Origin of the sequence: Streptomyces sp. NBC_01474, from assembly GCF_035918215.1 — a bacterium.
GTDB lineage: Bacteria > Actinomycetota > Actinomycetes > Streptomycetales > Streptomycetaceae > Streptomyces > Streptomyces aureus.
This window is the reverse complement of the sequence record NZ_CP109449.1, coordinates 5,272,279-5,384,525: the sequence shown is the minus strand read 5'-3', so window position 1 is coordinate 5,384,525 and position 112,247 is coordinate 5,272,279. Positions and strand designations below refer to the sequence as shown.

Genomic DNA, 112,247 nt, shown 5'->3' with positions numbered 1-112,247 from the left:
TGGCCCTCTCCAAGGAGACGGATCCGGCCAGCAAGCAGCGCCTGGAGAAGCTGCGGCGCGACCTCGCCGACAAGGAGGAGGAGCTGCGCGGCCTCACCGCCCGCTGGGAGAAGGAGAAGCAGTCCCTCAACCGCGTCGGTGAGCTGAAGGAGAAGCTCGACGAGCTGCGCGGCCAGGCCGAGCGTGCCCAGCGCGACGGCGACTTCGACACCGCCTCCATGCTCCTCTACGGCGAGATCCCCACCCTGGAAAGGGACTTGGAGGCCGCCACGGAGGAAGAGGAGGAGGCGTCCAAGGCCGACACGATGGTCAAGGACGAGGTCGGCCCGGACGACATCGCGGACGTGGTGGCGGCCTGGACCGGCATCCCTGCCGGGCGGCTCCTGGAGGGCGAGACGCAGAAGCTGCTGCGCATGGAGGACGAGCTCGGCAAGCGCCTGATCGGGCAGACCGAGGCCGTACGGGCGGTGTCCGACGCCGTGCGCCGCACCCGCGCCGGGATCGCCGACCCCGACCGGCCGACCGGTTCCTTCCTGTTTCTCGGCCCGACCGGCGTCGGCAAGACCGAACTGGCCAAGGCGCTCGCCGACTTCCTGTTCGACGACGAGCGGGCCATGATCCGCATCGACATGAGCGAGTACGGCGAGAAGCACTCCGTGGCGCGTCTCGTCGGCGCCCCTCCCGGCTACGTCGGGTACGAAGAGGGCGGTCAGCTCACCGAGGCGGTGCGCAGGCGCCCGTACAGCGTCGTCCTGCTCGACGAGGTCGAGAAGGCGCACCCGGAGGTCTTCGACGTCCTGCTCCAGGTGCTCGACGACGGCCGCCTCACGGACGGCCAGGGCCGCACGGTCGACTTCCGCAACACGATCCTCGTACTCACCTCGAACCTCGGCAGTCAGTTCCTGAGCGGACACAGCCTGGTGGAGCCGACGACGAGTGAGGAGCAGAAGAAGCAGCAGGTCCTGGAGGTCGTACGGGCGTCGTTCAAGCCCGAGTTCCTCAACCGGCTCGACGACCTCGTCGTCTTCTCCGCGCTGAACAAGGAGGAGCTGGAGCGGATCGCGAAGCTGCAGATCGGCAGGCTCGCGAAGCGGCTCGCCGAGCGCCGGCTCACCCTGGACGTCTCCGACGCCGCCCTGGCCTGGCTCGCCGAGGAGGGCAACGACCCCGCGTACGGCGCGCGGCCGCTGCGCCGCCTCGTGCAGACGGCGATTGGCGACCGGCTCGCGAAGGAGATCCTCTCCGGCGAGGTCACCGACGGGGACACGGTCCGCGTGGACACCTCCGGGGACGGCCTGAGCGTGGGCCCGGTCACCGGAAAGACGCTGTAACGCGAGGCGAACGCCGATGCCGGACCGGGTCGGGGGCCCTGCCGCCCGGGAAGACGGGCGGCAGGGCCGCTGCTCTGCGGGGGTGATCCCGTCACGCCGTGGCCGCAACTCGGTCCGATCCAACCGGCTGGGGGTTGTCACTTCCCACCCGGCATGGGGGAGGATGGCGGAATCCGTACGAAGGGACCAAGCACGTGAGCATCGACCCGTCCTCGATTCCGAATTTCGGGGGACAGCCCCAGCAGCCGCAGGGCTCAGGACCGGCGGGCCCCGTCGTCCCCGATCAGGACCTCGTCAAGCAGCTCCTCGAGCAGATGGAGCTCAAGTACGTCCTCGACGAAGAGGGTGACCTCGCGGCTCCGTGGGAGGAGTTCCGCACGTACTTCATGTTCCGCGGCGAGGACGACCAGCAGGTCTTCTCGGTGCGGACGTTCTACGACCGCCCGCACGACCTCGAGACCAAGCCGGCGCTCCTCGAGACCATCGACGACTGGAACCGCCGCACCCTGTGGCCCAAGGTCTACAGCCACACCCACGACGACGGCACGGTCCGCCTCATCGGTGAGGCGCAGATGCTCATCGGTACGGGTGTCAGCCTGGAGCACTTCGTGTCGTCGACGGTCAGCTGGGTGCGCGCCGCCATCGAGTTCGACCGCTGGCTGGTCGAGCAGCTCGGCCTGGAGCAGGCCGTGGACTCCGCCGACGACGAGAAGCCGTCCGACGACGAGTAGGCACGTCGGCAACAGATCACAGGGGCCTGTGCGCGAACGCGACCAGATACGTCCCGTACGTAAGTGAGAGCCCGGCCAGGGCGCCCATCACGAGAAGGGCGCTGCGTGGCCGGGCTTTCGCCGTTCGGGCCAGTGCGAGGGCCAGCGGCAGCAGCAGCGGGAACGCGGGCAGCAGGAAGCGCGGCTTGGACGGGAAGAAGCCGGCGCCGCCGAGCGCGATGAGCAGGAGTACGCCGCTGTAGACGATTAGCGGCAGCGGGGCCGCCCGCTCGGCGATGAGCAGCGCGAACAGCAGCACCGCGGCGGCGACGATCAGGAGCGTCACGGAGAAGACGAAGGGGTCGCCCTTGAGCAGCAGTTGCCGTACGACGCGCAGCGCGCCGACGCCGAAGTCGAAGCGCGAGCCCCAGTCCCGCTGCACGCCGAAGTAACCGCCGAGCGGATCGCCTCTTTGGACGCCGACCCACAGGACGTAGCCGGTCCAGCCGAGCGGGGCGATCGCGGCGCCTGTCCACAGCCTGTGGGAAACGTTTCTGCCGCGCTTGTGGATCACCTCGTACGCCGCCGTGACGAGGACCGCGGCGGCGACCGCGAAGCCGTTGGGGCGGGACACCCCGGCCAGCGACGCGAGCGTGCCCGCCCAGATCCACCGGCCGGTCAGGACCGCGTACAGGGACCAGGCGGCGAAGGCGGTGAGCAGCGGCTCGGTGTACGCCATCGTGAGGATCACGGAGTGCGGCAGCAGCCCCCACAGCAGGACCATGAGGACGGCGACGGGCCGCGAGTGCAGGCGCACCCCGATCACGTAGATCCCGGCCGCCGCGGCCAGGGACGCGGTCCAGGCGATGAGCATCCCCGTGGCGCCGCCGCTGAGCGGGAGCACGGTCCGCACCGCGCGGACCAGGCCGGGGTAGAGCGGGAAGAACGCGAGGTCGTTGAAGATGATGCCCGGTTTGTAGTGGACGGAGCGGCCGTAGCCGTTCGCGGCGATCCTCAGGTACCAGAGCGAGTCCCAGGACCGGCCGAGCAGGGTGCCGGAACGCTTTCCGGTCAGCGAGGCGGCGACCGTCATCGCGACGACACCGGTGAGCCGGACCACGGCGAACAGGCCCAGTGCGGTGAGCAGGGGGGCGGCGGCCCTGAGCCGGGCCGAGGGGGGACGTGGTTCGGCGCCGGGCTCCGCGACGGGGACGGTGGCGGGGGCCGGGTCGAGTTGCTGCTGGGTCACATCTCCGCACCCTGCGGGCACCTCGCGGGGCGCGCGAGCCGGGAGGGTCCGCACGGGTGCGGATGGGGGACCGTCGGCGCGGCTGCGTGACAAGAGGCGCTGGGGAGTCCATGTCGGATCGTCAGGAAACCGTGCCCCGGGGGCGAGAGGAATCGTGTACGTGGCGGAGCCGGGGGACCGTGCCTTCGGAACGCATCAATTGCCCCACGGGACACGTCAGTTGAGTGCTCGGTCAACGGCGTGTCGCGGCACCGGATGCCGCCTCCCACGGCCATGAATCGAACAATTCAAGCCTTGATGGCCACCGGAGCCCCTTTCGGCGCGGCTGACCACGGGCCACTATGGGAAGGAGGTGGGTCTGCGCCGCGGGGCCGCGAGCGGGAGCCGACAGGGGGAAGTTTGACGTGAGGACTTCTACGACTGACATCGAGACCGGACTTGTCGATCTCAGCCGTTGGGGCCTTCAGGAGGCCATGGCACTGAGGGACCCACTGGTGGCGGAGGCGCAGCACGCGCTGCTCGAGCATCTGACGGAGTACGCCGTCGGGCAGGTCGTGGGCGGCGGCCAGGACAACCCCTACCTCGGTGCGGGACGGCACAGCGGCACGGCGCCTCAGGAGCCACGGCACGAACACGGGCCGCCCGTGCCGTCCGGCCCGGCATCCCCACGCGACGAGTCCGACGCGCCCGGCCGGCCTGCCCTGCCGTGCTGACACGGCACCACGTGCCGGTCGCCGACCTGGAGGCCATCGCCACCGGCCGCATCACCGCACCCACCGGGACCCGTATCGCGGCGGCGGAACGCAGCCGCCGCATGCTCATGCTGCGGGCCCTGGCCGCCGCGGAGGCGGATCGCGGGACGGACGAGGGCGAAGGGCCGCTACCTCCGCTGGCGCACGCCTTCGAGCTGCTGGCCCGAGCGGAGGCCCTCGATCCGCAGGCCGTGGCGAGCGTGCTCGGGCACCCGCCGGTCGGCGTCTGGGCGGTCCGCCTGCTGGGGCGGCTGCGGGGCGGCGTCGAGCCCCGGCCCGACGAACCCCCGTTGTGGCGTGAGGCGGGCTACGCGCACGCGCTCGCCGCGGCGGCCGCGCTGCGGGCGGGACTTCCCGCGCGCGTCCGCCTGCCCGCCCGCGCGGGCAGGGTGATCCTGCCGACGGTCGGGCACGCCGTACTGGACGACGCCCCCGGCGGCCACGATGTCGCCACGCTGGAGACGGACGGGCGCGGCACCGCCCGCGTCACGCTCGGCCCGCACGCTCTCGAACTGCCCGCCGCGCCGTACCTGCCCGCCCCCGGCTGGCACCCCACGCGCCTGCTGAGCTGGACCCCGCGTGAGCCGGGCCCCGGCGTCCTCCTGGACGACGCCGACCCCTACCGCGACTTCCGGTCCCCCTGGCTGCCCCCGGCCCCGCTCACGGACGGAGAGTCGGACACCTGGCAGCGGCATCTGCACGACGCGGCGCACCTGCTCGGGGCCCGGCACCCGGACGCGGCCCGCACGGTGCCGCTCGTCCTGAACTCACTCGTGCCCCTGCCGGGCATGCCCCGCTTCCGCACCTCCAGCGCCTCGTACGCCGAGGCGTTCGGCAGCGCCCTGGTCTCCCTGCCGCGCGACGCCGTCGACTTCGCGGTCACCCTCGTCCACGAGTCACGGCATTCCGTGCTCAACGGCCTGAGCCACCAGATCCAGCTCGTCGACAGGGCGGCGCGCGGGCCGCGGCAGGACACGCTGCTCTACGCGCCCTGGCGCACCGACCCGCGCCCGCCGTGGGGCCTGCTGCACGGCACGTACGCGTTCACCGGCGTCGCCGACTTCTGGCGCACCGAACGGCACGCCCTCACCGGCCCCCGCGCGGACCTCGCGCACTTCGAGTTCGCCGTGTGGCGCGACGCGGTGGCCATCGCCCTGCGCACGCTGGAGGACCAGCCCGGGCTCACCCCGTGGGGCCGCCGCTTCGTCGACGGGATGGCGCGCCAGGCCGCCCCGTGGGCCGGGGACGACGTACCGGCCGGGGCCCTCGCCCCGGCGCAAGCCGAACTCGCCGATCTGCGGGCCACGTGGTGCAGCCACAACCTCGTGCCCGATCCGGCCGCCACCGGCCTGCTCACCGACCGCCGGCTCGGCGGCGCTTCCGGAGAAGAGGGGACCGCCCCGCCGTCCCGGCTGCGCGGGGACGCGCCGCTGCGTCTGCCCGAACTCCGTTGTGAACTGAGGCGGTTGCACCTCGCCGACGCAGGAACGTTCACCCCGGACACCCTTGCCCGGCTCTCCGGCATCGAACGGTCCTCGGAGCTCCTCGAGGCGGACATGTGCCTCCTGCGCGGCGGGCCGGCGAACGCGGCGCGCGCGGTGGACCGCTACCGCGCCGTCCTGACCGGTGCCCCCGGCACCCGCCCGGCCTGGGTCGGTCTCGGTCTCGCCCTGGAGGCGTCCGGCGAGGGAGCCCCCGCCGCGGCCCTGCTGCACCGCCCTGAGGTGGTGCGGGCGCTCGCCCTGGAGGAGCGGGCCCGCGGCGCGCGGACGCCCGACCCGCTGGAACTGGCCCGCTGGGCGGCGCGGATCCCCGGGCTCACCACGCAGCCCGCGACGGACGTGCCACAGCGCTGACCCCGCCCGGAAGGGTCCCGGGCGGGGTCATGTCGATACCGCCGACGTCACCTCGGCGGCGTCACATCAGCAGCGGGTCGATGTCGCAGTTCGCGGGCCTGCCGTCCGCGGCCGCCGTCGTCGCCGGGTGGTCCTCGCCGAGCGTGCGCCCGTAGCGCTCGGCCGTGTCGGCGTACAGCTCGTCCGCCTCGGCGTCACGCCGCAGCTGCCGCAGCCCGAGCGACAGGTTGAGGGCCGTGGCGAGGGTGATGGGGTGGTCCTCGCCGAGCTTGGTGCGGCACAGGTCGAGGGCCCTCGTGGCGAGCTCCACCGACGCCTGCATCTCGCCGAGCTCGAACAGATCGGCGGCGAGATTCGAGGTGCAGGAAAGGGTGTTGGGGTGGTCCTCGCCGATCAGCTCGATCAGCTTCTCCCGCGAGTCCACGTTGCTCGTCCGGGCCTCCTCGGTCCGCCCGGCCAGGCGCAGACAGATCGCGTGGTTGACGCGTCCCGCGACGGAGTGCGGATGCCCCGGGCCGAGCAGCGCCTCGTACCCCTCGTACCCCTCCTGCCCGAGTTCGAGTGCGCGGGCGAGGTCGCCGCTGTGCCGTACGTCGATGGCGTGCGAGGCGAGCGCGTTCACCGTCTGCGGGTACAGGTCGCCGTAGCGGGTGCGGAACATGACGAGGGACCGGCCCGAGAGCTCCAGAGCCAGGGCGTGCTGGCCGGCGCGCCGTTCGGCCACCGACAGGACCCGGAGCGCGGAGATCGTGTTCGGGTGGGTGTCGCCCATGCTGTTGCGGAAGCGCTCCTCGACGTCCCGCGCCTGGTCGCGGGCCGCCAGGTACTCGCCGCCCTCCTGGAGGTCGAACGTCACCGACGCCATCGTCCCCAGCGTCGACGCCGCGTTCTCGCCGAGCTCGGCGACCTTGCGGCTGTGTGTCATGCGGTCGAGCGCGAGCGCCGCCCGGAAGTGCCCGATGAACCGCAGGTTCAGCGCGTGCCGGTGGGCGCTGAGGAGGGTCGACGGGTCGTTGGGCCCGAAGAGGCGCTCGCAGGTCTCGAAGGCGTGCCTGTCGAGTTCGAGCGCCGCCTGGAAGTCGCCGCGCAGCCGCAGGTCCCAGGCGAGCATGCTGGTGATGTCGATCGTCGACTCGTGCTCGGGGCCGAGGACCTGGGTCATCCCGGCCAGCGTCCGCTGGTCGAGTTCGTACGCCTCCGAGTAGCGGCCCAGGATGCGCAGTGCGTCGGTGAAGAACTTGGCCGCGGCGAGTACGTGCTCGGCGTTGTCCCCGTCGGCCGCGCGCCAGGTGGCGTACGTCTCCCTGGCCAGGTCGAGGGAGCCCTGATGGTCACCCCAGTAGTACATGTACTGGATCTCGTTCAGGACGAGTTGCCGTACCCACGGGTCCGTCGACTCGACGGCCCGGCTGTTGAGGACGTGCGGCAGCAGGTCGCCGTACTGCTGCCACCGGTGGGACGCGGCGGGCTCACCGGAGTCGTCCCTGGCGAGCAGGCGGTGGGCGCCGGCGCGCATCTGCGACTTCAGCGGCTCCGCCATCTGGTTGATGAGGACGCGCTGGACCAGTCGGTGCAGCTGGATGGTGTTGGTGTTGTGGTTGATGCGCGCCAGCGCGTAGCGGTTGATCTCGCGGATGGCGCGGCCGAGCCGGATCGGGTCACTGAGTGCCGCGCTGAGCTCCGGGGGCACGGGGGCGTCGCGGACGCCGGTGAGCAGGCGCCGGGAGATCGGCTCGGGCGCGAAGAAGGCACACAACTGGAGGAGTTGAAGAGCCGCGGGATGGTTCTTGCGCAGCCGGTCCAGGGACACGTTCCAGGCGGCGGCGACGGACAGCGGATAGTCCACCGGCGGGTCGCTGACCATCAGCTCGTTGGCCTGCTGCTCGAACATGCGCAGGTACTCGTCCGCGGGCATGCCTGTCTCGGCCAGCCATACGGCGGCCTGCTCGATGCCGAGCGGCAGGTCGCCGAGGGTCTCGGCGAGCCGGTCCGCGGTCGCGTTGTCCAGGTTCGGTGCTCTCATCTGGAGCAGCGAACGGCTCTCCTCGCGGGTGAACACGTCGACCTCCAGGGGGCGCGCCGACGAGGCCCACTGCGCGTTCCGTGAGGTGACGAGGATGCGGCCCGGGCCGTTGGTCGGGAAGAACTCCCGTACGGATTCGGGGTCTTCCGCGTTGTCGAAGATGAGGAGCCAGTTCTTGAACGGTTCGCCGACGCGCAGGGCCTCGATGACGGCCGGTACCGCCGTGTTCGCCTCGCCGCTGCCGACGTTCAGACCGAGCCGGTTGGCCAGCTGGACGAGGAACTGCCGGATCTGCTGCGGCTGTTCGGCGGGGATCCACCACACGATCTGGTACTCGTTCAGATGCCGGTACACGTACTCGACCGCGAGCTGGGACTTCCCGACGCCGCCCATGCCCTGGAGCGCCTCGGGCAGTACTGCCGTGGTTCCTTCCTGGAGCCTGCTGTGCAGGTCGTCCAGGAGCTGGACCCGACCGGTGAAGGCACGGTTTCGGGGAGGGACGTTGCCCCAGACGGGGGGCGGCTTCTGCAGCGCGTCACCCCTTGACCCGGCCTGGGTGGACTGCAAGCCGCTCACTTCTTCGACCCCTTCTTCGTTGCCGGTGTCCGGCGGGGCGGTGGGCTCGGCCCCACCGCCTGACTGACTGGGTTCTCCGGAGGCTGTGGCCACCGGAGGTGGAGGTTCGTCGAGGCGTGCCTCAAGTTCTCTGGCGGCGGTGGCATGTGGTCCGGCCATGGCCGCGAAAGCGGGCAGAATAGACGAAATCCATGGCCGTAAAGCTTCCATGGAGACACTCCGCGCGCGATCCGGCTCGCGCAGAAGGGCGACGCCTTCCCCATACGCCGGTACGGCGACCGCCAAATGGTCCAAGGCGAGCATCAGCGCGCGGGCCGTCTCGCCGCGCGTCCCGTCCGAGAGCAGCTCCCGCCGCACGCCGTCGCCGAATTCGAGCTCGACGCCCGGCCCGGCACTCTCGCCCGGCTCGGCCTCCGTGCGCCGCAGCAGCCCGCTCAGGAGCAGTTCCGCCACGTGCCAGTTCCGCGCCCCGGGGATCAGCCCCTCCTGGAGCAGGCGCAGCACGTCGAGGTTGAGCGGGACGGCCGCGGAGAGGCGGGCCAAGTGGTACGCGGTGGGGGAGAGCTGAGCCCGCACGGTCTTGACCTGGACGTCGGCGGGCAGCGTGACGGCGGGCCTGCGCGCGACGGCGGTCTCGTCGCCGGGCGTCCGGTCCAGGACGCGCACGGTGTAGCCGCCCTTGCTGTCGTGCGCGAGGAAGCGGGCGAGGCCGCCGATCCCTTCGGGGGTCAGCGTCACGACGGGCAGCCGGACCCCGTCGCACGCGTCGGGCTCCGAGAGGTCGGCGGTGGGCATGACCAGGCCCACTGGCTCGGCCGTCCAGGTGCGGTTGGGGGACGCGGGGCGCGGGCTGGTCAGCAGGAGGCTGCTGGTCTGCGTGCCCGCCCTCGCCCAGACGTGCTCGGGCAGCACATGGACGATCGCGACGGGCATCGTGCGGCCCCACCGGGCGAGCCTGCGCCGGGCGCGGCCGTCGCCCCAGTGATCGGCGTGCAGATCGGTGAGGACGAGGACCAGATGCCTGCCGTCGGTGCCTCCGGCGACCTCGCCACCGGAGCCGTCCTCCTGCCAGCGCACGGTCCGTACGTCACGGAAGGCGCCCGAGCAGTGCAGGGTCTCGGCGAGGCGCTGCGCGGTGTGCGACCACAGCCGCATCGAGTCGCCCGAGTCCACCAGGAGCGTCACGGTCAGCCAGCGCTCCTGGTCCGGCTCCAGCTGGGGCAGCCACATGCCGGTCTCGGCGTGCAGCTCGGCGGTGGCCTCCTCGTTCAGGAAGACCTGGCTCCGGGAGGCGATACGCCGCTTCAGCGGATTCAGCGCCTTCTCGATCTCCCGCGAGCGGTCGAGCGCGAAGCCGTTCCCGAGGCTCATGAGGAGCGAGTCCACATGGCCGCCGGGATCCGGTTCCGGTGCCGGCGGCCCGGTCAGGGGGGCGGGCTGCTCTACGGGTTCCTCCGTGAGCTCCGGCACGGGGGCGTCGAGGTCCTCGGGGCTCGGGTGTTCCCCCTCGGGCGCTTCGGGCAGCTCGACCGGCCGGCCCGGCCGTGGCCTGGCGCGCTGGGCGTCCTTCAGCCGCAGCCAGCGCTGCGCGGCGAGCCACACGACCTCGCCCGCCTCGTACCAGTGCGGCTGCGGGGACGCCTCGGCCAGCGATGCGGCACCCGGCCCGATACCGTCACCCGCCACGCCGCCGTGGGAGGGCGACCGGTTCATCCAGTGCCGACCTCGTCGAGCCGTCGCCACAGCGCGTGCAACAGCGTGCTCATGGACCCCTCGTCGGGGCCCGCGGGCGTGGTGCGCAGGAACTCCGAGTTGAGGAGCTGGTCCGCGGCGAGCGAGCCGCCGGTCCTCGCGTGGCTGAGGAAGTCGCGGATCATCGCCGTGCGGCCCTCGTCGTCCTGCGAGAGCTGTGCCGCCAGCATGGCCGCGAGCTGGCCCGCGTCGGGCGCGGGGAGATCGAGGTAGAGGCAGCGCCGCAGCAGCGCGGGCGGCAGCGTGCGCTCGCCGTTGCTCGTGATCACGACGACGGGGAACGCGGCGCAGCGCACCGCTCCGTGGTGGATGACCGCCGTGCCGTCCGGGTCGTCCGTGTGCACCTCGGCGTCCGGGAGCCTGGAGCGCACGCGGGCCAGCTCCGGGATGCGGAACTCGCCCTCTTCGAAGACGCTCAGCAGGTCCCCCGCGAGGTCCGTGTCGGACTTGTCGAACTCGTCGACGAGCAGGACGCGCGGGGTCTTACGGGGCAGCAACGCCGTTCCCAGTGGGCCCAGTTGGACGTAGTCGCCCAGGTTGTTCAGGCCGTCCGGGTCGGGTGCCGGATCACCGGCGGCGCCGGCTTCGGAGCCGCGCAGGGCGCTGCGGGTGGCCGCTTCCTGCACTCTGCCGATGGCGTCGTACGCGTAGAGGCCCTCTTTGAGGGTGCTGCGGCTGGTGATCGACCAGCGCAGGACGCGGCCGAGGGAGAGTTCACGGCTGATGCAGTGGGCGAGGCTCGACTTCCCGATGCCGGGAGGGCCCGCGACGATCAGCGGCCTGCGCAGGAACAGCGCGGCATTGACGAGATCGAGTTCCTGCTCGGACGCCTTGCGGACGACCGGGCCGTCCGGCGGGCCGAGGCGGCGGGTGAATTCGTCCTCGTCGCCCGGGGGTGGATCGGAGATCAGGGGTGCGCCGGTGAAGCGGCGCCAGGGCGGGGGCGGGGGTAACTCGCGGGACACGGGCTCCTTGCCGCGGGGCCTCGCCGTGCCTCGGTAGATGCGCCATGCGCCGGGGTCGGCCGCGGCGCCGTCGGCCTGTGCCGGAACGTGCGGATCCCTGTCGGCCATCGACCGTTCCCCCTCACCCTGGTTCGTGCCCGGTCGGTGCACGTCCGTACTCCCCAACCGCCCTGGCCCGAACACCTGGTTGGGCCGGAAGTCTTCAACTCGCTGATTCCGGTACTTCGGGAAGGCGGCTCGGATCGTCCCACAGCACAGCGATACGAGAGTCGATGGAACCCTCCGGCCCATCGTCGCGTGTTCCGGGAGAGAAGCGCAAGCGCGTGACCGTCTCCAACAAGTCGTCCCAGGCACCCGTTTCGGCGAGCCTGTGGAGTTCCGCGTGCTCGGTGTCGTCGAGGGGTCCCTGGTGAGCCCAGAGCAGCACCGGCAGGCCCGCCTGGAGGCCGAGCGTCAGCTCGCTGAGCCCGTGTTCCGAGTCGGGCGACGACCCAAGAGTCATCAGCACAATGGCCTGATTGTGCTTCAACTTGGCGTAGAGCGCCTGCTGTTGGGACCCGGCGCCGGTTTCGCACCGGTGCACGCGCCCCGCGCCCCCGCTCCTCAGCACCTCCCAGCGCGCGTTCCACACCCGGTGGACCTGGCGCGCCTCCATCCGCTCCAGACTGCGTATGACGACCTTGTAGTCCATGCCCAGCGGAGGGCGGAACGGGGCCGACGTGCCGAGGCCGGGCTGCCGCGACCCGAAGGGGGTCGGCCGGGTCCAGTCCTCCACCGGTGTGTTCGCCATCGCCAGGGAGAGGATGAACTCCACGACGATGCCGCCGTGGTGGTTGCGCAGCCGCTCTTCCTCCCGGTCGACGAGGGTGGCGACCCAGTCGGGCACCTCTGTCAGGCGCAGCTCCCGGTCGTCCCGCTGGCGCGGCTCCCACGCGTTGCCGGGGCTCGTCCAGCAGGTGAGTGCGACACGGTCGGGTGACTCGGTCAACGGCTGGAGCCGGATCACCAGGAAGGCTTCACGGCCGGGGTCTCTTCGCCAGCTCCCGGTGGAGGAGCGGACGGCGTCGAGCATGCGCTGCCCCTCTGGTCCCGCGTCGGCGAGGGAACGGATGTGGCGGCTGAGCCAGACCCGGAGCGGGTCGCCGCGCTCCGGGCCGACCAGATAGGCCAGTTCGTGTAGGAAGCGCACGCTCCTCGGTATCCCGTCCGAGGGAACGTTGCACTGCTCCAGGAGCTCGTACGCCTCGCGTGCCGTACGGGTCGTCCTCGGCAGCGGCCCGAAGCTGTCCCCGGCCACATGGCGGAACAGGTCGGCGAGGTCCGGCACGGAGCCGCGGTCCAGGCCGCTCAGGAGCGGGTCGAGCGCGGCCCGCTGCGCCGGGTCGCCGGCCGGCGGCAGCGGCGACTCCACGAGGGCGGACGCCTGGAGCGAGGCCAGATCGTCGTCCGCCAGGTACCGGACGGCCTCCACGAGCCGCAGCCAGCCCTGGGGCACCGCGCCGAACACCCGCACCATTTCGACGATGTGCGGCTTCTTCTCGCCGAACTCGGCCACGGACAGGCGCTGTCCGAGCCGGTGCAGCGCCCGGTCCACGCACATCCGGCGGCTGCGCCGGTCCTCCATGACGGACACCCGCATCAGCGCCTCCACGAGCTGCTCTTCGCTCGCGGGAAAGGCCGGGTACGGGGACGGGCGCTCAGGCATGGCCGTCTCGGCGGTTGCGCCACCGGATGGCACCCGTCGGATGAATGTCCGCAGTCGGTCGAGCCACTTCCACGTGTCCCCCTCACGCGTCCCCGCGGCAGCGGTCGTACTGTCGCTGCCCGAGCCAGCAAGGGTATGACGAAGAGCCGCGTGTGGGTACGGTCGCAACCGTCCCATTTGGATCACGCGTTCATCGGGGTACCGCTTCGGACCCGCGTCTCAGGCGAGCTTCTTGAGGCGGTCGACCGCCTCTTCGAGCACCGGGATCCGCTTGCAGAACGCGAACCGTACGAAGGGGGCGCCCGCCTCGCGGTGGTCGTAGAACACCGCGTTCGGGATGGCGACGACGCCCGCGCGTTCGGGCAGCGCGCGGCAGAACGCGAAGCCGTCGCTCTCGCCGAGCGGGCGGATGTCGGTGGTGACGAAGTACGTGCCCGCGGGCCGGAACACCTCGAAGCCGGCCGCCGCGAGACCGTCCGCGAGGAGGTCGCGCTTGGCGCTCATGTCGGCGCGGAAGGCGTCGTAGTACGAGTCGGGCAGGGCGAGTGCCTCGGCGACCGCGTACTGGAAGGGGCCGGACGCGACGTAGGTGAGGAACTGCTTGGCCGAGCGGACCGCGGTGACCAGCTCGGGTGAGGCGGTCACCCAGCCGACCTTCCAGCCCGTGAACGAGAAAGTCTTGCCGGCGGACCCGATGGTCACCGTGCGCTCTCGCATGCCGGGGAGCGTGGCGAGCGGGATGTGCCCGGCGTCGCCGAACGTCAGGTGCTCGTACACCTCGTCCGTGATCACCAGGAGGTCGCGTTCGACGGCGAGGGCCGCGATCGCGGTGAGTTCCTCGCGCGTGAGGACGGTGCCGGTGGGGTTGTGCGGGGTGTTGATGAGCAGGAGGCGGGTGCGGTCGGTGACCGCGGCGCGCAGCTCGTCCAGGTCGAGCCGGAAGGCGCCGGCGTCGGGGCGCAGGGTGACGGGGACGCGGGTGCCGCCCGCCAGCGCGATGCTCGCCGCGTACGAGTCGTAGTACGGCTCCAGCGCGACGACCTCGTCGCCGGGTTCGACCAGGGCGAGCAGCGAGGCGGCGATGGCCTCGGTGGCGCCGGCCGTGACGAGCACCTCGCGGTCCGGGTCGAAGGACAGGCCGTAGCGGTGCTCCTGGTGGGCGGCGATCGCGGTGCGCAGTTCGGGGACGCCGGGGCCCGGCGGGTACTGGTTGCCGCGGCCGTCGCGCAGCGCCCGTACGGCCGCCTCGCGGATCTCCTCGGGGCCGTCCGTGTCGGGGAAGCCCTGGCCGAGGTTGATCGAGCCGGTCGCCGTGGCCAGCGCGGACATCTCCGCGAAGATCGTGGTCCCGAACTCGGCGAGACGGCGGTTGAGCAGGGGGCGCGCGCTGGAGGTCATGGCCGCCATCCTGCGCCGAACGTCCGGAGTTCCTCAACTCACCTTCAGGACGGGGTGCCGCGCCGCCGCCCGACGGTTTTCCCTATTCCGACATGTACTTCGCATTGCCGTTTATGCATCTATTCACCATATATAGTGCGCCTGCGTGTGCTGTCTGGCACGAGGCGTCTGGCCTGCCGCCGCCGGTCACACGCCGACACCCGGACACCCGGACACCCGGACACGGAATCGGAGACATCGGTGAGCAGAGAAAAGGCGCAGCAGCTTCCCGTGACCGCACCGCCGGGACGGAGGCGGGCGGCGTTCGGCGGGGGCAGGCGGTGGTGGGGCGTGGGCACCGCCACGGTCCTGTGCATGGCGCTGGCGCTGGCCGGGCTCGTACTGCTCCCGGCGGGTGCGGCTGCGACTACGGCTGGGGCTGCGGCTGCGGCTGCGGCTGGGGCGAAGGCGCCTCGTGCGGTCGGTCTGACGCGGACGTTCACCTTCACCGGCGCCCCGGAGAGCTTCACCCTTCCGGCGAACGTGACGGCGACCATCACCGCGGACGGCGCCGGCGGGTACAACGGCGGCGACGGTAATAGCGCCATCACCACCGGCTCCGCGGGCGGCGGCGGGGCTTCGCCCTGAAAGACCCTCAGAAGTTCCTCAACTCTGCTTTGACGGGGCACGGGCCCGGGAATCCCCGAGTCACGCCCGACGGGGGCGTTCTCGGGGGAATGAGAGGAAGGTGAGGGCGTGATCATCGGAGCCATCATCTTTGGACTTGTGATCGTGGGCATCGTCGTGGCCGTGTCGTCCGCGGGCGGCTCGGGCAAGGTGCGGAGCGGGAAGACGTCACTGAGGAAGGGCCGGTCGGGCCGCTCCAGCAGCAGCAGCAGCAGCTGGTGGGCGGGCGGCGGCGGTGCGGTGAGCGGGTATTCCTGTTCGTCCGGCAGCTCCGGCAGCTCCGGCGGACACCACGGGCACTCCTGCGGCGGCGGATCCTCGTGCGGGAGCGGAAGCTCCTGCGGAGGCGGGTCCTCCTGCGGCGGCGGGGGCGGGTGCGGCGGCGGAAGCTGACCGCGCCACCAGGACACGTACGGCCCACAGGGAGGCGGCTGACACGGGGCAGCCGGTCCGCGTGGGCCGTACGTATGCGGGGGACGGCGGGAGCAGCGTGTGACGCTCAGGGCGCCATATGCGCCTGGAATGGTCCGTTGCGCGGGAACGGTACGCAAGTTGCCCGGAGAAGTTGAACAGTTGAGCTGTGGGGTCCCCGGAGGGGATGGAAACCCGGCGAAGTTGGGTAAAAACGCTGTGGTGGCGCCACCGTTCATGATTCCCTCTTAACCGTCAAAGCGGCCCTCGTACGATCTCGTGGGCACGTGCCGGCCCTCCCCCTTCAGCGCCGGCCTCACCTCCTTTTGCGTGTTAGCGGAGCCGACCCATGCTCACGACCCTGAACACCGCCTACACCGACACACGCGCGGACGACCTGGCCTGGGCTCTCGGCCGCGAACCACTGCCCGCGCTCGCCACGCTCGAACTCGAACTCGAAGGCACTCAGCTGCAGTTGAGACTCCTCGGCGCCTCGCACCAGGTACTCCTGGAGGAGGAGCGGGGCAGCTGCTCCGAGACCGTCGCCTGCATCCCGGGCAGCAGCACCCCGCTGCCGCTCGGCGTCGCCAAGCGCGTCGGCGACTGGGAGTACGAGTTCGCGGCACATGTCGAGACCCTCTCCGAGGGCTCGTTCGCGGGCCGCGCACAGGAACTCATCGCGCTGGTGGCCGACCATCCCAACGGTCTCGCCGGGGTGTTCCCCGGCAGCCCGCACGCCTTCACCGCGCTGCTCGCCCACCGACAGGACGGTCAGGTGCGCTGGCGGACCTGGCACGCCTACCCGCAGGAGGGTCAACTCGTCGTCACCCGGACCCGGGTGGGTGTGCGGACCCCGGCCGCGATGCTGTGACGCCCTGGGTCGCAATCCATGCGCGCACGGGCCCACTTCCACACGTGTGGGTGACCGGGCGGAGTTGTGCGGTGACGTAGCGTTCGCAAGGTGATCGAGCCGCGCACCCCCGTCCAGTCCGGCGTCCCGCGCGCCCGGAGCGAGGAGGGCAGGGCGCCCCTTCCCGTGGCCCCTCTTCCCGTGGCCCCTCTTCCCGTGAAACCGGCGACGGGGCGGTTCCTCGTGCTCGCGGGCGTCTTCCTCTGCGCGGCCTGCGGACTCGTGTACGAACTCGAACTGGTCGCGCTCGCCTCGTACTTGATCGGCGACTCGGTCACCCAGGCGTCCGTCGTCCTGTCCGTGATGGTCTTCGCCATGGGGATCGGCTCGCTCGGGGCCAAGCGGCTGCGGCTGCGGGCCGCCGCCGGGTTCGGCGCGGTCGAGGCCGTGCTCGCACTGGTCGGCGGGTGCAGCGCGATGGCGCTCTACGCCGCGTTCGCCTGGACCGGCGACTGGGGCGGGTCCTGGGCGGGCGGCTCGCGCTATCTCCTCGTCGGGTTCTCCCTCGCCATCGGTGTGCTCATCGGCGCCGAAGTGCCCCTCCTGATGGTGCTCATCCAGCGGATCAGACGGCAGGACCCCGGCGGCGCCGTCGCCGACCTGTTCGCCGCCGACTACGTGGGCGCGCTCGTCGGCGGGCTCGCCTTCCCGTTCCTGCTGCTGCCGATGCTCGGGCAGCTGACGGGCGCGCTGCTGACCGGCGCGGTCAACGCGCTGGCGGGCGGCGCCCTCGTGCTCGGCCTGTTCCGCAGGGACCTCACGCGCCGCGGCCGCTGGACGCTCCTCGTGGCGAACGTCGTCGTGCTCGGCCTCCTCGCCTCCGCCGCGGCCCTCGTCGACGACTTCGAGCGGGCCGCCCGGCAGGCCATGTACGGCAAGGACGTACGCGTCGCCGTCCAGAGCGGCGTACAGGAGATCGTCGTCACCGGCGGGAAGCACGAGCCGTTCAACCTCTACCTCGACGGGCGCCTGCGCGTCAGCGGACGCGACCAGCAGCGCTACCACGAGGCCCTCGTGCGGCCCGCGATGGACGGACCGCACGCGCGCGTGCTCATCCTCGGCGGCGGTGACGGCCTCGCCGCCCGCCAGGTCCTGCGCTTCCCCGGGGTGCGGCAGGTGGACATCGTGGAGATCGACCCGGGCGTCGTACGCCTCGCGAGAAACGATCCGCCGCTCGGCGCGCTCAACGGGCACGTCTACGAGGACCCGCGCGTGCGGGCCGTGACCGAGGACGCCTTCCGCTGGCTGCGCGGGCCCCACGCCCCGTACGACGTGGTGATCTCCGATCTGCCCGACCCCGGGATCACGGCCAGCACGAAGCTGTACTCGCAGGAGTTCTACGGCCTGGCGGCCCAGGTCCTCGCCCCGGACGGGCGGCTCGCCGTGCACGCCGGGTCGCTGTCGTCGCGGCCCCGCGTGTTCTGGACGGTCGACGCGACGCTGCGCGCGGCGGGCCTGCGGACGGTGCCGTACTGGGTGGGCACGGGCGCACCGCCGGCCCCGGCCGCGCGTCAGCACGGGGCGTGGGACCGGCTCACCGGGATCGCCGACGGGCCCGACCGGACGCTCGACGGGACGCGGGCGCCGAGCGACTGGGGGTTCGAGCTCGCGGGCCCGCGACCGCTGCCGGAGGGGGCCGTGCCGCGCGAGCGGGTGCGGGCGGCGGAGCGTTCGAGGATCACCGGACTCGCGCCGTCGACCTTGGTTCATCCGCGGTACGCCGACTGAGTACGGGCCGAACACGGGACGCGTGGGGCCGGGCGTGGGTAGGCTCGGGCGGCATGGAGCATGAGGTGTTCGTTCCGGTTCCGGCGGAGTCGTTGAGGGGCGCGCTGGCGGCCCCCGAGTTGGTGGCGAGGGCGGTGCCCGGACTTCAGCGGGAGGCCTCCGGCGACGGCGGCCGGCTGAAGCTCCGCATCGGCGGCCACACCATCACCTACCGCGGCTCCCTGCGCGTCACCGAGACGGAGACCGGGGCGTTCGCGGTCGAGGGCGACGGCACCGAGGCGCGGGGGACCGGCTCCGTGAAGTTCGCGGTGACGGTACGGGTCGCCGCGGCGTCCGGCGGCTCCAAGGTCACGTTCGTGGCGTCGGGCAGCGGGGACGGCCGGGTCGCCGAACTCCCCGACGACGCCGTGCTGTCCGCGGTACGCCGCCTCCTGACCCGCTTCGCGGAGGCACTCGGCACGGCGGCGGAACCGGGGGCGGAGGACGTGGCCCGTACGGAGGACACCGAGGACGCGGAGGACGCGGGGGACTCCACCGACGACTCCCACACCTCCGTCTTCGAGACCGAGATCCCGCCGCCCTCGCTCGCCCCCTTCGCGGACCTGGAACCCGAAGCCGACGCGGCCGGCGAAGACGCCGGGTTCGACGCCGACGTGCCGCCCGCCGAGGCCGCGCACGCCCGCCGCACCATGATCGGCCGCAGTGCCGAGGAGGTCGACCACGCGCCGCCGCGCGGCCGCTACGCCCCGGTGCCCGCGCCCGAGTCGACGACGGCCACCGCCACGCTGCGCTGGGCCGGGCCCGCCGCCGCCGTCGTGGTCGCGTCCGCGATCGTCGTCGGCCGGGTACTGCGCCGCCGGCGCTGATCGAAAAGTAGGGTCGGCCCGTGACTACCCAGGAAACGACGCTGACCGCGGGTGACGCGGAAGTGACCGTGCAGCCGGGCAACGGCTGCCGCGTGAGCAGCCTGCGCATCGGCGGCACCGAACTCCTCCGGCAGGGGGAGAAGTACGGCTGCTTCCCGATGGTGCCGTGGTGCGGCCGCACCAGGGACGGCAGGTTCCGGGACGGCGGGCGGACGTACCAGATGCCCCTGAACTCGCCGCCCCACGCGATCCACGGCTTCGCCCGCGACGCCGAGTGGACGACCGCCCGCGCGAGCGCCGACGAGGCCGTCTTCACGTACGACCTCGCCGAGCCCTGGCCCTGGCCCGGCCGGGTCACCCAGATGGTGCGCCTCACCGAGGACTCGCTCACGCTGACGCTCGGCATCGAGACGTACGGCGACTCGTTCCCCGCGCAGGCCGGCTGGCACCCCTGGTTCAACCGGACCCTCGACGGCTCCGCCGACGGCGTGCGCGTCGACTTCTCCCCGGCCTGGCAGGAGGAGCGCGGCGACGACCACCTCCCCACCGGCGAGCGGATCGACCGCACGGACGGCCCCTGGGACGACTGCTTCGGCATGCCCGACGGAGTGGACGTGACCCTGACCTGGCCGCAGCGGTTCGAGGTCAAGGTCGCGAGCCGGGAGCAGTGGGTCGTCGTCTACGACGAGCAGGAGGCGGCCGTGTGCGTGGAGCCGCAGACCGGCCCGCCGGACGGCCTGAACACGCTGCCGCGCCTCGTCACCCCGGTGGACCCCCTGGAGGCGACGACCACCTGGACGTGGCGAGCGCTCTGAGCCGGAGCCTTGAGAGCCTGTCTTTGAACCCCCGCCTGCGCCCCGACGCCCGGCACGCACTCTCGGCGCCGACCACCGCTGCGCCCGCGCTTCGCGCGGACGACGGGGGTTCAAAGACAGGCTCTAAGCTCGTAGCCATGACGAACGACGTGCGCGACGCGCTTCTCCAGCAGATCAAGGACAAGGCCGTGGTGCACGGCAAGGTGACGCTCTCCTCCGGTCTGGAGGCGGACTACTACATCGACCTGCGCCGCATCACCCTCGACGGAGAGGCCGCCCCGCTGGTGGGCCAGGTGCTCCTCGACCTGACCGCCGACCTCGACTTCGACGCCGTGGGCGGCCTGACGATGGGCGCCGACCCGGTCGCCGGCGCCATGCTGCACGCGGCCGCCGCCCGGGGCGAGCGCCTCGACGCGTTCGTGGTTCGCAAGGCCGCCAAGGCGCACGGCATGCAGCGCCGCGTCGAGGGCCCGGACATCAAGGGCCGTCGCGTCCTCGTCGTCGAGGACACGTCCACCACCGGCGGTTCCCCGCTCGCCGCCGTGGAGGCCGTGCGCGAGGCCGGTGCCGAGGTCGTCGGCGTCGCCACGATCGTGGACCGCGCCACCGGTGCCGCCGAGAAGATCACCGAGGGCGCCGGGGTCCCGTACCTGTTCGCATACGGCAAGGACGAACTGGGCCTCGACTGAGGCCGGTCGATAACGGGCCGGACCCAGTAAGCGACCAGTACTGGAGCTGTCCGGCAAGTCTGGAAAGATGAGGGCGACGATGACGTCGCCATCCGGGGCCGATCCAGACGAGAGGCCCCAGGTCAGGGTCTGACAGCACACACCCGCACATCCCAAGGAGCGGACACATGCCCATCGCAACCCCCGAGGTCTACGCCGAGATGCTGGACCGGGCGAAGGCCGGCAAGTTCGCCTACCCGGCCATCAACGTGACCTCCTCGCAGACGCTGAACGCTGCGCTGCGCGGCTTCGCGGAGGCCGAGAGCGACGGCATCATCCAGATCTCCACCGGTGGTGCGGAGTTCCTGGGCGGCCAGTACAACAAGGACATGGTGACGGGCGCCGTGGCCCTCGCCGAGTACGCGCACATCATCGCCGAGAAGTACGACGTCACCGTCGCGCTGCACACCGACCACTGCCCCAAGGGCAAGCTGGACGGCTACGTCCGCCCGCTGCTCGACATCTCCGCCGAGCGCGTCAAGGCCGGCCGCAACCCGCTGTTCCAGTCCCACATGTGGGACGGCTCCGCGGAGACCCTCGCCGACAACCTGGCCATCGGCCAGGAGCTGCTCGCGAAGGCCGCCGCCGCGAAGATCATCCTCGAGGTCGAGATCACCCCGACCGGTGGCGAGGAGGACGGCGTCAGCCACGAGATCAACGATGAGCTGTACACGACCGTCGACGACGCGATCCGCACCGCCGAGGCCCTGGGCCTGGGCGAGAAGGGCCGCTACCTGCTCGCCGCGTCCTTCGGCAACGTGCACGGCGTGTACAAGCCGGGCAACGTCGTCCTGCGTCCGGAGCTCCTCAAGGACCTCCAGGAGGGCGTCGGCGCCAAGTACGGCCAGACCGCCGGGTCGCAGCCGTTCGACTTCGTCTTCCACGGCGGCTCCGGCTCCACCGAGCAGGAGATCGCGACGGCGCTGGAGAACGGCGTCGTGAAGATGAACCTCGACACCGACACCCAGTACGCCTTCACGCGTCCGGTCGCGGACCACATGTTCCGCAACTACGACGGCGTCCTGAAGGTCGACGGCGAGGTCGGTGTGAAGTCGCAGTACGACCCGCGCACCTGGGGCAAGTCCGCCGAGGCGGGCATGGCCAAGCGGGTCTCCGAGGCCTGCGCCAACCTGCGCTCCACGGGCACGAAGCTCAAGTAGGCATTCGCGTACGACGCCGGGGCCCGGCACTCCTTTTCCTGGGGTGCCGGGCCTCCGGCGTCCCCGGAGGGAGATGACTGTGCGCTACGACTTCGACACCCCGGTCGACCGGCGCGGCACCTGGTGCGTCCAGTGGGACGGGGTCGCGGACCGGTTCGCGGTGCCCGATCTGCTGCCGTTCACCATTTCCGACATGGACTTCGCCTGCGCCCCCGAGGTCCTCGCGGCGCTCGGGTCCCGGCTCGCGCACGGCGTGTTCGGCTACACGGACTGGCAGAACGACGACTTCCGCGGCGCGGTACGCGACTGGTTCGCGACCCGGTACGGCACCGAGGCCGACGTCGACCGGCTCGTGTACGCCCCGTCCGTGCTCAACCAGATATCCCAGCTCCTGCGCATGTGGACGCGGCCCGGCGACGGCGTCGTCCTGCACACCCCCACGTACGACGGGTTCCGCAAGGCGGTCACCGGTCTCGGCCGTGAGATGCGCACCGCCGGTGCCGACGACTGGGCGGGCCTGGAGCGGGAGCTGGCGCGGCCCGACAGTCGGGTCCTGATCCTGTGCTCGCCGCACAACCCGACGGGCAAGGTGTGGACGGACGCCGAGCTGACCCGGATCGCGGACCTCGCCCGGCGCCACGACGTCGCCGTCATCAGCGACGAGATCCACGCCGACCTCACGCACACCGGCCACGTCCACCGCCCGTGGACGCCGTACGGGGACGGCCTGCGCTGGGCGCTCGTCACCTCCGCCACCAAGGCCTTCAACTTCCCTGCCCTGAGCGGGAGTTACGGCTTCGTCGGAGATCCGGACGACCACGCCGAGTTCGTGCGGCGCATGAACACCGGGGAGGGCCTCGCCTCGCCGGCCGTGCTTTCACTGACCGCGCACATCGCCGCGTACCGCGAGGGCGGGGCATGGCTGGACGGCGTGCGGGAGTACACCCGCGGGAACCTGGCGATGCTCGCGGAGCGGCTGGGCGCCGCGTTCCCCGAGCTCGGGTGGCGGCCGCCGCAGGCCGGCTATCTCGCCTGGATCGATCTGCGGCCCCTCGGCGTCGACGACGACGCGCTCCAGCGGGAACTCGTCGAGCGGGAGCGGGTGGCGATCATGCCGGGCGGCACCTACGGGGCGCCCGGATTCCTCCGCCTGAACGTCGGCTGCCCGCGCTCCAAGGCCGAGGCGGGCGCGGACGCGCTGGTGAGGGCGCTGGGCAGGCTCGCGATCACCGGCATGGAACCCACCGCCGGTCATGGCGCAGACTGGAACCCATGAGCCTTCACGAGAACCTTCTCGGGGGACCGCCCCCGACCCAGCTGCCCGACGACCCGGAGCCGCGCGAGCTGCTCGCGAGCGGCACGGCGCCCGCCGACGTCGCCGCGAAGTACCCGACCTCCTCCCTCGCCTGGGCGCGCCTCGCCGACGAGGCGTTCGAGCGCGGCAGCGTCGTCGAGTCGTACGCGTACGCCCGTACCGGCTACCACCGGGGCCTCGACTCGCTGCGCCGCGCCGGCTGGAAGGGCCACGGCCCGGTGCCGTGGGAGCACGAGCCGAACCGCGGCTTCCTGCGCGCCCTGCACGCCCTCGCGCGCGCCGCGCAGTCCATCGGCGAGCAGGAGGAGTACGAGCGCTGCGCGCAGTTCCTCAAGGACTCCTCGCCCGCCGCGGCCCAGACCCTGGGCTAGATTTCCGCACGTGTGCAGGCCCGCCCGTGGCGATGTGACCGGGCGGGCCTTGCCGTTTCGGGGGACGATTGCGGAGGATGCCGGTGGGGACCGGGGCCCCCGTGCCGGAATCGGCAGGGGCGGACCGCTACCCGGAGTACGTTCAAGGAGACAGCGATGTCCCACGAGGCTCACGAGTCGAACGAGCCAGAGACGCCGTATCTCGACTTTGCGGGGACCACCCCTTACGAGGACTACGTCCAGGCCGACGTCCTCACCCACCTCCAGCACACCCGCTCCGACGACCCCGGAGAGATGGTCTTCCTGGTCACGACCCAGGTGATGGAGCTGTGGTTCACGGTCATCGTCCACGAGTGGGAGACCGCGTCGCGGGCCCTGCGCGGCGACGACGTGCCGACCGCGGTGGCCGCCCTGAAGCGCTCCGTGCGCGAGCTGGACGCGCTGAACGCGTCGTGGCGCCCGCTCGGCCAGCTGACCCCCGCGCAGTTCAACTCCTACCGGGCCGCTCTCGGCGAGGGCTCCGGCTTCCAGTCGGCGATGTACCGGCGCATGGAGTTCCTGCTCGGCGAGAAGTCCTCCTCCATGCTCGTCCCGCACCGGGGCGCGCCGCGCGTGTACGCGGAGCTGGAGAAGGCGCTGGAGGAGCCGAGCCTGTACGACGAGGTGCTGCGGCTGCTCGCCCGCCGAGGCCACGCCGTCCCCGAGGCCGTGCTGAAGCGGGACGTGGCGCAGAAGTACGTGCCGTCCCCCGAGGTCGAGGCCGTGTGGACCGCGCTGTACGCCGGTGACGAGGGCGACGAGCTCGCCCGCCTCGGAGAGGCCCTCACCGACGTCGCCGAGCTGGTGTGGCGGTGGCGCAACGACCATCTGGTGGCGACCCGCAGGGCGATGGGCGCCAAGACGGGCACGGGCGGCTCCGCGGGCGTGGCCTGGCTGGAGAAGCGCGCGCAGAAGAACGTGTTCCCCGAGCTGTGGACAGCGAGGTCCCATGTCTGACGTGACCGCCTCCGACGTGACCGCCCTGGCCGAGAAGGCCCTGGAACTGGACGCCGCAGACGAGCTGGGCAAGCTGCGCGAGCGGTTCGTCCTGGACGACGCCGGCGACACCGTGTACCTCGACGGCAACTCGCTCGGCGCGCTCCCCGCGCATGTGCCGGGGCGCGTCGAGGACGTCGTGCGCCGGCAGTGGGGCGAGCTGCGCATCCGCTCCTGGACCGAGTCGGGCTGGTGGACGGCGCCCGAGCGGATCGGGGACCGGATCGCGCCCCTCGTCGGTGCCGCCGGGGGGCAGATCGTCGTCGGCGACTCGACCAGCGTCAATGTGTTCAAGGCGCTGGTGGGCGCGGTGCGGCTGGCCGGTGAGGGGCGCGACGAGATCCTCGTCGACGCGACGACGTTCCCCACCGACGGGTACATCGCCGAGTCCGCCGCCCGGATGACGGGCTGCACGCTGCGTCCGCTGACCCCCGCGGAGGTCCCGGGCGCGCTCGGCGACCGTACGGCCGCGGTGCTCCTCAACCACGTCGACTACCGCACGGGCCGTCTGCACGACCTGCCCGCTCTGACCGCCGCGGTGCGCCGCGCGGGCGCCGTGTCTGTCTGGGACCTGTGCCACAGCGCGGGCGCGCTGCCGGTCGGGCTCGACGAGCACGGGGTCGACCTCGCGGTCGGCTGCACGTACAAGTACCTGAACGGCGGCCCCGGTTCACCCGCGTACCTGTATGTGCGCAGTGATCTCCAGAGCCGCTTCGACTCGCCGCTGCCGGGGTGGAACTCGCACGCCGAGCCGTTCGGGATGCGGCCCTCGTACGAGGCCGGGGACGGGGCGGTGCGGGGCAGGGTCGGCACTCCCGACATCCTGTCCATGCTCGCCCTGGAGGCGGCGCTCGACGTCTGGGACGGGGTGCCGGTCGACGCGGTGCGCGCCAAGTCGCTCGCGCTGACCGACTTCTTCCTGGAGTGCGTCGAGGCGTATGTGCCCGCGGGGCGGGTCGAGTCGGTGACGCCGGCCGCGCACGCCGAGCGCGGCAGCCAGGTGGCGCTGCGCGCCGACGACGCCGGGGCCGTCATGGAGCGGCTGATCGCGGTGGGTGTCGTCGGTGACTTCCGCGCGCCTGACGTGCTGCGGTTCGGTTTCACCCCGCTGTACCTCGGGTTCGCCGAGGTGGAGCGGGCCGCGCGGGTCCTCGCGGATCAGCTGGCGGCCGCTGCGGCGTAGAGACGCCTCAGACGGTGTAGACGCCCGCTTCCGCCGCCGCGACGGCGGCGTCGGCGGCCTGGTCCGCGTCGGCTTCGGTCGGCGCGGATCCGGCCGTCAGGAGCTGGTAGTAGAGGGGCGCGGACACGGCGCGCACGACGGCGGCCGGGTCCGTGCCGGGGCTCAACTCGCCGCGCCGCACGGCCTGTTCCACGCACGGAGCCCACTCGGTGACCCGCACCTCGTAGAAGCGGCGCAGGGCCGCCGACGTCTTGTCGTCGCAGGTCGCGGCCGCGATGACGGCCCGGAACAGGGCGCCCTGGCGGGGGTCGGCCAGTGTGCGCCGCACCAGGCGGGCGTTGGCCCGCAGGTCGCCGCGCAGGGTGCCGGTGTCGGTGCGCGGCAGTGACTGCTCGGCCATGTCGGCGAGGAGATCGGCGACGAGACCCGTGACTGAGCCCCAGCGCCGGTACACCGTGGTCTTGCCGACCTCGGCGCGCCGTGCGACGTCCGCCAGGTCGAGGTGGGCGAAGCCCTGTTCGGCGAGCACGTCACCGGCGGCGTCGAGGACGGCGGCGCGGACCCGTGCCGTGCGCCCGCCGGGACGGACGGTGCCGGGCTCCGCCTGCACGGCGCCGGGGTCCGAAGGGGCGGTCCCGGGCTCTGCTTGTTCGGGCATACGGCCAGGGTAACGGCACAGGGGAACCGTTTATCCGGTTACGGTGTGTGTCCGCCCACGTCACCGGCCTGGTAGCGTCCGCATACTTTCCAATTCCGCTGTGACGCTGAGAGGTTGGAGCATGCCGGACGACGCTGCCGCCCGCGACGAGGCCGAAGAGGCATCGGCCTTCTCGCACCCCGTGGTCCCGCCCGACGTCATCGCCGCGTACGGGGATCACCCGGACCAGGTCGTCGACTTCTACGCGCCCCGCGACGGTGCGGATTCCGCGCCCCTGGTGGTGGCCCTGCACGGCGGCGCGTGGCGCGCCCCCTACGACCGGCAGCACCTCACGCCGTTCGCCGACTTCCTGGCGCGGCGCGGCTTCGCGGTCGCCAACGTCGAGTACCGGCGCGGGAGTTCACTGCCCCAGCAGGGCGGCAGGGGTCCCGTGGCGGGGCGCTGGCCGGAGACGTTCGACGACATCGCCGCCGCCCTCGACGCCCTCCCCCGCCTCGTACGGGACGTGCTGCCGCAGGGTGACCCCCGGCGCACCGTCGTCGTGGGGCACTCGGCCGGCGGGCAGCTCGCCCTGTGGGCCGCCGCGCGGCATCTGCTGCCCGAGGACGCGCCCTGGTACACCGCAGCCCCCGCACCGCTGCGCGGCGTCGTCGCGCTCGCCCCGATCGCCGACTTCGTGACGGCCCGCGACCTCGACGTCTGCTCCGGCGCACCCGCCCAGTTCCTGGGCGGCGAGGCCGTGTTCGAGGAGCGGCTGCCGTACGCCGACCCCGCCGCGCTGCTGCCCACGGGCATCGCGACGACGCTGGTGCAGGGACGGGCGGACACGACGGTGCCGTACGCGGTCGCCGAGGCCTACGCGGACGCGGCGGCGAAGGCGGGGGAGGTCGTGGGGCTCACGCTCCTGGAGGAGGTCGGCCACTTCCCGCTGATCGACCCCGCCGCGGACGCGTGCGCCGTGGTGGCGGAGGAGATCGCCCAGCTGGCGTGGTGACGGCGGCCGGCCCCGGCGGGAGCGTGTAGTACCTGCGACGGAGGGTCCAGGACCCTCCTCCCGTGGGACGCCTTCGGGGCAGGCCGCCGCTTACGGTGCTGTACGTGACCGAGACCCAGACCCAGACGATGCCTACGGGGGCCAAGAGCCGCAGCCCCGAGTACCGTCTCGCCGCCGGCGCGCTGAGCGGCCTGCGGCAGGACCTGTTCAAGGATCCCTTCGCCTACCGTCCGCTGCCGCCGTGGTCGCCGGACGGCCCGCTGCTCGGGCGGCTGCCGGAGCGGGTGCGTCGCTACGCGGTGTGGACGCCGCACGCCGTGGTCCTGGGCGCCGCCCTGTTCACGCTGCTGATCGCATTCGCCGTCGGCGACTCGATGGGCGGCGACGTGATCCACGCGCTGTCCGGGTTCGTCCCGGCGCTCGCCGTGGCGATGACGCTGATCAGGCCGGTCGGGGCGTGGTGGATATCCCTCGTGTCGACGCCGTTCGTCGCGATCATGGGAGGGGACGGATTCGGCGCCCCGTGGGCGCCCGCCGGGTTCTTCGCGCACCTCGTCGTGATGACGGTGGTCGCGGCCAGGACTCGGCCCCGCACAGCGGCGTGGATGTGGGCGGGCACGGCCGCCTTCGGCTTCTTCGCGTCGGTCTTCTGGTACAGCATGGACCCGGACACCGCGCCGATGCTCTTCGTCTCCGCGCTCGCGCTCCTCGTCACCACGTCGGTGCACATCAGGCGCGAGGCGAAGGTGGAGATGACCGCGCAGCGCCAGGTCACGGCGGTGGAGCGGGACAAGCGCACGCTCCTGGAGGAGCGCACGAACATCGCCCGCGAGCTGCACGACGTGGTCGCGCACCACATGTCGGTCGTCGCGATCCAGGCGGAGGCCGCGCCCTACCGCGTGGAGAACCCGCCCCCGGAGCTGGAGCAGGCGTTCGTCACGATCCGCGAGAACGCGGTGGCGGCGCTCACCGAGCTGCGCCGGGTCCTCGGCGTCGTACGGGCAGAGGACTACGAGGCGCCCGACGCCCCGCAGCCGACGCTCGCCGACCTCGGCAGGCTCCTGGAGAACGTGCGGGAGGCCGGGCTCCGGGTCGGGCAGACGGTCACCGGCGCGGTCCGCGACCTGCCGCAGGGCGTCGAGCTGTCGGCGTACCGCATCGTGCAGGAGGCGCTGAGCAACGCGCTGCGGCACGCGCCCGGCGCCGAGGCGTGCGTCGAGGTGTCGTACGTCCTCGGGGGGCTCGGCCTGCGCATCGTGAACGGCCCGCCGACGGGTCTGGTCAAGCCCTCGCCGGGTGCGGGCCACGGGATCACGGGCATGCGGGAGCGCATCGCGATGCTGAGCGGCGAGATGACGGCGGGCCCCACGGCGGACGGCGGCTACGAGGTGGCGGCGTTCGTCCCGGTTGCCGCGCCGGAGCCCAAGCCGGAGCCGGAAGCGACGACGACGGCGACGGACCGGTCGGGAGACCCGGCATGACCATCCGTGTACTGGAACCGGGAGACCCCGCATGACCATCCGTGTACTGATCGCCGACGACCAGATGATGGTTCGCGAGGGCTTCTCGGTGCTGCTCAACGCGATGCCCGACATCGAGGTCGTCGGCGAGGCGGTCAACGGCCGCGAGGCGATCGCCCGGGTCCGTGAGCTCTCCCCGGACGTCGTCCTCATGGACATCCGCATGCCGGAGCTGAACGGCATCGAGGCCACCCGTGAGATCGCCGCGATGGACGGCAGTGCGAAGGTGCTCGTCCTGACCACCTTCGACCTCGACGAGTACGTCTACCAGGCCCTGCGCGCCGGTGCCTCCGGATTCCTCCTCAAGGACGCCTCGGCCCGCCAACTGGCCGACGGCGTAAGGGTGGTGGCCCAGGGGGAGGCGCTCCTCGCCCCCTCGGTCACCCGCCGCCTGATCACGGAGTTCTCCAAGCTGTCCGAGATCCCGAAGCTGCCGGCGGTGGCGAACCCGGGGGCGTTCGGTGAGCTGACGGAGCGCGAGACGGAGGTGCTGGTCCTGATCGCCCAGGGACTGTCGAACGCGGAGATCGCCGAACGGCTGGTCGTCGCCGAGTCGACCATCAAGACCCACGTCAGCCGGGTCCTCGTGAAGCTGGGCCTGCGCGACCGCACCCAGGCAGCGGTCTTCGCGTACGAGGCGCGGCTGGTCAGGCCCGCGTAGGGAACGTCAGGTCCGGGGGCCGAGGTCGAGGGTCTCGCGGTGCGCGTGCCAGCGCGTCATCAGGCCCTTCAGCTCGCTGTCCAGGAACTGCATGAACGCCGCCGTCTCGGCGATCCGCAGGCCCGCGGGGCTGTCCGGGCCCAGCGATTCCACCCCGTCGCGCAGGACCTTCTCCCAGCGCGCGAGGAGCTGGTCGCGGCGGGTGAACGTCTCGAACCACAGGTCGTTGTGCAGCCGGTAGCGGTCGCGGCGCGAGCCGGGCTCCCGCTCGCGGCCGACCATGCCCGCCTGCGTCAGATAGCGCACCGCCCCGGACACGGCCGCCGGGCTGATCTGCAGCCGCTCGGAGAGCTCGGCGGAGGTCAGCGCGCTCTCGTCGGAGGCGAGCAGCGAGGCGAAGACGCGGGAGGCCATCCGCTGCATCCCGGCCTCGGTCATCTCCGCGGCGAACCGCTCCACGAAGCGTGACACCGCCGCCTGGTCGCCGTCCCGGCCCGCCCCGGTGCCGCTGTCGCCGTCCTTCGTCGCGCTCATGTCCCGATCATCTCCCCTGGGTGACGTGCAGCCTCAAGTTTATACGCTTCCTTAACTTCACAAGTTTGTGAAAGTAGCGTACGTTCTGAAACATGACGAAGGCAATGACCGTCTCCGGACTGCACAAGACGTTCGGCAGGACGCACGCTCTGGACGGCCTCGATCTGGACGTCGAGGCCGGCGAGGTGCACGGCTTCCTCGGCCCCAACGGCGCCGGGAAGTCCACCACCATCCGCGTCCTGCTCGGCCTGCTGCGCGCCGACTCCGGCGCGGTGCAGCTGCTCGGCGGCGACCCCTGGGCCGATGCCGTCGCCCTGCACCGCAAGGTCGCGTACGTGCCGGGCGACGTCACGCTGTGGCGCAACCTCAGCGGCGGCGAGGTCATCGACCTCTACGGGAGGCTGCATGGCGGGCGACGGGCGGGCGGCCTCGACAAGGCGCGCCGGGCGGACCTGATCGAGCGGTTCGAGCTCGACCCGACCAAGAAGGGCCGCACCTACTCCAAGGGCAACCGGCAGAAGGTCGCCCTGGTCGCCGCGTTCGCGTCCGACGTGGACGTCCTCATCCTCGACGAGCCGACCTCCGGCCTCGACCCGCTGATGGAGGAGGTCTTCCAGGAGTACGTCAAGGAGGCCGCCCGCGAGCGGGGCCAGACCGTGCTGCTGTCGTCGCACATCCTCAGCGAGGTCGAGTCGCTCTGCGACCGGATCAGCATCATCCGCAAGGGCCGTACCGTCGAGACCGGGTCGCTCAGCGAGCTGCGGCACCTGACCCGCACCAGCGTCACCGCCGAACTCGCCTCCGCGCCCAACGGACTCGCCCAGCTTCCCGGCGTGCACGACCTGGACATCCAGGGCCTGCGCGTCAAGCTCCAGGTCGACAGCGACAAGCTCGACGCGGTGCTCCGCTCGCTCACCGGCTCCGGCGTACGGTCGCTCGCCAGCACTCCGCCCACGCTGGAGGAGCTGTTCCTGCGGCACTACCAGGACGACGGTGCGGGCGGGGCCGAGGGTGCCCGCGCCGCCGAAGGGGCGGTGTCGCGATGACCGCCGCCGTGGCCGACACGCGATTCGCCCCCCGCGCCGCCGGAGCGCGCCAACTCGCGGGCACGGGAACCCTGTTGAGGCTCGCGCTGCGTCGCGACCGCGTCATGATCCCCGTATGGGTCGCCGTCATCCTCATGATGGTCCTGTCGATGCCCGGCTCGCTGAAGAGCGTGTACAGCACCGCCGCCGAGCGCGCCGACATCGCGCAGTCGATGGCCACGAACAGCTCGATGCGCGCCTTGTACGGGCCGGTCTTCGCCGACTCGATCGGCGGACTCACCGCGTGGCGCATCGGGGTCTACGGCGGGCTGTTCGCCGCCGTCATGAGCCTGCTCATCGTCGTACGGCACACCCGTGACGAGGAGGAGAGCGGGCGCCAGGAGCTGGTGTCGTCGGCGATGGTGGGGCGGCGCGCCCCGCTGACCGCCGCGCTGCTCGCGGCGCTCGTCGCCGACGCGGCCACCGCCCTGCTGGTCGCGGGCGGCCTCGCCTCCCAAGGTGGCGGCGGGGCACTGGCGTTGGGGCTCGCGATCGCGGCGACCGGCATGGTGTTCGCCACGATGGCGGCGATCGTCGCGCAGCTCACGGAGAGCGCGCGCCTCGCCAAGGGCCTGACGTCGGCGGTGCTCGGCCTGGCGTTCGTGCTGCGCGCGGCCGGGGACTCGGGGACCTCCGGCTCTGGGGGAGGTTCATCGGTACTGACCTGGCTGTCGCCGCTCGGCTGGCTGGAGAACACACGGGCGTTCGCGGACGAACGCTGGTGGGTGCTGCTCCTGTTCGTGGCGGGCGTCGCCGCGCAGGGGGCGGCCGCGTACGGCCTCGCAGGGCGGCGCGACATCGGGATGAGCTTCCTGCCGAGCCGCCCCGGACCCGCCTCGGGCCGGCTCGGCACGGCGGGCGCGCTCGCCTGGCGGCTCCAGCGCGGCAGCGTGTTCGGGTGGAGCGCCGGGTTCCTCGTCGCCGGCATCGCGTTCGGCGGGATGACGCAGGGCGCGACGGATCTCGTCGGCGACAACCGGAAGACGCGCGACATCATCGAGCGGATGGGCGGCCAGTCCGGTGTCACGGACGCGTTCCTCGCCACGATGGTCGGCATGCTCGGCATGGTCGCCGCGCTCTACATCGTCGCGTCGGTGCTCCGCCTCAGCGGCGAGGAGACCTCGCAGCGCGCCGAGCCGGTCCTCGCGGCCGCGGTCGGCCGGCTGCGGTGGGCGGCGGGCCATCTGGCCATCGCGTTCGGCGGGGCCGCGCTGATCATGGTGCTCGGCGGCCTCGGCCTAGGGATCGGCTACGGCAGGAACTTCGGCCCCGTCCTGGGCGCCTGCCTCACGCAGCTGGCCGCGATCTGGGTCATCGGCGGCCTCGCTGTGCTGCTGTTCGGGGTGTTCCCGAGGGCGGCGGTGGCGGCCTGGGCCGTCGCGGGCATCGCCCTCCTGATCGGCTGGATCGGCCCGGCGTTCGAGCTCCCGCAGCCGGTCATGAACCTCTCCCCGTTCGGCCACCTGCCGAAGCTGCCGGGCGGCGAGATGGCGTGGCCCCCCGTCCTGACCCTGCTGGCGATCGCGGCGGTCCTCGTCGCGGTGGGCCTGACGGGCCTGCGCCGCCGGGACCTGTCGAACTGACCGGCACGTCACTTCGGCAGTGTCAGCCCCCACGCACCCGCCCGTACCGTCCACGTGCGGGTGCGTACGGGGCCGCCCACCACCTGGTCCGCGCGGTAGCGGAAGTCCGGGCCCGACACCGTCACCGAGTGCGCGAGGACCCGCAGGGGCCCCGCCTCCGCGCCCACCGAGGACGGCCTCACCTCGACGCTGGCCCGGCCCGCCGTGTCCGGGGCCACGCTCACGCCCTCGACCGGCCGGTCCAGATCGACCAGCGTCACCCCGTCCGCCTCGACCCGCAGCCGCTGCGGCCCCGGCGCGGGCGCCGTCATACGCGGCGGTCGCGCCGCGAGCGTGCGGACGAGGGACTGGCAGGTGCGCAGCCAGTGGTGCGCGGGATCGGAGCCCAGCGCCACCGGATGCGCCACGGGCGGGATCCGCAGATCCCCGAGCACCACCCCGTCGGAGTCGTCGACGAGCAGATCGAGCCGCCGCTCGACCCCCTCCAGGGCCGCCCGCGCCGCCGCCACCGCGTCGGTGGGCACGCCGAGGGAGCGCGCCAGCGAGAGAGTCGCCCCGACCGGAACGAACGAGAGAACGGAACCCGCCAGCTCGCGCTCGCGGTGCAGCAGCGCCACCGCGCGCAGCAGCGCCCGGTCGTCCCCGATCACCACCGGCCGCCGGGAACCCATTCTGACCAGCGCCTTCGCGAATTCCTCCGGCCCGTCCGGCAGGCACACCTTCACCGTCGCACCGGCGCCGAGCACGTCCTTCGCGATGCGTACCGACTCGCCGTCCGCACGCCGGGCGACCGGATCGACGACCACCAGTAGCTGGTCAAAAGCCGCCACCTCGGTCCTGCCTCGCTTCCTCGGGTAGCATCTTGGTGCAAGAGCCCCTTGCGCTATTGCGCCAGGGGCTTGGTCTATTCCGGGGCACACCAAGGCACACCCATACAGGCGGCTACGGCCCCTGACCTTGGTCTTGCCCCGCCCGGAAGGGGTGTACGCCTGTGCCCGCACTTGTGCTGCTCGGTGCTCAGTGGGGTGACGAAGGCAAGGGAAAGGCCACCGACCTGCTCGGTGGATCCGTGGACTATGTGGTGCGCTACCAGGGCGGCAACAACGCCGGTCACACGGTCGTCGTAGGCGACCAGAAGTATGCGCTCCACCTCCTCCCTTCCGGGATCCTCTCGCCGGAGTGCACGCCGGTCATCGGAAACGGTGTCGTCGTCGACCCGTCGGTCCTGCTCTCCGAGCTGAGTGGACTGAACGAGCGCGGCGTCGACACGTCGAAACTGCTGCTCAGCGGCAACGCGCACATCATCACGCCGTACAACGTGACCGTCGACAAGGTGACGGAACGCTTCCTCGGCAAGCGCAAGATCGGCACCACCGGCCGCGGTATCGGCCCGACGTACGCGGACAAGATCAACCGCGTCGGCATCCGCGTCCAGGACCTCTACGACGAGTCGATCCTCACCCAGAAGGTCGAAGCGGCGCTCGAGGGCAAGAACCAGCTCCTCACCAAGGTCTTCAACCGGCGCGCCATCGAGGCGGAGCAGGTCGTCGAGGAGCTGCTCGGCTACGCGGAGCAGATCAAGGGCTACGTCGCCGACACCACCCTGATCCTGAACAAGGCCCTCGACGACGACAAGGTCGTCCTCTTCGAGGGTGGCCAGGGCACGCTGCTCGACATCGACCACGGCACGTATCCCTTCGTGACGTCGTCGAACCCGACCGCGGGCGGCGCCTGCACGGGTGCGGGCGTCGGCCCGACGAAGATCAGCCGTGTCATCGGCATCCTCAAGGCGTACACGACCCGTGTCGGCGCGGGCCCGTTCCCGACCGAGCTGTTCGACGAGGACGGCGAGGCGCTGCGCCGCATCGGCGGCGAGCGCGGTGTCACCACCGGCCGTGACCGCCGCTGCGGCTGGTTCGACGCGGTCATCGCCCGCTACGCGACCCGCGTGAACGGCCTGACGGACTTCTTCCTCACGAAGCTGGACGTGCTCACGGGCTGGGAGCAGATCCCGGTCTGCGTCGCCTACGAGATCGACGGCAAGCGTGTCGAGGAGCTCCCGTACTCGCAGACCGACTTCCACCACGCGAAGCCGGTGTACGAGTACCTGCCGGGCTGGTCCGAGGACATCACCAAGGCCAAGACCTTCTCCGACCTGCCGAAGAACGCGCAGGCGTACGTGAAGGCCCTGGAGGAGATGTCGGGCGCCCCGATCTCCGCGATCGGTGTCGGCCCCGGCCGCACCGAGACCATCGAGGTCAACTCGTTCCTCTAGGCCCCGCGCCCCGGAACAGCAGGCGCCCCGGTCCGCTTCGGCGGGCCGGGGCGCCTTCGCGTGTGCGGTCAGCCTCCGAAGACCGAGCCGAACTGTGGTGTGCCGGACGTGGACACGCCCACCGCCGAGGGCGAGAGCGACACCGCGCCCGTCGTGGTGATCCTGCCGCCGCTGGACTTGAGGACGGTGACCGCGCCGTTGCCCTCGTTCTCGCCGCCGGCTCCGATGGCCAGGTCCGACCTGCCGTCGGCGTTGAAGTCCGACAGCAGGACGTCGGTGCCGAACGCGTCCTTGTACTCGCTGGTGCCCGGGACGCCCGCCGTGTCCTGGGTGAAGGTCTGGGCGCCGGTTCCCGTGACGCCCGAGGCCGAGCCGTACAGGACGGTCACCGCGCCGCTGTCGCCCGATCCCGAGGCCGCGCCGTCCTCGGCGAGGGTGCCGACGGCGATGTCGGAGAGGCCGTCGCCGTTGATGTCGCCGACGCTCACCTCCCAGCCGAACAGGTCCGACGCCTCACCGGTGCCGGGGACGCCCGTGGTGTCCTGGGAGATCACGGTGGTGCCGCCGTCCGGTCCGGTGGCGGAGCCGTACGTGACGTGGATGTCGCCACCGACGGACGTGCCCGGCTGCTCCTCGGAGTTGGAGGCGTCCGAGGTCAGGCCGGTGACCACGTCGCCGAAACCGTCGCCGTTGATGTCACCGATGTCGCTGATCACGCCGCCCGGCAGCGCGGTGGCGGTGGCGGAGGGGCCGGACGCGGTGCCGGGCAGGTAGTAGTTGGCGAGGTAGTCGCCGTCGCTGGTGGCGTTGTTGCCGCTGACGACGAGGTCGTCCTTGCCGTCGGCGTTCACGTCGCCGGCCGTGAGCTTGCGCAGGTGGTACGGGCTGGTCGCCCGCACCGGGGTGGTGACGGCGGTGACCGAGCCGACCGTGCCCGACTTGGCGATGCCGCTCTTGAAGACGCGGACGGACTTGCTGCTGTCCGCCGTCACGAGGTCGGTCTTCCCGTCGCCGTCGAAGTCGCCCGCCGCGACGTCGAAGCCGAACCGGTCGTGGCTCGAGGGCGCCGGGTCCGCGATGGTGGTGCCGCCCTTCAGCCCCGCGGAGGAGCCCCACAGGATGGTGACGGTCCCGCCGTCGGTGTCGCCGGGCATGTCCTCGTAGGGGGTGCCCACGGCGAGGTCGGTGAAGCCGTCACGGTTGAAGTCGCCCGGTGAGGTGACGTATCCGAAGAGGTCGCCGGACTCGGCAGTGCCCGGCACGCCCGTGGAACTCTGGGTGAGGGTGGCGCGCTTCGCGGCGCTGATCCCGTTCGCCGAGCCGTAGAACACCGTGATCTGCCCGGCCTTCGCGTGGCCGCCGACGGATGCCTCGGGAGAGGAGACGGCGACGTCCGGGTAGCCGTCGAGGTTGAAGTCGGCCTCGTGCGGCTGGGTCGCGGAGGCGCCGGGCGTCGCCGACGCGGCGCCGGCCGACAGGGAGACGAGGCCTCCGGTGAGTGCGGCCGCGGCGGCCGTCGCGGCCGCGATGCGGCCACGGCCCGGTCTGACGGCGGGGGTGCGCTTGTGCTTCGGCATGGCGGATTCTCCTGCGGCGGCTCGGCATGGCGGTTTGGTGATCAGGAGACCCGTGCCGGAGGCCGAAGGTTGTAGGGGCCATCAGGCCTTTTTCTGGGGGGAGTTCCGTGGAGCGGGGCCGTCACTCCTTTCCGCAGATCCGCAGCCCCACCGGCGTCCCGCACGGCAGATGGCCGTGGGTGCGGATCACGTCCTGGCCGGGGCCACGGATCGCGTAGGCCAGGAAGCTGGAGGCGAGGGAGTCGGCGGGCGGGCGGCCGTAGGTGTAGGCGAACTCGATCTCGCGGTACGGGTAGCCGCTCGACTCGATGTGGTCGATGTCCGGCGCGTGGCCGTCGAGGGAGAGGCGGTGCAGGCCCTTCAGCTCGGTGGCGGCGCGCAGTTCGCTGTAGCCGAGCGCCCCGGGAATGCGGGCGACGGCGTCCAGGACCTGGTCGGTGGAGTCGAGTTCGCAGCGCAGTACGGGCACCGACCGCACCGTCCTGTTGGTGCAGTCGTCCGACGAGGTGCGGGGCTCCTCGCCGCCGGCGAGGACCCGGTCCTGGAGCGCGCGGCGGGTGCCGGAGCCCGAGGTGCGGCTGACCAGGACGACGGGCAGGTCGGGTCCGCCGAGCTGGGCCCAGGAGCGGATCTCACCGCGGTAGAGGCGGCGCACGTCGGCGACCCGCAGGTTCCTGAGCCGGACCCGGTCGTTGACGACGAGGGTGAAGAGGGAGACGGCGACGTGGTTCTCGCTGAGCTGGGTGTAGCTCGCGGGGCGCGGCCCGTCGGAGAAGGCGACCACGGCCGGTGATCCCTTGGCCGGCTGTCCGGCGGCCCCCGCTCCCTGCGCGCCGCCGAGGGCGAGTTCCCGTACGCCGGTCTGGCTGCCGTGGGCGCTGACCGTGATCGTCACGTCCGGGCAGTGCTCCTCGTACTTCTGCTTCAGCTCCTCGGCGACCGGCGCGAACGCCGTCGAGCCGGTGACCGTGAGCGTGCCCTTCTCGCAGTAGTCGGGCGGCGGCGGGGTGTCGGGCCACAGGGCGAGGGTCGCGAGTGCGATGACGAAGGCGCTCAGGAGGCCGGTCACCCGGCGTGCCCAGAAGCCGAACACGGGGGGCTTCTCGTCGGGCGTGACGCTGTGGTTCTCGTGCAGCTCACCGCCCTCGACATCGCCCTGGACGGTGGTGTCGCTGTCGACCGGGCCGCCGGTGAGCAGGACGAGGAGCTTGTAGTACGCGCCGGGGTTGAGCGGCACCCGCGGGATGCGCAGCGCGCTGCCCGAACTGACCAGTCCCGGACCCTGGTGGAAATGGCCCATCAGGTGCTCCGCCTCGGGCGGCAGCGTGACGGCCACACCCCGGACGGTGCGGTCCTCGAACACGGCGGTCAGGCCGTGGTGCGGTGACGAGTCCGTGTAGTCGTCCCGGCCGATGGGCACGGAGCCGTCGTTCTCGATGCGCAGCAGGACGAGCGTCGCGTCGGACATCTCGGGCATCTCGTCGAAGAGTCCGAGCCGTACGTTGCTGGCGCCCGCGCGGTTGCTGCCGCCTATGACGGTGTCCATCTGCTTGCGGTAGCCGATGCGTTTGCGGCGCGGCGCGCGGCGGTCGATCCACACGGGCGCGGCGATGGACGCGATGCCGATGAGCACACCGGCGCCACCCATGACGACGTCGACATCGAACCAGCTCATGAGCCCCTCGCACGGGTGACCGACTTGATTGTGCGGTCACCGTACGAAGCGGGCGGCGGGCCGGGGGCGGAACGGCGGGTGCGTCGGCGGATGTTCGCCGGACGACACCCTTCCGTTCAACTCGGCCCAACGGACGGGGTGTTCAGCCGCCCTTGCTGTACGTCAGCTCGTCGCCGTTGTTCATCGTGCGGCGCAGCTCGCCCGACGAGGTCAGCTCGACCATGCTCGGCTTGCCGGGACTGCACGAACCGGCCGGACCGGAGACGACGTCGGTGGCGCCGATGTGCAGCGTCCCGCCGGAGGCCGACACCAGCGCGCCCTGGAAAACGCAGTGGTACGTGCCGCCGCCCTTGAGCGGTCCGTCCGCCGTCATCGACAGGACCGTGTCCCCGGGGCCGCCCTGTTGGATGTCCAGGCGGCGGGTGTTGTGGCCCGTGGCGTTGTCGATCGAGGCGGACCAGGTGCCGAGGAACTCGGGGGGCACGTCCCCGCCCGCGGGCGGTTCGGAGGACTCGGGCGGCTGCGAGGTCCCGGGGTCCTGCGAACTGGGGCCGCCCGTCGAGGGTCCCTGGCTCGTGGGCGCGCCGGACGACGGCTGCTTGGAGTCCTCGCTCTGGGAGGCCGGCTTGCCGTCGTCCTTCATCAGCGCGTACACCGATCCGCCCGCGCCGAGTGCCACGACGAGCGCCACCACGATCAGCGCCGCCGTGGAACGCCCGCTGCGCCGTGGCTCCGGCTGCGGCGCGCCGATGGGGACGACGCCGGGGCCGTACGGGGGTGTGGCGGCGGGGCCGTAGGGCGGCGTCCCGCCCCAGCCGCTCTGCTGCGGGTAGCCGTAGACGGGTGCCTGGGGGTGCGGATGCGGGTACCCGTACGCGGAGGAGGCGGGTGGGGCCGCCGGCGGGAGCGCGGGGGTCGACGGGCCGGAGGGGGAGACCATCGTCGGGAGGTGGTTGACGGGGGCGGCGCCGGGTTTGCCGGGCGGGGGAGGGGTTGGCTCGCCGTCGCCGGTCTCCGCGGGCGTGGCGGGTGCGGGCTTCTCCTTGGACAGGACGGGCGGCTTCCCGGAGGTCGCGCCGGCCGCCCCGGTCGCGCCGGTCGCGCCGTCTGGGTCCTCCGTGTCCAGCAACTGCACGGCGTGCCGCCCCAGTTGGGCCACGAGGGCACCCGGCAGCCACGGGTCACGCGTACGTCCGCCGTCGCCGAGCGTGTCCTCGGCACCGGTCCGCTCCAGAAGCTGGTCCAGGGTCGGACGGGCCGAGGGCTCCTTGTGCAGACAGTCCCGTACGAGTTCCTGGAGGCCCTCCGGGAGCCCTTCGAGGTCGGGTTCCTCCTGGGCGATACGGAACATCAGGGCGTGCACCCCGCTGTTGGCCGTGCCGAACGGCAGCGCGCCCGACGCCGCGTAGGCGAGGACCGAGCCGAGGCAGAACACGTCGCAGGCCGGGGTGATCCGGTCGCCGCGCACCTGCTCGGGGGCCATGAAGCCGGGCGAGCCCACGAGGGCGCCCGTTCTCGTGAGGCCGCCGTCCGTCACGGTCTCCAGGGCGCGGGCGATGCCGAAGTCGATGACGCGGGGCCCGTCGATCGTCACCAGGACGTTCGACGGCTTCAGGTCGCGGTGGATGAGGCCCGCGGTGTGGATGTCCTTGAGCGCGTGCGTGAGGCCCGCCGCGAGGATCCGCACGGAGCGCTCGGGCAGCGCGCCGTGGTCGTGCGAGACGACCGTCTGCAGCGAGGGCCCCGCCACGTAACCCGTGGCCACCCAGGGGATGTCCGCCTCGGTGTCCGCGTCGAGGACCGGCGCGGTCCACTCCCCGCCGACCTGCCGCGCGGCCCGCACCTCGAGCCGGAACCGGTTCCTGAACTCCTCCTGCTCGGCGAGCTCCTGGCGCACCAGCTTGACCGCGACCGTGCGCCCGCGGTCCGAGCGCGCCAGATAGACCTGGCCCATCCCGCCCGCCCCGAGCCGCGCCAGCAGCCGGTACGCACCGATGCGCTGCGGATCTCCCGCCCCCAGCTTCTCCATGTCGCGCCACCCTCCCCCATATGTGACCAACATCCCGAGAATAGTGGGAGGTTGTGACACTGGGGACGGCGCGGCGTCTACGGTTCCGTAACAGGGTGGGCCGGCGGGTGCTCCCTGGGGTGATCCGTCACCTCGTCCAGGGCCGCCGACAACCGTTCGAGCGTCCGTACCGTCGCGGCGAGTTCGTCCTCGCCCAGCGCCGCCGCGAGGCGGTCCGCGAGGGCCGCGTGGCTGGGGCCGATCCGCGCGATCGCCGCGCGGCCCTCCTCGGTGGGGCACAGGAGCTTGGCGCGCCGGTGAGCCGGGTTCGGCTCGTACGCGGCGAGGCCCTGGGTGACGAGCAGGTCGGCGACGCGCTGCACGCTCTGGCGGGTGATGCCCATGACGCGCGCGATGCCGGCGACGGGCAGCGGCTCGGTCAGGACCGCGCCGAGCACCTGCCACCGGGCGGCGGTGAGCCCCGCGGGCCGTGACAGCTCCTCGGAGACGGACAGGAACTGGCCGTTGAGCCGGAAGACGCCGAGCGCGGTCCGGCTCAGCAGGTCCTGGCGCGCCCTGCTCACTCCTGCGCTCCCTGGAGGGTCTCGTACGCCGTCACGTCCGAGTCGTGGAACAGGCGGTACCAGGCGTCGAGCAGCTCGCCCTCGAACACCCCGAGCCCGCCGAGGACTTCGCGCGCGAACGCGACCGGTTCGGTCGGCCCGGCGGTGATCAGGCCGCCGTCCGTCACGGCGTCCGCGTCGACGTAGCGCTCTCCGCCCTTGTAGCCGGTGGCGGCGAGGTACATGGGGACGGCGCTGGTGTGCGCCCGGTCGTCGAGCAGGCCCTCGCGGGCGAGTCCGGCGGTGGCCCCGCAGATCGCGGCGACCGGCACGCCCGCGTCGAGGAAGGCTCGGGCCTTGCGGGCGAAGGGCGCGAGGTCGTCACCGGCGTCCCAGAGGTCGGCGCCGGTGAGGATCAGCAGCGAGCTGTCCTCGGGGCGCAGGTCGTCGAGGGCCAGGTCGGGCTGGATGCGCACGCCGCCGATGGTGGTGACGGCCCGCCCGGCGTCGAGCCCGACGGTGCGGATCCTGTAACCGCCGCGGGCCAGGTGGGCGGTGGCGTGTCCCGACTCCCAGTCGGCGAGCGTGTCGTAGACGGCGAGGTGTACGGGCTTCTCGGTGCGGCCGGCGGTCATGGTGTCCTCCAGAACCTCGGGTACCTGTCACTGCCTGATGCTAATGACAGCATGCTGTCATTACGGCAGAGTGCTGTCAATCACCCTCCATGCGGCCGGGCGTTTCATGGAAACTTGTTTCCGTCCATCGGAACGATCGTCCGATCCGGTACGTAGTACTTCACGACGAACCGCAACGAACCACGACGACCACGCCACGACGTACCCCTTCACGTCTACGACCTCCCCCGACCGAGGAGACCGTGTGCTGAACAGGACGCCAGTCGCCGTCCGCGCCCTCGCGCGCGCCGCGCTCGCCGCCCGTCCCGTCGGACTCGACGGGACCGACACCGAGGCCCCGCTGCTGCGCCACCACGGCCACAGCTATCTCGTCCCCGTCGAGCTCTTCCAGGACTTCGCCGCCCTGCTCACCGACCCCCGCAGGCCGGGCGGCCCCTACCGCGCCCTGTCCGTGGGCGGCCGCCGCTGGTTCGGATACCGCTCGACGCACTACGACACCCCCGCCCTGCGCACGTTCCACGACCACGCGCAGGAACGCGCGCCCCGCTTCGGCATCAGGGAGCGGCTCTACGAGGACAGCGGGAAGCGGCAGTTGGAGCTCAAGGTGCGCTGCGCGGACGGCGCGACGGTCAAGCACCGGACCCTCCTGGGCGAGGGCGACCACCCTCTCGACGACACCCGGCGCGCCTTCGTCACCGGACTCCTGCGCGGTACGTACGGCATCGGGGCGCCGCGGGAGCTGGCCGCCCGCGTCGTCACCGAGTACCGGCGCGCCACGTTCGTGGCCGACGGGCAGCGGCTCACCTGCGACGCGGGGCTCGTCGTGCGCGACGCGGGTCAGGGGCGCGCGGTGCGGGCGCACGGCGGGTCCGTGCTGGTGGAGACCAAGGCGGGCGCGCCGGGGCGGCCGACGGACGCGGACCGGCTCCTCGCGCGGTTCGGGGTGGCCCCCGTCGCGTTCGGCAAGTACTGCGGGGGACTCGCCGCGCTGCGGCCCGAGCTGGCGGCCGGGCCGTGGGAAGACGCGGTGCGGACGCTGTTTCCCGGGGCGGTGCCCCCGCGCGAGGGCGACAGTGTGTCGCGTTAGCGGCCGTCCCACAGACAGGACGCCGATGGTCCTTCCACCATGCGGACATTTACCCTCGGGCCCATGACCCCTCAGCCGAATCCCCAGGTCGGCGCCGCCGTCAAGGCCGCGGACCGTGCGCACGTGTTCCACTCCTGGTCCGCACAGGAGCTCATCGACCCGCTCGCCGTCGCCGGCGCCGAAGGCTCGTACTTCTGGGACTACGACGGCAACCGCTACCTCGACTTCACCTCCGGCCTCGTCTTCACGAACATCGGGTACCAGCACCCGAAGGTCGTCGCCGCGATCCAGGAGCAGGCCGCCTCCCTCACGACCTTCGCGCCCGCGTTCGCCGTCGAGGCCCGCTCCGAGGCCGCACGCCTCATAGCCGAGCGGACCCCCGGAGACCTGGACAAGATCTTCTTCACCAACGGCGGCGCCGAGGCGGTGGAGAACGCCACCCGCATGGCCCGGCTGCACACGGGCCGCCACAAGGTGCTCTCCGCCTACCGCTCGTACCACGGCGCCACCTCCACCGCGATCAACCTGACCGGCGACCCGCGCCGCTGGCCGAGCGACCAGGGCGCGGCGGGCGTCGTCCACTTCTGGGCGCCGTTCCTGTACCGCTCCCCGTTCTACTCGGAGACCGAGCAGCAGGAGTGCGAGCGCGCGCTCCAGCACCTCGAGGACACCATCGCCTTCGAGGGCCCGGCCACGATCGCCGCGATCATCCTGGAGACCGTGCCCGGCACCGCCGGCATCATGACGCCGCCGCCCGGCTACCTCCAGGGCGTGCGCGAGCTGTGCGACCGGCACGGCATCGTCTTCATCCTCGACGAGGTCATGGCGGGCTTCGGGCGCACCGGCAAGTGGTTCGCCGCGGACCACTACGACGTCGTGCCCGACCTGATGACCTTCGCCAAGGGCGTGAACTCGGGCTACGTCCCGCTCGGCGGCGTCGCCATCTCCGGCGCCATCGCCGACACGTTCGGCAAGCGCCCCTACCCGGGCGGCCTCACCTACTCCGGGCACCCGCTGGCCTGCGCCGCGGCCGTCGCAACCATCAACGTCATGGAGGAGGAGCGTGTCGTCGAGAACGCCGCCCACCTCGGCGAGACGCTGATCGGCCCGGCGCTGCGCGAGCTGGCCGAGCGCCACCCGTCGGTGGGCGAGGTCCGCGGACTCGGCATGTTCTGGGCCCTGGAGCTGGTGAAGGACAAGGCCACCCGCGAGCCGCTGACCCCGTACAACGCGGCGGGTGCGGCGAACGCGCCGATGGCCGCCTTCGGCGCCGCCGCCAAGAAGAACGGCCTATGGCCCTTCATCAACATGAACCGCACCCACGTGGTCCCGCCGTGCAACGTCACGGAGGCCGAGGCCAAGGAGGGCCTCGCCGCTCTCGACGAGGCGCTGACCGTGGCGGACGGCTACACGGCGTAGGGAAACAGGTACTCCGTGTCGCTCCCCGTAGTGCGTAGGCTGACCAGCTGACCAGGAACAGCCTCACCAGCTGACCACGCACTACGGGGGAGGGACACCACGTGCCCGGAACCGACGGCGGAGCTGCCGTCCAGCGCAGCACGCTCCGCCAGCAGATCGCCGACGCCCTGCGCGACGAGATCCTCGCGGGGCGGCTCGAACCGGGCCAGGAGTTCACGGTCAAGGAGATCGCCGAGCAGTACGGCGTCTCCGCGACCCCGGTCCGTGAGGCCCTGGTCGACCTGTCCGGGCAGGGGCTCCTGGACTCCGCCCAGCATCGCGGCTTCACGGTCCACGAGTACTCGCTCGCCGACTACCGCGGCATGATCGAGGCCCGCAGCCTCGTCACGGACGGCATCTTCCGCGGCCTCGCCGCGAACGCCGACGCGCACCACGTCACCCCCGCCGCCCTCGCCGGGGTCCGCCGCCGCGGCGAGGAGGCCGCCCGCGCGGCCGCGGCCGGCGACCTGAACGTGCTGATCGGCTACGACCTCCGGTTCTGGCGCGAACTCAGCGCCCTGTTCGGGAACCCGTATCTCTCCGACTTCTTCCACCGCCTGCGCGTCCAGTCGTGGATGTGCGCGGTCCCGCACCTGCGCCGCGTGGACGACCTCAGGGGCCACCTCTGGTCCGGGCACTGCGGCCTCGTCGACGCGCTCGTGGCCCGGGACGCCCGCGCCGCGCAGGACATCGTCACCGCGTACAACGCGGACTCCCTCGCCCTCGTCGAGCGGCTGGCGAAGCGGTGAGCACGGAGCGGACCGACCGTCCCGTCGCCGCGCGCGCGGGCGTCGTGGACCTCACCGTCGTCGTCCCCGCGTACAACGAGGAGCACCGGCTCGGTCCCACGCTGGACGCGGTCACCGCGTACCTGAACGACGTGGACGGCGGGAACCGGTGGGGTGACTGGGAGATCGTCGTCGTCGACGACGGCTCCACCGACCGCACGCGCGAGATCGCGGAGCGCGCGGCCGCGGCCGCCCCCGAGGGCCCCGGCCGCACCCCCCGCATCCGGCTCGTCGGGAGCCCCCGCAACCGTGGCAAGGGTCACGCCCTGCGCCAGGGCGTCCTCGCCTCCCGCGGCCGCCGTGTCCTGGTCACCGACGCCGACCTCGCGGCGCCCATCGAGGAGCTGGAAGCCCTCGACAAGGCGCTCGGCGAGGGCCATGCGGCCGCGATCGGTTCCCGCGCGAGGCCCGGCGCGACGATCGCCCGCCACCAGCACCGGCTGCGCGAACTCCTCGGCCGCACCGGCAACTTCCTGATACGCGCGACGAGCGTTCCCGGCATCAGGGACACGCAGTGCGGCTTCAAGCTCTTCGACGGCGACCGGGCCCGCGCCGCGTTCGGCGCCGCACGCCTGGACGGCTGGGGCATCGACGTAGAGATCCTGATGTACTTCCGCCGCTCCGGCTGGCCGGTCGCCGAGGTGCCCGTGCGGTGGTCGCACCAGGCGGGCTCGAAGGTCCGCCCCTTCGACTACATCCGGGTCCTGGCCGAGCTGGTGATGCTCAGGGCACGGGCGGTGCCGAAGGGCCATCTCCTCGTGGCGGTCCTCTTCCTCGTCCTGTCCGTCGCCCTGTACTCGGGCCGCTGGGCGGCGCCCGCGCACCGCTACCTCCCCGACTCCCTCCAGGACCAGAACCAGTGGGAGTGGTTCTTCGCGGTGACGGCGGACAGCGTCCGCCATCTCCACAACCCCTTGTTCACGACGCTCCAGGGCTTCCCGGACGGCGTGAACCTGATGGCCAACACCGCGATGCTGGGCCTGTCCGTCCCGCTCGCCCCCGTGACCTGGCTCTTCGGCCCCGCTGTCGCCCTGAACGTGGCGATGACGGGCGGCCTCGCCGCCACCGCGTTCGCCTGGTACCGGCTGATCCTGAAACGGCTCGTACGGACCCGGTGGGCCGCCGCGACCGGCGCGCTCCTCGCCGCGTTCGCGCCCCCGATGATCAGCCACGCGCACGCGCACCCGAACTTCGTCGTCCTGTTCATGATCCCGCTGATCATCGAGCGGGCGCTGCGGCTGTGCGAAGGCAGGCGCGTGACGCGCGACGGCGTCGTCCTCGGCCTCTTCGCGACGTACCAGATCTTCCTCGGCGAGGAACCGCTCCTGCTCGCCGTCATGGGGATGGTGCTGTTCGCACTCGCCTACGCCGTCGTGCGCAGGGACGTGGTGAAGACCGTGTGGCGCCCACTCCTGCGCGGGCTCGGGGTCGCCGCCGCGGTCGCGCTGCCGCTCGTCGCCTTCCCCCTGTACTGGCAGTTCCTCGGCCCGCAGAGCTACAAGAGCGTGCTGCACGGCGACAACGCGGGCAACAGCCCCCTCGCCCTCCTCTCCTTCGCCGAGCGTTCCCTCGCCGGCTCCCGCGAGCGCGCCGCCGCGCTCGCCCTCAACCCGACCGAGCAGAACGCCTTCTACGGCTGGCCGCTCGTCGCGCTGGCCTTCGCGATCGTCGTACGGCTGTGGCGCAGCGCCGCCGTGAAGGCACTCGCGTTCACCGCGGTCGCCGCGGCCCTGCTCTCGCTCGGCCCGAAGTTCCGCATCCCGCTGACCGACGTCGTGCTGCCGGGCCCCTGGGCGCTGCTCGCCCACCGGCCCCTGTTCGAGTCGGTCATCGAGTCGCGGGTGGCGATGGTGTGCGCGCCCGCGCTCGGGATGCTGCTCGCCCTCGCGCTGGACCGGCTCGCCGCGGCGCGTGTCCCGTACCGGCTCGTCGGCTTCGCGGCGGTCGCCGCGGCGCTCGTGCCGATCGTCCCGGCGCCGCTCAGGGCGGTCGACCGGGCCGACATCCCGGCGTTCGTCGCCGACGGCACCTGGAAGCGGTACGTCGGCCCCGGCGAGAGCCTCGTGCCGGTGCCGCTGCCCGACCCGGGCAACGCGGAGGCCCTGCACTGGCAGACCGAGGCCGGCCTCGGCTTCCGTCTCCCCGGCGGCTACTTCAACGGCCCCTACGGCCCCGACCACGTCGGCATCTACGGCGCCTCGCCCCGCTGGACCTCCAACCTGCTGCGCGACATCCGCTACTCGGGCCGGGCCCCCGAGATCACCGACGCGTGGCGCGCCCAGGCCCGCCGCGACTTCGCGTACTGGCACGCCGGCGTCCTCGTGCTCGCCCCGCAGCAGAACGACGGGGTGCTGCGGGCGACGGTCGACCAGCTGGTCGGCAGAGCCGGTACGTGGACCGGAGGCGTATGGATCTGGGATCTGAGCAATGTGCAGAGGGGGAGCTGAACCGGCTCCCCGCGCATTACGCTGCCTTTCCGCCGTTCATTACGGCCTTCACCACCGGAGGAGTCGCCTTGGCCTGTGACCTGTGGCTGGTCCCGCTCGTCGATGTGCTGTGCCACAGCCCCGACAACCCCTTCGCCGAGGAACTCGCGCTCTACGACAAGGCGTTGCACGAGGCAGGACTGCCACCGGTGCCGGTCTACTCATACATGCCGGGACTCTCCGGTGACGTGGCCCCCGTCGCCGGCTTCGACTACGACGCGCTGCACTTCCTGCGCCGCGCGTACCTCCTCCAGATGTGCGGCCTCGCCGTCACGCCGGTCGACGATCTGGGCGGCGACTACGAGCAGCTCCTGGAGATGTTCGAGACGACGGCCCAGCAGTCGCACCTGGTCTGGCACTACGACCACGCGGGCGCGTACGTCCCCGTGGACTTCCCGAGCCCGCTGTCCAACGACGAACTCCTCGCCGGCGGTGGCCCCCTTTGCTCCTCCCACGCGCTTCTGCGGGAACTGGAGTACGTGGCCCGGTCGATCGGCATAGACCCGGCCAACCCGCCGGCGCCCCCGGTCCCGCCGGAGGGGCCCACGGCCCTGGAGGAACCGGCGGCTCCGGCCCCCCTCGACAACAGCCCCTTCGCCCGCGAACGCCATGTCTGGCTCGGCCTGCACGCGGCCGCGACCCGGAGCCTGGCCCAAGGTTCCATGATCATCTTCAGCTGACCCGGAGCCCCGTGCCCGAGCCGCGCCCCGTCACAGGCCCGCGCGACCCCACCGCTTCAGGCAGGACGAGGAGCGGTCAGCGCGGCTCGGGCGGGCGCTGGCGGGGCATGTTCGGGCGGGCGCCCGGGGGGAGCGGGAAGCGGCCCGGCGGCGGCTCCGCGGGGCGGGTGCCCGGGGCGACGGAGGACTGCATCACCAGGGGCGCGGGACCCGAGCGGAACTCCACCATCCAGTCCGCCGTCTCCGACCGCACCAGCTCCGTCACGTCGTCCGTGAAGCGCCTCAGCACCGACAGGCACCGCTCGGCGGCCTCGCTGGCCGTGCCCTCCGTCGGGCCGAGCACCTCCCGCACGCTCTCCGACGCCCAGTCGAACTGGAGCGCCTGAAGCCGCCGCTGTACCGCCTGGGCCGTGGCCACGTCCCTTATCCAGCCCGACGTGAGCCCGAAGTACCGGTCGCAGGCCACACACGCCACCGCGAGCAGCAGCGCCAGATACCCCCAGGGTGCGACCCCGCCGAGCGCCCCGGTCAGATCGAGCAGCGGCAGCGCCGCCCCCGACACGGCACCGGCGACCGCGCCGCCCCGCAGCGCCCGCGCCCCGCGCCGCTTCCACACCCGGTCGGCGAGGTACCAGTACGCCGTGTCGAGCGCCCCGCGCTCCACCCACCGGTAGAGCTCGTCGAGCCGCTCGGCGGGCTCGCCCCAGTCCCCGACGGGGAACGTCCGCCCGGTCAGGTCGCCCGGCCGCACCGCGTCACCCGTGCCGTCACTGCGCTCGCCCCGGGCGCCCCGCTCCTCCTGCGGCGGTCCCTCGGGCTGCATCTCCGGCTGGCTCACCCGGCACTCCCTACGACTGGTCCTGGTCACGGATGGGGCTCATGTGCAGAGCATCTTCCTACCGCCCAATGGGTGGCCAAGGACCCGTTTTCGCGGTATTTCCGCCCGGAAGTGGGTCTTGATCAGGTATAGGCAGGGAGCCCGTCTCACTCGAAAGAGTGCAGTGAAAGGTGCCGGGGCGGGCGACACCCCGACCACGTAGGCTCGTTCCAGGGCGGAGAACCCGCCCGTGGTCGCAGGTCGAAACAGGACGCAACAGGAGCTGAATCGTGATTCCCGGTGGTGGCCAGCCCAATATGCAGCAGCTGCTCCAGCAGGCCCAGAAGATGCAGCAGGACCTCGCCAAGGCCCAGGAAGAGCTGGCCCGGACCGAGGTCGAGGGCCAGGCCGGCGGCGGGCTGGTCAAGGCGACGGTGACCGGCTCCGGCGAGCTGCGCGGCCTCGTCATCGACCCGAAGGCCGTCGACCCCGAGGACACCGAGACCCTAGCCGACCTGGTTGTCGCGGCGGTCCAGGCGGCGAACGAGAACGCGCAGACGCTCCAGCAGCAGAAGCTCGGCCCGCTGGCCCAGGGCCTGGGCGGCGGAGGCATCCCGGGGCTTCCCTTCTAAGGAAGCCCCACCGCAACTAACGTACGTACTACTCAGCGGCTGGCATGCTCAGCGGCACAGCACCATCAAGCAGAAGTCGGAAGGCACTCCGTGTACGAAGGCGTGGTCCAGGACCTCATCGACGAGCTCGGCAGGCTGCCGGGCGTCGGTCCCAAGAGCGCGCAGCGGATCGCCTTCCACATCCTGCAGGCGGAGCCGACGGACGTACGGCGTCTCGCGCAGGCACTGATGGAGGTCAAGGCGAAGGTCCGCTTCTGCGCGACCTGCGGCAATGTGGCGCAGGAGGAGCTGTGCAACATCTGCCGCGACCCGCGCCGCGACCTGACGGTGATCTGCGTCGTCGAGGAGCCCAAGGACGTCGTCGCGGTCGAGCGGACCCGCGAGTTCCGGGGCAAGTACCACGTGCTCGGCGGGGCGATCAGTCCCATCGAGGGCGTCGGCCCGGACGACCTGCGGATAAGGGAACTCCTCGCCCGCCTCGCCGACGGCACGGTCACCGAGCTGATCCTGGCCACGGACCCGAACCTGGAGGGCGAGGCCACGGCGACGTACCTCGCCCGCATGATCAAGCCGATGGGCCTCAAGGTCACCCGCCTGGCCAGCGGGCTCCCGGTCGGGGGCGACCTGGAATACGCGGACGAGGTCACGCTCGGCCGCGCCTTCGAGGGGAGACGACTCCTAGATGTCTGACGCCACACTGAACGCCGTCAAGGACCATCCGGACGACTTCGCGGTCCAGATCTCGGACCAGATCGAGTCCTTCCTCGTCGCGGTCGCCGAGGTGGCGAAGGGCGACGAGCCGGACTCGGCCGTCCCCTTCCTGCTCCTCGAGGTCTCCCAGCTGCTCCTCGCGGGCGGCCGGCTCGGCGCGCACGAGGACATCGTCCCCGACGAGCGCTACGAGCCCGATCTCGGCCCCGAGCCGGACGTCGACGACCTGCGCCAGAAGCTCGCCACGCTCCTGGAGCCGATCGACGTCTACTCCGAAGTCTTCGACCCGTACGAGCCCCGCAAGGCGCCGGTCGCCTGCCGGATCTCGGACGACCTGGCCGACGTCATGGCCGACCTGCGCCACGGCATGGCCCACTACCGCGCGGGCCGCACCACCGAGGCCCTGTGGTGGTGGCAGTTCTCCTACTTCTCGAACTGGGGCTCCACGGCCTCCGGCGCCCTGCGCGCGCTCCAGTCCCTGGTCGCGCATGTCCGCCTCAACCAGCCGCTGGACGACCTGGACGGCCTCGACACCGACGAGGACCTCGCCGAGGAGGCCCTCGCCGAGGCCGCGGGCAAGGTCATGGCGGAGGAGATCGCGGGTCCGCTGGGGCTCCGTACGGTGAAATGAGCCCAACCCCGTGGGTGCTCGCCGGTGAAATGAACCGGCCGGTGAAGTGACCCACCCCACTTTTCCGGTTGCCGGGCCGGGGCGCGGGCATGCGCCTGTCCGAGCGGCCGGAGCGTGAAGCCCCCACCGGGTCCTGTGCCTGGTGATCACCTTCTGAGCGGGACATCTCAGGATGTGGTATTCCCGGGGCTGATTTCGGCCGCTCGTTAGACTGAGCCGACCGAGACAAACTGAGCGAGGAGCGCACGTGGGCCTTGTCGTGCAGAAGTACGGAGGCTCCTCCGTAGCCGATGCCGAAGGCATCAAGCGGGTCGCCAAGCGAATCGTCGACGCCAAGAAGAACGGCAACCAGGTGGTTGTCGTGGTGTCCGCGATGGGCGACACGACGGATGAGTTGATCGATCTCGCCGGGCAGGTATCCCCGATCCCTGCCGGGCGCGAATTCGACATGCTGCTGACCGCCGGAGAGCGGATCTCCATGGCCCTGCTGGCCATGGCGATCAAAAACCTGGGCCACGAGGCCCAGTCGTTCACGGGCAGTCAGGCCGGCGTCATCACCGACTCGGTCCACAACAAAGCCCGGATCATCGATGTGACCCCGGGACGGATCAGGACGGCGCTCGACGAGGGCAACATCGCCATCGTCGCCGGGTTCCAGGGCGTCAGCCAGGACAAGAAGGACATCACCACGCTCGGCCGTGGCGGGTCCGACACGACGGCCGTCGCCCTCGCCGCGGCGCTCGACGCCGAGGTGTGCGAGATCTACACCGACGTCGACGGCGTGTTCACCGCCGACCCGCGCGTCGTGAAGAAGGCGCGGAAGATCGACTGGATCTCCTTCGAGGACATGCTGGAGCTCGCCAGCTCCGGGTCCAAGGTGCTGCTCCACCGCTGTGTGGAGTACGCGCGCCGCTACAACATCCCGATCCACGTACGCTCGTCCTTCTCGGGACTGCAGGGCACCTGGGTCAGCAACGAACCGCACTTTGATCAAGGGGACCAGAAGGTGGAGCAGGCCATCATCTCCGGTGTCGCTCACGACACCTCCGAGGCGAAGATCACCGTCGTCGGTGTCCCGGACAAGCCCGGGGAGGCCGCGAACATCTTCCGTGCCATCGCGGACTCCCAGGTCAACATCGACATGATCGTGCAGAACGTGTCCGCGGCCTCGACCGGCCTGACGGACATCTCCTTCACTCTCCCGAAGACCGAGGGCCGCAAGGCCATCGACGCCCTGGAGAAGACGAAGACCGCGGTCGGCTTCGAGTCCCTGCGCTACGACGACCAGATCGCCAAGATCTCCCTCGTGGGCGCCGGTATGAAGACGAACCCGGGTGTCACGGCCGGGTTCTTCGAGGCGCTCAGCGACGCGGGCGTCAACATCGAGCTCATCTCGACCTCCGAGATCCGCATCTCGGTCGTCACGCGCGCGGACGATGTGAACGAGGCCGTGCGCGCCGTGCACACCGCCTTCGGACTCGACTCGGACTCCGACGAGGCCGTGGTCTACGGAGGCACCGGCCGCTGATGGCTCGGACCGACAGGCCGACACTCGCGGTCGTGGGAGCGACCGGGGCCGTCGGCACGGTCATGCTCCAGATCCTTTCGCAGCACGCGGACATCTGGGGCGAGATCCGTCTGATCGCCTCCCCCCGCTCGGCCGGCCGCAAGCTGGCCGTGCGCGGGGAGGAGGTCGAGGTCATGGCCCTGAGCGAGGAGGCCTTCGACGGCGTCGACGTCGCGATGTTCGACGTACCCGACGAGATCTCCGCGCAGTGGGCGCCCGTCGCCGCCTCCAAGGGGGTGGTCGTCGTCGACAACTCGGCCGCCTTCCGCCTGGACCCGGACGTGCCGCTCGTCGTGCCCGAGGTCAATCCGCACGCCGCGCGCGTGCGGCCGCGCGGCATCGTCGCCAACCCCAACTGCACGACCCTGTCGATGATCGTCGCCGTCGGGGCGCTGCACGCCGAGTTCGGGCTGCGCGAGCTGGTCGTCTCCAGCTACCAGGCCGTCAGCGGGGCCGGCCGCGCCGGTATCGACACCCTGCGCCAGCAGATGTCGCTCGTGGCCGGTACGGAACTCGGGACGAACCCCGGCGACGTGCGCCGTGCCGTCGGCGACAACACCGGCCCCTTCCCCGAGCCCGTGGCGCTCAACGTCGTGCCGTGGGCCGGGTCCCTGCGCGAGGACGGCTGGTCCTCCGAGGAGATGAAGGTACGGGACGAGTCCCGCAAGATCCTCGGTCTGCCGGACCTCAAGGTCGCGGTGACGTGCGTACGCGTCCCCGTCGTCACCACGCACTCCCTGACCGTCCACGCCCGCTTCCAGAGCGAGGTCACGGTCGACAAGGCGCGCGAGATCCTCGCGACCGCGCCCGGGGTCGTGCTCTTCGACAACCCGGCGGCCGGTGAGTTCCCCACGCCCGCCGATGTGGTGGGCACCGACCCGACCTGGGTCGGCCGCGTCCGGCGCTCCCTCGACGACCCGGCCGGGCTCGAGTTCTTCGTGTGCGGGGACAACCTGCGCAAGGGCGCGGCCCTCAACACCGCGCAGATCGCCGAGCTGGTGGCCCAGGAGTTCCCGCCCGCCGCGTGAGTTCGGCCTCTTCACCGTCCGGAAACCGGACTCGGTCTTCTTTTATCCGGCGCGCTTTATAGGATCTGTGAAGCACCTGTGGGCGATCGGTGGTCTAACCACTTGAACGCGCCGGTCCGCGCGCCCGAAGATTCGTCGAAGATCCCTCCCCGTTCCGTGCAACCGTGCACGGGACGGGGAGCGTCTTTGCGATCGCCTTTCGGGGGCGTAGGGCCTAGGGGCGCCAGGGAAACTGGGGCATAGGGGAAGAGCGGGTACGCATGAGGGCACTTGACGCAGCGTCATGGATGATGCCTGCCGCAAACAGGACGCCTGTCGCGTACAACCCTGACGGGGGGAAGCGTGTCCAACAGGCGTGGCAGAGGTACTCGATTTCACAGCGATTCAGGCGAGGGGTGCAGCCCTTCGCCCGCCCCGGCGTCCCCGGATGTCCGGTTCGTCCGGCGGCATGCCGGTGATCGCCCCCATGCCAGCAGCGCGGCCTGCCCGCATACCCGCTCAGCGCGAAGGCGCTGAGGAGACGATGGCAGCAGGCACCACGGTCGACCATCTGACCGAGACCTATCGCGCCCACTACCGGTCGCTCCTCGGTCTCGCGGCCCTGCTCCTGGACGACACGGCCTCCTGCGAGGACGTCGTGCAGGAGGCGTTCATCAGGGTCCACTCCGCGCGCAAGAGAGTGCGCGATCCCGAGAAGACGCTCGCGTATCTGCGGCAGACGGTCGTGAACCTCTCGCGCTCCGCCCTGCGCCGCCGCATCCTCGGCCTGAAGCTTCTGACGAAGCCGATGCCCGACATGGCGAGCGCGGAGGAGGGCGCGTACGACCTGCTCGAGCGCGACGCGCTGAAACAGGCGCTGCGCGGGCTCCAGCGCCGCCAGCGCGAGGTCCTCGTCCTGCGCTACTTCGCGGACATGACCGAGGCGCAGGTGGCTGAGGCCCTGGGCATCTCCCTCGGTTCCGTGAAGGCGTACGGATCCCGGGGCATAGCGGCGCTCCGCGTCGCCATGGAGGCCCCCGCATGAGCAGCGACAAGCACCGCAATGATCGTGATGAACAGAACAGGCGTGTGGGATCCGGGGATGAAACTGTGAATCACGGCCCCGGCCAGGAAGACGGCCTTTTCGGCGGTCCCGAGGATCCCTTCGGCCGCCCGGACTCCGCGGGCGGCCCGGACTCTCCCGACCCCCTGGACTCCCTCGGCGCTGACGAGCTGGCGCTGCGGCGCCTGTTGCATCAGTCCGTGGAGGAGATCGAGCCGAAGAACGGGACGCTCGACCATCTGCGCCGCGCTGTGCCGGCCCGGCGAGCCCGCAAGCGGCAGGCCGTCGTCGGTATGGCGGCCGCGGCCCTGTTCATCGGCACGGCGATCCCCGCGCTCGTCCATGTGACGGGCCAGAGCGGGTCGAACGACCACCCGTCCATCGCCGGCAGCAGCGAGGCGACGCGCGGCGGTACGGGCTCCGGGAAGGGGCCCGACGGCGGCGAGAGCGGCACGGGGAGCCCTTCGGGCAAGTCCAAGTCCAAGGACAAGGACGGCAAGAAGGGCAAGCCCGGCGACAAGGGCAAGGGTGCGGGCGGTGGTGCCACCGGCGGCCCTGATCCCGCGAGCACGGCGGCCGCGAGCTCCCCGGTCTGCGGGCCGGCCGACCTCGGCGGCGCCCCGGCGAGCCTCGGCGCCGCCGACGCGGGCGGCAAGGTCTACGGCTCCTTCCGCGTCACGAACATCTCCCAGGCGAACTGCTCCGTGGACGCCCCCGGCACCGTCTCCGTCCTTGCCCAGGGCGCGGCCGACCCGGCCAAGGTCAACGTCGTCGACCACACGGCGGGTGACGCCGCGACCGGGCTGCCCGACCCGTCGACGGAGCCTAGCCAGCTCATCCTCGAACCGGGCATGTCGTACGAGATCCGCTTCGCGTGGGTGCCGTCCGCGAGCTGCCCGACCACGGGAGGCGGGGGCGACGCGTCGCCCAGCCCGACCCCGTCCGGCGGCACCACGGGCGACGCGACGGGCTCGAACCCGGACCAGAGCGGCCTGTCCACGCAGCTGGTGGCGGAGGGCCCCACGGCCGACGGAAGCGTCGCGGTCTCCCACACAGCGGAACCGGGCACGGCCTCGTCCAGCACGACGATCCCCAACGCGTGCGCGGGAACGGTGTACCGCACGGGCGTCCTGCCGGCGTCCTAGGGGCGGGACCCGTTCACGCCGGTACGGGGAGACGCGGGGAGGTGCTGGGCACCTCCCCTTCCGCCTGGACGGTGATCAGCCGCTGCGCTGATCAGCCGCGACGGCTCTTCCCGGCGGTGCGGACTAGCTTCGGGTCGTCTCGGGGCTCGCGGGCTCCGGGGAGTCCGCCGCGTCCGGGGCGCCTGCCGCGTCCGGGGCCGTGCCGGTTGCATCGGATTCCGTGAGCCCCAGCGCAGCGTCCCGCTCGAACTCCGCCTCGCGGCGCAGCAGGCGGAACCACATGAAGATCACAAAGCCCGCGAAGACGAACCACTCGCCGGTGTAGCCCAGGTTCTGGAACGCCTTCAGGTCGAGGCCGCTGCCCTGCGGCGCCGTCGCCGGTACCGCCGTCATCCCGGAGTCCGCCTTGTCGAGCGTGACCCAGGCGTCGTAGACGTCGTACGGGACGAGGTTCACCAGGGACGCCGCGCTGATCGCGCCGAGCTGTCCGGCCGGCAGTCCCCCCGCGGCGGACGCCCCGCCCGAGCCAGGGCTCTCGGAAGCCTGGAGCGCACCGGTGACGGTGACCTCACCCGGGGGGGCCGCGGGAGCCTTCGCGGCGCTCGCCGCACCGGGCACCCACCCACGTACGACGGGCAGCGCCTTGCCGGCGCCCCCCTCCGTGCGCAGCAGCGTCACCACGTAGAAGCCGGTCCTGCCGTCGAGTTCACGGTCGGGGACCAGAAGCTGCTTGCCGTAGTGCCCGGTCGCGGTGGCCCGCTTGCCGGACGTCTTCTGGTCCACGGGCAGCAGGGAGCCGAGCGGCCGGGGCGCGGCCTTCTCGTTCGCCGTCGACTGCGCCGAGGCGTCCTTGTGGCCCTGCACCCGGTCCTCGAAGCGGCCGAGCTGCCAGGAGCCCATGAAGATGCAGAAGGGGATGGCGAGCACGACGAACACGTTGATCCCCCACCACCGGGGGGTCAGGAGGAACCGGTACACCCTCCCCACGGTACGGCTCCCGCACGAGGACCCGGGCCGCGGGGTGGGCCCGGGCCGTGGGGTGGACCCGGTCTCGCGCGGGAGCGCCGCCGCGTCCGTCAGCTCAGATGCCGCGCCGCGAAGTCCAGCTCCAGCCGCACCTGCTTGATCCGCTCCTCCACGACGAGCGAACCGTGCCCCGCGTCGTACCGGTACACCTCATGCGTGGCGCCGCGCGCCACGAGCCGGTCCACATAGTTGTCGATCTGGCGGATCGGGCACCGCGGGTCGTTGACCCCCGCCGAGATGTAGACCGGGGCCTTCACCTCGTCCACGTACGTCAGCGGGGATGACGCGGTGAAGCGGTCGGGGACCTCTTCCGGGGTGCCGCCGAACAACGTGCGGTCCAGCGCCTTGAGGGCCTCCATCTCGTCGTGGTACGCCGTGACGTAGTCCGCGACGGGCACGGCCGCGAGGCCCACCGCCCAGACGTCCGGCTGGGTGCCGACGCCGAGGAGTGTGAGGTACCCGCCCCACGAGCCGCCCGCGAGGACGAGCCGGTCCGGGTCGGCGAGCCCGGACGATACGGCCCACTCGCGGACCGCCGAGACGTCCTCCAGCTCGATGAGGCCGACGCGGTGCTTGAGCGCGTCCGTCCATTCGCGCCCGTATCCGGTCGAGCCCCGGTAGTTGACCCGGACCACCGCGTACCCGTGGTCCACCCAGGCCGCGGGTCCCGCCGCGAACGAGTCGCTGTCGTGCCAGGTCGGCCCCCCGTGCACCTCGAACACGGTGGGCAGCGGCCCCGTGGCCCCCGCCGGTTTCTGGACGAGGGCGTGGATGCGGCCGCCGGGTCCCTCGACCCACACGTCCTCCACCGGCACGGACACCGGCGCCTTGAGCCCGGGCGGATCGAGGACCACGCCGCCCGACGTGGACCGGACGACCGACGGCTCGGCGGCCGACGACCACAGGTACTCCACACTGCCGTCGGGCCGCGCCGTCGCCCCCGACACCGTGCCCGGCGGCGTCTCGACACGGGTCTGCGCGCCCGAGCCGAACTCGTATCGCCACAGGTCGCTGCGGGCCTCGAAGCTGTGCGCGACCAGGAGCGCCGAGCCGTCCGGATACCACTCGGCGGAGACGTCACCGGGCAGGCCGAGGGCGAGATCGGTCTCCTCGCCCGACGCCACGTCCCACACCATCGGCTCCCAGCGCCCGCGCCGCTGATGCCCGACGAGGAGCCGGGTGTCCCCGTCCACCGGAGCGAAGCCCAGGACTTCCAGGCCCAGCTCCTGCGAACCGCCCTTGGTGTCGTCGAGCTCGGCGACCGTCGTCCCGTCGGGCCGCACCACACGCAGCGCCGAGTGCATGGCGTCCCCGTGCTCCGTGTGCTCGATGGCGATGAGGGTGCCGTCGTGCGAGAGGTCGCCGACGCCGGCCGACTCGCGATGCCGGTAGATCTCCTGGGGCGCGCCGCCGCCGCGGACGACATGGATCGTCGTGCCGTCCTCGTCCGTGGAGCGGCCCACGACCGCCGTCGAGCCGTCCCTCCCGATGGCCAGGCCCGCCGGGTACGAGGCTTCGAGCCCGTCCACCGCGGGAACGTCTTCGCCCCCGGCGAAGGGCTGGCGCAGCCAGACCCCGAACTCGTCCCCGTCCTTGTCGCTGAACCACCAGATCCACTCGCCGTCGGGGGACAGGACGCCGTCCGTCGTCCCGTTCGGCCGGTCCGTCGCTCTGCGCTGCTCGCCCGTCGTCCGGTCCCACGCGTACAGCTCGTACGTCCCCGTCGCGTTCGACACGAACAGGGAGCGGTCCGGCGCGTCCTCCGCCCAGTCGGGCAGGGAAACCCGCGGCGCGCGGAAGCGCTTCTCCCAGTCCGGCATGGATCCGCCGCCCGCCCCCCGAGGGGCCCCGTTGCTCTCAGTCATGGCCCCATAGTGCCTCCACCGGCCGACAATCCGCTGGCGAGGTTCCCCAGCCTGTGGATAACTTCCCGGCCATGTACTCCCTCTTGGCGACGAAGGCGACGCAGGTGACGAAGGCCTGACCCGTCACACGGGCGGCTCGGCGGGGGCCGGGCCGAGGGTCGTGGTGCCGGGCGCGGCGCGGTGTCCCAGACCCGTGCGGTACGTGTCGAGGGCGGCGTCGATGCGGCCCGTGCGGCGGTAGAGGTCGCCGAGCAGACGGCACAGGTCGGCCAGGTCGCCCGCCGCGCCCGCCCGTTCGAGCAGGCTCAGCGCGGTGACGTAGTGCTCCTCCGCGGCCTCGGCCGCCGCTGTCACCGGGGCGCTCCCCTCGGGGGCGCCCACGGCCCCCGACTCCTCCGCGATGATGCCGAGCAGCCGGTGCGCGCCCGCCGCGTGGACGGCGCCGCGCTCCGGGTTCAGGTCGCCGAGCAGGGCCCGCAGCAGCACGGCCGCCTCGTCGCTGCTGCCCCTGCGGCGCAGCACGTCGGCCAGCTCGACCTCGACCTGCGTCGTGTAGAGCACCGCCCGCTTGGCCGACAGCATGTCGCGCGCGGTCCTCAACTCCCTTTCGGCATCGGCGAGTCGGCCGTTCTGGGCGTGGACGTAACCGCGCATCCAGTGGCAGTGCGCGAGTTCGGTGCGGATCTGGAGCCGCTGGTACAGCTCTGCGGCCTTGCTCAGGGACGCGTCGGCCTCCGCGGCGCGGCCCTCGGCGAGGAGTGTGCGGGCCACCGAGCGGTGCATCTTGGCGACGAGCACGGGGTCCCCGGCCTGCGGGGCCAGTGAGAGCGCGAGCTCGGCGGCCTGCGCGGCGCGCGCGTGGGCGCCCATGTCCATGTATGGGGCGATGGTCGCCGTGTAGAGAAGCAACAGGGCGTCCGGGTCGTGCAGGCCGCTGGTGTTCAGCTCGTCGAGTGCGGACTCCAGGAGGTAGCACGCGTACCGCAGCTCTCCGGAGAGGTAGTGCGCGACGGCACGCGCGCGTACGACGGGGGCACGCTGAGGGAGTGGCGCGCCGGCCGCGACGAGCAGTGCCTCGGCGGCTTCGAAGTGGCGGTGGGCGTCGGGGAGTTCGCCGGTCTCCAGGGCGCACTCGCCGAGGCCGAGTTCGGCGGCGGCCTGTTCGGCGGCGAGGCCGTGCCGCTCGGCCTCGGCGCGCAGCTCCTCGTACAGGACGGCTGCCTCCTCGGCGGCGCCCGTGGTGAGCCCGCGCTGGGCCTCGGTGAGGCGCAGGCGCAGGCGGGTGGCGAGGTGGGCGGGCTGCCCCGTCGTGAGCTCCTCGTACGTCACACCGAGCCGCTCGGCGACGTGCCGCAGAGCGGCCTCGGAGGGGCGGACGCGGCCCGCTTCCAAGGTGGAGATGTAGGCGGGCGTGTAGGCGGGTTCGGCAACCTGACGCTGGGTCAGGCCGCGATCTGTACGCAGGCGGAGGACGCGGCGGCCTATGGGTTCGTCGGCGGGCTCGGCGGGCTCGGCGGGCGCGGCGGGCGCGGAAGACTCGGTGGGTGCGGAAGGCTCGGTGTCCGGTGCGAGGCCGGATTCCCCGTCCGGTACGGGGCCGGGGTCACCCGCCTCCGGGGTGCTGTCGTGCGTCATCGTGCGGCGCGCCGCCCTTCCTGTCCCGCTCCGTGGTTCCGCTCCCGCAACTGTCGCTCGTCGCAGGGCACTTGAGTCTCACCCCTTGTCAGCCGTCACGCCACCCCCTAGGTTGATCGATCGATTAAGTCTGATTAACCCAGCACTTATGTCCCCTACTTGAGTACCCGAGGTCCTCGTGCCGATACCCAAGTCCCCGCGCCGTTCTCTGCCCGCCGCGCTCCTCGCCGGTGTACTCGCGGCCGCAGCCCTCGGTGGCGCGGGCCTCGCCGGTCGCGCCGCCGCCGCCGAAGCCGCGGGCGGGTCCGACACGGGGACCCGCACGGTCGAGTACTTCGCCGACTCCCGCGGAGAGGGCCGTCACGTCCAGGTCCCGGCGGCCGTACCGGCGGAGATCCGCAAGGAGAAGCGCACACCCGCGACGGCCGCCCCGGACGGCCAGGTCACCGCGCTGCAGAAGACGGGCCCCTCCGAGGGTCGCCTCGACCTCGTGATCATGGGCGACGGCTACACGGCGGACCAGCAGGAGGACTTCAGGCAGGACGCCGAGTCCAAGCTTGATTCGATCTTCGCCATCGAGCCCTACAAGAGCTACAAAGGCCTCTTCAACTTCTGGCTCGTCAACACGGTCTCGAACGAATCGGGCGTCTCCGGAGACCCCACCCAGGACGTCGTCAAGGACACCGCGCTCAGTAGTTACTTCTTCTGTGACGACGTCGAGCGGCTGCTGTGCATCGACGAGAAGAAGGTCGACTCGTACGCGCAGCAGGCCCCGGACTCCGACATCGTCTTCGTCGTCTCGAACGCCACGAAGTACGGCGGCGCCGGTTACAGCGGCGTCCAGTCGACCGCCGGGCACACCGGCATCGCCACGATGTCCTCCGACAACGACCGCTCGTACCTGATCGGCGCCCACGAACTGGGCCACTCCATAGGCCTGCTGGCCGACGAGTACCAGTACGCGGGATACGGCAGGTACCCCGGCGCGGAGCCCGTCGAGCCCAACACCAGCATCCTGACGGCGGACGGCATGTCCGGCGCCAAGGCCAAGTGGTACCGCTGGCTCGGCGAGAGCGACCCGGCGGGAGGGACCGTGGGCGCGTACGAGGGCGGCGGCTACTACGAGTACGGGATCTACCGCCCGACCCAGAACTCGATCATGCGCGCCCTGGACACCGAGCAGTTCAACCTCGTCGGCCGCGAGGCCATGATCGCCGGCTTCTACCGCGACGCCGACGTGCTCACGGCCCGCACACCCACCACCCGCACCCTGCGCCCCCAGGACCACATCCGCGTGGACCTCGCACCGCTCGCCAAGGGCCTGTCCGACGTGCGCGTGCACTGGTACGTCGACGGAGTCGAGGTGCGCCGCGCCGCCGCCGAGCGCACCGTCACCGGCAAGGAGCTCGGCGCGCGCAAGGGCACGCACACGATCACCGCGACCGCCGTCGACAACAGCGCGTCGCTACGGGACCCGGCCGCGATCCGGGCGGCGTCCAACAGCGTCAGCTGGACGGTGAAGACGGGCAAGTGACGGGCCACGCGCGCGTGGGGGCGGTTCAGCGGCCGGTCTCGCCCTGTGCGACCTCCACGCCCGCGTGCAGGTCGTGGGCCGCGTCGGCGACCGCGCCGGCCGAGAGCACCGCGCACACCAGGAGCGCGCCGGCCAGCGCGCGCCGCAGCGCCCTGCGCGGGCGGGCCGCCGCGGCACTCGTGGCCAGCAGGGCGGTGACGCGCCGCGGCACCGGACCCGCCGTGACGGCGAGCGCCGTACGGGGCCGTGACCCGGCCCCCGGGACGCGGGCCGCGGCGAGGGCGGCCCGGCCGATCGCCCGCGCGGTGAGCGCCCGGTCGCCCGTCGCGGTGGCGGCGGACTCGTCGGCCCAGCGCTCGAGCGCGTAGGCGAGCGGTTCGCGCAGTCCGCGCAGCATCGGGTGCAGGGTGACGGCCAGTTCGGCCGTCGCGAGGAACAGATGGTGGCGGCCCGCGAGATGCGCGCGCTCGTGCGCGAAGAGCACCTCGCGCTCCCGCGCGTCGAGCGCCCGCAGCATCCCCGTCGTCACGACGATCCGGTCCGGGCGCCCCGGAAGGGCGTAGGCGTAAGGGAGTTCGTCCGGCCGTACGGAGAGTTCGTCAGCGGCGGCGGAAGCGGCGCGGGCCGCCCGCATCTCGCGCCGCTGCCGCAGCCCCGTACGGACCACCGCGAACGCGCCCGCCGCCAGCGCGAGCGCGGCGAGGACCGACGCGGGAACGAGCACCGGGGAGCCGTCGCCGAGGAGCGGTGGCGACAGATGTCCGACGGCGGCCACAGGAGGCAGCCGCAGCGCCCCGGCGGAGGCGAGGAGGCCGAGCGCGGCCGTGCTGGATCCGGCGAGGACCACGGAGAAGCCCGCCAGCGTCCAGGCCGCCGCGCGGGGCGGCAGCCACTCGGCGGCGCGGCGCGCGGCGGGCACGGCGAGCAGCGGCATGAGCAGCGGGATCCAGACGGCGAACATCATCGGCCGGCACCTCCGCGGTCGTCGCCGGTGCCGCCCTCGGCGCCGGTTTCGGCTCCGCCGTCGAGCAGCGCGCGCAGCATCTGCTCGTCCTCGGTGCTCAGCTCGGAGACGAATCGGGCCAGGACCGTGCCGCGGTCCTCGTCCTTGTCGAGCTCGGCGTGCATGCGGCGGGCCGTGAGCCCGTGCGCGTCCTGCGCGGGCCGGTACGCGTAGCCGCGGCCCGCGCGGTCACGGGTGACCGTCCCCTTGGCATGGAGCCGGGTCAGGATCGTGGTCACGGTGGTGCGGGCCAGGTCGTCGGCGAGTGCCCGCTGCACCTCGCCGGGGGTGAGCGGTGTCTCGGCGGCCCAGAGCGCGGCGAGGACACTCGCCTCGAGCTCGCCCGCGGGACGCCGTTCCTGCTCCTCGGCCATGGGAACGATCCTCCGCTCTTCTTCGTCTACAGTTGAGTAGACCGTCTACACGACTGTAGTCGTATGGTCGGCGTGCCGACTCGCGGTCGCCGTTCAGCCCATTATGAGACGACTGAGAGGAGCGGCCCCATGGCCGTAGACCCCCTCGCCGCCGCCCAGGCGGTGAACGTGCTGGACGCGGGCTCCCTCCTGGCCGCTTTCGGCGCCCTCGGCGTGGCCGTCGTCCTGTTCGCGGAGACCGGACTGCTCGTCGGGTTCTTCCTGCCGGGCGACTCGCTGCTCTTCACGGCCGGCCTGCTCTGCGCGGGCGGCTCGTACGGCCCTGTCCACCTCTCGCTGCCGCAGGTCCTGGCCGCCGCCGTGGTGGGCGCGCTGGCCGGGGCGCAGGCGGGGTACTGGATCGGGCGGCGCGGCGGACGCGCGCTCCTCGCCCGCAGCAGAGCCAAGCGGCTGCACGAGGGGGCGGCCCGCGCCGAGGAGCTGCTCGATCGGTACGGCCACGCCAAGGCGATCGTCCTGGCCCGTTTCGTCCCCGTCGTCCGTACGGTGCTCAATCCGCTGGCCGGAGCACTCGGGGTGCCGGCGCGGGTCTTCACGGTGTGGCAGATCGTCGGCGGCCTCGTCTGGACGGTCGGCCTGGTCCTCGCGGGCTACGGACTCGGCTCGTCGGTGCCGAACGTCGACCGTTACCTCCTGCCGATCGTCGCCCTCGTCGTCATCGTCTCCCTGATCCCGCTCGCCCTGGAGGTGTGGCGCTCCCGCGCCAGGTCACGCGAGCGCCGCGCCGCGGAGGAGGGCACATCATGACCGCACCTCTCGCCTTCGGCGGCGCGTCCGTGGACGGCGGTCTCTACACGTGGGTGACCGACCTGGCGCACAGCACTCCGCACGCGGTGGACGCCGTCGTGTCCGGCTGGTCGGACTACGGGCTCGCGCTCTTCGCCGTACTGATGATCGCGGCGTGGTGGCGCGCGAGAGGCGAGGGCGGCGTCCGGATGGCCCGGGTCCTCGCGTCCCCGGTCATCGTCGTGGTCGCCTACGCGGCGAACTCCGTACTCAAGTCGGTCGTCGACGAACAGCGCCCGTGTCGCACGCTCCACACGGTCACCGTGGAGGCGTGCCCGGCACTCGGGGACTGGTCGTTCCCCAGCAACCACGCGGTGATCGCCGCCGCGGCAGCCGTCACGCTGCTGCTCGCCGACCGCCGCATCGGCCTGATCGCGGTCCCGGCGGCGGTCCTCATGGGCGCCTCCCGGGTGTGGATCGGCGTGCACTACCCGCACGACGTGGCAGTGGGCCTGGCCGTAGGCGCCACCCTGGCTCTCTTGCTCACCCCACTCGCGACCCGGGCCGCCCCACAGGTGGACCGCCTGAGATCGACCCGCCTACGGCCCCTGGTGTCGACACAGTGACGGGCAGGGGCGCGACAAAACAGGGCGGCGCCCCATACCCGTAGACCTGCCCGAGGACCGGAATCCCGAGAGCCTGAATACGGCGGACGCCACCCTGCGCGACGTCGTCGGCGACCGTACGCGACAGCCGGCTCGCGCCGTCCGTCGAGATCACCGTCACCCTGTCCCACGGCGCTCAGCGGCTCGGACGCCTTCGCGACGACGCTCGGCAGCACCTCGACGACCATCTGGAGCTCCGCGGCGTCGCCGTACCGTGCGAACGCGTCGGCCTTCTTGTGCATGGCCTCCGCCACGAAAAGCCGTCCGGCACCGCTCCACCGTTCGTGCCCTTCGCCCTCAATAATTCGCGCCACGAATTGCCGACGATTTTCGGCGCAGGCAGCCGTGCACAGCAGAACTCGGCCGCCCTTCCGTAGGAATCCCCATAAATCGGGGCCCGTCGGATGGATGGCGTTAAGGCCGTTACCTGCGCGAGGCGAGTCCGTTGAACCCGGCATGCGGACGCGATCTTGCGGCCGTATCCGTCCAGCAGAAGGAGAACGTGATGTCTCGCATCGCGAAGGCCGCCGCTGTCGCGCTCGGCACCGGCGCCGTGGTGATCAGCGGTGCCGGCCTGGCCATGGCCGACGCCGGCGCCCAGGGTGGGGCCGCCGACTCGCCCGGCGTCATCTCGGGCGACGCCGTCCAGGTCCCGGTCCACGTCCCGGTCAACGTCTGCGGCAACACCGTGGACGCCATCGCTCTGCTGAACCCGGCCTTCGGCAACGCCTGCGCCATCGTCGGGGACCACGACAACGGCGGCGACCACGGGGGCGACAACGGCGGCGACGACGGCGGCTACGGCGGCTGACACCCTGACAAAGGCCCCCGGCGCGGATGCGCGGGGGCCTTTTCTCATGAGTGACGCGGATTATGCGTACCGATACAAATGCCCGTGCTCGATCATGGAACTCGGCTTCACTTTCCAGGGCGGCATCGGCTCGTCAAGAGTCACGACACGCCCCGCCCCCGTCGACCCTCCGGCCGGCAAATAGGGGGCCGAGTCGGGGTATTTCCGGTGCCAGCGTGACCAGAGCAGATCGACGAACGCGTGGTTGAACCAGAAGACCGGATCGTTCACGGAGCCCGCCCCGAGCATGTGCCCGCCGACCCACCGGTGCACCTGGTTGTGGTTACGGAACTTGCCGTTCCCCGCCCCCGGGGTCCAGCCCTCGACCTTGTTGCGGAACCCGTGCGATGACGTCGAGTTCCACGGCGCGGAGTCGTACAGCGAATCCCGCATCGCCCAGGCCAGTTCGTCCTTCGTGGGCAGCTCGATCGGATTGTGGGGGCGGCCGAAGTCCCGGGTCAGGAACTCGCCCTCCGTCACGCCTTCCTTGATGGGCCAGTGCCCGTTCCCGTAGGCGAAAGGGCCCGTCATCACCCGCCGGTCGGAGCGTCGGCCGTTCCCGCCGAGGAACCCCTCGCCCCACAGCGACGACGTCGGGGAGCGGTCCACCGTCCAGTCCCAGTAAGGGACGGAGACTCCGGGATCCACTCGCTGCAGGGCGCCTTCGAACTCGAGGAGGAACTGCCGGTGCCAGGGCAGAAATGTCGGCGCCATGTGCGCGACCCGCTGCCCGCCGTCCCCGTCACCGACGTAGAACGCCACGTGCATGCGCACGAATTCGTCGTACTGCCCCTTGCGTTTGACCGCGAGCAGCGCGGACACGAACCGCTTCTTCTGCGCCGCCGTGAGCGAGCTCTGGTTCTGCCGCGTGTACACCAATGCTGTCCCCCTTCTTCAACTTCGGCTCTGCCGTGGCGCTCAGAGCGCGTGCCGGCGCAGCATCTGGTCGCCGAGCTCGTCCACGGCACCCCTCGCCGCGGCCAGGGGGGTGGGATACGACTGGTAGTGGTCGACCATGCTCAGATAACTGCCGTCGGCGCGGCGCATCAGATGCAGCGGCCGGCCGTCCACCGTGACGTCCCAGTGCCCGGACCGTTGCCAGGAGTCCTGCCCGGACCGCTGCCCGATGTGCGCGCGCATCATCGGGCCCTGCCCTCGTGCCCCGCGGATGTGGCGGCCGCGGTAGGTCTCCTCGAAGTCCCCGCCGACCGCGTCCTTCAGGTCGTCCTGCGGGTGGCGGAAGGCCCGGCCGACGAGAGCGGCGGCCGGCACCACGGCGGCGGCGAGTGCGACCCCGATCAGCCGCCGCACCACGGTCCGGCGCGTCACGAGCCTCCGGCCGGCGGGACCGATACCGACAGGCGGGGTACGGGCTTCCACTGGCGTCTCCTCTTCCGGACCTCAGGATCTCCGCGTGCGGGTCACGCGATGTCGAGCGCCGCTCCCGGCGCCGTCGTCAGAAGCGGCGTGACGAGCGCGGCCTCGGGCAGTGCCACGCCCGGCAGGCCGAAGCGGTCGCCGATCGGGCCGGTGAGCGGCGGGTTCACCGACGCTCCGGGGGTGGCCGTCCGCACGTCGGACCCCGCGGTGGTCAGGCCCAGGTGATCGATCTTGTGGTCTCCCGTCACCTGGGAAAGTGGGGCCTCGACCCGCGTGTCGGGCAGCTGGCTGCTGAGCGGTACCGCCGGCAGCAGGGGCTCGGGAAGCATCCGCCCGGCCACGAAGCGCGGGGCGTCCGGCCCGCCCGGCACCGGGATCGGCACCCCGGTCGACAGCTCGGGCGCCTTCACGTGCAGCGCGTTCTCCACGCCGGTCAGGGGAACCGCTACGGGTACCTGCTCGCCCGCGGCGGCGGGAGCGGCGCCCGCGCCCCCGGCGGCGAGGCAGCCGGCCAGTACAGCGAGCGTCCCTCTGGCAGTTGACTTCATGTCGGACACGGATCCTTTCGGGCTTCGCGGTACTTGTCACCGCGAAAGGAGTAACGACGGGCGGGTGGTATCAGTGCAAACTTCCCTCGCCCGGTGCAATCGGCCGATGTATGTATCAGCTGGTCCAGAAGTCCCACCAGCGCGTCAGGATCAGCATCCCGATGATCCCGACGTGCAGCACGGGCACGACCCACGTGAACTCACCGAAGAACGACCGCAGCCAGGACGGCGCGGGCAGGAACCCGTTGCGCACGTTGAACGACGTCACGTACCAGAACATGACGATCGTGGCGACCCACGCCAGACAGCACCACAGGCACAGCGAGTTGATCCGGTACAGCGACTGGAACTGCAGCCACGTGCAGAATCCGACCCCGAACAGCGTGCCCGCGTTGAACGTCAGCCAGTACCAGCGGGGGAACCTCGCCCGCCCCAGCAGACTCATCCCCACACAGATCACGACGGCGTAGGCCGCGAGCCCCAGCATCGGGTTCGGGAACCCGAACACCGACGCCTGGGCGCTCTTCATGATGTTCCCGCAGGACACCACGGGGTTGAGGCTGCATCCCGGCGTGAAGTTCGGGTCCTCGAGCAGCTTGAACTTGTCGATCGTGATGACCCACGCCGCGAGCAGCCCCGCCGCACCGGTGATCACCAGAAGCAGCGCGAAACCCAGGGAACGGGACTCCGGGGCGGCGCGCGGTGACTCAACCGAGCTTTCACTGTGCCGAGTTGGGCCCGACTGCCATGGCATCCGGGCCGGGCGTCCCTCGGTGTTCGTGGTTCCCATAGGCCACTTCCTTCTGGTCAGACGCGCAGCTTGCGTACGGGGAGCAGGCAGTGGGCCGCGCCGTTCAGCGTCGCCTCGTCGCCCGCGAACGAGGCGAGATCCTCCTCGGCGACCGGGCTGCCGGGCACCGCCGACGTCCAGGGACGCGTGGTGAACACGAAGTACGCGTAACCGCGTTCGGCCGCGGCGGCCAGCCACTCGGGCGGCGCGACGCACTGGGCGTTGAGATACGGCATGTTGACGACGGCCTGACCGGCCTCGACGAGCAGAGAGACGGGGAAGCTGGGCTTGCCCGCGGCGTCCACGACCTTGCCGACCGGCAGACCGTTGTTCTCCAGGAGGGCCCGTACCGCTTCGGTCGATGCCTCCTGTCCGCCCGCGCCGTCTCCCAGGGAGTAGGCCAGCAGGAAGGGCATGTCCCCTGCCTCGTCCGGGTGTTCGCCGCTCCACGCGATGACGGCGAGGGTGCCCAGATCGATGGCGCGGAAAGCGCGGTTCTCAGTCGGCGTTGAAGTCACCACGGCAGCGTAGCCACGCGCGACGGGCGCCCCGGCGACCTTTCACCCGCTTGGGGGAACGTCCCCCACTCGAACGAGAATTGGGGCGCGCCGGACATGCCGAGAGGCCGATCCGGGGCCGCTCGGCGCGGTGGGACCAGCCTCTCGTCGGCCTGTGTGCCGCTGCGCGCCAAGAGTGCGCGAAGGAGTGTGTCAGCCGTTGTGGCCGCTGTTGCCGAAGGCCGGGTTGAGACCGGCGATGCCGTTGACGGTTTTCCCCACGACGTTGACCGGAACGTCGACGGGCACCTGGGCGACGTTGCCCGAACCGACGCCGGGGGAGCCGGCCGCCGCACCCTCTGCGTCGGCTCCGCCGTGGGCGAAGGCGCTGCCCGAAGCGGCGCCCGCAGCGATACCGGCCGCGGCCATGACCAGAGCAGCCTTCTTGGCGGTGTTCATCAGTCAACTACTCGGTCGTGGAACGACTGGGATTGCTGCTCGAGTCATCACTGGCTGTGATGGGTTCGGCTGCGTCCAGGACTCACGCGATGAGGGTGAGTTCGGGGGCCGTTGACTGAGCCCCGCAGACCCACACCATCCAGCCGCGTTGGCGGATGTTGTGGGACGCGTTGCGGTCCGCGTGCTCAACGAAGCCGCAGACCCGGCACACGAAGACGGCCTGGGCAGGCCGGTTTCCGCGTGCGGTGTGATGACACTGGGAGCATTCCTGGCTGGTGTACGCCGGATCGACATACACGACCGGGGCTCCGGCCCGCTTCGCCTTGTAGGCGATGAAGGCGCCGAGCTGGGCAAAGGGCCAGGAGTGGATCGTGACGCGTTGGGGCTTTCTCAGCCGTGCCCGCTCGCGGATGCCCGTGAGTGTCTCCAGGGCGATCCCGCGACCGGTGCGTTCAGCCTCCGCCACGATCCGCTTGCTGATCTTGTGGTTGATGTCCTTGTTCCGCCGGGCTTCCCTGCCCGCGTACTTCTTCGCCCGCCGCCTGCCGGACTTGGTGTTCTTCTTCTGCAGCTTGGACCGCAGTTTCCGGTCACTCTCGCGCTTGCGGTTGATCTGCCTGCCGCAGTGGCGCTCACCATCGGAGGTCGCCGCGATGTTCACGATCCCCAGGTCCACCCCGAGGAACCCGGCCGGATGAGAGTTCAGGGCGGCTTCGGCGATCTCGCACGTCGCGATCAAGAACCACTTCCCGCCCTGGAACACCAGGTCGGACTCACCCCGACGGTGTCCAGCCAAAACCTCCAGCTGCCCGGCCTGCCCCGTGAACGCCACACCCTTCAGCCGGCCGGCCGTGGTCCAGATCGACACCGTTTGCTGCTCGTGCTGCCAGGACAGCATCCGGTCGTCGTAAGGCTGCGCCGCCCGGGGCCGGAAGACCACCGGCTTGCCCGAGGCCCGGGCGTGCCGCTTCGTGCCGGGCCGCCCGTACCGTCCCGCCCTCAGGTTCGCCTTCAAGGTGGTGTAGGCGTCACAGGTCTTCTTGATCGCGTGCTGGGCAGCCTGCGCCCCCAACCCCCACCTGACCCGGATCTCGGCATAGGTGTGCTTGCGTAAAGCCAGCGGGCGAAGCGCATTCTCCTCGAACGCGACCTGGGCGGCCCAGGTGGCGGCCTCGTTGCAGGCGTGCAGGGTCGCTTCAAGTGCCGCCGCCTGTACGGGCGTCGGCAGCAGCTTCACCCGCACCACCAGCTTCACGAGCAGCGAACCTATACACCTGGACGAAGACCCACCACACGTCCGCCCCCGCCCCACCCGAACGAGCGACACCCACCCCGGCCCACCCCGGGCCCTGCCCGCGCACACCGGCAGAGCCCAGCTCCGCGGAACGCCTCCCGGCCGCTCCGCGGCCGTCATGGCCTGCGGCACATCACGGCGACGCACCCCGTGGATGCGATTCCTCCCGGGCATGAACGCCCGGGGCTCCTCGCAAGAATCCGCTGAAACCTTCCCGATAGGGGTTCTTGCGGCTTATGAGGCTGGTTGTGCGGCGGGCGGCTGGAACACACCCGCGAAGATCGCTACTTGCCGAGGGGAAGGCCACCGAGAAGTCCGGCCGGGGCGCCCGCGCCGGCGTCGTTCACGTTGTCCGCCGTGTTCTGCACCGTGTTGAGGACCGAGCCGTCCCGCTCCGTGTCGAGCATGTTGGTGTGCAGCGGCTGGGCGTCGAGCACCGACTGGTGGCTCAGGGTGTCGATCGCGCCGTTGAGGCTCGTCGGCGTGAGGTCGGAGGCGAACGCGGGTGCGGCTGCACCGGCGATGACCATGGATCCGGCGACGACGACGGCGGCCTTCAGGGGCTTCATCATGTTCCTTCCTTGGGGTGACGATTTGTCACCAGCGACGGAATATCCAACGAGCGTCCCCGGCAACGGAAACTCTGAGGTCAGGGGATTTGCCGAACCCACTCGAACGAAGGGCCGTGGAGTTCTCATATGAGATTTAGGAAGAGGTGAATTGTCGGCGCAGGGCGCCCGATCGGGCACGGCCGGGACGTGAAAAGCCCGCCGCGCCGGTAGGAGACCGGCGCGGCGGGTGGGGGTGCCCGTTTCGTCACGGGCGCGCCCCCGTCAGTTGGGCAGGACGGAAGTCTGGGGGAGCGCCGGCGTCTTCGGGAGCGTGGCGGTGGACTGCTGGGACGCCGTGGACGGGAGCGGGAGTCCGGTCGACGGGAGTGTGGGGAGCTTGGGCAGGCCGGGCAGCGTCGGCGCGGGCAGCCCGCTGCCGAGCAGGGTGGCCGCGAGCAGGTTCACCAGGGCGGTGACGACGTTCGTGGCCGCGGTGGCGACGCCCGCGACGTCACCCGCGGTCGACGCCTTGAGCAGTGCGTCGACGGCGGTCTGGAGCGCGGTCAGGGCGTCGCCCTTCACGTCCTTCCGGGCCGCCTTGGCGTCGTCGGGGACGCCCGACTTCGGTGTTGTGGTGGTCGCGGGGACGGTGGCCTTGGCGGTGTCGATGGCCGCCTTGATCGCGTCCGCGTGCTTCTGTGCCGCCTCGGCGGACAGCTTTCCGTCGTCGGCCTTGAGGACCTCGGTGAGCAGGTCCGTGACCGGGGTCACGACGGAACTCATGCTGCCGAGTGTGCCTACCTGGCCCAGCAGCGCATCCGCTCCGGGAACCGGTGCGCGCAGTGCCTCGACGCTGCTGGAGCTTCCCGGGTCGTTTTCGGCGGCTATCGCGGGAGCGGCGGTGCCGAGGAGGATTGTCGCGCAAAGAGCGGTGGTGGCAATGCGCCGTACGGGCTGATGGGCATGTGTGTTGCCTTCCGGTGGTGTGTGTCTGATCTTGTGACCACCGTGGGATGGCTGATCGCACTACGCAACCGAGCGGCGACACGCCGTGCGCGATCACTCTCGTCTCTCGGCGTGTCGTGCCAGATGGGCGCCCGTTCGGGTGTCTCTGGGACTCTCCCCCCATACGGCGCAACGAACGCAAGAACGGCCGCCCCGAACGGGGCGGCCGCGGAAGGGTCCGGGGGGAACCGGATCAGTTGGCGCAGTGGCTGCCGAACGTCGGGTTCAGCAGGCCGATCACATCGACCGTGTCGCCGCAGAGGTTCACGGGGACGTGGACGGGAACCTGGACGGTGTTGCCCGAGATCACGCCGGGGGAGTGGGCGGCGGCACCCTGCGCGTCACTGCTGGCGGCGGCGACGCCGGCGGAGCCGGCCAGAGCGGCGGCGGCGACGGTGGAAAAGACAAAGGCCTTCGCGGTACGCGACATGGAGAAGTGCTCCTCGGTCGGTTGATACGTCTCCGGGGCAGGCGCCCGGCTCGTGGATCAACGCGCGCCACCCGTGCGGGGTTGCGCCCCCGATCGGGTGACTGCACGGCGCGGACTTCTCCGCTTTCACCATTCCGACACACATGTCGGGTTTCACAGATAAATACTCATCTGTCGCTACAGTGACTCACCTCCCAGCCCGGCGAGGCGGGGCGCAGAAGTGCTTTCCGTCCAATGTGACTTTCGCATCCTCATTCCGTGATTCAGAAGCTCTTTGTCCCTGAAAGGGAATCGGTCATGCGTCATCACCGGGGCTCGTTCCTGCGCCGTACGGCGGTGGGCGCCATTTCTCTTGCCGCGCATTCCGCGACGTGTGGCGCCGCGGCCCGTCCGGGCGGGGCGAACGGGCGCGGCGGCCTGGTCGCGTACAAGGGCGACCGGGGCGTCAAGGGCGACGCGCTGAGTGTCGCCCCGGGGTGCCGGGCCCGGCCCGTCGCCCTGGGGAACGCGGCCACCCCGGACGACGACGTGCTCAATTCGGGCATCAGTGAACCGGGACGCGCGCAGCCGCGAAGGGTCCCCGCGTACGCCACCACCCTCGGCTACGACCCGGACGTCTTCGCGCTCGGCCGGAGCGTCAGGCGGCGGGGGCCGGGGCCCGGCCTTCGGACGACATCGCGGCGGGACACGGCCTGGATCGGCGTGCTCTTCGCAGCGGTCGACGCCAGGCCCTAGCGCGTTTCCCTCCTCCATCACGAAGGGAAGCGCGCATGCAACCGACAGCGACACCCCCTCGACCGCGTGTCCTCCATGTCACCCAGCCCGTCGACGGCGGAGTGGCCCGCGTCGTCCGTGATCTGACCGAGGCACAGCTCTCCGCGGGCATGCGGATCAGCGTGGCCTGCCCGTCCGACGGGCCCCTGGCCGGGTCGCTGCGCCGCATCGGCTGTGACGTCCTGCCGTGGCAGGCGACCCGCTCGCCCGGGCCCGGCATCGCCCGCGAAGTCCGTGGCCTGGCGCGGCTCGTGGCGCAGGTGCGGCCGACCCTCGTCCACGCGCACAGTGCCAAGGCCGGCCTCGCCGCCCGCCTCGCCGTGCGCGGCCGGGTCCCCACCGTGTTCCAGCCGCACGCCTGGTCCTTCGAGGCGGTCGACGGCCCCACCGCCCGGCTCGCCCTCGAGTGGGAGCGCCGGGGCGCGCGCTGGGCCTCCCGGGTCGTCTGCGTCAGCGAGGCGGAGCGCGCGACGGGCGAGCGCGCCGGGATCACCGCGCGCTGGGACGTCATCCCCAACGGCGTCGACCTCACCCGCTTCGTGCCCGCTCCCGAACCGCGCGAGGCCACCGCCGATCCGCTGGTGGTCTGCGTCGGGCGCATCTGCCGCCAGAAGGGCCAGGACGTCCTGGTGCGCGCCTGGCCCCTCGTGCAGGAGAGGTTCCCGCGGGCGCGGCTCGTGCTGGTCGGGGACGGGCCCGACGCGGCGGCGCTGCGCCGGCAGGCCACCGCCTCCGTGCGGTTCGTGGGGGCCGACGACCCCGTGCCCTGGTACCGGCAGGCCGACCTCGTGGTGCTGCCGTCCCGCTGGGAGGGCATGGCGCTCGCGCCTCTGGAGGCGATGGCCTGCGGACGGCCCGTCGTCGTCACCGACGTGGACGGCGCCCGCGAGAGCCTGCCCGCAGGCCTCGCGTCCCACTGCCTCGTACCGCCGGACGACCCCGCCGCGCTCGCCCGCACGCTGACCGGTCTGCTGCGCGACCCCCACCGGCTCGGCGCGCTCGGCGGTCTCGCCCTACGGCACGCGCGGGCGCACCACGACGTGCGGCGCACCGCCGACGCGGTCGCCGACGTGTACCGCGAACTTCTGGGCGCGGAGCCCACCGAGTGCAGGGAGCCCCTCAACACGTGACCGCGGAACGTACCGTTGCCTCCCCCGCGGGGCAGCCACGCGCCACTGCACCGAGCACCCTCCTGGCCTCGGTCATCCCGCCACGCGCCGAGGCGGGCGGCCGCCCGTCGCCGGCGGGCAGACGCGCGGCCGCGCGGCACTCCTCCTGCACGTCCCTCCTCGCGGCGGACGGTACGGCCGCAGTGGTGAGCACCCTCGTGATCGCGCCGGTCCAGCGCCACCCGCTGCTCGTGATCGCGCTGGCCGCCGGTGTCGCGGCGGCGAACGTGCGCGCGGGCCTCTACCGCGGCGACGCGCCCCGTCTCCTGCTCGACGACTGGCCCGCGATCGGCGGCCGCATCGTGGTGATCTGGTGCGTCATGGCGGCCGTCCTCGCCGGGTTCCCGCAGCTCGATCCGCTCCCCGCCGGCACGCTCGCGGCGTGCGTCGCCCTGCACTGCCTCCTCGCGGGCGCGGGCCGCGGCCTCGTCTACTGGCGGCGCCGTGAGGCTGCCGCGTGCCGCCCCTGCCCGACCCTCCTCATCGGCCCCGAGACCCTCGCCAGGCCGGTTGCCGCCGCCCTGCTGCGCCACCCGCGGTCGGGGGTGCGCCCGGTCGGCATCCTTGCGGACAAGGAGCTGGAACACCCGCCCGACGACGACGGACCCGACCTGCCCGTCCTCGGCACGGCCGACGAACTGCGCCGCGCGATCCTCCAGAACGGGGTGCGGCGGGCGCTCCTTCTGGAGGGGGCGGCGCCTGACCGGGCGGCCTGGCTGGCGGTGCTCGGCGAATACGGCTGCGGCGTCTGGGAGTTCGACCCGGCGGCCGCCCCGTACCCGGCGCGCTCCGGTGACGCGGCCCGGCACCTCGCGGGGTTCCGCTATCGTCCGCGGCCGCCCGCCCGCCGCCGCGGCAGTGCCGGCAAGCGCGCGCTCGACCTCGTCGTCTCCGGCACCCTCCTCGTCCTGACCAGCCCGGTCCTGCTGGTGTGCGCCGTGTGGCTGCGCCTGGCCGAGGGGCCCGGCGTCGTCTTCCGGCAGGAGCGCGTCGGGAAGGGCGGGAAGCCCTTCACGCTGCTGAAGTTCCGCACACACCGCCCGAGCGACGCGATGGAGTCCGCCACCCGGTGGAGCGTCGCGGACGAGAAGCGCATGGCCTGGTTCTGCCGCTTCCTGCGGCGCACCTCCCTGGACGAGCTGCTCCAGCTGTGGAACGTGTTCCGCGGCGACATGAGCCTCGTCGGCCCGCGCCCCGAACGCCCTTACTTCGTCATGCAGTTCAGCCAGACCCACCCCGGGTACGCCGAGCGGCACCGCATGCCGACCGGCATCACCGGTCTCGCCCAGATCCACGGCCTGCGCGGCGACACCTCCATCGAGGACCGCGCCCGATTCGACAACGCGTACATCGACAGCTGGTCGCTGTGGCAGGACATCAGCATCCTGGTGCGCACCGCGGCCGCCCTCGTACGTTCCACAGGGAGTTGACCGGGTGACTGCCTCTCCCGCGGATGCCGGACTGCGTACGGCTCCAGGTCCGACAGGTGCGCGGCCCTCGCCGGCCGCCGCGTTCGTCGCCGTCCTCGGCCGGTACGCGCCCGTGCTCCCCGTCCTCCTCATGGTCGCCGTGCTCGGCCTGCCGCTGACGCCCGGCTCGGCGGGATCCGGGGGCGGCAGTCTCGCCGACGCGGTCTCCGGCCTGGTCGTAGCCGTCTGCGTGGCCGTGACCCTGCGCCGCGCCGAGCGCCCCCTGACACGTACCGCCGCGATCATCCTCGGGATGCCCGTCGTCGGGATCGCCCTCGCCGCAGCGGGCGCCGGCTCGCCGTCGACCGTGCTCGTCGGCATGGTCCGCTACTGCCAGATCTTCGTCCTCGTCCCCGTGTCCGTCCTGGTCCTGGTCCGTGACCGCCGCGACTTCCGGCTGCTCGCCTGGTCGTTCGTGGGGCTCGCCCTGTGGCAGGGCGGCATCGGCATCCACCAGTACCTGACCGGGACTGGCGCCTCGTACATGGGCGAGGACATCCGCGCCGTCGGCACCTTCGGCCCCACGGACGTCATGGGAATGGCGACGGTGGTGTCGTACGGGCTCGTGGCCGCCCTCGGGCTGGCCCTCGGCGCCCGCACCGCCGCCCGGCGCACGCCCGCCCTGCTGTGCGCGCTCGCCCTGCTCCTGCCGCTCGCGCTGTCCTTCAGCCGGGGCGCGTGGATCGCGACCGTCGTGGCCTGCGGCGCGCAGGTGCTGCTCGCCGGGGTGCGGCGCGCCGTCCGCCTGTTCGCCGTGACCGCCGCGGTGGCCGTCGTCCTGGTGGGCGGCTTCGGCGTCGGGACGCAGATGCTCCAGGAGCGCATGAGCAGCATCACGCAGGTCGCCGACGCCCCGGACCAGTCCGTCACGGACCGGTACACGATGTGGGCCGCGGCGGTCGACATGTGGAGTGAGCACCCGGCGACGGGCGTCGGCCTCAAGGGGTTCGTCGCCCAGCGTGACAGCCACGCCTCGCTCGCGCTCTCCTCGGGCAGCGACACGGAGGGCGCGGGCGCCGCGTTCAAGCGCCAGCCGCTGCTGTCCCCGCACAACATGTACCTGCTGATCCTCAGCGAGCAGGGACTGATCGGCCTTGTCGCCCTCGCGGGCGGCTGGGTCGCGCTGCTGCTGCTCGCCCTGCGCCGCCTCGGCCGCGGCGCGAGCACGCGGCCGGGCCCGGACTGCGGCCTCGTCGCGTGCGGCCTGCTCGGCTGGCAGCTCGTGGACTTCGTGTACGCCGACATCGGCGGTCCGTCGACCGTCCTGACCGCCCTCGTCATCGGCCTCGTCGCCTGGTGGGGCATGGCGCCGCAGGCGTCCTTGAAGGAGGCGGCGACGCCGTGACCCTCCCCACCGCGGACGGCGAACCACGGACGGCCGTGGGCCTGCCCGTCCAGCTGCGGACCGAGCCGCCCGCCGCCGAGCCCTCCGGAGCGCCGAACAGCCGCCTCGCGCGGGCCGCGCTGCTCACGGCCCTCCTCTCGGCCGCCGGGGCGATCCTCGGCCTCGGCCGCGACCAGTCCCTCGCGCACCTCTTCGGCGCGGGCAGCGAGACCGACGCGTTCCTGGTCGCCTGGACGGTCCCGGAGTTCGCCGCCACGCTCCTCATCGAGGACGGCCTGGCGTTCGTGCTCGTGCCCGCGTTCAGCGCGGCCGTCGCCCGCCGCGCGCAGGCCGGCGGAACCGATCCCGTACGGACCCTCGTCTCGTCGTCACTGCCCCGCTTCGGCCTCGCGTTCCTGGCCGCGGCCGCGCTGCTCATCGCCGGTGCCCCCTTCCTCGTGCACGTCCTGGCGCCCGGCCTGCCGGACCCCCGACTGGCCGTCGACTGCACACGGTTGACCGCCACCTGCGCCCTCACGTTCGGCCTGACCGGATACTGCAGCGCGGCGCTGCGGGCGCACGGCTGCTATCTGCCGCCCGCCGCGATCTACGTCGCGTACAACATCGGCATCATCGCCACGATGCTCGTGTGCGGGACGCGCTTCGGCGTGCGGTCCGCCGCGATGGGTGTGGCCGTCGGCGGATGTCTGATGGTGGCGATCCAACTGCCCGCGTTCCACCGGAGGTTGACCTCGGTGAAGGCCGCCGAGAGGCTCGCGGGCGAGGCCGGGGACGAGGCCGCGGCCAAGGGGCGGGCCATGCACCTCGGGCTCATCGCCGCCGTCCTGACGTTCGCCCTGTGCAAGCAGTCGCAGGTGTTCATCGAGCGCTTCCTCGCCTCGTCGCTCGCCGCGGGCTCCATCTCGCACCTGAACTACGCGCAGAAGGTGTCCCAGTTGCCGATGGTGCTCTCCCTGATGCTGTGCACCGTCACGTTCCCGGTCGTGGCGCAGGCCGTCGCGCGCGGCGACATCGCGGCGGCCCGCGCCCGCGTCGAGCGTGACCTCGGCCTCGCCGCCTGCGTGGTCCTCCTCGGCGCCGCCGCGATCTTCGCCTGTGCCCCGCAGATCACCCATGTCCTGTTCCAGCGAGGCGCGTTCACCGCCGACGACACCGCCGCCACGGCGTCCGTCATGCGCGTCTACGCACTCGGCCTCCTCGGCCACTCCATGGTGGGCGCCCTGGTCCGCTCCTACTTCTCGGCGGGCCGCCCCACCTGGTACCCGGTGGGCGCGATGGCCGTGGGCATGGGCGCCACCGCCGGCGTGGGCTCCTGGGCGGTCGACCTGTGGGGCGTACGGGGCATCGCCGGCGCCAACGCGTTCGGGATCACCCTCACCGCCGTACTCCTCCTCGCCGGGATGGACCGGCGCAGCGTCCCGGTCGACGTCTCCAGGGTCCTGGCCGAGATGGGCAAGCCGCTGCTCGCCGCCACGGGCGCGACCGTGGCGGGGCTGATGGCCGCGGCCTCCTTCACGTCGCCGCTCGCGGCGGGCGCCGCCGGGTGTCTCGCCGTGACGGCCGTGTTCGTCCTTCTCCTGTGGGCACTGAGGGCCGAGTCCCTCGTGCCTCTCGTTCCCGTTGTCCGCTCCGCGACCAGGAGGCCCCGGCATGCCCGTTGACACAGGACACATCGAGACAGGAGACGTTCCGCGCGCCCGGCGGCGGCTCCCGGACCGCACACGCCGGCTGCTCCCGGACGCGCCGATGTGGGTCGCGATGTACCACTCCGTGGACGACTGCCGCGACGACCCGTACCGCATCACCGTCTCCCCCGAGCGCCTCCAGGAACAGCTCCGCCGGCTGCGCAGGCGCGGGCTGCGCGGGGTGGGCATGACGGCGCTCCTGGAGGCCCGCGCGCTCGGCACGGACCGCGGCCTGGTGGGGCTCACCTTCGACGACGGCTACTGCGACTTCGTCGACAACGCCCTGCCGCTGCTGCGCCACTACGGCTGCGGCGCCACCCTGTTCGTCCTGCCCGGACGCCTCGACGGCGTCAACGAGTGGGACCCGCTGGGCCCGCGCAAGCCGCTCCTGTCGGAACGCGGCATCCGGTCCGCCGCGTCCGCGGGCATCGAGATCGGCTCGCACGGCCTCACGCACGTCGACCTCACCCATGTCGACGACCGCGTCCTGCGCGCGGAGACCGAGGACAGCCGAAGACGCCTGGAGGAACTCACCGGACGCGAGGTCCCCGGCTTCTGCTACCCCTACGGCACCGTCGACCGCCGTGTCGCGGACGCCGTACGCCATGCCGGATACCGCTACGCCTGCGCCATCTCGCCGGGCGACCTCACCGGCGAATTCGCCCTGCCGCGCGTCCACGTCGGCCAGGCGGACGCGGCCTGGCGCCTCGAACTGAAGCTGCGCCTGCACCGCCTGCGCCGCCGCCCGTCCACCGCGCCGGAGGCCCGTACATGAGGACCCTGCACGTCATCACGGGCCTCGGCACCGGGGGAGCCGAACAGCAGCTGCGCCTCCTGCTGCGCCATCTGCCCGTCCACAGCGACGTGGTGACCCTGACCAACCCGGGCACCGTCGCCCGCGGCCTGACCGCCGACGGCATCCGCGTCGTGCACCTCGGCATGACGGGGAACCGCGACCTGGGCGCGCTGCCCCGGCTCACCAAGTTCGTGCGCGACGGCCGTTACGACCTCGTGCACACGCACCTGTACCGCGCCTGCGTCTACGGCCGGTTCGCCGCGCGCCTCGCCGGGGTCCGCGCCGTGGTCGCCACCGAGCACTCGCTGGGCGAGAGCCGGATGGAGGGGCGCCCGCTGTCCGCCGGTGTCCGCGCGCTCTATCTGGCGGGCGAGCGGGTGGGCCGGGCCACCCTGGCGGTCTCCCCGTCGGTGGCCGAGCGCCTCGTGCGGTGGGGGGTGCCCCGGCACCGTATCCACGTCGTGCCCAACGGCATCGACGTGGAGCGCTTCGCGCACGACCCGGCGCTGCGCGACCCGACCCGCCACGTGTTCGGCCTGCACCGGGACGACTTCGTCATCGGGGGAGTCGGCCGTCTCGTCCCCGGCAAGCGCTTCGACGTCCTCGTACGAGCCCTGGCCCAACTGCCGGACTACGTAAGGCTTCTCCTCGTCGGGGACGGTCCCGAGGAGCAGCGGCTGCGCGGGCTCGCCCAGGAACTGGGCGTCGTGCGCCGTGTCGTGTTCGCCGGCGAGCGCCCCTACACGTCCCCTTCGGGCCGCGTCGGCGACCCCGATCTGCCGGCCCTCCTGAACGCGATGGACCTGCTCGCCTCCCCGTCGGACGAAGAGGCGTTCGGCCTCGCCGTCGTGGAGGCACTCGCCGCAGGGCTGCCCGTCCTCTACGTCAGCTGCCCCGCGGTCGAGGACCTGCCGCCGCACCTGGAGTCCGCGGCCGTCCGCGTCCCCGGCGACCCGGAGTCGTTCGCACGACAGGCGCTGCGGATCGTGGCGGCCCGCCCCTTTGGCCGCACCCCGTCCCCGGCAGCCCACCACTACAGCATCGCCCGAAGCGCCGAACAGCACCTGCGGCTGTACGGGGCGGCCCTGGGCGGTTCGGATTCGAGAGTTCGAGAGTGAGTAAGTGATGACCGATGCTCCTCACCGGCGGGTCGGCCCGGCCGGTCCCCCCGCCCGGACGGCCACCCGCGTGAAGCGACTCCCCCTGTGGTCGCTGATCGCGGCCGGGGTCCTCCTGGGCGGTGTCGCGGGCGGCGCGTACGGCGTCCTGAAGACGCCGCAGTACTCCGCCACGAGTTATGTGATCGCGGTGCCGGACGAGAAGACCGACCCCTCGGTCGCGCTCGGCTTCGCCCAGGCCTACGGCCGTGTCGCCACCCAGGACGCGGTGCTCGGCGACGCCCAGGCGCGGGCGGGGGTTCCCGTGAAGAAGCTCCAGAGCAGCGTGCAGGCGCAGACGTCGCCGGACGCGCCGATGGTCGCGGTGTCGGCGACGTCCGCGAAGCCGCGCGAGGCCGCCGCCATGGCCAACGCGGTGGCCATGGCGCTGACCGTCACCGCCGACCGCACACAGGCCAGCACCAAGGTGAAGCTCCTCCAGTTCTCGCGCGCGATGAAGCCCACCTCGCCGTCCTCGGCGTCCCCCCGGGTGACCGCGCTCGTGGGCGCCAGCGCGGGCGGCCTCCTCGGCGGGCTCGTGATGCTGGTCCGGCCCCGGCGCGAGCGGACGGAGACGAACGCGACCGTCCCCGGGCCCGCAGCGGCCGCGGATCTGCAGGGGAGCGTCTGATGCGGCCCGGGGGCGGAGACCTGTCGGTCGAGGTGTGCACCGACAGCGTCCGGTTCGGCGAGCTGGGCCAGGAGTGGGAGGCGCTGTACCGCGGTTCACGCACCGCCACCCCGTTCCAGAGCCATGCCTGGCTGCACTCCTGGTGGCTCTCGTACGGGTCCGGGCGCGGCCTGTGCGTGGTCCTGGTCCGTGACGGCGGGCGGCTCGTCGCCGTGGCGCCGCTGATGCGGCGGTGGCGGCCTCTGCCGGTCCTGGTGCCGCTCGGCGGGAGCATCTCCGACTTCTGTGACGTCCTCGTCGACGACGACGGCGGTGGGGGAGAAGGCGCCGGGGCCCGCGTGCTGGGCGACGCGCTGTGGCGGCTCGCCCGCACCCATGTGATCGACTTCCGTGAGGCGCGCCCGGGAAGCGCCGTCGAGCGCCTCTACGAACGGTGGCCGGGGCCGAGGCGCCGTCTCGACGACTCCCTCTGCCTGGAGCTGCCGCCTGTCCCGATGGACGACATCGTGGGCCGGTTGTCGGCGTCCCGCGGGCAGCGCGCCCGCGCCAAGATGCGCAAGCTGGACGCCCTCGGGATCGAGCGCCGTGTCGTCCCGCAGAACGAGGTCGACGGCTCGGTGCGGCGCCTGGTCGAGCTGCACCAACTCCAGTGGCAGGGCCGCAAGGTGACGACGGAACACCTCAGGCCGCGCTTCTCCGAGCACCTCACCCGCTCGGTCTCGCGCATGGCGAGGTCTGGCGACGCGGTGGTGACCGAGTTCCGCATCGACGAGACGGTCCTCGCCGCCGACCTGACCCTCCTGTCGCCGCGCCTGGTCGGCGGCTATCTGTACGGCGCCCATCCGGGCCTGCGCGAACGCAAGGCCGACATCACCACGATGCTGCTGCGCTCGTGCAGCGAGCACGTCCAGGAGCGCGGGTCCGGCTCCCTGAGCCTGCTGCGCGGCGACGAGCCGTACAAGCACCACTGGCGTCCCCACAGCGTCGTCAACCAGCGTTTCGTGCTGGCCCGGCCCGGCACGTCGGCGGGGCTCGCCCTCGCCGTCGGCGACGTGAAGGCACGCCGCCTCGGCAAGAGGGCGCTGCACGCGTGGAAGGCCCGGGGTGGCGGCGCGTCCTGACGACCCCGCCGCCACCGGCCGGGACACCGGCGCGTCAGGAGCGCCGCGACCACCAGTCGAACCGCAGGCACAGCTTCCCGCCGAGCCAGTAATCCACCCAGTCGCCGAGGTCGAGCGGCGCGCAGCTGGGCGGCGTCACCGGAGGCGTGACCGGCGGCGTCTCGGGTGTCGTGGGCTCCGTCGGCTCCGTCGGCTCCGTCGGCTGCGTGGGCTGCGTGGGCTTCGGCAGCGACGGCTCCAGGCGGCCGGAGAGCATCGAGCGGTACACCTGCGACGCCTGGGGGTTTTCGTCGCACTGCCAGACACCGTGCGGGCAGTAGTCCGTGATCGTGTTGTAGAGGGGCTTGTGCCGGTCGATCCACCCGATCATGCGCCGCATGTACTCCGGGTTGTCCCCATTACGGAACAGGCCCCACTCCGGGTACGAGATGAGCTTGTTGTGCGCCTTGGCGAAGTCAACGTGTTCCTGAAGCCCGTACGGCTCCGAGACCTGCTCGGAGAACGACTTGCCCTCGGGCTGGTCGTACGCGTCCATGCCGATCACGTCGACGACGTCGTCGCCCGGATAGCACTCGGTCCACGGCACGGCGTCGAGGCCCCGGCTGGGCGTGAAGTCGAAGCGGAACTTCTGCCCCGGCACCGACCGCATCGTCGTGACGATCCGCTTCCAGTACGTCTTCCAGGCCTCCGGGTCGGGCCCGCACCGGTGCGTGTACGTCGTCCCGTTCATCTCCCAGCCGGGCACGAGCACCGTGTCCGGGACCTTCAGGTCGACGAGGCGCTGGGCGAGGCGGCGGAAGTGTTCGTCGAAGTCGCCGGCCGCGCCCTGCCGCAGGAGGGAGCGGACCTCCGCGTCACCGACGTGCTCCTCGTTGCGCTCCAGCATCGGGACGTTGAGCACGAAGAGCCGGTCGTCCCGCTCGCGCCGCCACCTCGCCCAGTCCTCCAGGAACCCGGGGGCGCCCTCGATGTTGCTCCACCGGTCGCCCGGCAGGTAGGTGTGCCCGACGCGCAGTTCGGAGCCGCCGAGCCACCTGCTGAGCCGTCCCATGCGCTGCACGCCGCTCGGCCCGTAGTCGAGGTAGGCACCGAACGCGGGGAACGTCGAGGTGCCTGCCTGAGTACCGGTGACGCCGCCTGTGGGGGTGGGCGCCGGAGTGGGTGCCGTGGTGGGGGCGGGCGTGCCGGCCGTTGCCGGTGCGGGGGTCTCGGCGGGTGCGGCCGACGGCTGTGCCACCCCGGGGACGGGGGAGGCGGAGCCGGCCGGTGGCGTGTCGCCGGGCGTGGCCGCCCCGGCCGTTCCGGCGGAGAGCGAACCGGACGCGATCACCGCTGACGCGAAGATCCCGGCCGTCATCAAGGGGATGCGCCGGCTCGTGGTCTTTCGGCGTTGTGGGGACATGCCTACTCCTCGTGCCGCACTTCTTTCATTGCTGACACTCAGTCACACCAATGGGTAATGCGCCAACCGGGGACCGGCCTGCACGCCTCTTTCGTCGCCCGTTCGGGCTAGCACCGGGAATCTCCCCGTGTGCTCGGCAACAGCGTTCCCGCCGTGCCGCCGCGGATCGACCCCAACCCCTTCCACCACGGAACGCTCGGCGCCGTCCGGTCACTCGGCCGCACGGGAGTGGATGTCCATGTGGTGGCCGCCTCGCAGGGAAGTCCCGTACGGCGGTCCGGATTTGTGAGCGCGGAGCATCCGCCGCCGGGCCAGGACGCCTCCCTGGAGGAGATCGGCGCCACGCCTCGCCGGGTCTCGGTGAGCGTCGCGGGACCCACCGTCCTCATTCCCATGGACGACGCGGGAGCCATTGTGGTGAGCCCGCTGCGGGAGGAACTCCTCACCCGTTGCGGACCTGCACGCGACGCCTTCGTCGGGTCGGGCTTCGAGTCGCGCAGGCCGGGGCTCTTCCTCGCGGGCCTGATGGCCGCGGCGGACTTCGGCCCGTCGATGCGCTTCGTGCGCGGCGCGTCGTCCACCGCGCCGCATCTCGCGGCCAGGGGCATACGGCGAAGCGCGGCGGGCGTCTCATGGAGGGGCCCGCACTGTCCGGGCACCATGGCGGCGCACGACCCGCCGGCGACGGCCGACCGCTGAACGGTCGGACAGGTGACCGGAACCGCCGGGGCTGCGTTCGCGCCCGTGGCGTCCTTTGGAGTGACGGTGCGGGCGAACGGGTGAATCGGTTCCGCAGCGGGGGTCGCCCGGTGGTGGACTGGCCCGGTTGCGAGAGCGGCCCGGCTGCCTCCCCCATCAGCCGTCGGCGATTACGCCGCGGGGTGGCAGCAAGCGGTTGAACGGCCCTCTCCGCCGGCCGGGAAGAGCACGAACGTCGGTTCTTCCCGGCCTGGCGTACGGCGATCGCGTCACCGGGCGGCGGCACGTCCCCGCCGGTAGAGGATCCCGCCACCGATCAGCAGCCCCGCACTCGCCGCCGCGGCGGCCAGCAGATTCTCGTCCGCCCCGGTCTGCGCCAACTGCGTGCGCCCGCCCGTGACATGGGCGTGCTGCACGGGGGTCATCGCGTGCGGGGGAGTCAGTCTCTGCACCGCCGGCGGCTGGACCGTGGCCGGGGGCTCGACGGTACGGACGGTGGGCGGAGGCACCTCGGAGATCTCCTCGGGGGTGGTCACTCCGGAGGAACAGCGGTTGCCCGTGGCCGGGTTGGCCGCACCGACCACGTTCCCGGAGTTCCCGCACACGTTGACGGGAACGTCCACCGGAGCCTGCACGGAGTTGCCCGACAGGATGCCTGGTGACTGCTGTGCGTCACCCCTGGCGTGGGCACCGCCCCCGGACCTGTCGTCACCGCCGCGGTATCCCTCGTCTCCGGTCCCGTGGGCCGCACCGCCGGCGGCCCGGTCCGAGCCGCCACCGCGAGTGGGCGACGAGTGCGAACCCCCGTCGTTCGCACAGGAGTTGGCGAAAGTCGGATTGAGTGCGGCGACGACGTCGACCGTGTTGCCGCACGCGTTCACCGGGACGTCCAGGGGCGCCTGGACCGTGTTGCCCGACAGAATGCCGGGGGAGCCCGCCGCCTGCCCGTCTGCGCCCGACGCGGCGAACGCACTGGAGCCCGGCAGGGACAGAATGCTCGTCGCGGCCGCAGCCGCGACCATTCCCAAGTTCAGGGCCTGTCGCATCTCAGTTGTCTTCCTGCTCGCAGATGAAAGCCGGCCTCGGAGTGCTGGACGCGTCCAAGGCCGGCGGAGCCGCGGCCCGACGGCCGTGGCGCTGAATCAGTGATCAGTCGTTGTTGGCGCAGCCGTCGCCGAGCGCCGGGTTCAGCGCGCCGATCACGTCGACGGTGTCGCCGCACAGGTTGACCGGGACGTTGACCGGGACCTGCACCACGTTGCCGGAGATGACACCCGGCGAAGTGAGGGCGGCGCCCTCGGCACCGGTATCGGCGAACGCCGGAGCGGCCATGCCCAGGGCCAGCACAACGCCGGCGAGGATCGTCGCGCTCTTCTTGAGATTCACTCTCTTACCCTTCTCTCGTCGTTCATGACTGAGGTCATTACCTCGGTGTGAAAACGAGCCGTGAGGCGGAAGGGAACTGAGCCGTCCGCGTTAAAGAAGGGCTCTCAAGGCAAAGAAAACCGGGCCGCCGCGCCGGAGAAGGCGGGCGGCCCGGGTTCCCGGGGCTGGTGGATCAGCCGTTGTCGCGGCCGTTCGCGGACATGACCGGGATGTCGTCCACGATGTGCGAGAGCGGCTCGTCGCCCTTGGCCTGCGTGGAGTTCTCCGCGCACTGCTGGTTCTGCGGTGCCGACAGGACCGGGACGTCCTGGACGGCGACCGGCACCAGCAGACCGAACAGCGGGCCCACGTTGCCCTTGACCGGAAGACCGATGCAGGGCTTGTTCAGGGAGCCCTGGACCGCGCCGAGCTGCGGACTCTGGGCGCCGTACGTGGCGGAGTTGCCGTGTGCCTGCTTGGCGCCGACGCCGCTCGTGGACGTCGTGCTGCCGTCGTCACCGAGGGCCAGCGCCTGAGGGGCGGCCGCGGCCGAGACGCCTACGACCGAAACGGCGACCGCAGCCGCTGCCATTGCCTTCTTGAGCATTTCCAGTTCCTTTTCGCACAGACGGCAGTTAACGCTGCCCGGACAACAGGGCCTCGGACGAAATGGTTGCGGCACTTCACTCGGTCGGGCTGCACGTGCAGAGAACGATCGGCCGATAGTCATTTATTCGGCAATGCCCGGGCGAACCCGTCAGAGTGAACCCGGACAACCATGTGCGTAAATCGGAGTTGGGCAGGAGGCTCCCGGGTCGGGGGCAACGAGAAGGGAATTCATCGTGATGAAGAAGGTCATGGCGGCTGCCGCAGTCGCCGCCTCGGTCGCCGGTATCTCCGCGATCGCAGCCCCCCAGGCCATGGCGATCGACAACGACGGGGGCACCACGTCCACGAGCGGGGTCGGCGCCATGCAGGCGTACGGCAACTCCGCCACGTACGGCAGCATGAGCCCGCAGATGGCGCTCATCCAGGGCTCGCTCAACAAGCCCTGCATCGGCCTGCCGGCCAAGGCCAACGTCGGTTCGCTGATCGGCGCCGTGCCGATCTCCGTGCAGGACATCCCGGTTCTGTCGGCCCCGCAGACCCAGCAGTGCGTCGAGAACTCCACCCAGGCCAAGGGCGACGAGCCGCTCTCGCACATCCTGGAGGACATCCCGGTTCTGTCGGCCAACGGCACGAACAACGACTGAGCCGCAGCGTCATTCCGTTGGGTCGTCCGCCTGTCCGGCGGCCCAACGGCCTCGGCCGTCGCGGGGCCAGATGTCCCGGGCGACGATCTCGTCCCACTCCCGGTCGGGTAGCCCGGGAAGCGTTCTCCCCCGCTGTCTCCAGTTGTCGAACAGCGCCCCGTATAGGGGTTCGTCGATTTGCCATTCGGGCGACTCCCGGCTCTGCGGAATAAAGCCCTTGTGTGGTCGGCGGTTCTTGTTCTCCGGCACGGCACTTCGCCTTCCTCGTGGCGATCTCTGGCTTCTGTTCCATCTTCTTCGGAATCCGAAACAGGTCCCTCTAGGGCGAAAGGGTTACTTCCCGGCGGCGCGCGGGGCGGTCGCCGTTCAAGCTATTCGGCTGGCATACGGTGCCGTCAGATCTGTCCCCCTGCTGTGGAGCGAATCCGGTGACGAAGCGCCCTTCACGAACCAGCCGCCGGAGAAATGCCCGTCTGAGTGCGGCAGCCCTGGGTGTACTTATCGCGACGGCGGTTTCCGTGGCGGGTAATTCCGTATCCGCGCTGCCGTACAGGATTCAGCGGGTCGATGCGTTCAGCGGTGCCGTGAACCGCCCTGCCGCGGGCCCCGGCACAAATATTCTGCTCATGGGGACGGATGGCCGGGACACCATCTCGCGCCGGGAGAAGAAGAAGTTCCACGCCGGTGGCGTCTCCTGTAACTGCACCGATTCGCTGATGCTGATCCATGTCTCGCAGCAGCGTGACGAGGTCAGCGTGGTCAGCCTCCCCAGGGACTCGTTGGCGCGGATCCCCGCGCACCGCGACCCGGGCACCGGGGAGCAGTTCCCCGCCCACCCCGCGAAGATCAACGCTGCCTTCGCGGAGGGCGGCCCCGCGCTCACGGTCCGCACGGTGGAGGCCATGACGAAGGTCAGGGTCGACCACTATCTGCAGATCGACTTCAGACGGTTCATGGACAGCGTGAACACCGTCGAGGGGGTGGACGTCTGCACTTCCAGGCGGCTGTCCGACTCGGCCACCAAGCTCGACCTCCGGCCCGGCCGGCACCGCCTCGGGGGCGGTCAGGCCTTGCAGTACGTCCGCTCGCGCCATGTGGACGCAAGCGCCGACCTGGGGCGGATCCAGCGCCAGCACCGTTTCCTGATCAGCGTCATGCACAGACTCGCGACCGGCGGGATCCTCGCCGATCCGGGCAGGGCGATCGAACTGGCGAGGACGGTGCTCGGTGCCACGAAGGTCGACCAGGGGTTCACGCCGAAGGAGCTCGTCTCCCTCAGCACCGCTCTGAGCCGCCTGTCCCCCTCGCGGGCCGAGTTCACCACCGTGCCCATCGCCGGGTTCAACCCGGTCATCGAAGGCCTCGGAGAGACGCTGAAGTGGGACAAGGCGGCGGCGAAGAAGATGTTCGCCACGCTCAACAAGGACCGGACCCTCACCCCGCGCAACTCGACCGTGAAGCCCTCGGACCCCCCGCGCATCGGGGTCGAGACGGTGGTGCGCGGGAACACGCTGGCCTGTTTCTGACCGTAAGTGCGCTGGGCCAATCGGGTTGCACCGCGAAACCGCATCAGCCCGGCCCAGTTGATGACCATGCGGCTCCGTGACCGGAGCCCGCCAATTGAAGGGATTCACCATGAAGAAGCTGTGGGCAACCGCGGCCATCGCTGCCTCCGTCGCTGGTATGTCGGCAGTCGCCGCACCCCAGGCCCTCGCCCTCGGGGACGACACGGGCACCACGTCGAACAGTGGCAGCAACGCCGAGCAGGCGTTCGGCAACTCCGCCACGTACGGCAGCATGAGCCCGCAGCTCGGGCTCGTCCAGGGCTCGCTGAACAAGCCCTGCGTCGGCCTGCCGGCCAAGGCCAACGTCGGTTCGCTGGTCGGCATCGTGCCCATCGGCGTCCAGGACATCCCGGTTCTGTCGGCCCCGCAGAACCAGCAGTGTGTCGAGAACTCCACTCAGGCCAAGGGCGACGAGCCGCTCTCGCACATCCTGAACGACATCCCGGTTCTCGCCGCCAACGGCACCAGCAACAACTAGTAGCCGCGAAAGCGGGGGCAACCGGTGTCCGGTTGCCCCCGCTTTTCCGTGCCCGTTCTTCGCTGTCCGACTGCTGTCCGACAGCCGTCCGGTCTCTAGCTGACCGAGGGGAGGATTCCCGTCACCGGGGCCACCAGGTCGGTGACCTGATGCAGTTCGTTCAGCCGGTTCAGGCCGCCGAGCTGCTCGTTCACCGTGGGGATCTCGGCCTTGTGCTCGGCTGGAACGGCGCTGGTGGCGATGTCGTCGAGGCTGATCGGCTTCAGGCCGCCGAGGGGACCGACGGGAGCGGCCTCGGCCGCGGGCATGGCGAGAGCGGAGGCACCGGCGGCCAGAGCGACCGCGGCGAGAACACGTCGTGTGGAGATCATGCCTTCAGCAACGGCCGACGGGCACCGGGGGAAACGGGCGCGACGGCCCGCCCACCCGAGAGGCGTACCGAAGTCGTACGGAATCGCCCGTCCTGGGGCGGGCGCGGGGCGCGTGGCAGATCTGTGCGCCACCGGCCTCTCCGCACGCGGGCCAGGGGCGGGACATGGGGATGGGCGGGTGCCGGTCGTACTCGGTCACAGCTGAGTACCAGCGCTCTGGTCGGTCATGGAGTGAGCCGGAACCCTGGGCCCATGGACAGGAATGAACGACTGCCGAAGCGAACGTTCCACCTGCTGGCGACCATCGCGCTGGCCGGGGTGGCACTGGCGGCGTGGGCCGGCTGGCTGGGCTGGGACCAGCAGCGTGACGTGCACCCCGACGGCTCGACGACCGGCCCGTACGAGGCGTGGCAGGTGATCGGACTCGTACTGACCCTGCTGCCACCGGTGTACTGGGCGGCATCCCGGCGCTACGCCGCAGCCACGGTGCTCGGCCCGACGGCCGGTCTCACGGTGGCCGCCTATGTGGACTGGTCGGACGACGCGAGCGGCCTCTACATGGTCGGCGTGGGCCTCGTCATGGTGGGGACCCTGGTCGTGACCTCGGCGCTCTATGCGGTGATCGTCGCGATGACGGGACATGGCCCGGGGCGGCCGGGCGGGCGCCGCTGGTCAGCGCGCTGAAGGTCGAGGGTGAAGGTCGAGGGGGACGGTGGGGGCCCCGGATGAACTCCTGCCGCCGACCGGCGCTCGGCCGCCCGGAATCGCGGTGAGCAGCGCCCGCATCCCGTCCCGGCCCGCGCCGTAGCCGACGGCATGCACGCAGCGATGGTCCAAGCCCCCGAGCCCACCCCCCGTACGCTGCCCGAACGGCACCGCTTCAGCTGCCAACGGGGAGGCCCCAAGTGAGTGACCCTGCAAACCCGTCGGCCCAGCAGCCCAGGAACCCTTTCCTGTACGTCGTTGTCTGCGGGTCCGGCATAGCGGGCGAGGTCGGCAAGCTGATCACGGCGGCCCAGGAGGCGGACTGGGACGTGGGCGTAGTCGCCACTCCGCAGGGCCTCGGCTTCATGGACGCCGAGGCGGTGGAGGCCCGGACCGGCTACCCCATACGTTCGGCCTGGCGCGCACCCGGTGACCCGCGCCCGCTGCCGCCCGCCGACGCGATCGCGGTCGCACCGGCCACCTTCAACACGATCAACAAGTGGGCGGCCGGCATCTCCGACACCCTTGGCGCTGGGCATCCTGTGCGAGGCATACGGCTTCGGCATCCCCACCGCCGTCCTGCCGTACCTCAACGCCGCCCAGGCCGCCCACCCCGCGTACCGCCAGAGCCTGGACCGTTTGCGCGACATGGGCATCCTGATCGGTACGCACGAACCTCACCGGCCGAAAGCCGACGGAGAGGCCGCCCTCTTCCGCTGGGAGGAGGCGCTGGAACTGCTCGCCCCCGGACGACCCGCCGGGCAGTGACCGGCGCAGCCGCGCAACGGAGGGACCGGAACCACGAACGTCACCCGGAGGCGCCGAGCTCGGCCCGTAGACGAGTGCACACCTCTTCGACGGCTGCCTCGCCCGGCATCCGGTCGGCCTCGAACATGGCCAACTGCAGCACCGGTCCATAGGCGTTGTGCCTGGTCATGTCGGATCGGCACGCGGGCTGCACCACGAAGTGAAGGTGGCCGGGAACAGCGTCGGCGTGTGACCACAGGCAGACATAGACCTGTTCAGGGTTCATGGCGGCGGTCACCGCTGCGCTCGTTCGCTGGAGCAGGGGGCCCAGCTCCGCGGATTCACTGCCGGTCAGGTCGGACACATGCAGGACGTGCCTGATCGGCATGACCGCCAGCGTGCCCAGGCCCAGAGGGCCCTTCGAATGCTGCACGACCCAGTTCGCTGTCCTGAGAAGCGTCCCGCCCGGAAGCGGTTCGTCTCCGTGGACGAACCTGCATGCCATGCACGCGATACCTGCCATCTGCCAGTCTCCCCGGTTGCCGTGTTTCCCCTTGTGTCCTTCGGCCTGTCGACCACGTGAGGGCCGCGGCCCTTCCGCGCCCCCGCGGGCAGACCAGCCCCACCCCGCTAAGGCATCGACAAGTTCGGGGTACCTGTACGCCGGATCATCTCCACAATGAGCAGCGCATGCTCCCTGCGGGCCCAAAGCCGTACGGGTCCCGCAGCCGATGCGCACTCGATCACCAGCACGCCGATCGGGAGCCACAGCATTTCGCGGGAGGTCGCCTCGCGTGCGCGGACATAGCGCAGATCTGCCGGGAGTCGGCGCAGCCGCGTCCACGGCCAGCGAGGTATCCATCGGAACTCGCCTCCGGCCAGTACTCGGCCGAGGCTGTACCGGCGTCCTTCGTCCGGCAGATTGGCCCCGACCCGGAACAGGACCGCTTCCCCTGCCTCGGCCCGGGCAGCGGTCCGCCGCGCTCGCCGTGCCACGAGCAGCGCCCCGATCACCATGCCGACGAAGACGCAGACCGCTGTATTCATGCGCGAAGTAAAACAGGCGGCCAACTGATCGCCTAGGGGTTGGGCGCGCCTCTGACCTGGTATTTGAGCTGTCGGGGTGGCGGGATTTCGAACCCACGACCTCTTCGTCCCGAATGTGGTGAGCCCCTTACGCGACCTTGGTTCGGCGCGCTGTGCTCCGCGTGTTCACTCCGCGAAATTCGATTGGCGCCCGGCCCTCCATTTGGCCCCCATGGCGAAGGTTGGTGGATCTGCCATAGTCTGCCGCGTTGAGTGCCCGCCCCAAGATGACGTGGAGCGGATAGGGAGTAGCGTTTACTACTGAGACCGCAACCCGGGACGCGCCACATTGGCGAAGTGTTCTCGCGGTGGGCAGCGCGACTGCTGCTGCGGGGGTTCGCGCGTGGAGCCGTACTTGGCACACACGGCCGGTGATGGCCACGGCGCGTTTCTCAATTTCCAGAGCGGTGACATTTCGACCGCACACCCTGTCCTTCTTGTGTGCGCGGCCATCCATCTCGCGTTCGGGTGCGCGAGACGATGGAAGGGAGAAAGAGCTCATGCGAGCACTTCGCGTGAAGCGCATCGTCGCGGTGACCGCCACCGGAATTCTGATGGCCGGTGGCGCCGCGATCGGCTCGGCCGGGACAGCCTCAGCCTCGGACTCGAACCACTACAACTCCGGCTACCGGGATTGCTACAACCGCGGCTGGAACTGGAACTGGAACTGGAACGACGGGGTCTGCTGGTACCGCTACAGGCACAACGGCTACGGCCGCGGCTACTACAACTACAACGACTACGGTCGCGGCTTCTACAACAACAACGGCTACGGTCGCGGCTTCTACAACAACAACGGCTACGGTCGCGGCTTCTACAACAACAACGACTACGGTCGCGGTGGCTACGGCGGCGGTGACCACGGTGGCGGAGGCTTCGGCGGCGGCGGTGACCACGGTGGTGGCGGCTTCGGCGGCGGTGGCGGCTTCGGCGGCGGCGGTGACCACGGTGGTGGCGGCTTCGGCGGCGACGGCGGTGGCGGCTTCGGCGGTGGCGGCGATGGCGGCGGCGGCGGTGGCGGCTTCGGCGGTGGCGGCGATGGCGGCGGCGGTGGCGGCTTCGGCGGTGGCGGTGGCGGCGGACGTTGACTGTCTGCCTGGTGAGAGCGCGGTGTGCGGGCCCGGTCAGCGCCGGGGCCGCACGCTGCGTTACTCCCACCCCGCACCCTCATCTGCTGCAGCAGACTCACCAATTGAGTGCCTCCTTCATCTCCGGGCCGCGGCGCCATGACCGAGCGGTGACCTTCGGGAAGTACGCGAGGCAGCTGGTCGTACGGCCTTCGGCGATGTCGAGTAGTTCCGCCTCCACCCCGTGGACACTGGCGAGGGCGTAGGCGACTGCGTCAGGAGATCTACTGCTCCGCTGCGTGGAGTGTGTGGAGCCCACTGGTCCGCGCCCGATCAGAGACGCTCGCGCGGCTCAGTCGAGCAGGCTCTCCCCGAGCCGTGATCCGCTCGCGAGGCCGAAGTCGGTGGAGCTGAGGGACTTGGAACCGGAACCGGTGAGGCCGGATGAAGTGCCCGGCAGGGTCCACAGGCCTCCGCTGCGGTTGTTCTCGAAGGAGGCGGTCACCGCCAGGTCGGCCTTGCCGTTGTTGTTGTAATCGGCGATCCGGACCTGGGCGCCGAAGAGGTCGTCGGTCTCGGCGACGCCCGGAACACCGGTGGTGTCCTGGGAAATGCGCACGACTCCGGACTGCGAGACACCGGAGGCGGAGCCGCGGAACACTGTCACGTCGCCGGCGTTCTTGAGGTTGCCGAGCCATTCGCCGTTGCCGCCGACCACCAGTTCGGCCTTGCCGTCGCCGGTGATGTCACCGATCGCCACCGAGGATCCCCAGTTGTCGCCGTCCTCGTTGGCGCCGGGCACACCGGTGCTGTTCTGATGCAGGGTCGTCGGGTCGCCGAAGCCCGTGCGGCTGCCGTACCGGACGGTCACGTAGCCGGAGCCGTTGCTCGGGTCATCGACGGAGTAGGAGCCGGGCCAGGTGAGGGAGGTAGCCATGTCGTCGAAGCCGTCGCCGTTGATGTCGCCGAGGGCGACCGCGGTGCTTCCGTCGTCCACGCGCTGTATCCGGTTCGGACGGCCTTCCTGGCCCGTGTAGATGTCGGTGCCCGGGCGTCCGGTGCCGGGGTCGCCGGTCACGGCCAGGTCATCCTTGCCGTCTCCGTTGACGTCGCCCACGGCGGCCTCCCAATTGAGGAGCTGGGCACCCGGGACCGTCATGGTGTAGGCGGGGGTTGTCCGGTTCTCCCGGGAGTTGCCGCCCTTGTAAATGACGACCGCGTCCGGCTCGATCACGGCGAGGTCCGCGCCGCTGTCACCGGTGAAGTCCCCCACCGCCACGTCCAAGCCATGGCTCTGCCACTGGTGTGGGTTGTCCACCGTGGTCGTGGTGCTGCTGGTGAACGGCTTGGCGCCGCCCCAGAGGATGGTCACGCTGCCTTGGCCTTCGTAGCTGCCTACATCCTCACCGTCGGCGCCCACGACCAGGTCCGCGTATCCGTCCGAGTCGAGGTCTCCGCCGGCGATCGAGATACCGAAGTGGTCACCGTCCTCCGGTGTGCCCGGCACCCCCGCGGAACTCTGGGTGAGTTCGACCTTCTTGGTGGTCAGGCCGGTGGCTGACCCGAAAGCCACGACCACACCGCCCGCAGCCGACGCACCGTTGACGGACTTGTACGGCGCGCCGATCGCGATGTCCCGGTGTCCGTCGCCATTGAAGTCGTCGGCGTATTTGGCAGGGGCGGCGGACGCCGGTGTCGCGGTGACAGCGGTGAACAGGACACCGGTCAGCGCGGTTACGGTCGCGGCGGCGACAGCCGTGCGGAATGGCAGGGGCATGACGACCTTCTCCTTGGAGCTGTGCCGGACGGTGCCGTAGACGACTCAAGGGGTTGAAGGGTTGTACGAGACTGGCCGTTCGTTTGCGCAACCTGACCGAGTCCTGTGCCGCCGACGGCTCGCCTCGAAGAGCACGACGCCCGCCTAGGAGATTTCACCCGCGCCCAAGATCTTCTCCCGATTTCTCCCCGGACTAACCGCACAAGCAGAAAGACCCCCTGCACTCAAGCGAGTGCAGGGGGTCTGACCTGGTGTTTCAGCTGTCGGGGTGGCGGGATTTGAACCCACGACCTCTTCGTCCCGAACGAAGCGCGCTGCCAAGCTGCGCTACACCCCGATGTCGTTGCTCCACTGTCCTGCGGTTCTGCAGGTCGTGGCGACATCGATTACTTTAGCGGACCGGCGGCCGTAGACGAAATCCGGTTTTCTCAGGGCCTGGGGGTCAAGGTCAGGAGGGTCGCCTCCGGAGGGCAGGCGAAGCGGACCGGGGTGTACCGGTTGGCACCGCAGCCGGCTGAGACGTGCAGGTAGGAGCGGTGGCCTTCGGCCTCGTGGGTCGACAGGCCCTTCACGCGGTCCGTGTCCAGGTCGCAGTTGGTGATCAGCGCCCCGTAGAAGGGGATGCAGAGCTGGCCGCCGTGGGTGTGCCCCGCCAGTACCAGCGGGTAGCCGTCCGCGGTGAACGCGTCAAGGGAGCGCAGGTACGGCGCGTGCACGATGCCCATCGAGAAGTCGGCGCCCGAGTCCGGGCCGCCCGCCACGTGCGCGTACCGGTCGCGCTTGATGTGCGGGTCGTCCAGGCCCGTGAAGCCGATCTCCATGCCCTCGATCTTGAGGGCGCCCCGCGTATTGGTGAGGTTCAGCCAGCCCGCCGCGTCGAAGCCGTCGCGCAGGTCTTCCCACGGATTGTGGACGACGCCGACCGCGGGGGCGTTGCCGTTGAGGCCGTGGGCGCCGCGGGCCTTCTCGAAGAGATAGCGGGCCGGGTTGCGGAGCCTGGGGCCGTAGTAGTCGTTCGAGCCGAAGACGTACGCCCCCGGGAACTCCATCAGCGGGCCCAGCGCGTCCAGGACCTCCGGCACGCCCTCAGGGTCGGACAGGTTGTCGCCCGTGTTGATCACGAAGTCGGGGCGCAGGCCGGCCAGGGAGCGCAGCCAGCGCTGCTTCTTGCGCTGGCCGCCGACCATGTGGATGTCGGACACCTGGAGGACGCGCAGCGGGCGCATCCCCGCGGGAAGCACCGGGACCGTGACCCGTCGGAGGCGGAACGAACGGGGTTCGATCCCCGCCGCGTAGATCAGCCCGGCGGCGCCCGCCGCCGTGATGCCTGCTGTCACTTTCAGGGGAATCCCGTATCGCGCGCGCATACACCCATCGTGTCAGACCCGGCAGGTCCCGGAAATCAAGGGGCGTAGGGCATCGCGTACCTGCGACAATCGCTGCATGACCACGCTCAAGTCGAAGCTGCAGGAAGACCTCACCGCCGCGATCCGGGGGCGTGACGAGCTGCGCTCCTCGACGCTCCGGCTCACCCTCTCCGCCATCACGAAGGAGGAGGTCGCGGGCAAGACGGCGCGCGAGCTCTCCGACGACGAGGTGCAGAAGGTGATCACCCGCGAGGCGAAGAAGCGCCGCGAAGCCGCCGAGGCGTTCGCGCAGGGCGGCCGCACCGAGCAGGCCGAGCGGGAGAAGGCGGAGGGTGTGGTGCTCGCCGAGTACCTGCCCAAGCAGCTCTCCGACGACGAGCTGCACCAGATCGTCGCCCAGGCGGTCGAGGAGGCGAAGTCGGCAGGCGCCGAGGGGCCGCGCGCCATGGGCCAGGTCATGAAGATCGTGAACCCGAAGGTCGCGGGCCTGGCGGAGGGCGGCCGCGTGGCCGCCGTCGTGAAGCAGCTGCTCGCCGGCTGAGCGGGCCGGCCCAGCGGGGCGGGAGGGAGAGCCGGGGCTGAGCCACGCGTCTCGCCCCGTCCCCGCCCTCACCACACATACGCCGATGGGGCGCCCCCGATAAAGGGGGCGCCCCATCCGCGTACCGTCACCGTCCAAGGCGCATCCGCCTCAGCCGTGTTCGACTCAGCGGCGTCCGCCCCCGTGCCCGTTGCCCCCGCCGATGACGCCCGGCGGGAGGGAGATGCCCGGCCAGGGGCTCTTGCCGCTGTTGCCCGGGCTTCCGTCGCCCCGGTCCGGGCCCGGGTCCTGGTTCGGGTCCCCGTCCCCGCCCCTGTCCCTCTTGTCCTTCTCGGGGTCGGGGATGTCGATCAGGTTGAAGCCGGGGGACGGCTTGCCGGAGAGGGCGCCGACCATGGCGTCCCTCCAGATCGGTCCGGGGACCTGGCCGCCGAAGACCTTCGGCTGGTACTGGCCGCCGATGGTGATGTTCTCCATCTCGACGTTCTGCAGGGCGCTGCCGACCCAGACCGCGCCGGACAGGTTCGGCGTGTACCCCACGAACCAGGCGTTCTTACGGCTGTCGGTCGTACCGGTCTTGCCCGCGTTGTCCCGGTCGGTCAGACCGGCCTCCCTGCCCGTACCGGAGTCGATCACGCCGCTCAGCAGGGTGTTGATGCTGTCGGCGGTCTTCGTGGTCATCGCGCGCGAGCACGACGACTTCGGCACCGGCAGCGACTTGTCACCGGGGGCCGTGATCGACTCGATGGCGACCGGCGTGCAGTACGTGCCGCGGTTGGCGAAGGCGGCGTACGCGCTGGCCATCGTCAGCGGGGAGATGCCCTTGGAGCCGAGAACGATGGCCGGGACCTCGGGGAGCTTGTCGCCGTTGCCCTGGACGACGCCCAGCTTGTCGGCCATGTCCATCACGGGGCACATGCCGGTGTCGCCGATCATCTGCACGAAGTAGGTGTTGATGGACTTGGCCATCGCCTCCTCCAGCGCGTACGGACCGAACTCGGACCTGTTCTCGTTCTCCACGGTGAAGCCGCCGTTGTTCACCCACGGCTTGCCGCTGCACGTCTGGACCGACTTCGGATACGGCATCCGGTACGGCGCCGGATACGACTGCGTCACCGGCGTGCCCTGCTCCAGGGCGGCGGCGGCGAGGAACGGCTTGAACGTCGAACCCGTCGGGAAGCCGAAGTTCGAGCCGCTCATCTTGCGGTCGACCGAATAGTTGATCTGCGTCTCGTTCTTGCCGAAGCCGTACGGCTTCGACTGGCCCATGCCGAGGATCTTGCCGGTGCCCGGCTCGACGAACGTGGCCGCCGTCGCGACCTTGTCCGTCTGGTAGACGTGATCCTTGATCGACGCCTGCACCGATTCCTGCGTCTGCGGGTCGAGGGTGGTCTGCACCCTCAGACCGCCGCGGTTCCAGAGCTTCGCCCGCGCTTCCTTCGTCTTGCCGAAGACGGGGTCAGTGAGGAACACCTCGCGCACGTAGTCGCAGAAGAAGCCCGCTCCCTTGACCGCCGTGATGCAGCCGTTCTGCGGCCTGCTGATCTTCAGGCCGAGCGGCTTCTCCTTGGCGCGGTCCGCCTCGTCCTGGGAGATGTCGTGCGTCTCGGCCATCCGCTGGAGCACGACGTTCCGTCGCTTGACGGCCTCCGCCTCGTCGTTGACGGGGTCGTAGCGGCTCGGGGACTGGACGATGCCGGCCAGCATCGCCGACTCCTCCATCGTCAGATCCTTCGCCGACTTGGAGAAGTACCGCTGCGAGGCCGCCTCGACGCCGTACGCCTGCTCACCGAAGTACGTGATGTTCAGGTAGTTGGCGAGGATGCGCTTCTTGCCGAGCTTGTCCTCGAGCTGGATCGCGTACTTCAGTTCGCGGATCTTGCGGCCGATCGTCTGCTGGGTGGCCTGGGCGAGCTTCGTCGGGTCGTCGCCGGCCTCCTCCATGAAGACGTTCTTCACGTACTGCTGGGTGAGCGTGGACGCGCCCTGCGCGACACCGCCGCTCTGCGCGTTCTCGTTGATCGCGCGCAGGATGCCCTTCATGTCGACGGCGCCGTGCTCGTAGAACCGTGAGTCCTCGATCGCGACGAGCGCCTTCTGCATGTACGGCGAGATGTCCTTGAGGGGCACCACTGTGCGGTCGCGCGAGTAGACCGTCGCGATCGCGCCGCCCTTGTTGTCCAGAATTGTGGTGCGCTGACTGAGCGGCGGCTGCTTGAGGTTGGCCGGGATCTCGTCGAAACCCTCGACCGAGCCTTTCGCCGCGAGGCCGAGCGCGCCTGCTGCGGGCAGCGCGATTCCGGCGAGGACGGCTCCCGCTAGGACACTGACACCAAGGAACTTGGCGGCCTGCTGAGTCGGTGACAGTCCACCGCCCGAGCGCTTCTTTCCCATGAGGGCAGCCTACGTTCTGATTCTCCGGACAGGCGTATATGCCTTGGCCTAAGCTGCACTCAACTGTCACAGCAGTGCGGTCACGTATCAAGACGTCCGGCGAACCCGAATCGTTCCGGTAGTCATCTCACCACTCCACCACGGTCTTTCCGCGGTCGGTGTGGGCGTGTCCGAAACCGCCTTGAGTGTCACCAGGTGTCCGCTGTGACTCAACTGAAACACCCCGGTTTGCCGGTTTTGTCACGCATGCCCTCGGCTCACTCCGTCGGGTGATCTGCCGCTTACGCATAGTCCGTTCGGGCCATTCAAGATTGGGCCCGAAGGGGGTGTTGCGCTGTGCCCACCTTCCGTAACGTCCTCAACTGGCGGCGGTGAATATGCCGCTGCCGCCGTGGGGGAGCCTCGATTCGGGAGAGGACGGCGCCGGTATGGGCTGGGTAACCGACTGGAGTGCGCAGGCGGCCTGCCGCACTACCGATCCAGATGAACTGTTCGTTCAAGGAGCAGCGCAGAACCGGGCGAAGGCGGTGTGCACCGGATGCCCGGTGCGGACCGAGTGCCTGGCCGACGCGCTGGACAACCGCGTCGAGTTCGGCGTGTGGGGTGGCATGACTGAGCGGGAACGCCGCGCACTTCTGCGCAGGCGTCCCACCGTCACCTCGTGGCGCCGGCTGCTCGAGACGGCTCGTACGGAGTACGAGCGCGGTGCGGGCCTGCTGCCCGTGGACATCGATGACGACGAGACGTACGAGAGGTACGCCGCCGTGGGGTGAGGGGGCCGAGCTCCCTCAAGGGCGCCCGAGAGGTGCGAGCCGTGTGGCGGCCCGCACCTCGGGAGACGTCCGTACAGCTCACGCAGCTCCGGCCGGGTCCGCACCGGCCGCGAGCCGGTCCCCGATGCTCCTGAGGCCTGCCAGGTCGTGCACATCGCCGGGCAGGGCGCCGACTTCGGTGACCGCCACCTCCGGGTGGAGCGCCGCGAAGCGGTCGCGTGTGCGTTGTTCGCGTGCCAGCAGCTGCATGCGTTCCGCGTGCAATCGCAGTAGCCCTGCCGTGAGTTGGTCTGTGGCCGTGCGATCCGTGGTTGCGTGGTCTGCGGGTGCGTCGTCTGTGGTCGCGCCGGCGGGCGTGCTTGTGTCCGGCGAGTTGGGCGCGGTGGTCGTTGCGGGTGCGCTGTGTGGGGTTTTGTCCGGCGTCTGGGCGTACTCGTCGGGCGTGTCCCTTGCTGGGGCGGGGGAGCCTGCTTCGGGAGCGGTACGCAGCTCTACATTCCCGCCCCCCTGATCCACAATGCCGCGCTCGTCAAGATTTTCTGCGGCGGCGAGCGCACGCTCGGCCGACAGCTGCGCGGCACCGCTGCCGTGCACCCGGTTCAGTACGAGCCCGGCCAGCGGCATGTCCTCCGCGGCGAGGCGCTCCACGAAGTACGCCGCCTCGCGCAGCGCGTCCCGCTCCGGCGCCGCCACCACCAGGAACGCCGTACCGGGGGCCTGGAGCAGCTTGAACGTCGCGTCGGCGCGCGTGCGGAAGCCGCCGAACATCGTGTCCATCGCCGCCACGAATGTCTGTACGTCGCGCAGGAGTTGGCCACCCAGCAGCTTCCCGAGCGCGCCCGTCATCATCGACATCCCGACGTTCAGGAACTTCATGCCGGCCCTGCCGCCGACCTTCGCCGGCGCCATCAGGACCCGGATCAGCTTGCCGTCCAGGAACGAGCCGAGACGTTTCGGCGCGTCCAGGAAGTCGAGCGCCGAGCGGGACGGAGGCGTGTCGACGACGATCAGGTCCCACTCGTCCTGGGCCCGCAGCTGGCCCAGCTTCTCCATCGCCATGTACTCCTGCGTGCCCGCGAAGCCCGCCGAGAGCGACTGGTAGAAGGGGTTGCCCAGAATCGCCTCGGCCCGCTGGCCGTCCGCGTGCGCCTCGACGATCTCGTCGAACGTCCGCTTCATGTCGAGCATCATCGCGTGCAGTTCGCCGCCCGCCGTGTCGTCGATGCCCTTGACGCGGCGCGGTGTGTTGTCCAGCGAGTCGATGCCCATCGACTGGGCCAGCCTGCGGGCCGGGTCGATCGTCAGCACGACCACCTTGCGGCCGCGCTCCGCGGCGCGCAGGCCGAGCGCCGCCGCCGTCGTCGTCTTGCCGACGCCGCCGGAGCCGCAGCACACCACGATGCGCGTCCTGGGGTCGTCGATGAGTGGGTCTACGTCGAGTACGTGGGTGTCTGTCGCGTTCAGGCTCAGGGACGACGCCATGTGTCTCTAGATCCCTTGCTTCCGCAGTTCCGTGGCCAGCCGGTACAGGCCCGCCAGGTCCATCCCCTCGGTCAGCAGGGGCAGTTCGTGCAGAGGTAGGCCCGAATCGGCCAGCACCGCGCGCTGGCTGTGCTCCAGCTCGTGCCGTTCCGCGTACTCCGCCGCCTGGTCGAGGAGCGGGGTCACTAGGCGTTCGGCGCCGCCGCCTCTGCGGGCGCCGCCCAGGCCCGCCGCGGACAGGGACTTGGCGATGGCCGTCCGGGGCACGCCGCCCCGCGCCAGCGCCAGTTCCGCCTCGTCGAGGACTGCCGGGCGCACCATGTTCACGATGAGCCGGCCCACGGGGAGGTTCGCGGCCTGTAGCTCCGCGATGCCGTCCGACGTCTCCTGGACCGGCATCTCCTCCAGCAGCGTCACCAAGTGCACTGCTGTCTCGGGCGACTTGAGGACCCGCATGACCGCCTGCGCTTGGTTGTGTATCGGGCCGATCTTGGCCAGGCCCGCGACCTCGTCGTTCACGTTCAGGAACCGCGTGATGCGGCCCGTCGGCGGGGCGTCCATCACCACGTAGTCGTAGGTGTATTTGTTCTGTTTCGTCTTGCGGCGCACCGCCTCACAGGCCTTGCCCGTCAGGAGTACGTCCCTCAGGCCCGGCGCCACCGTTGTCGCGAAGTCGATCGCGCCCAGCTTTTTGAGCGCCCTGCCCGCGCCGCCCAGCTTGTAGAACATCTGGAGGTAGTCCAGCAGCGCCAGCTCTGGGTCGATGGCGAGTGCGAACACCTCGCCGCCCCCCGGGGCTACCGCGATCTTCCGTTCCTCGTACGGCAGCGCTTCCGTCTCGAAGAGCTGTGCGATGCCCTGGCGTCCTTCCACCTCCACCAGGAGAGTGCGCTTGCCCTCGGTCGCGAGGGCGAGCGCCAGTGCGGCGGCGACCGTGGTCTTTCCGGTACCGCCCTTGCCGCTGACGACCTGGAGCCTGCTCACGTCTTCGAGCCTAACCAGTCCGCGCGCGGGCTACGCAGGAGGCTGTCGGTCATCGTCGGTCCAGCGGCTACAGTCGGCCGTATGACCAAGTGGGAATACGCGACCGTGCCCCTTCTCGTGCACGCGACCAAGCAGATTCTGGACACCTGGGGCGAGGACGGCTGGGAGCTCGTCCAGGTCGTGCCCGGGCCGAACAACCCCGAGCAGCTCGTGGCCTACCTGAAGCGGGAGAAGGCATGAGCGGGGTCGTCGACGCGCGCCTCGCCGAACTCGGGCTGACCCTGCCCGAGGTCGTGCCGCCGCTCGCCTCTTACCAGCCGGCCGTGCAGTCCGGTGTGTACGTGTACACGGCCGGTCAGCTGCCGATGGTGGACGGGAAGCTTCCGCTCACCGGGAAGGTGGGGGCCGAGGTCACCGCCGAGCAGGCCAAGGAGCTGGCCCGTACGTGTGCGCTGAACGCGCTCGCCGCGGTGAAGTCCGTTGCCGGCGATCTCGATCGGGTCGCCCGTGTTGTGAAGGTCGTCGGGTTTGTCGCCTCCGCGGCCGACTTCACCGGGCAGCCGGGTGTGGTGAACGGGGCCAGTGAGCTCTTCGCCGAGGTTCTCGGCGAGAAGGGTGTGCACGCCCGGTCCGCCGTGGGTGTGGCCGTTCTGCCGCTGGACGCGCCTGTTGAGGTCGAGGTTCAGGTCGAGCTCGTTTCGGCCTGATGGTTCGCTTCTGCTGAGAGTTCGGGTCGGCCGAGGCTTCTGGTTCGGCTGAGGGTTCGGGTCGGCTCGGGACCGGTGCGCTCCGTCCAGTGAGGGCGGGGCCGCGCCGGGATGTACGTGCTCGCTGTTCTATGGGGCCTCGTCGCCGGCCCAATTGCCCGCATGTGGTGCTGGTGGCTCCGCGCGCACATCCCGACACGGCCCCTCATGTCTCGTACGCGGCTGCCGACCGGTGGGTCATTCGGCCGTCCGGTTCTCTCGTGTGCGGCTGTCGGCCGGTGGGTGATTTGTCGGTTCGGTTGTCTCGTGTGCGGCTGCGGGGCGGTGGGTGATTTTTTGGTCCGGCTCTCTCGGGTATGGCCGCGGGGCGGGGGGTTGTTCGGGGCTGTGTCGTACTTGATCGTCTGTGGCTCTCGAACATCCGCTTGGTAGCGGATAGCCTCCGGCCATGGCGAATGGGCAGTGGTATCCCCCGGAGTGGCCCGAGCGGATTCGTGCGCTCGCGGCGGGTGAGCTGGCGGCCGCCGTGCCACGGCGGGCCGCGACCGTCATGCTTCTGCGGGACGCGGTCGCCGGTCCCGAAGTGCACATGCTGCGTCGACGCGCCTCCATGGCTTTCGCCGGGGGCGCGTACGCGTATCCGGGCGGGGGCGTGGATCCCCGTGACGACGAGTCGGTCGTGCGGTGGGGCGGGCCCTCGCGTGCGGCGTGGGCGGCGCGGCTCGGCGTGGACGAGAAGTCGGCGCAGGCGATCGTGTGTGCCGCCGTGCGGGAGACGTACGAGGAGGCGGGCGTGCTGCTCGCCGGGCCCGACGCGGCGTCCGTGGTGGGGGACACGACCGGGGAGTCCTGGGAGGCCGACCGGGAGGCGCTCGTCCGGCGGGAGTTGTCGTTCGGCGAGTTCCTCGGGCGGCGCGGGCTGGTTCTGCGGTCCGATCTGCTGGGTGCCTGGGCGCGGTGGATCACGCCCGAGTTCGAGCCCCGGCGGTACGACACCTGGTTCTTCGTCGCCGCCCTGCCCGAGGGGCAGCGCACCCGTAACGCCTCCACCGAAGCTGATCGGACCGTGTGGATCCGGCCCGATCAGGCTGCCGAGGGGTACGACAAGGGCGAGCTCATGATGATGCCGCCCACGATCGCGACGCTGCGGGCGCTGGCCGGTTTCGACAGCGCCGAGGGTGCCCTTGCGGGGGCCACGGCGCAGGATCTCTCCCCTGTGCTCGCCCAGGCCCGGCTGGAGGGTGGGGAGATTGTTCTGTCCTGGCCCGGTCATGATGAGTTCACCAAGCACATTCCGACCACGTCCGGGGGAGCCTCCGCATGACCGAAGCCGCAGCCCTTCCCGGACAGCCCCGCGGCGGGGTGCTGTCGGGGCCCGCCACCGCGCGCGCGGTCAACGTGCTGGCTCCGAACGCCTCCGCGATGACCCTGGACGGGACCAATACGTGGATTGTTTCCGAGCCTGATTCCGAGCTTGCCGTGGTGATCGATCCCGGGCCGCTCGACGACGTGCATCTGGAGCATGTGGTCGCGGTCGCCGAGGCTGCCGGCAAGCGCGTCGCCCTGACGCTTCTCACTCATGGGCATCCCGATCACGCGGAGGGTGCCGGCCGGTTCGCCGAGCTGACCCGGACCGACGTGCGGGCTCTCGATCCTGATCTGCGGCTTGGGGACGAAGGGTTGGCGGGTGGGGATGTGGTGACTGTCGGCGGGCTTGAACTGCGTGTCGTCGCAGCTCCTGGGCATACCGCTGATTCGCTCTGTTTCCATCTGCCTGCCGATCGGGCCGTGCTGACCGGCGACACCGTGCTCGGGCGCGGGACCACCGTCGTCGCCCATCCCGACGGGCGGCTCGGTGACTATCTCGACTCGCTGCGGCGGCTGCGGTCCCTCACCGTCGACGACGGGGTCGACACGGTGCTGCCAGGGCACGGGCCCGTACTCGAAGACGCCCAGGGCGCCGTCGAGTTCTATCTCGCCCACCGCGCCAACCGGCTCGCCCAGGTCGAGACCGCCGTCGAGAGCGGTTATGTCACGGCGTCAGAGATCGTCGCCCATGTGTACGCGGCTGTGGACCGGTCTCTGTGGCCGGCCGCCGAGTTGTCCGTCCTGGCTCAGCTCGAGTACTTGAAGGAGCATGGGCTGATCTAGAGGGCCGCCCGGGTCAGGGTTTTGAGGCGGTCCTCGTCCGAGAGGATGTTCAGTTCTGTGATTTTGGCGCCTGCGATCGTGAACGACATCAGCGATGCCGGGCGGCCCTCCGGCAGGGCGAGCAGGCCGATCGCGCCGTTCACCAGCACGACGCGTACGTGCGGTGCCATGCGCTGGAACGTGATTGCCCCGGACGCCACCGTGTGAGCGCCTCGAACCAGGCGCGAGAGGCCCGTCGCGCCGGCGTCCGCCCGTAGCAGTACGTCCGGGTCCAGGACCGCGACCAGGCGTTCGAAGTCGCCTTCGCGGGCCGCCGAGAGGGACGCCTCCACGATCTCGCGCTGCCGTGCGGGATCCGTCTCCGGCGGCGGCGCTCCCTGGACGCGGCGGCGCGCGCGGCTCGCCAGCTGCCGGGTCGCCGCCGGCGTGCGCTCCACGATCGGCGCGATGTCGTCGAACGGCACAGCGAACAGGTCGTGCAGCACGAACGCCAGCCGCTCCACCGGCGCCAGCGAGTCCAGGACCACGAGCAGCGCCAGGCCCACCGAATCGGCCTGGAGCGCCTGTTGTTCGGGATCCGGGGTGTCCAGGCTCGTGACCAAGGGGTCGGGTACGTGCGTCTCCAGGGGCTCCTCGCCCCTCGCCTTGCGCGAGCGCAGCAGGTCCAGGCAGATCCGGCCGGTGACGGTGGTGAGCCAGCCGCCCAGGTTCTCGACGGCCGAGACGTCGGACCGCTGGAGCCGCAGCCACGTCTCCTGTACGGCGTCCTCCGCCTCGCTGAGCGAACCGAGCATCCGGTAGGCGACGGCACGCAGGTGCCCCCGTGACTCCTCGAACCGTTCGGCCAGGGTGTCCGTCGATGCTGAGCTCATCGGTGTCCTGCTTCCCGGGTCATGGGCGGGGGGCCTTCACTCCGTGCACGGCTTCGTATTCTGCCGCCAGCCACGGGCCCAGGTCTTCGGTGTACGCCCTGAGGGTGTGCGGTGCGCCCATCGGTTCGTACGCCGCCCGCGCCGCCTGTCGCATCGCGTCCGCCCGCTGCGGGTAGTACGTGCCGAACACCTCGGCCATCTGCGTCAGATCGCTGGTCCAGCCGTTCCAGCGGGGCATCACGAGCGTGAAGCCGGTGCGGACGAGGTGACGGGAGATCAGGCGGTCCAGGGTGCGGGGGTCGTCGCCTCGCGCGATGCGTTCGCGCCAGCGCGGCAGGAACAGGCGCAGGTCGCCGTTGGTCTCCCGGGCCAGGAGGGAGTCGGGGCGGTAGCGCGGCAGGTACTCGGCCAGGTCCTCGCCCAGGAGCGGCGTGCAGAGGCAGGCCACGAACCAGCCGAGGTCGTGCCGTTCGAGGTCGCTGAGGACCTGGGTTCGGCTGAGGATGATCAGGCCTACGCCGTCGATCTGGGCGAAGTCCTTGTCCAGCGCGTCGGCCAGGGCTCTGGCCTCCGCCCTGTCCTCGTCCGTCGGCTCGTCGCGCAGTGCGAGGAGGAGGTCGAGGTCGCTGCGGCCGGGGCGGGCCGTGCCGCGCGGCACGGAGCCGTAGAGATACGCGCTCGTCATCCGCGGCCCGAAGGCGGCGAGCAGACTGTCGCGCGCCGCGGACACCACGGGGCGGAAGTCCGGCTGGATCCGGCTCAGAGAGCCTTCGCGCTCGATGAATCCGCGGTCGTCGAGGCCGCGGGCGGTGGTCGCCATGGGTCCACTGTGCCGGGTCGGGCGGGCGCGGTCCCGGTATTTTCCGCGGCGGTGAACGGGTGATCCCGCCTCCCCGGAGGGAGGCGGGACCCGGTGTGCGCAGGTGTCAGCGCGAGCGCTTCGCGAGGCGCTCGACGTCGAGCAGGATCACGGCGCGGGCCTCCAGGCGGAGCCAGCCGCGGCCCGCGAAGTCCGCGAGCGCCTTGTTCACCGTCTCGCGGGAGGCGCCGACCAGCTGGGCCAGCTCCTCCTGCGTCAGGTCGTGCACGACGTGGATGCCCTCCTCCGACTGCACGCCGAAGCGGCGGGAGAGGTCCAGGAGCGCGCGGGCCACGCGGCCCGGCACGTCCGAGAAGACCAGGTCGGACATCTGGTCGTTGGTCTTGCGCAGGCGCCGGGCGACGGCGCGCAGCAGGGCGGAGGCCACCTCGGGGCGCGCGTTCAGCCAGGGCAGGAGGTCGCCGTGGCCGAGGCCGAGGAGCTTGACCTCGGTGAGCGCGGAGGCGGTCGCCGTGCGCGGGCCCGGGTCGAACAGCGAGAGCTCGCCGATCAGCTCGCCGGGGCCGAGCACCGCGAGCATGTTCTCGCGACCGTCGGGGGAGGTGCGGTGGAGCTTCACCTTGCCCTCGGTGACCACGTACAGGCGGTCTCCGGGGTCGCCCTCGTGGAAGAGGGCGTCTCCGCGCGCGAGGGTCACCTCACTCATGGAGGCGCGGAGCTCCGCGGCCTGCTCATCATCGAGCGCCGCGAAAAGCGGGGCGCGCCGCAGAACGTCGTCCACGAGTTTCTCTCCTATGTCGACCTGCATCCGGGGACCGTGTTCCCGCTCCCCATTTTGCCGGACGGTCCAAACGGTGTGATCAGTCACTCAGGCACAAGTCTGCCGCACCGGCGTCGCAAGCTGTGGGGGAGGGGGCCAATCGAGGACTGATCTGCGGGGTCCACGGCGGATGTCAGCGGCTGCCTTTAGGCTGGCCGAGTGTCCAAAACGCCGGTGAGAGCACAGGCCAAGGGGGCTGGGACGGTGACCGCAGGACGTAATTCCGCTGTGGGCGAACAGGCCTCGACCGCGCCCGGGAAAGCGGCAAAAGGGGTAAAAGGGGCTCGGGGTGCCGGCGGTGCCGCGGCCTCCGGGGGGAAGGGTGCTGGTGGTGCAGCGGGCTCCGGGGGTGCCGCAAGTTCCGGAGGGAAGCGTGCTGTCGCGAAGAAGACCGGCGCCGCCAAGCCGGTGAAGAAGGCTGTCTCCGCCAAGCCGGTGAAGAAGGCCGGCGCCGCCAAGTCGGCGACGGAGGCCGCTGCCGTGAAACCGGCCAAGTCCGTGACGAAGACCGCCGCCAAGTCCGAGTCTCGTACCGCCCTCGTCCGGCGTGCCCGGCGCATCAACCGTGAGCTCGCCGAGGTGTATCCGTACGCCCACCCCGAGCTGGACTTCGAGAATCCCTTCCAGCTGCTCGTCGCCACGGTGCTGTCCGCCCAGACCACCGACCTGCGGGTCAATCAGACGACGCCCGCCCTCTTCGCCAAGCACCCGACCCCGGAGGACCTCGCGGCCGCGAACCCCGAGGACGTCGAGGAGCTGATCAGGCCCACCGGGTTCTTCCGCGCCAAGACGAAGTCGATCATGGGGCTCGCGGCGGCCCTGCGGGACGAGTTCGGGGGCGAGGTCCCTGGGCGTCTCGAAGACCTCGTCAAGTTGCCTGGGGTCGGCCGCAAGACCGCCTTCGTCGTGATGGGCAATGCCTTCGGGCGGCCCGGGATCACCGTGGACACGCACTTCGGGCGGCTCGTGCGGCGCTGGAAGTGGACGGAGGAGACCGACCCGGACAAGGTCGAGAAGGCCGTCGGCGAGCTCTTCCCGAAGAGCGACTGGACGATGCTCTCGCACCGCGTGATCTTCCACGGCCGCCGGATCTGCCACGCGCGCAAGCCCGCCTGCGGCGCCTGCCCGATCGCCCCGCTCTGCCCGGCGTACGGGGAGGGCGAGACCGACCCGGAGAAGGCGAAGAAGCTCCTGAAGTACGAGAAGGGCGGCTTCCCCGGCCAGCGCCTGAAGCCCCCGCAGTCGTACCTGGACGCCGGCGGTGTCCCGGCGCCCCCGCTCGGTGCCATCGCGCCGCCCGCCACGGGGGAGTGACGCATCGCGGAACGAACGGCGGGGACGCAGGCGTTGTGTTCAGTTGGACGGGGGTGCCTATGACACATGCACACAGTGAGGCGCACGAGGAGCGCGTCACGAAGGACGAGCCGGTGCGGCTGAGCAGGGACGGGCTGCCCGAGTGGCTCGACCCGGTCGTGAAGGCCGCGGACGCGGTCGAGCCGCTCCAGATGAGCCGCTTCCTGCCGCCCGAGAGCGGTGCCGGGCGGCAGTCCGCCGTCCTGATCCTCTTCGGGGAGGGCGAGCGCGGCCCGGAGCTGCTGCTCATGGAGCGGGCCACATCGCTGCGTTCGCACGCGGGCCAGCCGTCCTTCCCGGGCGGCGCCCTCGACCCGGAGGACGGCGATCCGCGTACGGACGGGCCGCTGCGCGCCGCCCTGCGCGAGGCGGAGGAGGAGACCGGGCTCGATCCGCGCGGCGTCCAGCTCTTCGGCGTCCTGCCGAAGCTGTACATCCCGGTGAGCAGCTTCGTGGTGACGCCGGTCCTCGGCTGGTGGCGCACACCGACGCCGGTGCAGGCGGTCGACCCGGCGGAGACGGCCCGCGTCTTCACGGTGCCCGTGGCGGATCTCACGGATCCGCGCCACCGCGCGACGGCGGTCCACCCGAGAGGCCACCAGGGCCCGGCGTTCCTCGTCGAATCGGCTCTGGTCTGGGGCTTTACGGCCGGAGTGATCGACCGGATCCTGCACTACGCGGGATGGGAGCGTCCCTGGGACCGCAGTAAGCAGGTCCCACTCGACTGGCGCTCATGACAGGGTGGCCCACGTGAATGTGCTGGACATCCTGCTGCTCGTAGCCGCCGTGTGGTTCGCGATCGTGGGCTACCGCCAGGGCTTCGTCGTCGGCATCCTGTCGGTGATCGGCTTCCTGGGAGGCGGCCTCGTCGCGGTCTACGTCCTGCCCGCCATCTGGAGCGCGGTGACGGACGGGGCCAAGGTGAGTACGACGGCGGCCGTCGTCGCCGTGATCGTGGTCATCGTCTGTGCCTCCGTGGGACAGGCGTTCACCACGCACCTGGGGAACAAGCTGCGCCGGTACATCACCTGGTCCCCGGCCCGAGCCTTGGACGCCACGGGCGGCGCCGTGGTGAACGTGGTGGCGATGCTCCTGGTCGCCTGGCTCATCGGCTCGGCCCTAGCCGGCACGACGCTGCCCACGCTCGGCAAGGAAGTGCGCAACTCCAAGGTCCTGCTCGGAGTGTCCAGAGCCTTGCCCACGCAGGCGAACTCCTGGTTCGCGGACTTCTCCTCGGCGCTCGCGCAGAACGGCTTCCCGCAGGTCTTCAGCCCGTTCTCGAACGAGCCGATCACCGAGGTCCAGCCTCCCGACCCGACGCTGGCGAACAGTGCGGTCGTGGAGACGGCCAAGCGCTCCATCGTCAAGGTGACCGGCCAGGCCCCCAGTTGCGGCAAGGTCCTCGAAGGCTCCGGCTTCGTCTTCGCCGACCGCCGCGTCATGACGAACGCGCACGTGGTCGGCGGCGTGGACGAGCCGAACGTGCAGATCGGCGGCGAGGGCCGGATGTACGCGGCGAAGGTCGTCCTCTACGACTGGAAGCGCGACATCGCCGTACTCGACGTGCCGACGCTGAAGGCGCCCCCGCTCCAGTTCACGTCCAGGGACGCCGAGCGCGGCGACAGCGCGATCGTCGCCGGCTTCCCGGAGAACGGCGCGTACGACGTCCGCCCCGCGCGTGTGCGCGGCCGCATCACGGCCGACGGCCCGGACATCTACCACCGCGGCACCGTGCGACGCGATGTGTACTCGCTCTACGCGACCGTCCGCCAGGGCAACTCCGGCGGCCCGCTGCTCACGCCCGAAGGCAAGGTGTACGGCGTGGTCTTCGCGAAGTCACTCGACAGCGCCCAGACCGGGTACGCGCTCACCCGCGACGAGATCAGCCCGGACATCGCCCGCGGCCGCACGGCCAACCAGCAGGTGGACAGCGACAGCTGCGCCCTGTGAGGTTCTGGAGGCGGTGCAGGCCCGGCCGGTGACGCGTCAGTCGCGCGTGTGCCGCAGCCGGGCCGAGACCCAGCGGGCCCGGCGGCGCAGGATGCGGGGAATGTTGATCCCCGGAGGGGTTTGGTCATGGCCCGATTCCTGCGGGCCACCCCCCGGGTGACGGCTCAGCACCGTGGCTGAGCGGCGGTTGCGTGCTGCGTCACTGTAGTCGTGCGTCCAGCCCATACCCCGACGTGTGCCCGTGCCCCAAGGTCGGTAATCGCGCGCACGCACCCCAATTGGCCTATGCGCCAGGCAATTGGCAGTTCGAAGGACAGTTGTTCCCGGACATGGCTCGAACGCGTCACCCGATCGTGCGAGGGTGGCCGCGCGGCCGTCACCGGTCGGGCTCGGGGTCCTTCAGCCAGCTGACCAGTTCGTTGGAGAACGCGACCGGATCCTCCTCGTGCGGGAAGTGCCCCAGACCGTCGAACAGCCGCCAGCGGTACGGCGCTTCGACGTACTCGCCGGAGCCCGCCGCGCTGCGCGTACGCATCACGGGGTCGAGCGAGCCGTGCAGATGCAGCGTCGGCACCCGCACCGGACGCTTCATGCGCCGGTTGAACTGGATGCCGTCCGGGCGGGCCATCGACCGCACCATCCACCGGTACGGCTCGACCGAGCAGTGCGCCGTGGACGGGATGCACATGGCGCGCCGGTACACGTCCACGACCTCGTCGTCGGGGAGGCGCGGCCCGGACCACTCCCGGAGCAGCCGGCCGACCAAGGCGCCGTCGTCCGCGACGAGTTGACGCTCCGGCACCCACGGCCGCTGGAAGCCCCAGACGTATGAGCCCGCGGCGGTCTGCTTGACGTCGGACAGCATCGCCGAGCGCCAGCGCCGGGGGTGCGGCATCGAGGAGACCACGAGCCGGCGCACCAGCTTGGGCCGCATGACGGCCGCGGTCCACGCGAGATAGCCGCCCAGGTCGTGCCCCACGAGTGCCGCGTCGGGCTCGCCGAGGGACCGTACGACGCCCGTGATGTCGAGGGCGAGGTTCGCCGGGTCGTAGCCGCGTGGGGTGCGGTCGCTGCCGCCGACGCCGCGCAGATCCATGGCCACGGCCCGGAACCCGGCGTCGGCGAGCGCCACCATCTGGTGCCGCCACGTCCACCAGAACTGGGGGAAGCCGTGCAGGAGCAGGACCAGTGGACCGTCGCCCATCTCGGCGATGTGGAAGCGCGCGCCGTTGGCGGCGACGTCCCGGTGGGTCAGCTCGCCGCCGCCCGGGACGCCGATGCGTACGACTGAGGCGGGCTGGGCCGAAGGGGTGGCGGGGTCCGTCATGAAGACG

109 protein-coding genes, 1 tRNA gene and 2 pseudogenes (2 of these 112 only partly in view) are annotated in these 112,247 nt (G+C 71.4%); 62 read left to right on the top strand and 50 right to left on the bottom strand.

The features are described from left to right. Both clpB and OG758_RS24705 read left to right on the top strand, forming a co-directional pair. Positions 1–1,331, top strand: the 3' portion of a protein-coding gene (gene clpB, locus OG758_RS24710; protein ID WP_326711970.1) for an ATP-dependent chaperone ClpB. The gene continues 1,285 nt to the left of window position 1, outside the view; only the last 1,331 of its 2,616 coding nucleotides appear in the window; the start codon falls outside the window, past its left edge; it ends in the stop codon at positions 1,329–1,331. Positions 1,332–1,525: 194 nt separating this feature from the next. After that, on the top strand, positions 1,526–2,062 hold the full coding sequence (locus OG758_RS24705) for a YbjN domain-containing protein (RefSeq protein WP_266561997.1): 537 nt from the start codon (positions 1,526–1,528) through the stop codon (positions 2,060–2,062). A 16-nt stretch (positions 2,063–2,078) separates the two neighbouring features. On the opposite strand, the gene OG758_RS24700 is transcribed toward OG758_RS24705, so the two are convergent. After that, positions 2,079–3,290, bottom strand: a complete 1,212-nt coding sequence (locus OG758_RS24700) for a mannosyltransferase family protein (RefSeq protein WP_382060550.1) — start codon at positions 3,288–3,290, stop codon at positions 2,079–2,081. A 473-nt stretch (positions 3,291–3,763) separates the two neighbouring features. On the opposite strand from OG758_RS24700, the gene OG758_RS24695 reads away from it, so the two are divergent. Further along, positions 3,764–4,003: a hypothetical protein gene (locus OG758_RS24695; protein ID WP_326711969.1), complete on the top strand. Its 240-nt coding sequence runs from the start codon at positions 3,764–3,766 to the stop codon at positions 4,001–4,003. After that, the gene (locus tag OG758_RS24690) at positions 3,997–5,898 is read left to right on the top strand and encodes an HEXXH motif domain-containing protein (protein ID WP_326711968.1); all 1,902 of its coding nucleotides are present in this window, start codon (positions 3,997–3,999) and stop codon (positions 5,896–5,898) included. The genes OG758_RS24695 and OG758_RS24690 overlap by 7 nt, the downstream gene beginning before the upstream one ends. A 61-nt stretch (positions 5,899–5,959) precedes the next feature. Here OG758_RS24690 and fxsT read toward each other — a convergent pair whose 3' ends face one another. The 4 genes from fxsT to OG758_RS24670 form a co-directional block, all read right to left on the bottom strand. Next, a complete protein-coding gene (fxsT, locus tag OG758_RS24685) occupies positions 5,960–10,210 on the bottom strand; it encodes an FxSxx-COOH system tetratricopeptide repeat protein (protein WP_326711967.1) in 4,251 nt (1,416 codons plus the stop codon). After that, positions 10,207–11,322 carry an AAA family ATPase gene (locus tag OG758_RS24680; protein ID WP_326711966.1) on the bottom strand — a complete coding sequence of 372 codons (1,116 nt, stop codon included), beginning with the start codon at positions 11,320–11,322 and terminating at the stop codon, positions 10,207–10,209. Before OG758_RS24680 ends, fxsT begins: the two co-directional genes overlap by 4 nt. A gap of 94 nt (positions 11,323–11,416) precedes the next feature. Then, entirely contained in the window at positions 11,417–12,919 is a 1,503-nt protein-coding gene (locus tag OG758_RS24675; RefSeq protein ID WP_326711965.1) for a VMAP-C domain-containing protein, read from the bottom strand. A 219-nt stretch (positions 12,920–13,138) separates the two neighbouring features. Continuing rightward, on the bottom strand, positions 13,139–14,326 hold the full coding sequence (locus OG758_RS24670; protein ID WP_326711964.1) for a pyridoxal phosphate-dependent aminotransferase: 1,188 nt from the start codon (positions 14,324–14,326) through the stop codon (positions 13,139–13,141). Between the two features lie 345 nt (positions 14,327–14,671). Between OG758_RS24670 and OG758_RS24665 the strand changes: the two genes are divergently transcribed. The 11 genes from OG758_RS24665 to kynU all read left to right on the top strand — a co-directional run bounded on the left by OG758_RS24665 (position 14,672) and on the right by kynU (position 25,505). Then, a complete protein-coding gene (locus OG758_RS24665; protein WP_326711963.1) occupies positions 14,672–14,944 on the top strand; it encodes a hypothetical protein in 273 nt (90 codons plus the stop codon). A gap of 799 nt (positions 14,945–15,743) precedes the next feature. Further along, the gene (locus OG758_RS24660; protein ID WP_326711962.1) at positions 15,744–16,265 is read left to right on the top strand and encodes a DUF2617 family protein; all 522 of its coding nucleotides are present in this window, start codon (positions 15,744–15,746) and stop codon (positions 16,263–16,265) included. Between the two features lie 90 nt (positions 16,266–16,355). Continuing rightward, positions 16,356–18,032, top strand: coding sequence for a polyamine aminopropyltransferase (locus OG758_RS24655; RefSeq protein ID WP_382060549.1), 1,677 nt, complete (start codon positions 16,356–16,358; stop codon positions 18,030–18,032). Between the two features lie 53 nt (positions 18,033–18,085). Next, positions 18,086–18,898 carry an SRPBCC domain-containing protein gene (locus tag OG758_RS24650; protein WP_326711961.1) on the top strand — a complete coding sequence of 271 codons (813 nt, stop codon included), beginning with the start codon at positions 18,086–18,088 and terminating at the stop codon, positions 18,896–18,898. Positions 18,899–18,918: 20 nt separating this feature from the next. Next, complete coding sequence (locus OG758_RS24645; RefSeq protein ID WP_326711960.1) at positions 18,919–19,713, top strand: aldose epimerase family protein; 795 nt, start codon at positions 18,919–18,921, stop codon at positions 19,711–19,713. 137 nt (positions 19,714–19,850) lie between these two features. Next, on the top strand, positions 19,851–20,402 hold the full coding sequence (gene pyrE / locus OG758_RS24640) for an orotate phosphoribosyltransferase (RefSeq protein WP_266561964.1): 552 nt from the start codon (positions 19,851–19,853) through the stop codon (positions 20,400–20,402). A gap of 167 nt (positions 20,403–20,569) precedes the next feature. After that, positions 20,570–21,601, top strand: a complete 1,032-nt coding sequence (gene fbaA / locus OG758_RS24635) for a class II fructose-bisphosphate aldolase (protein ID WP_326711959.1) — start codon at positions 20,570–20,572, stop codon at positions 21,599–21,601. A 73-nt stretch (positions 21,602–21,674) separates the two neighbouring features. Continuing rightward, a complete protein-coding gene (locus OG758_RS24630) occupies positions 21,675–22,877 on the top strand; it encodes a MalY/PatB family protein (RefSeq protein ID WP_326711958.1) in 1,203 nt (400 codons plus the stop codon). Further along, on the top strand, positions 22,874–23,287 hold the full coding sequence (locus tag OG758_RS24625; protein ID WP_116511804.1) for a DUF3151 domain-containing protein: 414 nt from the start codon (positions 22,874–22,876) through the stop codon (positions 23,285–23,287). The genes OG758_RS24630 and OG758_RS24625 overlap by 4 nt, the downstream gene beginning before the upstream one ends. Positions 23,288–23,443: 156 nt before the next feature. After that, positions 23,444–24,283, top strand: a complete 840-nt coding sequence (locus tag OG758_RS24620) for a tryptophan 2,3-dioxygenase family protein (protein WP_116511802.1) — start codon at positions 23,444–23,446, stop codon at positions 24,281–24,283. After that, the gene (gene kynU / locus OG758_RS24615) at positions 24,276–25,505 is read left to right on the top strand and encodes a kynureninase (protein WP_326711957.1); all 1,230 of its coding nucleotides are present in this window, start codon (positions 24,276–24,278) and stop codon (positions 25,503–25,505) included. Before OG758_RS24620 ends, kynU begins: the two co-directional genes overlap by 8 nt. Positions 25,506–25,512: 7 nt before the next feature. Here the strand turns inward: kynU and OG758_RS24610 are convergent, their stop codons facing one another. Continuing rightward, positions 25,513–26,163 (bottom strand): TetR/AcrR family transcriptional regulator, encoded by a 651-nt coding sequence (locus OG758_RS24610; RefSeq protein ID WP_326711956.1) that lies wholly within the window; start codon positions 26,161–26,163, stop codon positions 25,513–25,515. A gap of 121 nt (positions 26,164–26,284) precedes the next feature. Between OG758_RS24610 and OG758_RS24605 the strand changes: the two genes are divergently transcribed. The 3 genes from OG758_RS24605 to OG758_RS24595 all read left to right on the top strand — a co-directional run bounded on the left by OG758_RS24605 (position 26,285) and on the right by OG758_RS24595 (position 29,338). Further along, entirely contained in the window at positions 26,285–27,157 is an 873-nt protein-coding gene (locus OG758_RS24605) for an alpha/beta hydrolase family protein (RefSeq protein ID WP_326711955.1), read from the top strand. 104 nt (positions 27,158–27,261) lie between these two features. Continuing rightward, positions 27,262–28,638, top strand: a complete 1,377-nt coding sequence (locus tag OG758_RS24600; RefSeq protein WP_382060548.1) for a sensor histidine kinase — start codon at positions 27,262–27,264, stop codon at positions 28,636–28,638. Positions 28,639–28,669: 31 nt separating this feature from the next. Further along, positions 28,670–29,338, top strand: coding sequence for a response regulator transcription factor (locus tag OG758_RS24595; protein ID WP_326711954.1), 669 nt, complete (start codon positions 28,670–28,672; stop codon positions 29,336–29,338). Positions 29,339–29,344: 6 nt separating this feature from the next. On the opposite strand, the gene OG758_RS24590 is transcribed toward OG758_RS24595, so the two are convergent. Next, positions 29,345–29,872 (bottom strand): GbsR/MarR family transcriptional regulator, encoded by a 528-nt coding sequence (locus tag OG758_RS24590; RefSeq protein ID WP_326711953.1) that lies wholly within the window; start codon positions 29,870–29,872, stop codon positions 29,345–29,347. Positions 29,873–29,964: 92 nt separating this feature from the next. Between OG758_RS24590 and OG758_RS24585 the strand changes: the two genes are divergently transcribed. Further along, positions 29,965–30,918, top strand: a complete 954-nt coding sequence (locus OG758_RS24585) for an ABC transporter ATP-binding protein (RefSeq protein WP_326711952.1) — start codon at positions 29,965–29,967, stop codon at positions 30,916–30,918. Continuing rightward, the gene (locus OG758_RS24580; protein WP_326711951.1) at positions 30,915–32,540 is read left to right on the top strand and encodes an ABC transporter permease; all 1,626 of its coding nucleotides are present in this window, start codon (positions 30,915–30,917) and stop codon (positions 32,538–32,540) included. Before OG758_RS24585 ends, OG758_RS24580 begins: the two co-directional genes overlap by 4 nt. A gap of 8 nt (positions 32,541–32,548) precedes the next feature. On the opposite strand, the gene OG758_RS24575 is transcribed toward OG758_RS24580, so the two are convergent. After that, positions 32,549–33,370: a diacylglycerol kinase gene (locus tag OG758_RS24575; RefSeq protein WP_326711950.1), complete on the bottom strand. Its 822-nt coding sequence runs from the start codon at positions 33,368–33,370 to the stop codon at positions 32,549–32,551. 161 nt (positions 33,371–33,531) lie between these two features. On the opposite strand from OG758_RS24575, the gene OG758_RS24570 reads away from it, so the two are divergent. Then, complete coding sequence (locus OG758_RS24570; protein ID WP_116511784.1) at positions 33,532–34,815, top strand: adenylosuccinate synthase; 1,284 nt, start codon at positions 33,532–33,534, stop codon at positions 34,813–34,815. 68 nt (positions 34,816–34,883) lie between these two features. On the opposite strand, the gene OG758_RS24565 is transcribed toward OG758_RS24570, so the two are convergent. From OG758_RS24565 to OG758_RS24545, 5 genes are all read right to left on the bottom strand, one after another. Continuing rightward, positions 34,884–36,392: an FG-GAP and VCBS repeat-containing protein gene (locus OG758_RS24565; RefSeq protein ID WP_326711949.1), complete on the bottom strand. Its 1,509-nt coding sequence runs from the start codon at positions 36,390–36,392 to the stop codon at positions 34,884–34,886. 121 nt (positions 36,393–36,513) lie between these two features. After that, positions 36,514–38,067 (bottom strand): substrate-binding domain-containing protein, encoded by a 1,554-nt coding sequence (locus OG758_RS24560; protein ID WP_326711948.1) that lies wholly within the window; start codon positions 38,065–38,067, stop codon positions 36,514–36,516. Positions 38,068–38,209: 142 nt separating this feature from the next. Then, the gene (locus OG758_RS24555; protein WP_326711947.1) at positions 38,210–40,096 is read right to left on the bottom strand and encodes a serine/threonine-protein kinase; all 1,887 of its coding nucleotides are present in this window, start codon (positions 40,094–40,096) and stop codon (positions 38,210–38,212) included. 77 nt (positions 40,097–40,173) lie between these two features. Then, a complete protein-coding gene (locus tag OG758_RS24550) occupies positions 40,174–40,659 on the bottom strand; it encodes a MarR family winged helix-turn-helix transcriptional regulator (protein ID WP_326711946.1) in 486 nt (161 codons plus the stop codon). After that, the gene (locus OG758_RS24545; RefSeq protein ID WP_326711945.1) at positions 40,656–41,273 is read right to left on the bottom strand and encodes a type 1 glutamine amidotransferase family protein; all 618 of its coding nucleotides are present in this window, start codon (positions 41,271–41,273) and stop codon (positions 40,656–40,658) included. The genes OG758_RS24550 and OG758_RS24545 overlap by 4 nt, the downstream gene beginning before the upstream one ends. 244 nt (positions 41,274–41,517) lie before the next feature. On the opposite strand from OG758_RS24545, the gene OG758_RS24540 reads away from it, so the two are divergent. From OG758_RS24540 to OG758_RS24520, 5 genes are all read left to right on the top strand, one after another. Next, positions 41,518–42,360 carry a VTC domain-containing protein gene (locus OG758_RS24540; protein WP_326711944.1) on the top strand — a complete coding sequence of 281 codons (843 nt, stop codon included), beginning with the start codon at positions 41,518–41,520 and terminating at the stop codon, positions 42,358–42,360. A gap of 63 nt (positions 42,361–42,423) precedes the next feature. Continuing rightward, positions 42,424–43,779: an aspartate aminotransferase family protein gene (locus tag OG758_RS24535; protein ID WP_326711943.1), complete on the top strand. Its 1,356-nt coding sequence runs from the start codon at positions 42,424–42,426 to the stop codon at positions 43,777–43,779. 101 nt (positions 43,780–43,880) lie between these two features. After that, positions 43,881–44,567, top strand: a complete 687-nt coding sequence (locus tag OG758_RS24530; RefSeq protein WP_326711942.1) for a GntR family transcriptional regulator — start codon at positions 43,881–43,883, stop codon at positions 44,565–44,567. Continuing rightward, positions 44,564–47,053, top strand: coding sequence for a dolichyl-phosphate beta-glucosyltransferase (locus OG758_RS24525; protein ID WP_326711941.1), 2,490 nt, complete (start codon positions 44,564–44,566; stop codon positions 47,051–47,053). Before OG758_RS24530 ends, OG758_RS24525 begins: the two co-directional genes overlap by 4 nt. 68 nt (positions 47,054–47,121) lie before the next feature. Beyond that, positions 47,122–47,772, top strand: coding sequence for a hypothetical protein (locus OG758_RS24520; RefSeq protein ID WP_326711940.1), 651 nt, complete (start codon positions 47,122–47,124; stop codon positions 47,770–47,772). Between the two features lie 76 nt (positions 47,773–47,848). Here the strand turns inward: OG758_RS24520 and OG758_RS24515 are convergent, their stop codons facing one another. Then, on the bottom strand, positions 47,849–48,610 hold the full coding sequence (locus tag OG758_RS24515) for an SLATT domain-containing protein (protein WP_326711939.1): 762 nt from the start codon (positions 48,608–48,610) through the stop codon (positions 47,849–47,851). Between the two features lie 269 nt (positions 48,611–48,879). Here OG758_RS24515 and OG758_RS24510 point away from each other — a divergent pair, with 269 nt between their 5' ends. The 7 genes from OG758_RS24510 (at position 48,880) to OG758_RS24480 (ending at position 55,345) form a co-directional block, all read left to right on the top strand. Next, on the top strand, positions 48,880–49,221 hold the full coding sequence (locus OG758_RS24510) for a YbaB/EbfC family nucleoid-associated protein (protein ID WP_116511762.1): 342 nt from the start codon (positions 48,880–48,882) through the stop codon (positions 49,219–49,221). A gap of 90 nt (positions 49,222–49,311) precedes the next feature. Beyond that, positions 49,312–49,911 carry a recombination mediator RecR gene (gene recR / locus OG758_RS24505; protein ID WP_100596382.1) on the top strand — a complete coding sequence of 200 codons (600 nt, stop codon included), beginning with the start codon at positions 49,312–49,314 and terminating at the stop codon, positions 49,909–49,911. After that, positions 49,904–50,563, top strand: coding sequence for a DUF5063 domain-containing protein (locus tag OG758_RS24500; RefSeq protein WP_326711938.1), 660 nt, complete (start codon positions 49,904–49,906; stop codon positions 50,561–50,563). The genes recR and OG758_RS24500 overlap by 8 nt, the downstream gene beginning before the upstream one ends. Before the next feature lie 247 nt (positions 50,564–50,810). Beyond that, a complete protein-coding gene (locus OG758_RS24495; protein ID WP_116511757.1) occupies positions 50,811–52,091 on the top strand; it encodes an aspartate kinase in 1,281 nt (426 codons plus the stop codon). After that, positions 52,091–53,158: an aspartate-semialdehyde dehydrogenase gene (locus tag OG758_RS24490; RefSeq protein ID WP_326711937.1), complete on the top strand. Its 1,068-nt coding sequence runs from the start codon at positions 52,091–52,093 to the stop codon at positions 53,156–53,158. Before OG758_RS24495 ends, OG758_RS24490 begins: the two co-directional genes overlap by 1 nt. A gap of 427 nt (positions 53,159–53,585) precedes the next feature. Continuing rightward, positions 53,586–54,182 (top strand): SigE family RNA polymerase sigma factor, encoded by a 597-nt coding sequence (locus OG758_RS24485; RefSeq protein ID WP_266561913.1) that lies wholly within the window; start codon positions 53,586–53,588, stop codon positions 54,180–54,182. 65 nt (positions 54,183–54,247) lie between these two features. Beyond that, positions 54,248–55,345, top strand: coding sequence for a hypothetical protein (locus OG758_RS24480; protein WP_326711936.1), 1,098 nt, complete (start codon positions 54,248–54,250; stop codon positions 55,343–55,345). A gap of 123 nt (positions 55,346–55,468) precedes the next feature. Here the strand turns inward: OG758_RS24480 and OG758_RS24475 are convergent, their stop codons facing one another. From OG758_RS24475 to OG758_RS24465, 3 genes are all read right to left on the bottom strand, one after another. After that, positions 55,469–56,323, bottom strand: coding sequence for an SURF1 family protein (locus OG758_RS24475; protein ID WP_326711935.1), 855 nt, complete (start codon positions 56,321–56,323; stop codon positions 55,469–55,471). A 98-nt stretch (positions 56,324–56,421) separates the two neighbouring features. Further along, positions 56,422–58,236 carry a S9 family peptidase gene (locus OG758_RS24470; RefSeq protein WP_326711934.1) on the bottom strand — a complete coding sequence of 605 codons (1,815 nt, stop codon included), beginning with the start codon at positions 58,234–58,236 and terminating at the stop codon, positions 56,422–56,424. A gap of 123 nt (positions 58,237–58,359) precedes the next feature. Continuing rightward, the gene (locus OG758_RS24465) at positions 58,360–59,871 is read right to left on the bottom strand and encodes a helix-turn-helix domain-containing protein (RefSeq protein ID WP_326711933.1); all 1,512 of its coding nucleotides are present in this window, start codon (positions 59,869–59,871) and stop codon (positions 58,360–58,362) included. A 178-nt stretch (positions 59,872–60,049) separates the two neighbouring features. Between OG758_RS24465 and OG758_RS24460 the strand changes: the two genes are divergently transcribed. After that, positions 60,050–61,405: a M64 family metallopeptidase gene (locus OG758_RS24460; protein ID WP_326711932.1), complete on the top strand. Its 1,356-nt coding sequence runs from the start codon at positions 60,050–60,052 to the stop codon at positions 61,403–61,405. A 25-nt stretch (positions 61,406–61,430) separates the two neighbouring features. Here OG758_RS24460 and OG758_RS24455 read toward each other — a convergent pair whose 3' ends face one another. Both OG758_RS24455 and OG758_RS24450 read right to left on the bottom strand, forming a co-directional pair. After that, positions 61,431–62,369 (bottom strand): M56 family metallopeptidase, encoded by a 939-nt coding sequence (locus OG758_RS24455; RefSeq protein ID WP_326711931.1) that lies wholly within the window; start codon positions 62,367–62,369, stop codon positions 61,431–61,433. Next, entirely contained in the window at positions 62,366–62,782 is a 417-nt protein-coding gene (locus tag OG758_RS24450; RefSeq protein WP_326711930.1) for a BlaI/MecI/CopY family transcriptional regulator, read from the bottom strand. The genes OG758_RS24455 and OG758_RS24450 overlap by 4 nt, the downstream gene beginning before the upstream one ends. Before the next feature lie 129 nt (positions 62,783–62,911). On the opposite strand from OG758_RS24450, the gene OG758_RS24445 reads away from it, so the two are divergent. Together OG758_RS24445 and OG758_RS24440 are read left to right on the top strand one after the other, a co-directional pair. Next, positions 62,912–63,589, top strand: coding sequence for a DedA family protein (locus OG758_RS24445; RefSeq protein ID WP_326711929.1), 678 nt, complete (start codon positions 62,912–62,914; stop codon positions 63,587–63,589). Further along, positions 63,586–64,194, top strand: a complete 609-nt coding sequence (locus OG758_RS24440; RefSeq protein ID WP_266561895.1) for a phosphatase PAP2 family protein — start codon at positions 63,586–63,588, stop codon at positions 64,192–64,194. The genes OG758_RS24445 and OG758_RS24440 overlap by 4 nt, the downstream gene beginning before the upstream one ends. A 91-nt stretch (positions 64,195–64,285) precedes the next feature. On the opposite strand, the pseudogene OG758_RS24435 reads toward OG758_RS24440, so the two are convergent. Then, positions 64,286–64,487 (bottom strand): annotated as a pseudogene (locus tag OG758_RS24435) (flotillin domain-containing protein); the annotation flags it as partial. A gap of 251 nt (positions 64,488–64,738) precedes the next feature. On the opposite strand from OG758_RS24435, the gene OG758_RS24430 reads away from it, so the two are divergent. Then, positions 64,739–65,044: a chaplin gene (locus OG758_RS24430; protein ID WP_326711928.1), complete on the top strand. Its 306-nt coding sequence runs from the start codon at positions 64,739–64,741 to the stop codon at positions 65,042–65,044. A 60-nt stretch (positions 65,045–65,104) separates the two neighbouring features. On the opposite strand, the gene OG758_RS24425 is transcribed toward OG758_RS24430, so the two are convergent. The 10 genes from OG758_RS24425 to OG758_RS24380 all read right to left on the bottom strand — a co-directional run bounded on the left by OG758_RS24425 (position 65,105) and on the right by OG758_RS24380 (position 72,037). Further along, positions 65,105–65,962: a tyrosinase family protein gene (locus OG758_RS24425; protein ID WP_326711927.1), complete on the bottom strand. Its 858-nt coding sequence runs from the start codon at positions 65,960–65,962 to the stop codon at positions 65,105–65,107. Between the two features lie 39 nt (positions 65,963–66,001). Next, positions 66,002–66,412 carry a tyrosinase family oxidase copper chaperone gene (locus OG758_RS24420; protein WP_326711926.1) on the bottom strand — a complete coding sequence of 137 codons (411 nt, stop codon included), beginning with the start codon at positions 66,410–66,412 and terminating at the stop codon, positions 66,002–66,004. A 92-nt stretch (positions 66,413–66,504) separates the two neighbouring features. After that, a complete protein-coding gene (locus OG758_RS24415; protein ID WP_326711924.1) occupies positions 66,505–67,011 on the bottom strand; it encodes a hypothetical protein in 507 nt (168 codons plus the stop codon). Between the two features lie 115 nt (positions 67,012–67,126). Then, positions 67,127–67,765, bottom strand: coding sequence for a vitamin K epoxide reductase family protein (locus OG758_RS24410; RefSeq protein ID WP_326716019.1), 639 nt, complete (start codon positions 67,763–67,765; stop codon positions 67,127–67,129). A 53-nt stretch (positions 67,766–67,818) separates the two neighbouring features. Then, positions 67,819–68,319 carry a DUF5949 family protein gene (locus tag OG758_RS24405; RefSeq protein WP_326711923.1) on the bottom strand — a complete coding sequence of 167 codons (501 nt, stop codon included), beginning with the start codon at positions 68,317–68,319 and terminating at the stop codon, positions 67,819–67,821. A 192-nt stretch (positions 68,320–68,511) separates the two neighbouring features. Further along, on the bottom strand, positions 68,512–68,757 hold the full coding sequence (locus OG758_RS24400) for a chaplin family protein (protein WP_326711922.1): 246 nt from the start codon (positions 68,755–68,757) through the stop codon (positions 68,512–68,514). An 82-nt stretch (positions 68,758–68,839) separates the two neighbouring features. Then, positions 68,840–70,012 (bottom strand): RNA-guided endonuclease InsQ/TnpB family protein, encoded by a 1,173-nt coding sequence (locus tag OG758_RS24395; RefSeq protein ID WP_326711921.1) that lies wholly within the window; start codon positions 70,010–70,012, stop codon positions 68,840–68,842. Positions 70,013–70,335: 323 nt separating this feature from the next. Then, positions 70,336–70,620, bottom strand: a complete 285-nt coding sequence (locus OG758_RS24390; protein WP_326716018.1) for a hypothetical protein — start codon at positions 70,618–70,620, stop codon at positions 70,336–70,338. A 264-nt stretch (positions 70,621–70,884) separates the two neighbouring features. Further along, entirely contained in the window at positions 70,885–71,385 is a 501-nt protein-coding gene (locus OG758_RS24385) for a hypothetical protein (protein WP_326711920.1), read from the bottom strand. Positions 71,386–71,800: 415 nt separating this feature from the next. Beyond that, positions 71,801–72,037, bottom strand: coding sequence for a chaplin (locus OG758_RS24380; protein WP_326711919.1), 237 nt, complete (start codon positions 72,035–72,037; stop codon positions 71,801–71,803). 297 nt (positions 72,038–72,334) lie between these two features. On the opposite strand from OG758_RS24380, the gene OG758_RS24375 reads away from it, so the two are divergent. The 9 genes from OG758_RS24375 to OG758_RS24335 all read left to right on the top strand — a co-directional run bounded on the left by OG758_RS24375 (position 72,335) and on the right by OG758_RS24335 (position 82,184). Beyond that, positions 72,335–72,772, top strand: a complete 438-nt coding sequence (locus OG758_RS24375) for a hypothetical protein (RefSeq protein ID WP_326711918.1) — start codon at positions 72,335–72,337, stop codon at positions 72,770–72,772. Positions 72,773–72,807: 35 nt separating this feature from the next. After that, positions 72,808–73,941, top strand: a complete 1,134-nt coding sequence (locus tag OG758_RS24370) for a glycosyltransferase family 4 protein (protein ID WP_326711917.1) — start codon at positions 72,808–72,810, stop codon at positions 73,939–73,941. Then, positions 73,938–75,410: a sugar transferase gene (locus OG758_RS24365; protein ID WP_326711916.1), complete on the top strand. Its 1,473-nt coding sequence runs from the start codon at positions 73,938–73,940 to the stop codon at positions 75,408–75,410. Before OG758_RS24370 ends, OG758_RS24365 begins: the two co-directional genes overlap by 4 nt. Before the next feature lie 4 nt (positions 75,411–75,414). Continuing rightward, positions 75,415–76,794, top strand: a complete 1,380-nt coding sequence (locus OG758_RS24360; protein WP_382062319.1) for an O-antigen ligase family protein — start codon at positions 75,415–75,417, stop codon at positions 76,792–76,794. Then, complete coding sequence (gene murJ, locus OG758_RS24355) at positions 76,791–78,455, top strand: murein biosynthesis integral membrane protein MurJ (RefSeq protein WP_382062317.1); 1,665 nt, start codon at positions 76,791–76,793, stop codon at positions 78,453–78,455. The genes OG758_RS24360 and murJ overlap by 4 nt, the downstream gene beginning before the upstream one ends. A 97-nt stretch (positions 78,456–78,552) precedes the next feature. Then, positions 78,553–79,254: a polysaccharide deacetylase family protein gene (locus OG758_RS24350; RefSeq protein ID WP_382062324.1), complete on the top strand. Its 702-nt coding sequence runs from the start codon at positions 78,553–78,555 to the stop codon at positions 79,252–79,254. Then, a complete protein-coding gene (locus OG758_RS24345) occupies positions 79,251–80,393 on the top strand; it encodes a glycosyltransferase (RefSeq protein WP_326711915.1) in 1,143 nt (380 codons plus the stop codon). The genes OG758_RS24350 and OG758_RS24345 overlap by 4 nt, the downstream gene beginning before the upstream one ends. Positions 80,394–80,400: 7 nt before the next feature. After that, positions 80,401–81,063, top strand: coding sequence for a lipopolysaccharide biosynthesis protein (locus OG758_RS24340; RefSeq protein ID WP_326711914.1), 663 nt, complete (start codon positions 80,401–80,403; stop codon positions 81,061–81,063). Then, positions 81,063–82,184, top strand: coding sequence for a GNAT family N-acetyltransferase (locus OG758_RS24335; protein WP_326711913.1), 1,122 nt, complete (start codon positions 81,063–81,065; stop codon positions 82,182–82,184). The genes OG758_RS24340 and OG758_RS24335 overlap by 1 nt, the downstream gene beginning before the upstream one ends. Before the next feature lie 34 nt (positions 82,185–82,218). On the opposite strand, the gene OG758_RS24330 is transcribed toward OG758_RS24335, so the two are convergent. Further along, positions 82,219–83,586, bottom strand: coding sequence for a glycoside hydrolase family 26 protein (locus OG758_RS24330; protein ID WP_326711912.1), 1,368 nt, complete (start codon positions 83,584–83,586; stop codon positions 82,219–82,221). Between the two features lie 129 nt (positions 83,587–83,715). On the opposite strand from OG758_RS24330, the gene OG758_RS49095 reads away from it, so the two are divergent. Further along, on the top strand, positions 83,716–84,285 hold the full coding sequence (locus tag OG758_RS49095; protein WP_382062313.1) for a hypothetical protein: 570 nt from the start codon (positions 83,716–83,718) through the stop codon (positions 84,283–84,285). Between the two features lie 269 nt (positions 84,286–84,554). On the opposite strand, the gene OG758_RS24320 is transcribed toward OG758_RS49095, so the two are convergent. The 3 genes from OG758_RS24320 to OG758_RS24310 form a co-directional block, all read right to left on the bottom strand. After that, complete coding sequence (locus OG758_RS24320) at positions 84,555–85,331, bottom strand: chaplin (protein ID WP_326711911.1); 777 nt, start codon at positions 85,329–85,331, stop codon at positions 84,555–84,557. A 103-nt stretch (positions 85,332–85,434) separates the two neighbouring features. Continuing rightward, positions 85,435–85,617 carry a chaplin gene (locus tag OG758_RS24315; protein ID WP_326716014.1) on the bottom strand — a complete coding sequence of 61 codons (183 nt, stop codon included), beginning with the start codon at positions 85,615–85,617 and terminating at the stop codon, positions 85,435–85,437. 226 nt (positions 85,618–85,843) lie between these two features. Next, on the bottom strand, positions 85,844–86,257 hold the full coding sequence (locus OG758_RS24310) for a rodlin (RefSeq protein ID WP_326711910.1): 414 nt from the start codon (positions 86,255–86,257) through the stop codon (positions 85,844–85,846). Positions 86,258–86,492: 235 nt separating this feature from the next. Here OG758_RS24310 and OG758_RS24305 point away from each other — a divergent pair, with 235 nt between their 5' ends. The 3 genes from OG758_RS24305 (at position 86,493) to OG758_RS24295 (ending at position 88,946) form a co-directional block, all read left to right on the top strand. Beyond that, positions 86,493–86,903: a rodlin gene (locus tag OG758_RS24305; RefSeq protein WP_326711909.1), complete on the top strand. Its 411-nt coding sequence runs from the start codon at positions 86,493–86,495 to the stop codon at positions 86,901–86,903. A gap of 626 nt (positions 86,904–87,529) precedes the next feature. Beyond that, positions 87,530–88,429, top strand: coding sequence for an LCP family protein (locus OG758_RS24300; protein ID WP_326711908.1), 900 nt, complete (start codon positions 87,530–87,532; stop codon positions 88,427–88,429). Positions 88,430–88,538: 109 nt separating this feature from the next. Beyond that, on the top strand, positions 88,539–88,946 hold the full coding sequence (locus tag OG758_RS24295) for a rodlin (RefSeq protein ID WP_326711907.1): 408 nt from the start codon (positions 88,539–88,541) through the stop codon (positions 88,944–88,946). A 95-nt stretch (positions 88,947–89,041) separates the two neighbouring features. On the opposite strand, the gene OG758_RS24290 is transcribed toward OG758_RS24295, so the two are convergent. After that, on the bottom strand, positions 89,042–89,317 hold the full coding sequence (locus tag OG758_RS24290) for a hypothetical protein (protein ID WP_326711906.1): 276 nt from the start codon (positions 89,315–89,317) through the stop codon (positions 89,042–89,044). 252 nt (positions 89,318–89,569) lie between these two features. Between OG758_RS24290 and OG758_RS24285 the strand changes: the two genes are divergently transcribed. Next, the gene (locus tag OG758_RS24285) at positions 89,570–90,001 is read left to right on the top strand and encodes a hypothetical protein (RefSeq protein WP_326711905.1); all 432 of its coding nucleotides are present in this window, start codon (positions 89,570–89,572) and stop codon (positions 89,999–90,001) included. Positions 90,002–90,222: 221 nt separating this feature from the next. Continuing rightward, a pseudogene (locus OG758_RS24280) lies at positions 90,223–90,790 on the top strand (flavoprotein). Positions 90,791–90,830: 40 nt separating this feature from the next. Here the strand turns inward: OG758_RS24280 and OG758_RS24275 are convergent. Together OG758_RS24275 and OG758_RS24270 are read right to left on the bottom strand one after the other, a co-directional pair. Beyond that, entirely contained in the window at positions 90,831–91,157 is a 327-nt protein-coding gene (locus OG758_RS24275; RefSeq protein ID WP_326711904.1) for a hypothetical protein, read from the bottom strand. Between the two features lie 242 nt (positions 91,158–91,399). Then, on the bottom strand, positions 91,400–91,816 hold the full coding sequence (locus OG758_RS24270) for a hypothetical protein (protein ID WP_326711903.1): 417 nt from the start codon (positions 91,814–91,816) through the stop codon (positions 91,400–91,402). Between the two features lie 539 nt (positions 91,817–92,355). Here OG758_RS24270 and OG758_RS24265 point away from each other — a divergent pair. Continuing rightward, positions 92,356–92,943, top strand: a complete 588-nt coding sequence (locus OG758_RS24265; RefSeq protein ID WP_326711902.1) for a hypothetical protein — start codon at positions 92,356–92,358, stop codon at positions 92,941–92,943. A gap of 97 nt (positions 92,944–93,040) precedes the next feature. On the opposite strand, the gene OG758_RS24260 is transcribed toward OG758_RS24265, so the two are convergent. The 4 genes from OG758_RS24260 to OG758_RS24245 all read right to left on the bottom strand — a co-directional run bounded on the left by OG758_RS24260 (position 93,041) and on the right by OG758_RS24245 (position 96,066). After that, positions 93,041–93,163, bottom strand: a complete 123-nt coding sequence (locus tag OG758_RS24260) for a hypothetical protein (RefSeq protein ID WP_326711901.1) — start codon at positions 93,161–93,163, stop codon at positions 93,041–93,043. Positions 93,164–93,274: 111 nt separating this feature from the next. Next, a complete protein-coding gene (locus tag OG758_RS24255; protein WP_326711900.1) occupies positions 93,275–94,699 on the bottom strand; it encodes an FG-GAP-like repeat-containing protein in 1,425 nt (474 codons plus the stop codon). A gap of 263 nt (positions 94,700–94,962) precedes the next feature. Then, a tRNA-Pro gene (locus OG758_RS24250) sits at positions 94,963–95,036 on the bottom strand. Positions 95,037–95,127: 91 nt separating this feature from the next. Beyond that, the gene (locus OG758_RS24245; protein ID WP_326711899.1) at positions 95,128–96,066 is read right to left on the bottom strand and encodes a metallophosphoesterase; all 939 of its coding nucleotides are present in this window, start codon (positions 96,064–96,066) and stop codon (positions 95,128–95,130) included. Positions 96,067–96,142: 76 nt separating this feature from the next. Here OG758_RS24245 and OG758_RS24240 point away from each other — a divergent pair, with 76 nt between their 5' ends. Further along, complete coding sequence (locus tag OG758_RS24240) at positions 96,143–96,607, top strand: GatB/YqeY domain-containing protein (RefSeq protein WP_326711898.1); 465 nt, start codon at positions 96,143–96,145, stop codon at positions 96,605–96,607. A 165-nt stretch (positions 96,608–96,772) separates the two neighbouring features. Here the strand turns inward: OG758_RS24240 and OG758_RS24235 are convergent, their stop codons facing one another. After that, positions 96,773–99,001, bottom strand: coding sequence for a transglycosylase domain-containing protein (locus OG758_RS24235; protein ID WP_326711897.1), 2,229 nt, complete (start codon positions 98,999–99,001; stop codon positions 96,773–96,775). Between the two features lie 428 nt (positions 99,002–99,429). Between OG758_RS24235 and OG758_RS24230 the strand changes: the two genes are divergently transcribed. Continuing rightward, the gene (locus OG758_RS24230) at positions 99,430–99,774 is read left to right on the top strand and encodes a WhiB family transcriptional regulator (RefSeq protein ID WP_206302096.1); all 345 of its coding nucleotides are present in this window, start codon (positions 99,430–99,432) and stop codon (positions 99,772–99,774) included. Between the two features lie 78 nt (positions 99,775–99,852). On the opposite strand, the gene OG758_RS24225 is transcribed toward OG758_RS24230, so the two are convergent. Together OG758_RS24225 and OG758_RS24220 are read right to left on the bottom strand one after the other, a co-directional pair. Further along, the gene (locus OG758_RS24225; RefSeq protein WP_326711896.1) at positions 99,853–101,256 is read right to left on the bottom strand and encodes an ArsA family ATPase; all 1,404 of its coding nucleotides are present in this window, start codon (positions 101,254–101,256) and stop codon (positions 99,853–99,855) included. A gap of 6 nt (positions 101,257–101,262) precedes the next feature. Beyond that, the gene (locus OG758_RS24220; RefSeq protein ID WP_326711895.1) at positions 101,263–102,240 is read right to left on the bottom strand and encodes an ArsA family ATPase; all 978 of its coding nucleotides are present in this window, start codon (positions 102,238–102,240) and stop codon (positions 101,263–101,265) included. 81 nt (positions 102,241–102,321) lie between these two features. On the opposite strand from OG758_RS24220, the gene OG758_RS24215 reads away from it, so the two are divergent. The 4 genes from OG758_RS24215 (at position 102,322) to OG758_RS24200 (ending at position 105,098) form a co-directional block, all read left to right on the top strand. Further along, entirely contained in the window at positions 102,322–102,480 is a 159-nt protein-coding gene (locus tag OG758_RS24215) for a DUF4177 domain-containing protein (protein WP_003967454.1), read from the top strand. After that, positions 102,477–102,947: a RidA family protein gene (locus OG758_RS24210; protein WP_326711894.1), complete on the top strand. Its 471-nt coding sequence runs from the start codon at positions 102,477–102,479 to the stop codon at positions 102,945–102,947. The genes OG758_RS24215 and OG758_RS24210 overlap by 4 nt, the downstream gene beginning before the upstream one ends. A gap of 448 nt (positions 102,948–103,395) precedes the next feature. Further along, complete coding sequence (locus tag OG758_RS24205) at positions 103,396–104,271, top strand: NUDIX hydrolase (protein WP_326711893.1); 876 nt, start codon at positions 103,396–103,398, stop codon at positions 104,269–104,271. After that, complete coding sequence (locus OG758_RS24200; protein ID WP_326711892.1) at positions 104,268–105,098, top strand: MBL fold metallo-hydrolase; 831 nt, start codon at positions 104,268–104,270, stop codon at positions 105,096–105,098. The genes OG758_RS24205 and OG758_RS24200 overlap by 4 nt, the downstream gene beginning before the upstream one ends. Here OG758_RS24200 and OG758_RS24195 read toward each other — a convergent pair. The 3 genes from OG758_RS24195 to OG758_RS24185 form a co-directional block, all read right to left on the bottom strand. Continuing rightward, positions 105,095–105,970 carry a sigma-70 family RNA polymerase sigma factor gene (locus OG758_RS24195; protein WP_326711891.1) on the bottom strand — a complete coding sequence of 292 codons (876 nt, stop codon included), beginning with the start codon at positions 105,968–105,970 and terminating at the stop codon, positions 105,095–105,097. The two genes, OG758_RS24200 and OG758_RS24195, sit on opposite strands and share 4 nt — an antisense overlap. Positions 105,971–105,989: 19 nt before the next feature. Beyond that, positions 105,990–106,790 (bottom strand): nucleotidyltransferase domain-containing protein, encoded by an 801-nt coding sequence (locus tag OG758_RS24190; RefSeq protein ID WP_326711890.1) that lies wholly within the window; start codon positions 106,788–106,790, stop codon positions 105,990–105,992. 106 nt (positions 106,791–106,896) lie between these two features. Beyond that, positions 106,897–107,571, bottom strand: a complete 675-nt coding sequence (locus tag OG758_RS24185; RefSeq protein ID WP_100596519.1) for a Crp/Fnr family transcriptional regulator — start codon at positions 107,569–107,571, stop codon at positions 106,897–106,899. A gap of 243 nt (positions 107,572–107,814) precedes the next feature. Here OG758_RS24185 and nth point away from each other — a divergent pair, with 243 nt between their 5' ends. From nth to OG758_RS24170, 3 genes are read left to right on the top strand one after another with little or no spacing between them, the layout of a single operon-like run. Next, on the top strand, positions 107,815–108,924 hold the full coding sequence (gene nth / locus OG758_RS24180; RefSeq protein WP_405653812.1) for an endonuclease III: 1,110 nt from the start codon (positions 107,815–107,817) through the stop codon (positions 108,922–108,924). Between the two features lie 59 nt (positions 108,925–108,983). Further along, positions 108,984–109,700 carry an NUDIX hydrolase gene (locus OG758_RS24175; protein ID WP_326711888.1) on the top strand — a complete coding sequence of 239 codons (717 nt, stop codon included), beginning with the start codon at positions 108,984–108,986 and terminating at the stop codon, positions 109,698–109,700. Between the two features lie 13 nt (positions 109,701–109,713). Continuing rightward, a complete protein-coding gene (locus OG758_RS24170; protein WP_326711887.1) occupies positions 109,714–110,913 on the top strand; it encodes a MarP family serine protease in 1,200 nt (399 codons plus the stop codon). Between the two features lie 36 nt (positions 110,914–110,949). On the opposite strand, the gene OG758_RS24165 is transcribed toward OG758_RS24170, so the two are convergent. From OG758_RS24165 to OG758_RS24155, 3 genes are all read right to left on the bottom strand, one after another. Further along, a complete protein-coding gene (locus OG758_RS24165) occupies positions 110,950–111,138 on the bottom strand; it encodes a hypothetical protein (RefSeq protein ID WP_116511639.1) in 189 nt (62 codons plus the stop codon). Between the two features lie 151 nt (positions 111,139–111,289). Continuing rightward, entirely contained in the window at positions 111,290–112,240 is a 951-nt protein-coding gene (locus tag OG758_RS24160) for an alpha/beta fold hydrolase (RefSeq protein ID WP_326711886.1), read from the bottom strand. Continuing rightward, positions 112,237–112,247, bottom strand: partial view of a phage holin family protein gene (locus tag OG758_RS24155; protein ID WP_266561809.1) — the end only. It continues 499 nt past the right edge of the window; only the last 11 of its 510 coding nucleotides appear in the window; its start codon lies off the right edge, out of view; it ends in the stop codon at positions 112,237–112,239. The genes OG758_RS24160 and OG758_RS24155 overlap by 4 nt, the downstream gene beginning before the upstream one ends.

Bases quoted from the DNA above. Each gene is read 5' to 3' on its own strand.
- OG758_RS24625 (WP_116511804.1), top strand. From the start codon at position 22,874: ATGAGCCTTCACGAGAACCTTCTCGGGGGACCGCCCCCGACCCAGCTG.
- OG758_RS24270 (WP_326711903.1), bottom strand. From the start codon at position 91,816: ATGAATACAGCGGTCTGCGTCTTCGTCGGCATGGTGATCGGGGCGCTG.
- OG758_RS24560 (WP_326711948.1), bottom strand. From the start codon at position 38,067: ATGAGCTGGTTCGATGTCGACGTCGTCATGGGTGGCGCCGGTGTGCTC.
- OG758_RS24415 (WP_326711924.1), bottom strand. From the start codon at position 67,011: ATGAAGTCAACTGCCAGAGGGACGCTCGCTGTACTGGCCGGCTGCCTC.
- OG758_RS24380 (WP_326711919.1), bottom strand. From the start codon at position 72,037: ATGTCGCGTACCGCGAAGGCCTTTGTCTTTTCCACCGTCGCCGCCGCC.
- OG758_RS24660 (WP_326711962.1), top strand. From the start codon at position 15,744: ATGCTCACGACCCTGAACACCGCCTACACCGACACACGCGCGGACGAC.
- OG758_RS24385 (WP_326711920.1), bottom strand. From the start codon at position 71,385: ATGAGTTCCGTCGTGACCCCGGTCACGGACCTGCTCACCGAGGTCCTC.
- OG758_RS24680 (WP_326711966.1), bottom strand. From the start codon at position 11,322: ATGGCCGACAGGGATCCGCACGTTCCGGCACAGGCCGACGGCGCCGCG.
- OG758_RS24300 (WP_326711908.1), top strand. From the start codon at position 87,530: ATGGGGACGGATGGCCGGGACACCATCTCGCGCCGGGAGAAGAAGAAG.
- OG758_RS24310 (WP_326711910.1), bottom strand. From the start codon at position 86,257: ATGCTCAAGAAGGCAATGGCAGCGGCTGCGGTCGCCGTTTCGGTCGTA.
- OG758_RS24255 (WP_326711900.1), bottom strand. From the start codon at position 94,699: ATGCCCCTGCCATTCCGCACGGCTGTCGCCGCCGCGACCGTAACCGCG.
- OG758_RS24210 (WP_326711894.1), top strand. From the start codon at position 102,477: ATGAGCGGGGTCGTCGACGCGCGCCTCGCCGAACTCGGGCTGACCCTG.
- OG758_RS24695 (WP_326711969.1), top strand. From the start codon at position 3,764: ATGGCACTGAGGGACCCACTGGTGGCGGAGGCGCAGCACGCGCTGCTC.
- OG758_RS24565 (WP_326711949.1), bottom strand. From the start codon at position 36,392: ATGCCGAAGCACAAGCGCACCCCCGCCGTCAGACCGGGCCGTGGCCGC.
- OG758_RS24400 (WP_326711922.1), bottom strand. From the start codon at position 68,757: ATGAACACCGCCAAGAAGGCTGCTCTGGTCATGGCCGCGGCCGGTATC.
- OG758_RS24665 (WP_326711963.1), top strand. From the start codon at position 14,672: ATGGCGCTGGCGCTGGCCGGGCTCGTACTGCTCCCGGCGGGTGCGGCT.
- OG758_RS24620 (WP_116511802.1), top strand. From the start codon at position 23,444: ATGTCCCACGAGGCTCACGAGTCGAACGAGCCAGAGACGCCGTATCTC.
- OG758_RS24580 (WP_326711951.1), top strand. From the start codon at position 30,915: ATGACCGCCGCCGTGGCCGACACGCGATTCGCCCCCCGCGCCGCCGGA.
- OG758_RS24470 (WP_326711934.1), bottom strand. From the start codon at position 58,236: ATGACTGAGAGCAACGGGGCCCCTCGGGGGGCGGGCGGCGGATCCATG.
- fbaA (WP_326711959.1), top strand. From the start codon at position 20,570: ATGCCCATCGCAACCCCCGAGGTCTACGCCGAGATGCTGGACCGGGCG.
- OG758_RS24390 (WP_326716018.1), bottom strand. From the start codon at position 70,620: ATGAAGCCCCTGAAGGCCGCCGTCGTCGTCGCCGGATCCATGGTCATC.
- OG758_RS24200 (WP_326711892.1), top strand. From the start codon at position 104,268: ATGACCGAAGCCGCAGCCCTTCCCGGACAGCCCCGCGGCGGGGTGCTG.
- OG758_RS24445 (WP_326711929.1), top strand. From the start codon at position 62,912: ATGGCCGTAGACCCCCTCGCCGCCGCCCAGGCGGTGAACGTGCTGGAC.
- OG758_RS24490 (WP_326711937.1), top strand. From the start codon at position 52,091: ATGGCTCGGACCGACAGGCCGACACTCGCGGTCGTGGGAGCGACCGGG.
- OG758_RS24240 (WP_326711898.1), top strand. From the start codon at position 96,143: ATGACCACGCTCAAGTCGAAGCTGCAGGAAGACCTCACCGCCGCGATC.
- OG758_RS24265 (WP_326711902.1), top strand. From the start codon at position 92,356: ATGCGAGCACTTCGCGTGAAGCGCATCGTCGCGGTGACCGCCACCGGA.
- OG758_RS24675 (WP_326711965.1), bottom strand. From the start codon at position 12,919: ATGCCTGAGCGCCCGTCCCCGTACCCGGCCTTTCCCGCGAGCGAAGAG.
- OG758_RS24670 (WP_326711964.1), bottom strand. From the start codon at position 14,326: ATGGCGGCCATGACCTCCAGCGCGCGCCCCCTGCTCAACCGCCGTCTC.
- OG758_RS24330 (WP_326711912.1), bottom strand. From the start codon at position 83,586: ATGTCCCCACAACGCCGAAAGACCACGAGCCGGCGCATCCCCTTGATG.
- OG758_RS24370 (WP_326711917.1), top strand. From the start codon at position 72,808: ATGCAACCGACAGCGACACCCCCTCGACCGCGTGTCCTCCATGTCACC.
- OG758_RS24535 (WP_326711943.1), top strand. From the start codon at position 42,424: ATGACCCCTCAGCCGAATCCCCAGGTCGGCGCCGCCGTCAAGGCCGCG.
- OG758_RS24410 (WP_326716019.1), bottom strand. From the start codon at position 67,765: ATGCCATGGCAGTCGGGCCCAACTCGGCACAGTGAAAGCTCGGTTGAG.
- OG758_RS24630 (WP_326711958.1), top strand. From the start codon at position 21,675: ATGACTGTGCGCTACGACTTCGACACCCCGGTCGACCGGCGCGGCACC.
- OG758_RS24285 (WP_326711905.1), top strand. From the start codon at position 89,570: ATGGACAGGAATGAACGACTGCCGAAGCGAACGTTCCACCTGCTGGCG.
- OG758_RS24450 (WP_326711930.1), bottom strand. From the start codon at position 62,782: ATGGCCGAGGAGCAGGAACGGCGTCCCGCGGGCGAGCTCGAGGCGAGT.
- pyrE (WP_266561964.1), top strand. From the start codon at position 19,851: ATGACGAACGACGTGCGCGACGCGCTTCTCCAGCAGATCAAGGACAAG.
- OG758_RS24295 (WP_326711907.1), top strand. From the start codon at position 88,539: ATGAAGAAGCTGTGGGCAACCGCGGCCATCGCTGCCTCCGTCGCTGGT.
- OG758_RS24340 (WP_326711914.1), top strand. From the start codon at position 80,401: ATGACCGATGCTCCTCACCGGCGGGTCGGCCCGGCCGGTCCCCCCGCC.
- OG758_RS24430 (WP_326711928.1), top strand. From the start codon at position 64,739: ATGTCTCGCATCGCGAAGGCCGCCGCTGTCGCGCTCGGCACCGGCGCC.
- OG758_RS24315 (WP_326716014.1), bottom strand. From the start codon at position 85,617: ATGGCCGCTCCGGCGTTCGCCGATACCGGTGCCGAGGGCGCCGCCCTC.
- OG758_RS24585 (WP_326711952.1), top strand. From the start codon at position 29,965: ATGACGAAGGCAATGACCGTCTCCGGACTGCACAAGACGTTCGGCAGG.
- OG758_RS24195 (WP_326711891.1), bottom strand. From the start codon at position 105,970: ATGAGCTCAGCATCGACGGACACCCTGGCCGAACGGTTCGAGGAGTCA.
- OG758_RS24190 (WP_326711890.1), bottom strand. From the start codon at position 106,790: ATGGCGACCACCGCCCGCGGCCTCGACGACCGCGGATTCATCGAGCGC.
- kynU (WP_326711957.1), top strand. From the start codon at position 24,276: ATGTCTGACGTGACCGCCTCCGACGTGACCGCCCTGGCCGAGAAGGCC.
- OG758_RS24350 (WP_382062324.1), top strand. From the start codon at position 78,553: ATGTACCACTCCGTGGACGACTGCCGCGACGACCCGTACCGCATCACC.
- OG758_RS24590 (WP_326711953.1), bottom strand. From the start codon at position 29,872: ATGAGCGCGACGAAGGACGGCGACAGCGGCACCGGGGCGGGCCGGGAC.
- OG758_RS24205 (WP_326711893.1), top strand. From the start codon at position 103,396: ATGGCGAATGGGCAGTGGTATCCCCCGGAGTGGCCCGAGCGGATTCGT.
- OG758_RS24650 (WP_326711961.1), top strand. From the start codon at position 18,086: ATGGAGCATGAGGTGTTCGTTCCGGTTCCGGCGGAGTCGTTGAGGGGC.
- OG758_RS24610 (WP_326711956.1), bottom strand. From the start codon at position 26,163: ATGCCCGAACAAGCAGAGCCCGGGACCGCCCCTTCGGACCCCGGCGCC.
- OG758_RS24275 (WP_326711904.1), bottom strand. From the start codon at position 91,157: ATGCCGATCAGGCACGTCCTGCATGTGTCCGACCTGACCGGCAGTGAA.
- OG758_RS24500 (WP_326711938.1), top strand. From the start codon at position 49,904: ATGTCTGACGCCACACTGAACGCCGTCAAGGACCATCCGGACGACTTC.
- OG758_RS24225 (WP_326711896.1), bottom strand. From the start codon at position 101,256: ATGGCGTCGTCCCTGAGCCTGAACGCGACAGACACCCACGTACTCGAC.
- OG758_RS24545 (WP_326711945.1), bottom strand. From the start codon at position 41,273: ATGACCGCCGGCCGCACCGAGAAGCCCGTACACCTCGCCGTCTACGAC.
- OG758_RS24440 (WP_266561895.1), top strand. From the start codon at position 63,586: ATGACCGCACCTCTCGCCTTCGGCGGCGCGTCCGTGGACGGCGGTCTC.
- OG758_RS24455 (WP_326711931.1), bottom strand. From the start codon at position 62,369: ATGATGTTCGCCGTCTGGATCCCGCTGCTCATGCCGCTGCTCGCCGTG.
- OG758_RS24230 (WP_206302096.1), top strand. From the start codon at position 99,430: ATGGGCTGGGTAACCGACTGGAGTGCGCAGGCGGCCTGCCGCACTACC.
- OG758_RS24175 (WP_326711888.1), top strand. From the start codon at position 108,984: ATGACACATGCACACAGTGAGGCGCACGAGGAGCGCGTCACGAAGGAC.
- OG758_RS24345 (WP_326711915.1), top strand. From the start codon at position 79,251: ATGAGGACCCTGCACGTCATCACGGGCCTCGGCACCGGGGGAGCCGAA.
- OG758_RS24375 (WP_326711918.1), top strand. From the start codon at position 72,335: ATGCGTCATCACCGGGGCTCGTTCCTGCGCCGTACGGCGGTGGGCGCC.
- OG758_RS24165 (WP_116511639.1), bottom strand. From the start codon at position 111,138: ATGGGCTGGACGCACGACTACAGTGACGCAGCACGCAACCGCCGCTCA.
- OG758_RS24595 (WP_326711954.1), top strand. From the start codon at position 28,670: ATGACCATCCGTGTACTGATCGCCGACGACCAGATGATGGTTCGCGAG.
- OG758_RS24465 (WP_326711933.1), bottom strand. From the start codon at position 59,871: ATGACGCACGACAGCACCCCGGAGGCGGGTGACCCCGGCCCCGTACCG.
- fxsT (WP_326711967.1), bottom strand. From the start codon at position 10,210: ATGAACCGGTCGCCCTCCCACGGCGGCGTGGCGGGTGACGGTATCGGG.
- OG758_RS24320 (WP_326711911.1), bottom strand. From the start codon at position 85,331: ATGCGACAGGCCCTGAACTTGGGAATGGTCGCGGCTGCGGCCGCGACG.
- OG758_RS24335 (WP_326711913.1), top strand. From the start codon at position 81,063: ATGCGGCCCGGGGGCGGAGACCTGTCGGTCGAGGTGTGCACCGACAGC.
- OG758_RS24235 (WP_326711897.1), bottom strand. From the start codon at position 99,001: ATGGGAAAGAAGCGCTCGGGCGGTGGACTGTCACCGACTCAGCAGGCC.
- OG758_RS24485 (WP_266561913.1), top strand. From the start codon at position 53,586: ATGTCCGGTTCGTCCGGCGGCATGCCGGTGATCGCCCCCATGCCAGCA.
- OG758_RS24160 (WP_326711886.1), bottom strand. From the start codon at position 112,240: ATGACGGACCCCGCCACCCCTTCGGCCCAGCCCGCCTCAGTCGTACGC.
- OG758_RS24290 (WP_326711906.1), bottom strand. From the start codon at position 89,317: ATGATCTCCACACGACGTGTTCTCGCCGCGGTCGCTCTGGCCGCCGGT.
- OG758_RS24555 (WP_326711947.1), bottom strand. From the start codon at position 40,096: ATGGAGAAGCTGGGGGCGGGAGATCCGCAGCGCATCGGTGCGTACCGG.
- OG758_RS24245 (WP_326711899.1), bottom strand. From the start codon at position 96,066: ATGCGCGCGCGATACGGGATTCCCCTGAAAGTGACAGCAGGCATCACG.
- OG758_RS24605 (WP_326711955.1), top strand. From the start codon at position 26,285: ATGCCGGACGACGCTGCCGCCCGCGACGAGGCCGAAGAGGCATCGGCC.
- OG758_RS24215 (WP_003967454.1), top strand. From the start codon at position 102,322: ATGACCAAGTGGGAATACGCGACCGTGCCCCTTCTCGTGCACGCGACC.